The 98,184-nt window shown below is 74.5% G+C and carries 94 protein-coding genes, 2 pseudogenes and 1 riboswitch (1 of these 97 running past the window's edge); of the genes and pseudogenes, 44 read left to right on the top strand and 52 right to left on the bottom strand.

Annotated elements, in window-relative coordinates; all coding sequences use genetic code 11:
* Positions 1-220: EamA family transporter (locus H7K62_RS10910; RefSeq protein ID WP_186717926.1), on the top strand; the 220-nt coding region annotated here is incomplete at its 5' end.
* 76 nt (positions 221-296) lie between these two features.
* Here H7K62_RS10910 and H7K62_RS10905 read toward each other — a convergent pair.
* Positions 297-698: a MerR family transcriptional regulator gene (locus H7K62_RS10905; protein WP_222437373.1), complete on the bottom strand. Its 402-nt coding sequence runs from the start codon at positions 696-698 to the stop codon at positions 297-299.
* Positions 699-727: 29 nt separating this feature from the next.
* Between H7K62_RS10905 and H7K62_RS10900 the strand changes: the two genes are divergently transcribed.
* On the top strand, positions 728-1,294 hold the full coding sequence (locus H7K62_RS10900) for an RBBP9/YdeN family alpha/beta hydrolase (protein ID WP_186717925.1): 567 nt from the start codon (positions 728-730) through the stop codon (positions 1,292-1,294).
* Between the two features lie 247 nt (positions 1,295-1,541).
* Here the strand turns inward: H7K62_RS10900 and H7K62_RS10895 are convergent, their stop codons facing one another.
* Positions 1,542-2,261, bottom strand: a complete 720-nt coding sequence (locus H7K62_RS10895; protein ID WP_186717924.1) for a carbon-nitrogen hydrolase family protein — start codon at positions 2,259-2,261, stop codon at positions 1,542-1,544.
* Between the two features lie 233 nt (positions 2,262-2,494).
* On the opposite strand from H7K62_RS10895, the gene H7K62_RS10890 reads away from it, so the two are divergent.
* Positions 2,495-2,950, top strand: coding sequence for a 2-thiouracil desulfurase family protein (locus tag H7K62_RS10890; RefSeq protein ID WP_186718049.1), 456 nt, complete (start codon positions 2,495-2,497; stop codon positions 2,948-2,950).
* Positions 2,951-3,313: 363 nt separating this feature from the next.
* Here the strand turns inward: H7K62_RS10890 and H7K62_RS10885 are convergent, their stop codons facing one another.
* Together H7K62_RS10885 and H7K62_RS10880 are read right to left on the bottom strand one after the other, a co-directional pair.
* A complete protein-coding gene (locus tag H7K62_RS10885; RefSeq protein ID WP_186717923.1) occupies positions 3,314-4,579 on the bottom strand; it encodes a GNAT family N-acetyltransferase in 1,266 nt (421 codons plus the stop codon).
* A 401-nt stretch (positions 4,580-4,980) separates the two neighbouring features.
* Positions 4,981-5,304 (bottom strand): hypothetical protein, encoded by a 324-nt coding sequence (locus tag H7K62_RS10880; protein ID WP_186717922.1) that lies wholly within the window; start codon positions 5,302-5,304, stop codon positions 4,981-4,983.
* Positions 5,305-5,639: 335 nt separating this feature from the next.
* Here H7K62_RS10880 and H7K62_RS10875 point away from each other — a divergent pair, with 335 nt between their 5' ends.
* A complete protein-coding gene (locus H7K62_RS10875; protein ID WP_186717921.1) occupies positions 5,640-6,260 on the top strand; it encodes a recombinase family protein in 621 nt (206 codons plus the stop codon).
* A 124-nt stretch (positions 6,261-6,384) separates the two neighbouring features.
* Here the strand turns inward: H7K62_RS10875 and H7K62_RS10870 are convergent, their stop codons facing one another.
* Both H7K62_RS10870 and H7K62_RS10865 read right to left on the bottom strand, forming a co-directional pair.
* Positions 6,385-7,203, bottom strand: coding sequence for an SDR family oxidoreductase (locus tag H7K62_RS10870; RefSeq protein ID WP_186717920.1), 819 nt, complete (start codon positions 7,201-7,203; stop codon positions 6,385-6,387).
* A 265-nt stretch (positions 7,204-7,468) separates the two neighbouring features.
* Positions 7,469-7,876, bottom strand: coding sequence for a VOC family protein (locus H7K62_RS10865; protein WP_218974915.1), 408 nt, complete (start codon positions 7,874-7,876; stop codon positions 7,469-7,471).
* Between the two features lie 484 nt (positions 7,877-8,360).
* On the opposite strand from H7K62_RS10865, the gene H7K62_RS10860 reads away from it, so the two are divergent.
* Together H7K62_RS10860 and H7K62_RS10855 are read left to right on the top strand one after the other, a co-directional pair.
* Positions 8,361-9,023 carry a RidA family protein gene (locus H7K62_RS10860; RefSeq protein WP_186717919.1) on the top strand — a complete coding sequence of 221 codons (663 nt, stop codon included), beginning with the start codon at positions 8,361-8,363 and terminating at the stop codon, positions 9,021-9,023.
* 203 nt (positions 9,024-9,226) lie between these two features.
* Entirely contained in the window at positions 9,227-9,538 is a 312-nt protein-coding gene (locus H7K62_RS10855; protein WP_222437371.1) for an LLM class flavin-dependent oxidoreductase, read from the top strand.
* A gap of 137 nt (positions 9,539-9,675) precedes the next feature.
* On the opposite strand, the gene H7K62_RS10850 is transcribed toward H7K62_RS10855, so the two are convergent.
* A complete protein-coding gene (locus tag H7K62_RS10850) occupies positions 9,676-10,470 on the bottom strand; it encodes a MerR family transcriptional regulator (protein ID WP_186717918.1) in 795 nt (264 codons plus the stop codon).
* A gap of 78 nt (positions 10,471-10,548) precedes the next feature.
* Between H7K62_RS10850 and H7K62_RS10845 the strand changes: the two genes are divergently transcribed.
* On the top strand, positions 10,549-10,911 hold the full coding sequence (locus H7K62_RS10845) for a nuclear transport factor 2 family protein (RefSeq protein WP_186717917.1): 363 nt from the start codon (positions 10,549-10,551) through the stop codon (positions 10,909-10,911).
* 396 nt (positions 10,912-11,307) lie between these two features.
* Here H7K62_RS10845 and H7K62_RS10840 read toward each other — a convergent pair whose 3' ends face one another.
* Entirely contained in the window at positions 11,308-12,894 is a 1,587-nt protein-coding gene (locus H7K62_RS10840; RefSeq protein ID WP_370591709.1) for a methyl-accepting chemotaxis protein, read from the bottom strand.
* Between the two features lie 98 nt (positions 12,895-12,992).
* Between H7K62_RS10840 and H7K62_RS10835 the strand changes: the two genes are divergently transcribed.
* The 6 genes from H7K62_RS10835 (at position 12,993) to H7K62_RS10810 (ending at position 16,768) form a co-directional block, all read left to right on the top strand.
* On the top strand, positions 12,993-13,514 hold the full coding sequence (locus tag H7K62_RS10835) for a TetR family transcriptional regulator C-terminal domain-containing protein (RefSeq protein ID WP_186717916.1): 522 nt from the start codon (positions 12,993-12,995) through the stop codon (positions 13,512-13,514).
* A gap of 40 nt (positions 13,515-13,554) precedes the next feature.
* Positions 13,555-14,004 (top strand): helix-turn-helix transcriptional regulator, encoded by a 450-nt coding sequence (locus H7K62_RS10830; RefSeq protein ID WP_370591708.1) that lies wholly within the window; start codon positions 13,555-13,557, stop codon positions 14,002-14,004.
* Between the two features lie 48 nt (positions 14,005-14,052).
* Positions 14,053-14,469: a VOC family protein gene (locus tag H7K62_RS10825; protein ID WP_186717915.1), complete on the top strand. Its 417-nt coding sequence runs from the start codon at positions 14,053-14,055 to the stop codon at positions 14,467-14,469.
* Positions 14,470-14,653: 184 nt separating this feature from the next.
* The gene (locus H7K62_RS10820; RefSeq protein WP_186717914.1) at positions 14,654-15,067 is read left to right on the top strand and encodes a hypothetical protein; all 414 of its coding nucleotides are present in this window, start codon (positions 14,654-14,656) and stop codon (positions 15,065-15,067) included.
* Between the two features lie 32 nt (positions 15,068-15,099).
* On the top strand, positions 15,100-15,765 hold the full coding sequence (locus H7K62_RS10815) for a TetR/AcrR family transcriptional regulator (RefSeq protein ID WP_186717913.1): 666 nt from the start codon (positions 15,100-15,102) through the stop codon (positions 15,763-15,765).
* Positions 15,766-15,880: 115 nt separating this feature from the next.
* A complete protein-coding gene (locus H7K62_RS10810; RefSeq protein ID WP_186717912.1) occupies positions 15,881-16,768 on the top strand; it encodes a Vgb family protein in 888 nt (295 codons plus the stop codon).
* Positions 16,769-16,860: 92 nt separating this feature from the next.
* On the opposite strand, the gene H7K62_RS10805 is transcribed toward H7K62_RS10810, so the two are convergent.
* Positions 16,861-17,712 (bottom strand): sulfite exporter TauE/SafE family protein, encoded by an 852-nt coding sequence (locus H7K62_RS10805; RefSeq protein WP_186717911.1) that lies wholly within the window; start codon positions 17,710-17,712, stop codon positions 16,861-16,863.
* A 98-nt stretch (positions 17,713-17,810) separates the two neighbouring features.
* Here H7K62_RS10805 and H7K62_RS10800 point away from each other — a divergent pair, with 98 nt between their 5' ends.
* On the top strand, positions 17,811-19,505 hold the full coding sequence (locus H7K62_RS10800) for a SpoIIE family protein phosphatase (RefSeq protein ID WP_186717910.1): 1,695 nt from the start codon (positions 17,811-17,813) through the stop codon (positions 19,503-19,505).
* A 9-nt stretch (positions 19,506-19,514) separates the two neighbouring features.
* On the opposite strand, the gene map is transcribed toward H7K62_RS10800, so the two are convergent.
* Positions 19,515-20,276, bottom strand: a complete 762-nt coding sequence (map, locus tag H7K62_RS10795) for a type I methionyl aminopeptidase (protein WP_222437370.1) — start codon at positions 20,274-20,276, stop codon at positions 19,515-19,517.
* 66 nt (positions 20,277-20,342) lie between these two features.
* Here map and H7K62_RS10790 point away from each other — a divergent pair, with 66 nt between their 5' ends.
* Positions 20,343-20,639 (top strand): helix-turn-helix domain-containing protein, encoded by a 297-nt coding sequence (locus tag H7K62_RS10790; protein WP_186717908.1) that lies wholly within the window; start codon positions 20,343-20,345, stop codon positions 20,637-20,639.
* 305 nt (positions 20,640-20,944) lie between these two features.
* Here H7K62_RS10790 and H7K62_RS10785 read toward each other — a convergent pair whose 3' ends face one another.
* The 6 genes from H7K62_RS10785 to H7K62_RS10760 all read right to left on the bottom strand — a co-directional run bounded on the left by H7K62_RS10785 (position 20,945) and on the right by H7K62_RS10760 (position 25,694).
* Positions 20,945-22,543, bottom strand: coding sequence for a cryptochrome/photolyase family protein (locus tag H7K62_RS10785; RefSeq protein WP_186717907.1), 1,599 nt, complete (start codon positions 22,541-22,543; stop codon positions 20,945-20,947).
* Between the two features lie 12 nt (positions 22,544-22,555).
* The gene (locus H7K62_RS10780) at positions 22,556-22,744 is read right to left on the bottom strand and encodes a hypothetical protein (RefSeq protein ID WP_186717906.1); all 189 of its coding nucleotides are present in this window, start codon (positions 22,742-22,744) and stop codon (positions 22,556-22,558) included.
* An 8-nt stretch (positions 22,745-22,752) separates the two neighbouring features.
* A complete protein-coding gene (locus tag H7K62_RS10775; RefSeq protein ID WP_186717905.1) occupies positions 22,753-22,893 on the bottom strand; it encodes a hypothetical protein in 141 nt (46 codons plus the stop codon).
* Positions 22,894-23,131: 238 nt separating this feature from the next.
* Entirely contained in the window at positions 23,132-24,322 is a 1,191-nt protein-coding gene (locus tag H7K62_RS10770) for an SPFH domain-containing protein (protein WP_186717904.1), read from the bottom strand.
* Positions 24,323-24,325: 3 nt separating this feature from the next.
* Positions 24,326-24,817: an NfeD family protein gene (locus H7K62_RS10765; protein WP_186717903.1), complete on the bottom strand. Its 492-nt coding sequence runs from the start codon at positions 24,815-24,817 to the stop codon at positions 24,326-24,328.
* Positions 24,818-24,908: 91 nt separating this feature from the next.
* On the bottom strand, positions 24,909-25,694 hold the full coding sequence (locus H7K62_RS10760) for an ABC transporter ATP-binding protein (protein ID WP_186717902.1): 786 nt from the start codon (positions 25,692-25,694) through the stop codon (positions 24,909-24,911).
* A 34-nt stretch (positions 25,695-25,728) separates the two neighbouring features.
* On the opposite strand from H7K62_RS10760, the gene H7K62_RS10755 reads away from it, so the two are divergent.
* Complete coding sequence (locus tag H7K62_RS10755; protein ID WP_222437369.1) at positions 25,729-26,592, top strand: hypothetical protein; 864 nt, start codon at positions 25,729-25,731, stop codon at positions 26,590-26,592.
* 9 nt (positions 26,593-26,601) lie between these two features.
* Here H7K62_RS10755 and glgA read toward each other — a convergent pair whose 3' ends face one another.
* On the bottom strand, positions 26,602-27,855 hold the full coding sequence (glgA, locus tag H7K62_RS10750) for a glycogen synthase (RefSeq protein WP_186717901.1): 1,254 nt from the start codon (positions 27,853-27,855) through the stop codon (positions 26,602-26,604).
* Between the two features lie 17 nt (positions 27,856-27,872).
* On the opposite strand from glgA, the gene glgC reads away from it, so the two are divergent.
* From glgC to H7K62_RS10735, 3 genes are read left to right on the top strand one after another with little or no spacing between them, the layout of a single operon-like run.
* A complete protein-coding gene (glgC, locus tag H7K62_RS10745; protein ID WP_255480100.1) occupies positions 27,873-29,216 on the top strand; it encodes a glucose-1-phosphate adenylyltransferase in 1,344 nt (447 codons plus the stop codon).
* 46 nt (positions 29,217-29,262) lie between these two features.
* The gene (locus H7K62_RS10740) at positions 29,263-30,534 is read left to right on the top strand and encodes an NAD(P)/FAD-dependent oxidoreductase (protein ID WP_186717899.1); all 1,272 of its coding nucleotides are present in this window, start codon (positions 29,263-29,265) and stop codon (positions 30,532-30,534) included.
* The gene (locus H7K62_RS10735) at positions 30,524-31,201 is read left to right on the top strand and encodes a pentapeptide repeat-containing protein (RefSeq protein ID WP_186717898.1); all 678 of its coding nucleotides are present in this window, start codon (positions 30,524-30,526) and stop codon (positions 31,199-31,201) included. Before H7K62_RS10740 ends, H7K62_RS10735 begins: the two co-directional genes overlap by 11 nt.
* Positions 31,202-31,281: 80 nt before the next feature.
* Here the strand turns inward: H7K62_RS10735 and H7K62_RS10730 are convergent, their stop codons facing one another.
* A complete protein-coding gene (locus tag H7K62_RS10730; protein ID WP_255480099.1) occupies positions 31,282-32,025 on the bottom strand; it encodes a maleylpyruvate isomerase family mycothiol-dependent enzyme in 744 nt (247 codons plus the stop codon).
* Positions 32,026-32,159: 134 nt separating this feature from the next.
* A riboswitch (SAM riboswitch) is annotated at positions 32,160-32,271 on the top strand.
* A 292-nt stretch (positions 32,272-32,563) separates the two neighbouring features.
* Here H7K62_RS10730 and H7K62_RS10725 point away from each other — a divergent pair.
* The 5 genes and pseudogenes from H7K62_RS10725 to H7K62_RS22435 all read left to right on the top strand — a co-directional run bounded on the left by H7K62_RS10725 (position 32,564) and on the right by H7K62_RS22435 (position 36,963).
* Entirely contained in the window at positions 32,564-33,631 is a 1,068-nt protein-coding gene (locus tag H7K62_RS10725) for a methionine ABC transporter ATP-binding protein (protein ID WP_186717896.1), read from the top strand.
* Complete coding sequence (locus H7K62_RS10720) at positions 33,628-34,455, top strand: methionine ABC transporter permease (RefSeq protein ID WP_186717895.1); 828 nt, start codon at positions 33,628-33,630, stop codon at positions 34,453-34,455. The genes H7K62_RS10725 and H7K62_RS10720 overlap by 4 nt, the downstream gene beginning before the upstream one ends.
* Positions 34,442-35,380 carry a MetQ/NlpA family ABC transporter substrate-binding protein gene (locus tag H7K62_RS22440; protein ID WP_255479961.1) on the top strand — a complete coding sequence of 313 codons (939 nt, stop codon included), beginning with the start codon at positions 34,442-34,444 and terminating at the stop codon, positions 35,378-35,380. Before H7K62_RS10720 ends, H7K62_RS22440 begins: the two co-directional genes overlap by 14 nt.
* A gap of 59 nt (positions 35,381-35,439) precedes the next feature.
* Positions 35,440-35,961, top strand: a pseudogene (locus tag H7K62_RS23815) (recombinase family protein); the annotation flags it as partial.
* A 54-nt stretch (positions 35,962-36,015) separates the two neighbouring features.
* On the top strand, positions 36,016-36,963 hold the full coding sequence (locus tag H7K62_RS22435) for a recombinase zinc ribbon domain-containing protein (protein ID WP_370591724.1): 948 nt from the start codon (positions 36,016-36,018) through the stop codon (positions 36,961-36,963).
* 3 nt (positions 36,964-36,966) lie between these two features.
* Here H7K62_RS22435 and H7K62_RS10710 read toward each other — a convergent pair whose 3' ends face one another.
* A complete protein-coding gene (locus H7K62_RS10710) occupies positions 36,967-37,770 on the bottom strand; it encodes an LLM class F420-dependent oxidoreductase (RefSeq protein ID WP_186717893.1) in 804 nt (267 codons plus the stop codon).
* A gap of 222 nt (positions 37,771-37,992) precedes the next feature.
* On the opposite strand from H7K62_RS10710, the gene serB reads away from it, so the two are divergent.
* The 4 genes and pseudogenes from serB to H7K62_RS22430 all read left to right on the top strand — a co-directional run.
* A complete protein-coding gene (gene serB / locus H7K62_RS10705) occupies positions 37,993-39,873 on the top strand; it encodes a phosphoserine phosphatase SerB (protein ID WP_186717892.1) in 1,881 nt (626 codons plus the stop codon).
* The gene (locus tag H7K62_RS10700; protein WP_186717891.1) at positions 39,870-40,487 is read left to right on the top strand and encodes a sulfite oxidase-like oxidoreductase; all 618 of its coding nucleotides are present in this window, start codon (positions 39,870-39,872) and stop codon (positions 40,485-40,487) included. Before serB ends, H7K62_RS10700 begins: the two co-directional genes overlap by 4 nt.
* Complete coding sequence (locus H7K62_RS10695; protein WP_222437368.1) at positions 40,480-41,286, top strand: FAD-binding oxidoreductase; 807 nt, start codon at positions 40,480-40,482, stop codon at positions 41,284-41,286. The genes H7K62_RS10700 and H7K62_RS10695 overlap by 8 nt, the downstream gene beginning before the upstream one ends.
* Positions 41,287-41,443: 157 nt before the next feature.
* A pseudogene (locus tag H7K62_RS22430) lies at positions 41,444-42,421 on the top strand (MFS transporter); the annotation flags it as partial.
* A gap of 104 nt (positions 42,422-42,525) precedes the next feature.
* Here H7K62_RS22430 and H7K62_RS10690 read toward each other — a convergent pair.
* The 5 genes from H7K62_RS10690 to H7K62_RS10670 all read right to left on the bottom strand — a co-directional run bounded on the left by H7K62_RS10690 (position 42,526) and on the right by H7K62_RS10670 (position 48,820).
* Complete coding sequence (locus H7K62_RS10690; RefSeq protein ID WP_222437367.1) at positions 42,526-44,535, bottom strand: ABC transporter permease subunit; 2,010 nt, start codon at positions 44,533-44,535, stop codon at positions 42,526-42,528.
* Positions 44,532-45,884 (bottom strand): ABC transporter substrate-binding protein, encoded by a 1,353-nt coding sequence (locus H7K62_RS10685; RefSeq protein WP_370591723.1) that lies wholly within the window; start codon positions 45,882-45,884, stop codon positions 44,532-44,534. Before H7K62_RS10685 ends, H7K62_RS10690 begins: the two co-directional genes overlap by 4 nt.
* Positions 45,885-46,200: 316 nt before the next feature.
* The gene (locus tag H7K62_RS10680) at positions 46,201-47,046 is read right to left on the bottom strand and encodes an ABC transporter ATP-binding protein (RefSeq protein WP_186717889.1); all 846 of its coding nucleotides are present in this window, start codon (positions 47,044-47,046) and stop codon (positions 46,201-46,203) included.
* A 7-nt stretch (positions 47,047-47,053) separates the two neighbouring features.
* Positions 47,054-47,863, bottom strand: coding sequence for an ATP-binding cassette domain-containing protein (locus H7K62_RS10675; RefSeq protein ID WP_186717888.1), 810 nt, complete (start codon positions 47,861-47,863; stop codon positions 47,054-47,056).
* Positions 47,864-48,022: 159 nt separating this feature from the next.
* Entirely contained in the window at positions 48,023-48,820 is a 798-nt protein-coding gene (locus H7K62_RS10670) for a hypothetical protein (protein WP_186717887.1), read from the bottom strand.
* Positions 48,821-48,964: 144 nt separating this feature from the next.
* Here H7K62_RS10670 and H7K62_RS10665 point away from each other — a divergent pair, with 144 nt between their 5' ends.
* Both H7K62_RS10665 and H7K62_RS10660 read left to right on the top strand, forming a co-directional pair.
* Complete coding sequence (locus H7K62_RS10665) at positions 48,965-50,074, top strand: glutathione S-transferase family protein (RefSeq protein WP_186717886.1); 1,110 nt, start codon at positions 48,965-48,967, stop codon at positions 50,072-50,074.
* Between the two features lie 31 nt (positions 50,075-50,105).
* On the top strand, positions 50,106-50,477 hold the full coding sequence (locus tag H7K62_RS10660; protein ID WP_186717885.1) for an ATP-binding protein: 372 nt from the start codon (positions 50,106-50,108) through the stop codon (positions 50,475-50,477).
* A gap of 12 nt (positions 50,478-50,489) precedes the next feature.
* Here the strand turns inward: H7K62_RS10660 and H7K62_RS10655 are convergent, their stop codons facing one another.
* From H7K62_RS10655 to fabG, 3 genes are read right to left on the bottom strand one after another with little or no spacing between them, the layout of a single operon-like run.
* Positions 50,490-51,023, bottom strand: coding sequence for a SixA phosphatase family protein (locus H7K62_RS10655; RefSeq protein WP_186717884.1), 534 nt, complete (start codon positions 51,021-51,023; stop codon positions 50,490-50,492).
* A 16-nt stretch (positions 51,024-51,039) separates the two neighbouring features.
* Positions 51,040-51,819 (bottom strand): enoyl-ACP reductase FabI, encoded by a 780-nt coding sequence (gene fabI, locus H7K62_RS10650; RefSeq protein WP_186717883.1) that lies wholly within the window; start codon positions 51,817-51,819, stop codon positions 51,040-51,042.
* Positions 51,819-52,538, bottom strand: coding sequence for a 3-oxoacyl-ACP reductase FabG (fabG, locus tag H7K62_RS10645; protein ID WP_186717882.1), 720 nt, complete (start codon positions 52,536-52,538; stop codon positions 51,819-51,821). The genes fabI and fabG overlap by 1 nt, the downstream gene beginning before the upstream one ends.
* A 146-nt stretch (positions 52,539-52,684) precedes the next feature.
* On the opposite strand from fabG, the gene H7K62_RS10640 reads away from it, so the two are divergent.
* The 3 genes from H7K62_RS10640 (at position 52,685) to H7K62_RS10630 (ending at position 54,746) form a co-directional block, all read left to right on the top strand.
* Positions 52,685-53,173, top strand: a complete 489-nt coding sequence (locus tag H7K62_RS10640; RefSeq protein WP_186717881.1) for a DUF3099 domain-containing protein — start codon at positions 52,685-52,687, stop codon at positions 53,171-53,173.
* 291 nt (positions 53,174-53,464) lie between these two features.
* Positions 53,465-53,710 (top strand): acetone carboxylase, encoded by a 246-nt coding sequence (locus tag H7K62_RS10635; protein ID WP_186717880.1) that lies wholly within the window; start codon positions 53,465-53,467, stop codon positions 53,708-53,710.
* A 121-nt stretch (positions 53,711-53,831) separates the two neighbouring features.
* On the top strand, positions 53,832-54,746 hold the full coding sequence (locus tag H7K62_RS10630) for an SURF1 family cytochrome oxidase biogenesis protein (RefSeq protein WP_186717879.1): 915 nt from the start codon (positions 53,832-53,834) through the stop codon (positions 54,744-54,746).
* A 5-nt stretch (positions 54,747-54,751) separates the two neighbouring features.
* Here the strand turns inward: H7K62_RS10630 and H7K62_RS10625 are convergent, their stop codons facing one another.
* The 3 genes from H7K62_RS10625 to H7K62_RS10615 form a co-directional block, all read right to left on the bottom strand.
* A complete protein-coding gene (locus tag H7K62_RS10625; RefSeq protein WP_186717878.1) occupies positions 54,752-56,626 on the bottom strand; it encodes an ABC transporter ATP-binding protein in 1,875 nt (624 codons plus the stop codon).
* Between the two features lie 116 nt (positions 56,627-56,742).
* A complete protein-coding gene (locus tag H7K62_RS10620) occupies positions 56,743-56,967 on the bottom strand; it encodes a helix-turn-helix domain-containing protein (RefSeq protein ID WP_211319646.1) in 225 nt (74 codons plus the stop codon).
* 238 nt (positions 56,968-57,205) lie between these two features.
* On the bottom strand, positions 57,206-58,804 hold the full coding sequence (locus tag H7K62_RS10615; RefSeq protein ID WP_186717877.1) for an ABC-F family ATP-binding cassette domain-containing protein: 1,599 nt from the start codon (positions 58,802-58,804) through the stop codon (positions 57,206-57,208).
* 69 nt (positions 58,805-58,873) lie between these two features.
* Here H7K62_RS10615 and H7K62_RS10610 point away from each other — a divergent pair, with 69 nt between their 5' ends.
* Entirely contained in the window at positions 58,874-59,491 is a 618-nt protein-coding gene (locus H7K62_RS10610) for a biotin transporter BioY (protein ID WP_186717876.1), read from the top strand.
* A gap of 129 nt (positions 59,492-59,620) precedes the next feature.
* On the opposite strand, the gene H7K62_RS10605 is transcribed toward H7K62_RS10610, so the two are convergent.
* The 8 genes from H7K62_RS10605 to H7K62_RS10570 all read right to left on the bottom strand — a co-directional run bounded on the left by H7K62_RS10605 (position 59,621) and on the right by H7K62_RS10570 (position 66,137).
* The gene (locus H7K62_RS10605; RefSeq protein WP_186717875.1) at positions 59,621-59,992 is read right to left on the bottom strand and encodes a hypothetical protein; all 372 of its coding nucleotides are present in this window, start codon (positions 59,990-59,992) and stop codon (positions 59,621-59,623) included.
* 85 nt (positions 59,993-60,077) lie between these two features.
* Positions 60,078-60,761: an acVLRF1 family peptidyl-tRNA hydrolase gene (locus H7K62_RS10600; RefSeq protein ID WP_186717874.1), complete on the bottom strand. Its 684-nt coding sequence runs from the start codon at positions 60,759-60,761 to the stop codon at positions 60,078-60,080.
* Positions 60,762-60,870: 109 nt separating this feature from the next.
* Positions 60,871-61,185: a metal-sulfur cluster assembly factor gene (locus H7K62_RS10595; RefSeq protein ID WP_109775562.1), complete on the bottom strand. Its 315-nt coding sequence runs from the start codon at positions 61,183-61,185 to the stop codon at positions 60,871-60,873.
* Positions 61,185-61,958, bottom strand: a complete 774-nt coding sequence (sufC, locus tag H7K62_RS10590; RefSeq protein ID WP_186717873.1) for a Fe-S cluster assembly ATPase SufC — start codon at positions 61,956-61,958, stop codon at positions 61,185-61,187. The genes H7K62_RS10595 and sufC overlap by 1 nt, the downstream gene beginning before the upstream one ends.
* A gap of 33 nt (positions 61,959-61,991) precedes the next feature.
* Positions 61,992-62,345, bottom strand: coding sequence for a non-heme iron oxygenase ferredoxin subunit (locus tag H7K62_RS10585; protein ID WP_186717872.1), 354 nt, complete (start codon positions 62,343-62,345; stop codon positions 61,992-61,994).
* 41 nt (positions 62,346-62,386) lie between these two features.
* Entirely contained in the window at positions 62,387-63,826 is a 1,440-nt protein-coding gene (gene sufD / locus H7K62_RS10580; RefSeq protein ID WP_222437365.1) for a Fe-S cluster assembly protein SufD, read from the bottom strand.
* 2 nt (positions 63,827-63,828) lie between these two features.
* A complete protein-coding gene (gene sufB, locus H7K62_RS10575; RefSeq protein ID WP_186717871.1) occupies positions 63,829-65,271 on the bottom strand; it encodes a Fe-S cluster assembly protein SufB in 1,443 nt (480 codons plus the stop codon).
* On the bottom strand, positions 65,268-66,137 hold the full coding sequence (locus tag H7K62_RS10570) for a helix-turn-helix transcriptional regulator (protein WP_186717870.1): 870 nt from the start codon (positions 66,135-66,137) through the stop codon (positions 65,268-65,270). The genes sufB and H7K62_RS10570 overlap by 4 nt, the downstream gene beginning before the upstream one ends.
* Before the next feature lie 180 nt (positions 66,138-66,317).
* Here H7K62_RS10570 and H7K62_RS10565 point away from each other — a divergent pair, with 180 nt between their 5' ends.
* The 3 genes from H7K62_RS10565 to H7K62_RS10555 all read left to right on the top strand — a co-directional run bounded on the left by H7K62_RS10565 (position 66,318) and on the right by H7K62_RS10555 (position 69,178).
* A complete protein-coding gene (locus H7K62_RS10565) occupies positions 66,318-67,274 on the top strand; it encodes an ABC transporter ATP-binding protein (protein WP_186717869.1) in 957 nt (318 codons plus the stop codon).
* The gene (locus H7K62_RS10560) at positions 67,271-68,092 is read left to right on the top strand and encodes an ABC transporter permease (protein ID WP_370591706.1); all 822 of its coding nucleotides are present in this window, start codon (positions 67,271-67,273) and stop codon (positions 68,090-68,092) included. Before H7K62_RS10565 ends, H7K62_RS10560 begins: the two co-directional genes overlap by 4 nt.
* A gap of 96 nt (positions 68,093-68,188) precedes the next feature.
* Positions 68,189-69,178: a COX15/CtaA family protein gene (locus H7K62_RS10555; protein ID WP_186717868.1), complete on the top strand. Its 990-nt coding sequence runs from the start codon at positions 68,189-68,191 to the stop codon at positions 69,176-69,178.
* A gap of 369 nt (positions 69,179-69,547) precedes the next feature.
* Here the strand turns inward: H7K62_RS10555 and H7K62_RS10550 are convergent, their stop codons facing one another.
* Positions 69,548-70,492: a heme o synthase gene (locus H7K62_RS10550; protein ID WP_186717867.1), complete on the bottom strand. Its 945-nt coding sequence runs from the start codon at positions 70,490-70,492 to the stop codon at positions 69,548-69,550.
* 238 nt (positions 70,493-70,730) lie between these two features.
* On the opposite strand from H7K62_RS10550, the gene tkt reads away from it, so the two are divergent.
* The 6 genes from tkt to pgi all read left to right on the top strand — a co-directional run bounded on the left by tkt (position 70,731) and on the right by pgi (position 79,499).
* A complete protein-coding gene (gene tkt, locus H7K62_RS10545; RefSeq protein ID WP_186717866.1) occupies positions 70,731-72,932 on the top strand; it encodes a transketolase in 2,202 nt (733 codons plus the stop codon).
* Positions 72,933-73,108: 176 nt separating this feature from the next.
* Positions 73,109-74,248, top strand: a complete 1,140-nt coding sequence (gene tal / locus H7K62_RS10540; RefSeq protein ID WP_186717865.1) for a transaldolase — start codon at positions 73,109-73,111, stop codon at positions 74,246-74,248.
* A 52-nt stretch (positions 74,249-74,300) separates the two neighbouring features.
* Entirely contained in the window at positions 74,301-75,854 is a 1,554-nt protein-coding gene (gene zwf, locus H7K62_RS10535) for a glucose-6-phosphate dehydrogenase (protein WP_186717864.1), read from the top strand.
* A complete protein-coding gene (locus H7K62_RS10530; RefSeq protein WP_186717863.1) occupies positions 75,851-76,942 on the top strand; it encodes a glucose-6-phosphate dehydrogenase assembly protein OpcA in 1,092 nt (363 codons plus the stop codon). The genes zwf and H7K62_RS10530 overlap by 4 nt, the downstream gene beginning before the upstream one ends.
* Positions 76,939-77,724 carry a 6-phosphogluconolactonase gene (gene pgl / locus H7K62_RS10525; protein WP_186717862.1) on the top strand — a complete coding sequence of 262 codons (786 nt, stop codon included), beginning with the start codon at positions 76,939-76,941 and terminating at the stop codon, positions 77,722-77,724. The genes H7K62_RS10530 and pgl overlap by 4 nt, the downstream gene beginning before the upstream one ends.
* An 89-nt stretch (positions 77,725-77,813) precedes the next feature.
* Positions 77,814-79,499 carry a glucose-6-phosphate isomerase gene (gene pgi, locus H7K62_RS10520; protein WP_186717861.1) on the top strand — a complete coding sequence of 562 codons (1,686 nt, stop codon included), beginning with the start codon at positions 77,814-77,816 and terminating at the stop codon, positions 79,497-79,499.
* A 120-nt stretch (positions 79,500-79,619) separates the two neighbouring features.
* On the opposite strand, the gene H7K62_RS10515 is transcribed toward pgi, so the two are convergent.
* The 13 genes from H7K62_RS10515 to H7K62_RS10455 form a co-directional block, all read right to left on the bottom strand.
* Positions 79,620-79,967, bottom strand: a complete 348-nt coding sequence (locus H7K62_RS10515) for an RNA polymerase-binding protein RbpA (RefSeq protein WP_186717860.1) — start codon at positions 79,965-79,967, stop codon at positions 79,620-79,622.
* A 30-nt stretch (positions 79,968-79,997) separates the two neighbouring features.
* The gene (gene secG / locus H7K62_RS10510) at positions 79,998-80,252 is read right to left on the bottom strand and encodes a preprotein translocase subunit SecG (RefSeq protein WP_186717859.1); all 255 of its coding nucleotides are present in this window, start codon (positions 80,250-80,252) and stop codon (positions 79,998-80,000) included.
* Between the two features lie 103 nt (positions 80,253-80,355).
* A complete protein-coding gene (tpiA, locus tag H7K62_RS10505) occupies positions 80,356-81,120 on the bottom strand; it encodes a triose-phosphate isomerase (RefSeq protein WP_222437445.1) in 765 nt (254 codons plus the stop codon).
* A 127-nt stretch (positions 81,121-81,247) separates the two neighbouring features.
* On the bottom strand, positions 81,248-82,480 hold the full coding sequence (locus tag H7K62_RS10500) for a phosphoglycerate kinase (protein ID WP_186717857.1): 1,233 nt from the start codon (positions 82,478-82,480) through the stop codon (positions 81,248-81,250).
* 18 nt (positions 82,481-82,498) lie between these two features.
* Positions 82,499-83,494, bottom strand: coding sequence for a type I glyceraldehyde-3-phosphate dehydrogenase (gap, locus tag H7K62_RS10495; protein WP_186717856.1), 996 nt, complete (start codon positions 83,492-83,494; stop codon positions 82,499-82,501).
* A 51-nt stretch (positions 83,495-83,545) separates the two neighbouring features.
* Positions 83,546-84,526, bottom strand: coding sequence for a DNA-binding protein WhiA (gene whiA, locus H7K62_RS10490; protein ID WP_186717855.1), 981 nt, complete (start codon positions 84,524-84,526; stop codon positions 83,546-83,548).
* Between the two features lie 175 nt (positions 84,527-84,701).
* Complete coding sequence (locus tag H7K62_RS10485) at positions 84,702-85,730, bottom strand: gluconeogenesis factor YvcK family protein (protein ID WP_370591705.1); 1,029 nt, start codon at positions 85,728-85,730, stop codon at positions 84,702-84,704.
* A gap of 7 nt (positions 85,731-85,737) precedes the next feature.
* Positions 85,738-86,745, bottom strand: a complete 1,008-nt coding sequence (rapZ, locus tag H7K62_RS10480) for an RNase adapter RapZ (protein WP_186717854.1) — start codon at positions 86,743-86,745, stop codon at positions 85,738-85,740.
* Between the two features lie 4 nt (positions 86,746-86,749).
* Positions 86,750-88,762 carry an excinuclease ABC subunit UvrC gene (gene uvrC / locus H7K62_RS10475; RefSeq protein ID WP_186717853.1) on the bottom strand — a complete coding sequence of 671 codons (2,013 nt, stop codon included), beginning with the start codon at positions 88,760-88,762 and terminating at the stop codon, positions 86,750-86,752.
* Between the two features lie 34 nt (positions 88,763-88,796).
* On the bottom strand, positions 88,797-91,655 hold the full coding sequence (locus H7K62_RS23810; RefSeq protein WP_370591704.1) for an MGH1-like glycoside hydrolase domain-containing protein: 2,859 nt from the start codon (positions 91,653-91,655) through the stop codon (positions 88,797-88,799).
* A 94-nt stretch (positions 91,656-91,749) separates the two neighbouring features.
* Positions 91,750-92,316 carry a QcrA and Rieske domain-containing protein gene (locus H7K62_RS23285; RefSeq protein ID WP_186717852.1) on the bottom strand — a complete coding sequence of 189 codons (567 nt, stop codon included), beginning with the start codon at positions 92,314-92,316 and terminating at the stop codon, positions 91,750-91,752.
* On the bottom strand, positions 92,313-95,276 hold the full coding sequence (gene uvrA, locus H7K62_RS10460) for an excinuclease ABC subunit UvrA (RefSeq protein ID WP_370591703.1): 2,964 nt from the start codon (positions 95,274-95,276) through the stop codon (positions 92,313-92,315). The genes H7K62_RS23285 and uvrA overlap by 4 nt, the downstream gene beginning before the upstream one ends.
* 102 nt (positions 95,277-95,378) lie before the next feature.
* Positions 95,379-96,923, bottom strand: a complete 1,545-nt coding sequence (locus H7K62_RS10455; protein ID WP_222437363.1) for a glucose-6-phosphate dehydrogenase — start codon at positions 96,921-96,923, stop codon at positions 95,379-95,381.
* Between the two features lie 114 nt (positions 96,924-97,037).
* Between H7K62_RS10455 and H7K62_RS10450 the strand changes: the two genes are divergently transcribed.
* Positions 97,038-98,184, top strand: the 5' portion of a protein-coding gene (locus tag H7K62_RS10450) for a glycoside hydrolase family 15 protein (protein ID WP_255480078.1). The gene runs 710 nt beyond the window's last position; the window shows 1,147 of its 1,857 coding nt (coding positions 1-1,147); it begins with the start codon at positions 97,038-97,040; its stop codon lies beyond the right edge, outside the window.

Below are 98,184 nucleotides of genomic sequence, written 5' to 3'. Positions count from 1 at the left end.
CATCGTCGCGGCAGCAGGGGCCAGCACCGCCAGCAGCGTCACTTACCTGACCCCGGTGGTTGCTGCGGTAGTGGGGGTGAGCGTGCTGGGTGAGCACGTGCAGTGGAACCAGCCGGTGGGCGCAGTGGTGGTGCTGATCGGGATCGCCGTCTCCCAGGGGCTGCACCGCGCGGTCGCGGCCCGGATCTCGCGCAGCAACTCCTCGCGCTCGTCCGGGTGAGGATCCCAAGTGAGACGAACGACGGTCTTGAGCGCCGCGGGGTCGCGACGTGCGCCACACGGACGGTGAGCTGTGGTCAGCGCGCTTCACCCAAGCCCCTGCTGGTCGATGTCAGGCGGCGAAGCTGCTCCTGCGTTCGCTGGAGCTGGGCCTGCTTCGCGGTGAGGGCTTCAGCGATGAGGTCCAGTTCGGCACGCAGGTCGGGGCACATCTGAAGCTGGGTTCCACGGTCGCCGGTCCGAACGCAGTCGAAGTAGCGCTTGATGGTCGAGGTCCCCATCCCGGCACAGATCAACGCCCTGATCTGTGCCACACGCGTGACGTCAGCCAGCGAGTAGTCGCGGTATCCGCTAGAGGAGCGATCTGGAACCAGGATGCCGACGTCTTCGTAGTGCCGCAGCGCTCGTGCGCTGACCCCTGACAGAGCGGAGAGCTCACCAATCCGCATCCCACCCCCACTGCCTGACTTGACCTTCACGCTGACGGGAAGCCCTACCGTCCAGCGGCATGACCCCAGACCCGACACGCCCGCAGGCGATCATCATCCACGGGTACGGCGCGACGCCGGCGGACCACTGGTTCGGTTGGCTGGCCGAGCAGCTGGAAGCTGCCGGTGTCGAGACCCAGATCCCCGCCCTTCCCGATCCGATGAACCCCGACCCAGTGCGGTGGGAACACCACGTGCGCGCCGCGCTCGGAACCCCGGACGAGCAGACCTCCGTCGTCGCTCACAGCCTGGGCTGCCTCACGGTCCTGCGCTGCCTCAGCCGTCTGCCGGAGCGGTGGCGCCTTGGAACCCTCGTCCTGGTGGCCGGATTCGTCGAGCGACTGCCCGCCCTCCCGAACTTGGACGCCTACATCGCCGACGGGTGTGACGTCACCGGCATCAGCGAGCACGTCGGACGCGTCGTCATCATCCGGTCCGAGGACGACGCCTTTGTGCCGCCCGCCCACTCCGATCGCCTCGCGGCCCTGCTCGATGCACCCGTGCGCGTGATCCCGGGTGCTGGACACTTCCTCGCCGCCGAGGGGGTCACCGCGCTTCCTGCAGCTCGCGATGCCATCACCACCTAGATGGCCTGGTCACATTTCGATGAGATCGCGATCTTGAGGCGGCAGCGCATCAGCTGCCGCAGCCGACAGGAGGTGCCTCGTTGTCCTCCCTGACCGAGATGACAGCGCGCCCAGGTAGGGATTCCGTGTGCGACGGACGGCGGCCCTGAGCGCGAAAGCGGCGCGACGTGCACCATGCGGGACGGTCAGCGGTCCTCGAGTGCGATCAGGAAAGACTGCTCGTGCTGATCAGTCGTCGTGGCTGAGGTCAACGGCGATGACGTTCGACATCAACGACAACGACCGCGTCCACCTCGGGGCCGGCAGCCTGAAGGAGAGAGCCGTCGGCGGCGTGGATGGCGGAACCGCCCGCCGTTTCGGGGAACCCGTGGCGGGGACCAACTGCGCCGGCGGCGCTGGCCACCGCGACCGCGGCGCCGCACGCCTTGGCGTTCGCGACCGCACGGGAGCGAATGATGGCCAGAGCCGCGGGCTCATCGATCACGCCCGCGGCGTAGAGGTCGACACCCAGCGCTGCTGTTGCAGCTGTGTGCTCGCCGATGCCGGTGTCGCGGCAGACGGCCAGCCCGACGCGCCAGCCGTCGACGTCGATCACTGTCGCGCCTGGGCCGGGATGGAACGCCCCGTTCTCAGCGCCGTGCAGGTGTGCTTTGCGGTAGACGACCCGCACCCCCGATCCGTCAACAGCGACCACGGCGATCGAGCGCCGGCCACCCTCATCAACCGGCGCCCCGACCAGAGCGGTCGTGCCGAGAGCGGAGCAGGCCGACGCGATCAGGTCCCAACATGGGTCGTCGAGGGCGACCGGTGCAGCGTCGAGCACATACCCGGTCAACGAGAGCTCTGGGAAGACGACCAGGCGAGCGTGAGCGAGCTCGATGGCTTGGACGTGGGCGGCTGCGGTGGCGCTCAGATCGCCGAGGATGACGAGGGGCTGAGCGACGGCGACGCGCAGGCGATCGGTCACGAGCCCATCATGACCTTGCTCCCGCGCTCGTGAAGCGACGGCCGGTGCTCGCGCTGGAGGTGGACGCGAAGCGGCGTGGCGGTCCCACTGCGATGGATCCGCCGACCAAGGAGCGGCCGGTGTAGGTTCGAGAAAGATCATCGGATGGCGTTGATGCGTGCTCGGCCAGCTCTGGGCTGCGCGCAGCAGCGATCACGGGACCCGGAGGTGAGGCAGTGAGCGAACCGGTGCCTGTGGACCTGGTGAGCGCTTGCCTGGCTGGTCTGCCGTGTCGGTACGACGGTCGCTCACTGCCTGACCCTTCGGTGGTTCAGGCCGTGCGTGAGGGGCGTGCTGTCCCGGCGTGCGCTGAACAGCTGGCGGGCCTTGACACTCCTCGCGCCGCTGCGGAACTGGTAGGTGGGGACGGCCACGACGTGCTGGCAGGGCGCGCACGAGTCCTCACTGCTGACGGAGAGGACGTCACGACGGACTACGTGCGTGGCGCTGAACTGGTGGCAGATCTAGCCGTTCGTCATGGCCTCAACACAGCGGTCCTGCAAGCTCGCAGTCCCTCTTGCGGATGCGGGTCGGTGTACGACGGAACGCACAGTGGAGTGCTGGTCGCGGGCGACGGTGTGGTGACGGCAGTGCTGCGGCAGCGGGGTTTGCAGGTCAGGTCCGTGAGAGGCCAGCGCCCACCGACCTGACGTGCCGATGTTGGAACTGTCCGCGCCGCCGCATTCCACCTCTGGGGACCGAGGCGTGGCTCTGTCAGAGGCGCTGACCGCGTCCAGTGGGGCGGAGCGGGCGACGGGAGGTGCCGACCTCGTGCTGGGTCGGTCGGGGATCCCATCTGCTACAGACGGCGGCTCCGGCCGCCGGCGCACCGAGACGGCACCAAGGCCGGGCGGTCAGCGGTCCTCGTCTGCGACGGCTGCGCGAATGTTGGGCGTCGGTGCTGGCGATGGTTGCTCTCGGTCCAGATGTTCGCCGACATGGCGGGTGCGACCAGGGCCGGCGTCTCCTACGACGCCGGCGGCGTGAGGCATGAACGCTGCTTTGGTGACCCGTCAGAAGATCTCCTGCGCGTCCGGAGTGGTGGGCCAACCCCAAGCCGCGGAGGCAGCTGCCAACGCGCCGGTCTTCAGTTCGATTACACGACCGGCGCGGGCCAGGTCGGCCAGCGTCGTCGCGCCGAAGTGAGCCGCACCGAGGTCGCTGACGTCCATGCTCAGATCAGGGGCTCGGTCGCTGCGAGTGATCTGGGCCCGCTGCCCATCATCGGCCACGGTGACCCGCCAGCGCCCTGCGTTGGCCGGTAGAAGATCGTCCTCGACCTCCACCACCACGTCCACGTCGCGGCTGTAGGCGCGCATGGACAGCGCCGTGGGCAGGTCCACCAGGCGCACCCACAGGGCGTCATCGACGCGGGCGTCCATCCGCCGGTGGTCGCTGAGCAGGTGCGCCAGCGGATCCGGCAAGGGACGGGAGCTGCACGTCAGGGTGCGCCGCAGGTCGGTGTCCAGCAGGAACCGCCACAGCTGCGCATGCGTGGCGGCGTCCAGCGCACTGATCTCCTGGACCGCGACTTCGCCGGTGGGCACGGCCGCCGGTGCACCCTCGCGCAGGCGATAGGCCGCATACCCGGTAGCGCCGGCGGGCCCTATGGCGACGACGAGCTCGGCGGCGGGGCCGTCGTCGTCACCGAGGAGCTGCTGCCAGCGGCGCTCGTCGCGGGCCAGGGTTCCCGGGCGGGTGGTGGCCTGCTTCTCGTGGATGCCCACCAGGTGCGGTAATGCCTGCTCCAGGCTCATCAGCCGCAGCTGCGCACCGGATGAGGCGGCCAGAGCGGTAGCTCGGGGGGTGAAGACGGCGTGGGCCAGGTCGACTTCGATGCGGGAGCGCCACGTCGCCAATCCGTAGCCGAACCGCTGGTACAGCGGGGCCTCAGTGGTCCACAGTGCCGAGATCGACTCCCCGTCGGCGGCGAACTGACGCAGCTGGTGGTGCAGCAGCGCGCTCTGCACACCGCGGCGGCGGTGGGTGGGATCGACACTGACCATCCACACGCCGGCAACCGGGGCCTGGGCACCGCCGGGCAGCGTCATTGTCAGGGAGTAGGTGCTGGTGGTGCCGACAACGTGTCCGTCTTCCGCAGTGGTGTCGACAGCGACCAGGGTCCGGTCGATCTCGATGGCGCGCGCCGCGATGACCTCATCGGCGGCCGCACGGCGCTGTCCCCACCCGAAGGCCCGCCACACCGTGTCCATCGCTGCGTCGTGCTGGCCGGGCGCCAGGGGCTGCACGACGTACGGCGCGGGGATCTTGGGCTCCACCTGCGATGGGTACCGAATGTGCGGTGAGGCTGTCCACCCAATATTGCGGTCCCGAATCCACTTCGCTTGGGGATCCCAACTGCGACGACCAGCGCCGGCGGCCGGTGAAGCGTCCTGGAGGCGCCACGGCGTCCGATGACCGATCCTCATCCGGTCAGCCATGAGAGCCTTAGGATCACCGGTGGGTAGCTGACGCCCTGCCAGTGCCGTCTGCAGGCGGACCCCCGCCTCTATCGGCAGGCCCAGCAAACACACCGATCGCCACCACCGCTGATAAGGCGTTGACCACCACCGCGGCACGCCGGGGGCGATGGGCGTAGGTGCCGCGTAGACCCGTGAGGTCGGGGGCGCCCTCTGGCGATCCCGGGCGTGCAGACTGCGCCATCTGGTCCCGTCTACTCCTAACGAGCCGACCTTGAAGCGGGGCGTCTTCGGCTCAGCCGGCCCAGCGAAGAGGCCGCCGACAGGATCGACAGATAGACCACGAGCCCTGCAAGGCCGGCCGACCAGCCCGCAGTGTCGATGAGCTGAGCACTACCGAGCCCGAACAGCGCTGCCCCCAGCATCCACAGCAGATTCATGGCTCGATCGCTCCTGGCGCGCTCACCGCTCCAGCAGGTGAGCTCCCACGCTTGAGGGCTGGCCTTGATGACGTCAGCTGCCAGCGTCAACAGTGCAGCGGCCACCACCAGCGCACCGGCACCGAGCATGATCGAATCCTGCACTCATCGCTTCGCCCAGGCAACCGGATGGTGAGGCGGCAGTCGGTCTGCGCCAGTACCCGGTGAGCGACCGTGCTGCGTTCAGCGTCTCGTAGACGACCGCTGACCGGCCGCCTCGGCGCACCTAGCGGCGCACTGGCGCTCGAGGCCGTCAGCCGTCGCAGATGGGATGGTGAGCGAGACGCCTCGGCAGCCGGACGAGGGGCTGACCGGGTGAGGCCCCGCGCCGGCCATCGTCCGCGGCCGCCGGTGTGTTCACCGTGGATGGGCAACGGCTCACGCCGCCGTCGGCCCAGACGCGATGAGGCGTCCCGGGCCGGCCAGCCCAGGAGACCACCATGACCGGCCTGCTCATCGGCTACGCCCGCTGCTCTACCGACGGCCAAGACCTCACCGCCCAACGCAACGCCCTGACCGACCTCGGCGTCGAACCCACCCGCATCTACGTCGACCACGGCCTGACCGGCACCAACCGCGACAGACCCGGACTGCGAGAAGCGATGGCAGCCTGCCGAGACGGCGACACCTTGGTCGTCACCAAGCTCGACCGCCTGGCCCGCTCCTTGCCCGATGCCCGAGCCATCCTGGAGGAGCTCACCACCCGACAGGTCCGCCTCAGTCTGGGTGGGTCGCTGCACGACCCGACCGACCCCGTGGGCCGGCTGCTGTTCAACGTCCTGGCGATGGTCGCCGAGTTCGAAGCCGACCTGATCCGGATGCGCACCCGCGAGGGCATGAAGGTCGCCCGCGCCAAGGGTCACCTGCGGGGCAAGCCGCCGAAACTGAGCCGGACCCAGGAGGCGCACCTGGTGGAGCTGATGGGCGAGGGTCGTCACAGCGCCACCGAGGTCGGGGAGCTGTTCTCGGTCTCGCGCGCGACGGTCTACCGCGCCCTGCGGCGCGCGTCGATGGCGTCGACTACGAACTGCGCCACGCCGTCTGCGCCGGCGCCGCGGTGAGGCCCGCGGCAGTCTCGGCAGGGGCGACCTCCCGAGACAGCCGTCGCCACGCGGCACAGTTCCACGCACCTCGACGGCGCGGGATCTCAGAGCGTCCGGTCAGCGGTGGCCCTCCGCACGGCGGTCAGCTGCCCTGGGCCTGCCGGGATACGCCCTCCCACTGCTTCCACGTCTCCAGCCGCTTCGCGTACAGCTCCGGCACCGCGGTGGTCGGGCCGCTGCCGAACAGCACCCGCAGCGGCGGCTCCTCCGCATCGACGACCCGCAGCAGCGCCTGCGCCGCAGCAGCCGGGTCACCCGGCGTCGCCGTGGAGTACCGCTCCCGGGTGGCGTCGCGCACCGGCTGGTACTCGGGCATCTCCTCGCTGTGGTGCGCCGAGGCCCCCGACCAGTCCGTGGAGAACCCACCCGGCTCAACCAGGGTGACCTTGATGCCCTGGCCGGCGACCTCCTGAGACAGAGACTCGGTCAGCCCCTCGAGTGCCCACTTGGAGGCGTGGTAGGCCCCGATGCCGGGGAAGGCGGCGATGCCACCGACGCTGGTGATCTGGATGATGTGCCCGCTGCCCTGGGCGCGCATGACCGGCAGCGCCGCTTGCGTCACCCACACCGCCCCGAAGAGGTTGGCCTCCATCTGCTCGCGCAGGTCGGCCTCGCTGAGCTCCTCGACCGCACCGAAGTGCCCGTAGCCAGCGTTGTTGACCACCACGTCCAGTCGGCCCAGCTCTTGGGCGGCGCGGGCGACGGCCTCGCGGTCTGCGGCGCGGTCGGTGACGTCCAGCTGCAGCGGCAGCAGGGCGTCGCCGTGCTCAGCGCGCAGGTCGTCGAGGCTGGAGGTGTCGCGGGCGGTGGCGGCCACGCGGTCACCGCGGGCCAGGGCCGCCTTGGTGAACTCGCGGCCGAAGCCGCGCGAGGCGCCGGTGATGAACCACGTCTTGGTCATGCACCTCCACTACCCGGTCGCGCGCGACGCAATCCCGCGGAGCGACCAACAGCCGCGTCGGGGCGAGCACCCGCCCCTGTGGCGCTTGGTGCACCAGGGCCGACGCGCGGTCGGACACGCCGAGCAGGCGGGCAGCGGGCACGCGCGCTGGCGGCCACAGGGCACCAGGCCAGCGGCCCGTGCCCGAGGCCCGCGGCTGGATCCGGGGCAGGGGCCGGCGGTGCGGTTCCTGCTCGGCGCCAGGCCCGCCGGAGCAGGTCTGTGCTCAGGGCTCCAGCGGCGCCGACAGCTCGAGGTTGATGCCATCGGGGTCCTGCACGGACAGGATCGTCACCCCGAACGCCGGCAGGTCCCTCACCTGGCCGTGCTCGACGCCGGCTGCTGCCAGTCGCTGTGCTGCGGCCTCGAGCTCGTCGCGTGAGCCGACGGTGAGTGCGAGGTGGTCCAGGCCCACGCGGTCGGGGTCGAAGCTGTCCTCAGCCGGTGCGACCGGCCGCAGCCCCAGCACCTGCCTGCCCACCGTGAAGCTGCAGCCGCCGTAGACCCTGTCGGGGTCCTCGCGCACGGAGGGGTCGCCCCACAGGTGGGTGAAGTCCGTGCGGAGCGCGCTGGCGCCCAGCAGCCAGCTGTAGAAGGCCTTCGACCTGTGGGCGTTGGTGACGGTCAACCGCACGTGGCCGATTGCGGACGGCCGGGCCACCGCAGCCTCGGCATCGTCAGTACTGGCCCCTTCGCCAGCGGCCGTGGTCTGCAGCTCGCCCATCCCCGCAGCCTGGCTGCCCGTGGGCGAACCGCAACCGGGCACCCGCCCGCGAGTCGGTTCAGGCAAGAGGTCGACGATGAGGACAGCCCGACCGGAACGGGCAAGAGACAACTGCCACGCCTGGTGCGTCCTCGGTCAGGGTGCCCGGCGCTTCGACCCGCCCGGTGCGGGGATCCCATCTGCGACGGATGGCGGCCTTGAGCGCCAGCGCGCCGTGAGGTGCTCCGAGGCGGGCGGTCAGCGGTCCTCCAGCGAGACGTCGACGCAGCACGGAGCCTCCAAGAGACGACGCCCCAGGTGCCCGACCACTCGAGGGAACGGCGGTGACAGCGCGGCGCCCGCGCTGCGAACATGACCCCCACCCATATGATCAAACGGCGACGAGGCGGGTTCGATGTTCAAGAAGGTGCCTCGGTATCTCGTGGGGCGCCCGCCCGCGGCCCTCTCCGACGAGCAAGGACCCACAGCAGACATCGCCGCACAGATCGCCCTCTGTTGGGAGGATCTGGAAGCGCAACTGACCCGTTGGCGGATGACGATGGCCAATGTCGTCTCCGTTGACGTGCGAACCACCGCCTTCCCCGCCGCCAGGGCCCAGGCAGACGCTCTGGGTCGGCGCCTGCGGGACGCCGGAGCGAGGACCACGATGCACACCACTGAGGTGCAGCACCTCAACGGGTCGGGAGCGACGGTCGAGGTGGAGGTGCAGATTCTGGGTGAGCAGCTGCGCCGAGGACAGGTGGCACCGGCACCTCAGCGATTCCCGGCAGTGCCGGAACACCTGCGTGCCGCGGTGTTCACCGAACTTGAAGCCTTGAGGCGAGGGGAGCGACCCGACCAGCACCACACGGTGGTGGCGGTCTACGACGGCCCGGTGCTGATCGAGCAACCTGATGACATCTGGGAACACCCGTGGTCTGAGGTGACCACCACCGACGAGGGAGGGTGGGAGGTCGCGGTGCCGCTGTGGACGACGATAGGTAGCCCCAGTGAGCTGACGGCCATCGTAGACGTCGATCCTGAGGGCAGGGCCACCCTGGCGGATATCCTCTGGTGATCGGTCTCGACCTACGTCACCCCGTCCGTATCGGTGTAGGTGGTTGTCACCGCGAGGATCGCCGCCGAGTACGAGGCGCCCGGATAGCGATCCCTTCTGCGACGGACGGCGGCCTCGAGCGCCAGCGCATCGCGAGGAGGCCCGAGACGGGCGGTCAGCGGTGGACGAGTGACCCGCGCGCGGCGAGCCGACATGATCAACCGATGGGCCACGACGCCGACCAGACACCGGCCGTCGCTGTCGGCGTGGTCCTCATGGATGCCGCGGCCCCCACCCAGCCGTGGCAGGACGTCCCCGGTGCCGCACGCCGCGCCGAGGACGCCGGCCTGGACTCCCTGTGGGTCGGCGACCACCTCGCCCTCGACCGAGCCCCGCTGCTGGACGCGCCCATGACCCTGGCCGCCACCGCAGCCGCCACCTCCCGCATCGAGGTGGGCACCTCGGTCGGCGCAGGGCGCACAGGCGCTCTCCTCCGGCAGGTCTGCTGGCCGCAGCACCGCTGGTCTACTCGGTGACGACGAGGTTCGAGCTGCTCGCCACGACCTGGATGAGCGACGCTGCCGCGGGTGTGACGTGCTCCGTCACGGGAACGAGGAGCACGACGTGGTGCTCGGCGCCCGGGACGGCGCTCGCCGTTCCGAGCGCGGGTCCGTCAGCCCACGCGGAACACCGGCCACCCGATCTCGGTGCGCCACGCGGCGGGATCTCTGGAGTCGCGCGGCCCGACGAGGTAGACCTCCCGCACCGGACCGGCCACCGCCATCGCGTTCTGCACCACCCACGTGCCGAGCTCCCCGTAGGTGACCTCGACGCCGTCGTGCTCCCCGACGTGCGTCGCCACCGCCAGCTCCGCAGCGGGCAGGGTCACGGCGTGCACCCTGCCCGTGCGAGGGGGCTCGGTTGTCGGCAGGTACACCAGCACGCGTCCGCGGCCGCGCTCGAACAGGGCGTTGTCGTAGCTGCCCCCGGGCGGGCCGCTGGCCGCGTCGCCGACGCACGCCTCCAGCTCCGCCATCGCACCGGCGTACCAGGCCCCGACCTCACCGTGGTCGACGACTGCCTCCACCGCGGCGACGGTGCGAGCCGGCTCCGCCCGCAGCTGCACCGAGATCGGCGCGGGGTCCGGCTGCAGCAGTCGTCGCAGCGACACCACCGCGGCCCTGGTGCGGTCGAGCTGGGCCTCCAGGCGCCGCAGGTGCTCGGCCACCAACGAGGCGCGCACGCCCGGGTCCGGCGTCCGCACGATCCGCTGCACCTCCCCCAGCGGGACGTCGAGCTCCCGCAGCCGGTGGATGACCTGCGCCGTCGGGATCTGCTCGACCGCGTAGTAGCGGTACCCGGTGCTCTCGTCCACCACGGCCGGGTCCAGGAGACCGCCCTCGTGGTAGCGGCGCAGCGTCCTCACGCTCAGCTGGGTCATCCGCGAGAACTCCCCGATGGTCAGCACCGGACCAGCCTGGACCCTCCCCCGGGGAGAGGGTCCAGCGCTTGACCCTCCCGCGCCGTGACGGCGCACGGTCGGTCCATGACGCACACCAGCGACCCGCACACCGACCAGCTGCCCGCCGCCATCAGCGGCTTCCTCGCCGCCAGCGTCGTCCACGACGCCGACGCGGCCGAGGCCTTCCTCGCGGACGACGTCGTCGTCGTCGACAAGGGCGAACCCTTCCGCGGACTGCAGGAGGTCCACGCCTTCGTGCGCGACGCCGGCGCCGAGTTCGACTACACGACCGAGCAGGTCGGGGCCCATCGAGTGGATGACGAGCACTGGGTGGTGGTGCTGCGCCTCGAGGGCAGCTTCCCCGGAGGCGTCGCCGAGCTCGACTACCGCTTCACGCTGCGCGACGCCCGCGTCAGCGAGCTCGTCATCGCGAACCACGGCGCCTGAGGGGCGAGCAGCCAGCGCTGGACCGCGATCGCCTCGACGGTCGCCGTGCACGGGTCACTGATCCCCGCCGCCGCCAGGCGGTCCTGACCTCGGGTGCACGGCGCCGCGAGCTCGATCCGCCGCTGCGAGAGATCGCCCGCCTGCTCCCGACCCCGACGACACCGACCACCTGCACGGCTGGCACGACGCGCTGCGTGCCCGGCCACCTCTGGCGGCTGTTCGAGCGGGGGTCGCCGACGGTCGGCACCTGCCGGTGCGAGCTCCAGTGAGCGCCAGGACCTCACCAGGGGTGGGGCCTACCGCGGACCTCACCGCTGCCGTCCGCACGGACGTCCTCACCGCCCCGTGCAGGGCTCCAGTGCCGCCTCATCGCGACGGTCCCAGCAAGCGCTCGCCTCAGACCGTGAAGCGGCCGGTGAGCTCCTGCAGCCTGCTGGCCGAGGCGGCCAGCGACTGCGCAGTGGTGGCGGTGTGACCGGCGCCCTCGCGGTTGGTGTCGGTGCCGCGGGCGATGTCGGAGACGTTCTGGCTGATCTGCGCGGACCCGGAGGAGATCTCGGTGACGTTGCGGACCATCTCCGCGGTGGTCGCGGACTGCTCCTCGACGGCGGCCGCGATGGTGGCCTGGACCTCGTCGATGCGCGCGATGACCTCACCGATCTGCGTGACTGCTGAGGCAGCTGCCGAGGCGTCGCCCTGGGTGGCCGCCACCTTGCCGACGATCTCCTCGGTGGCCCGCGCGGTCTGCTGGGCCAGCTCCTTGACCTCCCCGGCCACCACGGCGAAGCCCTTGCCGGCCTCGCCGGCGCGGGCGGCCTCGATGGTGGCGTTCAGCGCGAGGAGGTTGGTCTGCTCGGCGATGGAGGTGATGAGCTTGACGACGTCGCCGATCTCGCGGGAGGAGGTCCCGAGCCTGTCGATGGCGGTGCCGGCTGCGCCGGCGGCTGAGACGGCGGAGGTGGCCATCGCCGAGGCGTCGGCGGTGGCGGAGGCGATCTGGGCGATGGCGGCGGTCATCTCCTCCCCGGCGGCGGCCACGGTGGAGATGCTCACGGTGACCTCCTCGGAGGCAGCAGCGACCACCTGGGTCTGGGTGGCGGCCTCCTCAGCGCTGGCGGAGATCTGGGTGGCGACTGAGGACAGCGACGAGGAGGCCGATGCGAGGGTCCGGGTCTCCTCGGCGATGCCGCGCATGGCGGTGGCCAAGGACTCCACGGAGGCGTCGACCACGGCGCCCAGCTGGCCGACCTCGTCCTTGGTGCTCAGACCGACGCGGCGGTCCAGCCGACCAGCAGCCACCTCGGTCATGACCTCGACGACCTTCGACAGAGGGCGGGTGACCGAGCGGGAGACCACGACACCCACCACCACCGCCAGCACCACAGCCGCGACCGTGCATCCGATCAGGAGGAGCAGCGCAGCGCGGTAGGCCGCCTCACCGCTGGCGACCATCGCTGCAGCCTCGGCGTGCTCGGCCTTGACGATCTCGTCCAGAGCTGCCGCTGCTGTCGCCGCTGCCGGTGTCGCTGTCGTGGCGCGCAGGGCCACGAAGCCGGTCAGGTCGTTGGCCTTGGCCAGGGGGATCAACTGGGTGGCGGCAGCGCGCCACTGCGCCAGCGCCGCGGTGTAGGCCTGCTGCTGGGCGGGGGTGGAGGCTGGTGCACTGGCCTGGTACTCAGCCCACTGCTGGTCCAGGGCCTGCTGGTCGGCGTCCAGGGCTGCCAGAGCCTTGTCGGTGCCAGCTGCATCGGGGGTCAGTGCGGCGTTGGCCAGGTCGAAGCGGGCCTGGGTGAACGCGGTCTTGGTCTTTTCTGCGGCATCCACCGAGGCCAGGCCGCTGCCGGCGAGGGTGCGCAGGTTCGCCTGCGCCTGTCCTAGGCGCAGGATGCCGATCCCGGAGGTGAGCACCAGGAGCAGGCAGATCACGGTGAAGCCCAGGGTGAGCTTGCGGGAGATCTTCAGGTCAGCCAGACGGTGGATCACGACGTCCTCCATGGACACGTACCGACGGAACTGATGTGGCGTATCGGGTCGTGGGCGACTGACCTTGAGGTCGTCCCCTCAACGGAGCAGAACAGGCGGTGAGGCACCCATGCCACCCCGTTGACGGCACGAGCCGAGACCGCAGGCGTTCCGGCCCCGCCGGACGTGCGGAGCGGCCTCGGGAGCTCACCGCCTTCGCGCTGCGCCTGCTGGCCGAGCGCAGCGCCGCGCGCGTGCGCCGCAGCGCCGCCCCGGGCCTGCCGGCGCTGCGAGCCGCCCTGCTCGACATGCTCCCGCTGGACGCGCAGTCCCTGACGACCAACCGCATCTGGGTCTCCTCCTGGGACGCGGCCCTGGCCGACGCCGGGCACGCCGCCGACCACGCCGCGCGCTACCAGACGAGCCGCGACACGATCCACCGGCTCCTGGAAGCCACCCTCGACGACGACGCAGGCGCCGGCCGCGACGTGCGCGCGCAGGCGGAGGTGCTGCACGCCGCCGTGCTGGGCCTGGCCGTGCAGGCCGTGCTCGACCCCGCCGGCCACCCCGAGCAGCGGCAGGTGCAGCTGCTCGAGGAGCTGCTGGCCCGCGTGGCCCGAGACGTCACGACACCCGGGTGAGCGATCGCGCGACGGCTGGACCGCAGACCAGGATGGAACGGTGCCGACGGGAGTGGACCTCGACGAGCTCGTCAGGCTGCGGAGCGCGCGCGACCTGGTGGACCGCGACTTCGCGGAGCCGCTGGACGTGACGACCCTGGCGCGGCACGCGCTCATGTCCCCCGCGCACTTCAGCCGGCGGTTCCGGGCCGCCTACGGCGAGACCCCGCACCGCTACCTCATGACGCGCCGCATCGAGCGGGCGATGGCGCTGCTGCGCGCGGGGAGCAGCGTCACCGACGCCTGCATGGCGGTCGGGTGCAGCTCCCTGGGCTCCTTCAGCTCCAGCTTCCGGGCACTGGTGGGCGAGCCGCCGAGCGCCTACCGCGCCCGGCGGCACGAGGACCTCGCGGGGCTGCCGGGCTGCCTGGTGCGGCTCGTGGCCAGACCGCGGGCCACCCAGGGAGCACCCTCGCGCGCCAGCGGTGCCGCCGAGGTCGCGCGGAGCTGAGCAGGATGCGAGAAGCGGGCCGTGCCGACCGTTCCTAGGTTCCTCGGCATGACGATCGCTCTCGCCTCCACCCACGTCACCGTGCACGACGTCGACGCCGCCCTGGGCTTCTACCGCGACGCGCTGGGCCTGGTGGTCCTGAACGACGTCTCCGGAGGCGGCGGCCGCTGGGTCATCCTCGGAGCGGCGACGCAGCCCGGCGTGACGGTGGTGCTGTCCACGCCCCGCTCCGGCCGCTCCCCCGAGGACGGCGACGCCCTCCAGGAGCTGCTCGCCAAGGGGTCCCTGCCGATGATCGGCTTCAGCACGGACGACGTCGACGGTCTCTTCACCACCGTCGCGGCCGCGGGCGCCGAGGTGCTCCAGGAGCCGGCGGACCAGCCGTGGGGACCGCGGGACTGCGCGTTCCGCGACCCGTCGGGCACCACGGTCCGGATCACCGCGCGCTCTGCACCCACGCGCTGAGGAACTGCTCGGCCGGCAGCCCTCGCACGACCTCTCCTCCCGACGCCTGCGCATCGCACAGGCATCGCACGGACATCGCACTGGCCTGGTGCAGGGAGCCTGGCCTCCGAGCAGCCGTTGACGAGCGGCATGCCAGCGACACCAGTCATTGACCGTGTGGTCAACACGAGCTACTGTTGACCGCGTGGTCAATGAAAACGGCCTCTACGGTCTTTCCCCCGCGCGCACCGCCCTCCCGCTCGCCAACACCCTGGTCACGGCGTACCTCCTGGTGGTCGTGTGCACGCTGCTCGCCCTGGGAGCGCTCACCGTCGCCGCACCGTCGCAGGCGAACGACGACGCCTGGGGCCACGCCCTCGTCGTCGCGGTCTTCGCCGTCCTGCTCCCGCTGCGCCTGCGCCGAGCTCGCCAGGGACGACGAGGCGCGGTCCGGGCCGTCGGCCTGATCGCCGCGGTGCTGCTGGTCGTCAACGTCGTCGAGGCGCTGCTGCCCGGGTTCGTCCCGACGTGGATGCAGGTGCAGATGGTCCTCGTCGCCGTCCTCATGGCCGGCATCGTCGGCGACGTGGTCCGGTGGGCCGTCACCCACCACGACTGATGCCGCGGACCCGCGTGTGGTGTGGTGGCGCGGTGAGCGCCCCCTCCCCCACGCCCGCTCAGCGCCCGGTCCGCCAGCGGCTCAGCGCCGCGCAGCGGCGCGAGGCCCTCGTGGACGCCACGATCGCGGTGGTCGCCCGCGAGGGATACCAGCGCGCCTCCCTCACCGAGATCGCCCGGGCGGCGGGGGTCTCCAAGGGACTGCTGTGGCACTACTACACCGACGGCGAGGAGCTCATGGCCCACGCAGCACGGGTGGCGCTGGTGCGGGTCCGCGACGCCGTCGCCGCCGGGCTGGACCTGCACGCCCCGGTCCCGACCGTGATCAGGGACGCGATCCACCGGGCGGCAGCGCTGCTGCGCACCCACGCGGACGAGATGGCGGCGATCCACGCCATCGCCACCGGTCTGCGCGCCCCTGACGGCACCCTGGCCCTCGGCGCCCAGGAGTACGAGCAGACGCACGCCCTGCAGGAGGAGCTGTTCCGCCGGGGCCAGCGCGAAGGCAGCCTGCGCACCACCGACCCCCGCCTGACCGCCGTGATGTACCAGGGCGCCCTCGACGCGATGGTCGCCCACCTGCGAGCCCACCCCGAGGTCGACCCGGCCGCGTGCGCGGACGCCGTGGCCGACCTCGTGCTCGACGGCATCACGGCCCAGCGCGCCGTCGACGGCCAGGGGTCGCCCGCTGGCGGGTGAGCACGAGGACGTCGCCGTGCACCCTCCCGTCGCTGTGACCGCTGGACAGCGAGTCGACGACGCGACCCCACCCGGACCGACGACTGGAGCAGCCGTGAACCGTCCCACGCCCCCCGTGAGCGCACCTGACCCGCGGGTCAGCGAGGTCTCCGTCCCCGGCGGAGGCGGCCCCTACCAGCTCACCACCGACGGCCAGCACCGCGTGTGGGCCACCCTCATCCACGCAGGCCGCCTGGCACGCCTGTCACCGGACGGCTCCTGGGACACCTGGGACCTCGGCAGCCCCCACGCACGTCCCACGGACATCACCGTCACTCCCGAGGGGACGGCCTGGGCGACCTGCTCAGGCACCGGGACCCTGGTCGGCGTCCGAGGTGGCCAGCGCGTCCCCGACGTCAGGACCGCCTCGCCGGACGCGGGTCTGTGCGGCCTGGCCGCCACCACCGACGGAGCGCTGTGGGCCACCCAGATGCAGGCCGACACGATCACCCGCCACCACCCGGAGGAAGGCACCCGCCACGTCCAGCTGCCTGCGGGTGCAGGCGCCCCAGCGATGATCACCGCCACCGATGACGACGCCGTCTGGTTCACCCTGAACCGCACCAGCGCCGTGGGCCACCTCGACGCCGAAGGGCGGATCGAGATCCTCACGCTGCCCACCCCGGGCGCCGGCCCGGTCGGCATCACCGCCGCCGACGACGGGAGCATCTGGGTCGCCGAGCTGCTCGCCGGCCGGCTGGCCCACATCACCTCCAGCGGGTCCGTCACCGAGATCGAGCTGCCCGACCCCAGCTGCCGGCCCCACGCCGTGGCCATCGGGCCGGACGGATCGTGCTGGTTCACGCAGTGGGCCAGCGCCAGGGTCGGGCGCCTGCACCCCGACGGCACCCTCCAGGAGGTCTCCTTGCGGGCCGGCTCCGAACCGCACGGCATCACCGTCACGGCCAGCGGCAGCGCCTGGACCGCCCTCGAAGACGGCCATCTCGCCCACGTCGTCCTCTGAGGGCCGGGCACCCTCGGGCCCCCTGCGGCACCACGATCCGGATCACCGCGCGCTCTGCGCCCACCCGTCGAGGAGCCGCGGGCTCGTCGTCGTCACCACCAGCCGACCTGCGTGCCGAGGATGCGCAGCAGCGCCACCACCCCGAGCACCACGATCGCCGCGCGCAGCGCCGTCGGCGGCAGCCGGCGGCCGTAGCGGGCGCCGATGGCACCCCCCACCAGCGACGACGCCGCGATGAGCGCCACCACGAGCCAGTCGATGGTCTGGTAGCCGAACAGCACGTAGAAGGCCGCCGAGACGACGTTGACCACGAGCGTGAGCACGTTCTTCAGGCCGTTGACGCGCTGGAGGGTCTCGTCGAGCAAGCTGCCGAGCACCGCCACGAGCATCACGCCCTGGGCCGCGGTGAAGTAGCCGCCGTAGACACCGATGAGGAAGGTCGCGAGCACCGTCGTCCCGACCAGCCACCGGGAGGCGCGCACCTGGGGCGGCGAGCCGGCGCCGACGACGGCGCCCCCGTCGGCCGGGCCGCCGGCGAGCGCGGCCACCCGGGCCTCGTTGCGCCGCCGCAGCCGCGCCTGGAGCCGCGGCTGCAGCACCACCAGCACGAGCGCCACCACGATGAGGACCGGCACCACCGTCTCGAAGGACGACTCCGGCAGCCGCAGCAGCATGACGGCGCCCAGCGCGCCGCCCACCACCGACGCCGGCAGGAGCATCGCCAGGCGCCGCCCCTGTCCGCGCAGCTCGCGCCGGTAGCCCCACGCGCCGGAGACGCCACCGGCCACCAGGCCGATGCCGTTGCTGACGGTGGCCACCAGCGGGGAGTACCCCAGCGCCACCAGCACCGGGAACGTCACGAGGGTGCCGGAGCCGACGACGGCGTTGATCGTCCCCGCCCACAGCCCCGCCAGCAGGACCAGGCAGATCTCGAGCCACGTCACGTCCGGCGACACTACGTGGCACCCGCGGTGGTGGGGTGTCGGTGCCCGGCCCCACACTGTGGCGCGTGGTGGGGGACCCGGCTGGCAGCGCTGCTGCCGTGCGGAACGCACTGTCGCCCGAGCGCGCCTGGGCCTTGCTCGAAGCGCTCCCGAACGGCTTCGCCCTGCTCGACGCGCAGTGGCGCTTCACCTGGGTGAACGCCGCCTCGGCGCGGCTGGCCGGGTCCACGCGCGAGGCGATGGTCGGGTCCGTCGTGTGGGACGTGCTGCCCCAGTCGCGGGGGTCGGCCATCGCGGCCGCGTGGCGCACGGCGGTGGCCGAGCAGCGCGAGACCGTGGTGGAGGTGCAGGCCTCGGTGGACCCGCCGCGGTGGCTGGAGGTGCGGGCCTGGCCCGACGGGGACGGCCTGGCCACGAGCACCACCGACGTCACCGCGCGCCACCTCGACCGTGAAGCCGCCGAGCGCAGCGCGCGCCGCAACAGCCTGCTCACGCGCTCCGGTGCGGAGCTGGGGGGCGCGGTGGGCGTGCGGGAGGCCAGCGAGCGCCTGGCGCACCTCGTGGTGCCGGCGCTGGCGGACTGGTGCCTGGTCAGCGAGGTGGACGGGGACGACCAGCTCATCAGGGGCATGGTCCGCACCGCGGGCTGGTGGCACCGCGACTCCCGCCGTCTGCCGCTGGTGGCCCGGCTGGCGCTGGAGACCGCCCACGTGGCCGCCAGCGCCGACCACGGCCCGGGCGCCGACGCCCTGGCGGCGGCGCGGTCGGTCTTCCAGCCGCTGCTGCAGGGGCGGCCGGTGGTGCTGGCCCGGGAGGCCGCGGCGCTCATGGGGGCCGCCGTCGAAGACCCCGGGGCGCGCGCGGCCATGGCGCAGCTGGACCCGTCGTCCCTGGTCATCGTGCCGCTGCGCGGACGCTACGGGCTGGTGGGGCTGCTCTCCTGCTACACCGACCAGGGCCGCGCGGCGCCCGACGCCGAGGACGTCGCGCTCATCACCGACCTGGCCCGCCGCGGCGGGCTCGCCGTGGAGTCGGCGAGGCTGCGCGACGAGCAGCAGCGGCTCGGGGAGGCGCTGCAGCGCTCCCTGCTCACCGCTCCCCCGGTGCTGCCGGGCTGCGAGGTGGCGGTGCGGTACGTGCCCGCCGCCCACAGCGCCCACGTCGGCGGCGACTGGTACGACGCGTTCGCGCAGCCCTCCGGGCCCGTCCTCGTCATCGGTGACGTGGTGGGCCACGACAGCCGCGCGGCCGCCGACATGGGCCAGGTCCGGGGCATCCTGCGGGGGCTCGGCGTGGCCGGCGACACCCCGCCCGCCGACCTGCTGGCGACGGTCGACTCGGCCATGGCGCGGCTCGGTGTGGAGACCACCGCCACGGCGCTGGTGGCGCGCCTGGAGCGGGAGCAGGCGCACCTGGCGCTGGGCGGTGCGCTCCTGCGCTGGTGCAGCGCCGGGCACCTGCCGCCGCTGGCGGTGGAGCCCGGCGGCCCCGCCCGGGTGCTGCCCGGCAGGTCCGGGCTGCTGCTGGGCATGGAGCAGCTCACCGGCGGGTCGGTGCGCACCGACCAGGTGGCCGACCTGGCCCCCGGCGCCACCGTGCTGATCTGCACCGACGGGCTGGTGGAGCGCCGGGGCACACCTCTCGACACGGGGCTCGAGCAGCTGCGCGCCGCGCTGGAGACCTTCCGCGACCTGCCGCTGCAGCAGCTGTGCGACGCCGTGGTGCGCCGGCTCCTGCCGGCCCACCCCGAGGACGACGTCGCGCTGCTGGCCGTCCGGCTGCGCCCCGCCTGACCGGGCTGCTCAGGACGGCGGCAGCGTGAGCACCTGCGCGCCGCCGGGCGTGATGAGCACCGTGTGCTCGGAGTGCGCGGTGCGGCAGCCGGTGGCGCTGCGCAGCGTCCAGCCGTCGTCGTCGGTGACCAGCTCAGCGGTGTCGGCCATGACCCACGGCTCCAGCGCCAGCAGCAGCCCCGGCCGCAGCCGGTAGCCCCGGCCGGGCTCGCCGTGGTTGGCCACGTGCGGGTCCTGGTGCATGGTCGACCCCACGCCGTGTCCGCCGAAGTCGAGGTTCACCGGGTACCCCGCGGCGGTGAGCACGGTGCCGATGGCGTGCGAGACGTCCCCGACCCGCGCACCGGGCCGCGCGGCCTCCACGGCCGCCGCGAGCGCGCGCTGGGTGGCGTCGATCAGGGCTGCGTCCTCGGCGGTGGGTCGCTCCCCCACCACGAAGCTGATGGCGGCGTCGGCCACCACGCCGCGCAGCGAGAGGGCGAGGTCGAGGGAGACCAGGTCGCCGTCGGCGAGCGCGCGGTCGTGCGGGAGCCCGTGCAGCACGGCGTCGTTGACGGAGGTGCACAGGTGGTGGCCGAAGGGGCCGCGGCCGAAGGAGGGGGCGTAGTCGACGTAGCAGGAGACCGCCCCGGCCTCGCGCTGCATCTCGCGGGTCCAGGCGTCGAGCTCGAGCAGGTTGGTGCCGGCGCGGGTGCGGCTGCGCAGCTCGGCGAGGATCTGGCCCACCAGCGCTCCCGCGGCGCGCGCGTGCGGCACCTGGGTGGCGTCCATGACCTCGATCACCGGTTCGTCCCCGCGCTCATGGATGGGATACTAATACCGGTATAGGATTCGCTCATGGTCCGGGTGCCCCTCACCGCTGACGAGCTCGAGCGCGGCCAGCGCCTCGGCGCCCTCCTGCGAGAGGCCCGTGGCGACCGGACCGTCCTCACCACCGCCCTCGACGCCGGCATCTCCCCCGAGACGCTGCGCAAGATCGAGTCCGGCCGGGTCGCCACTCCCGCCTTCCCCACCGTCGCCGCCGTCGCGGGGGTCCTCGGCCTGTCGTTGGACGCGCTGTGGGCCCAGCTGTGCGACCACGCCGCCGCCATCCCCACCGCTCAGGACGACGACGGCGAGCGCCTCGTCTCCTGACTCTCCCCACCACGATCAAGCACCACCGCGCCACCTCCCCGAACGCCGCGGCGCCCGTCGCGTCCCTGCGCAGCTGGCGGGGTTCCGGTCCGGACGTGCCCCCGGCAGGGGACGGTCGCTCGGCGTCCGACAGGACCCAGCCGAGGGAACGCACCTGCGGGCTGGCCGAGCTCGGACCGCCACCCGCGAACCGCTGACCTGGCCATCGGGCGCTCAGCCATCACGGGGAAGTGACGCGCAGCCGCTTGATCGTCACGAGGGAGTGGGGCGCGGGGGTGCTTGATCGTCACGGAGGGGTGGGGGGCTCAGGGAGCGCTGGAGCCGCGGTCGGCCTCCTGCGCCACCACCGCGTCGGCGTCCTTGAGCCGGTGCAGTCCGCTGACGGCCCGCGAGGTGCGCGGGTTCGCGGCGAGCACCTCCTCGTGGCGGGCGGTGAACGCCCAGTACCCGCCGGTGAAGGGGCAGGCGTCCTCTCCGAGGCGCTTCTTGGGGTCGTACGGGCACCGCCCGCAGTAGTCGGACATCTTGTCGATGTAGGCCCCGCCCGACCAGTACGGCTTGGTGGCCATGACCCCGCCGTCGGCGTGCTGGCTCATCCCCACCACGTTGGCGGCCATCACCCACGCGTAGCCGTCCACGAACCGGGTGTGGAACCAGTCGGTCAGCTCCTGGGGGTTCCACCCGCGGGACAGCGCGTACCCGCCCAGCACCATGAGGCGCGGGATGTGGTGCGCCCAGCCCTCCTCGCGCACCGTGCCGAGCACGTCGGACAGGCACGCCGCGCGCACCTCGCCCTGCGCGTCCAGGTCGGCGAACCACTCCGGCAGCGGCTCGGTGGCCCCGAGCTCGTTGCGCTGGCCGTAGTCCTCGCCGAGGTGCCAGTAGAGGTGCCACACGTACTCGCGCCACCCCACCACCTGCCGCACGAAGCCCTCCGTGCTGGCCAGGCGCGTGCCGTGCTCGCGGTGCTGGGCCTCCGCGCGCTGCGCCACCTCCACGGGATGGACCAGGCCCAGGTTGAGCGGCACGGACAGGAAGGAGTGCGCCATCCACCGGTCGTCGGCGAGCATCGCGTCTTCGTAGGTCCCGAACGCCTCCAGCCGGTGCTGGAGGAAGTCGCGCAGCACGTGCAGCGCCTCCCGGCGCGTCACCGCGAAGCGGCGCGGGCCGTCCTCTCCCACGAACCGCACGCCCTCGTCGCGCGCCATCCGGTCGAGGTCCTCGCGGACCTGCGCGTCGATGTCGTCCTCGCTCGGCCACCACGGCTCCGGCACCCCGGCGACCTCGCGCAGCGTGCCGTCGCGAGGGGCCGGCTCGCGGTTCTCGTGGTCGTAGTTCCACGTCCCGCCCAGCGGCTCGCCGTCGCCCTCGAGGAGCAGGTGGTGGTGCTTGCGGACCTCGCGGTAGAAGTCCTCCATGAGCAGGCGCTTCTGGCCCGGCTCCCCGCGCCGCCCGGCCCAGTGGGCGAACTCGTCCTGCGTGACGGCCCACCCGCGGGCGGGCAGCACCCGCAGCGGCAGCAGGTCCGAGCTGCCGCTGCTCTCGACGTCGTCGTCGTGCCGGCCGGACAGGGACCGCACGAAGCGGCGGGCGGCGTAGGAGGTGGGGTCGCTCACCGAGAGGCCGGCGGCGCGCTCGTCGTCGGTGAGCTGCTCGGCGGCCAGCGCGAGGCCCTCGCGGTAGGTGGCCGCGCGCACGTGGACGGCCTGCTCCCCCAGCTCGGCAGCGCGGTGGCGCATCGCGGACAGCACGAGGTGGGCCTTGCGGCGGTGCACCGTCCGGCGCGCGAACACCCGCGTCGACTCCACCAGCACGGCGCGCTGGTGGGGGTCGTCGAGGAAGTGCGGGCCCAGCTGGTCGGCGAAGAGCCAGCGGACGGTCTGGGGCGCGCGATCGTCCGGCACGGGCCCAGCCGATCAGAGGAAGAGCAGCACCGCCAGCCCGAACGCCCAGCAGGCGACGACGACGCCCAGCAGGCCCAGGAACGCCGCCGCGCCGACCAGGCCCGCGGCGAGGGCCCCGGAGGCGACGGCGGGCACCGCGCCCCCGCTGGCGGCGACGGCGCGGCCGGTGCGCAGACCGGTGACGAGGAGCACGAGGCTCACCAGCGGGTTCACGGTGCGAGACCTCCGGTCGAGGTGAAGGCGTGGGACGCGAGGCCGAGGATCGCGAGGGCGTAGACGACGAAGAAGAGGAAGTACAGGACGTACAGCGACGCGTAGGCGATGCCCAGGCCGAGCCCCCACGTGGCCATCCCGTAGCCGCCCTCGCCGGTGCGCGTGATCTCCCGGCGGGCGAGGCCCCGAAGACGATGGGCGCGACGGGGACCCACAGCAGCGCCACCGCGAGGATCGCCTTGGTGTTGGTGGGGCGGACGTGCGCCCACGGCGGCGCCCCCGGGGCCGACCACCCCCCGGGGACCCCGGGGGCGGGTGCGTACCCGTACCCGTACCCGGGGACGTCCGGCGGTGGCGGCTGCTGGGGACCGGCGGTCACCGCGGGCCGCTGGGGGCGGCGGGCGGCTCAGGCGCGGCCGGCGGCTGAGCGGCCGGGGCTGCGGGCTGGGGTGCGGCCGGCGCCTGGCGGGTGGCCTGGGGCGCGGCGGCGCCGCGCGTCTCCGGGGTGCTGCGCTCGGCCTCGCGGGTGGCGCCCTCGGCCTCCTCGCGGGCGGCGCGCAGCGCCACCGACGGGTCCTCCAGCTGGGTGTCGGCGAAGGCGTCGTCGACACCGCTGTCCGCACCGGCCGCCGGCCGCTCCCGCCGCGGGCGGACCTGGGCGGCCCAGCCGGCGTCGGGGGCGCCGTCGCGGCCCCCGAGCGCCGAGCCGATGCCGCGCAGCGCCTCGGTGAGCTCGGCGGGGATGACCCAGGTGGTGTTGCCCTGGCCCTCGGCGAGCTTGGGCAGCGTCTGCAGGTACATGTAGGCGAGCAGGCCCGGGTCGGGCTCGCCGCGGTGGATGGCGTCGAAGACCTGCTGGATGGCGCGGGCCTCGCCCTGCGCCTTGAGGATCGCGGCCTGGGCGGCGCCCTCGGCCCGCAGCACCGCGGACTGCTTCTCGCCCTCGGCGGTGAGGATCTGGCTCTGCTTGGAGCCCTCGGCGGTGAGGATGGCCGCGCGGCGGTTCCGCTCGGCGCGCATCTGCTGCTCCATGGAGTCCTGCACGGACGCCGGCGGGTCGATCGCCTTGAGCTCGACGCGGTTGACGCGGATGCCCCAGCGGCCGGTGGCCTCGTCGAGCACGCCGCGCAGCTGGCCGTTGATCTGGTCGCGGCTGGTGAGGGTCTGCTCGAGGTCGAGCGAGCCGATGACGTTGCGCAGGGTGGTGACGGTCAGCTGCTCGATGCCCTGGATGTAGTTGGCGATCTCGTAGACCGCCGCCCGCGGGTCCGTGGGCTGGAAGTAGATGACGGTGTCGATGTTCACCACGAGGTTGTCGGAGGTGATCACCGGCTGCGGCGGGAAGGTCACCACCTGCTCGCGCAGGTCGACTCGGGCGCGGACCCTGTCGACGAAGGGCACCAGCACGTGCAGGCCCGCCTCGAGCGTGCGCGAGTAGCGGCCGAGGCGCTCGATGATGAGCGAGGACGCCTGCGGCACGATCCGCACCGCCCGCACCACCGTGATGACCACGAAGATCAGCAGCAGGACCAGGACGACGGTCAGCAGGAAGCCTGTGGGGTCCACGGGTCAGCCCTCCGGTTGGCGCGGAGCCGCCGGCGAGGCGCCGGCGGCGGGGTCGCTGGGTGCGACGGGCGGGGCGGCCACCACGGCGGTGGCGCCGTCGATGGCGGTGACGTGCACGGTCGCGCCGACGGCGAAGACGGCGGAAGGATCCGCGGAGCGGGCCGACCACTCCTCACCGGCGAGCTTCACGCGGCCGCCGAGCTCGCTGACCTCGGCGACCACGCGGGCGGGCCGCCCGACGTTGGCGGCGGTGCCGGTGGCGGTGAAGCGCCCCTCCACCTTGAAGCGCTTGACGAGCAGCGGCCGCACCACGGCCAGGCCCACGAGGGAGACGACGCTGGCGGTGATGGCCTGCACGGTGAAGTCACCGCCCAGCAGGGCCGCCAGCGACCCGGCCAGAGCCCCCACCACGAGGGTCCCGAAGACCAGGTTGAGGACGAAGACCTCGAGCCCGGCCAGCACGAAGGCCCCGATCACCCACCACAGCGCGGCCATGCACCGACCTTAGGCCGCGGCACCGACAGGCGGCGAGGGCCTGTCACCCGTGAGGCGCCTGTGACGCGGGTGACGATCACCCGTTCGCGGGTCAGCCGATGGCGCGGGCCGTGAACCGCTGGCCGACGCGCTCCACGGCCAGCGGCAGGCCGAACGCCGTGGACAGCGGGCCGTCGCGCAGCACCTCGCCCACCGGACCGGCCGCGACCACCTTCCCGGCGCGCAGGAGCAGCGCGTGGGTGGTGCCCACGGGCACCTCCTCGACGTGGTGGGTGACCAGCACGCTCGTGGGCGCCGTGGGGTCAGCGGCGAAGCGCGCCAGCCGCCGCAGCAGGTCCTCGCGGGCGCCCAGGTCCAGCCCGGCGGCGGGCTCGTCGAGCAGCAGCAGCTCGGGGTCGGTCATGAGCGCGCGGGCGATGAGCACGCGGCCGCGCTCGCCGCTGGACAGGGTGCCGAAGCGGCGCTCGCGCAGGCCGTGAACGCCCATCACGGACAGCAGCGCGGAGGCGCGGGCGTGGTCGGCGGCGTCGTACTGCTCGCGCCAGCGGCCGACCATCCCGTAGGCGGCGGTGACCACCACGTCACGCACCCGCTCCTGCCGCGAGACCTGCTCGGACAGGCTGCCGCTGGCCAGTCCGATGCGGGGCCGCAGCTCGAAGACGTCCACCCGGCCCAGCTGCTCGCCCAGCACGCGGACCGTGCCGCGGGTGGGGTGCATGCGGGTCGCCGCGATCTGCAGCAGCGTGGTCTTGCCGGCGCCGTTGGGGCCCAGCACCACCCAGCGCTCCCCCTCGCCGATGCGCCAGTCGACCCCCGAGACGAGCTCCGAGCCTCCCCGGACCACCGTCACCTGCTCCATCGCGAGGACCTCCACCACGGCGCCGACCCTAGTCGGCGCCTACGGTGTCTCGGTGCTGCACCTCCCTCGCTCGGCGCGCCTGGCTGCCTGGGGCAGCGCGCTGCTCTCCGGACGGACCGACCCCGCCACCGCGGTCCGGGCGGTCGTCGGCTCCGACGAGCCCCACGGCGTCACCGGCGGTGAGCCGCTGCCGGGCTGGCAGGACACCGGGCCGGCCGGCTCGCCCGGCGCTCCGGGGGACCCGGGCGGGGCCCCCCTGGCGCAGCTGTTCGCCGGGCTCGCCTCCGCCGGAGCCCGCTGCCTGCGGGTGGCGCTGCCGGCCCCCGGGGACCCGGCCGGGCTGCCCGGCCCCGCGGAGTTCAGCGCCGAGGCCGTCGAGGCCGGTGAGGCGGTGCTCGTCGACGGTGAGCTGCTGCTCCTCGACGGCGTCGGCCGCCTCGGCCTGGTGCCGCACGTCTCGTGGTTCGGCTCCGCGTGGGAGCCAGGGGCCGAGGTCACCTGGCGGGTCTTCCCCACGTGGTCGCCGAAGGCGCCCGACGGCACCACCCTCGCCGACGCCGACAGGTCGCTGCGCACCGGGCTCACCGAGGCCACGCGCGTGCTGGCCGGCCTCGACGTGGCCCGCTGGCGGGACGACGCCGCCGACAGGATCACCGCTGTCCGGGACGGCGCGCTGGCCACCAGCGAGCTCCCGCCGGGCTGCCCGGACCGCGCCGTGCGGGTGGTGGCCTCCGCGGCGCGGGTGCGGGCCATCGTGGAGCTGGCCAGCGAGGACGACGGCGCCGCCGTCTCCAGCAGCGAGGCCCTCGAGCGGGCGCGGTCGCTGCGCGAGGTGGACGGCGTGGCCCGCCGGGCGCTGGCCGTGGCGGTCAACGCCGCGGCCGCCGAGCTGGCCGGCACCGCACCCCAGCGCTGACGGCGGGGGTCAGCCCGCGAGCGCGGCGCGGTAGACGGCGAGCGTGCGCTCGCCGATGGCCTCCCACCCGAACTCCGCCACGGCGCGGCGGCGCCCGGCCTCGCCGCGGCGGTGCGCCTCGGCGGGGTCGGAGGTGGCGGCGGTGAGCGCGGCGGCGAGGTCGGCCTCGTACCGCGCGGGGTCGATGGGCCGGCCGGTGCCGTCCTGCACCTGGTCGATGGGCACGAGCCAGCCGGTCTCGCCGTCGGCGACGACCTCGGGGATGCCGCCGGTGGCGCTGGCCACCACGGCCGCGCCGCACGCCATCGCCTCGAGGTTGACGATGCCGAGCGGCTCGTACACCGACGGGCAGACGAACACCGTGGCGGCCGACAGCAGCCGGATGACGTCGGTGCGCGGCAGCATCCTGTCGATGAGGACGACGCCGGAGCGGGTGGCCTTGAGGTCTGCCACGAGCCCGGCCACCTCGGCGGCGATCTCCGGGGTGTCGGGTGCGCCGGCGGCGAGCACCAGCTGCACCTCGGGCGGCAGCTGGGCGGCGGCGCGCAGCAGGTGCGGCAGGCCCTTCTGCCGCGTGGTCCGGCCGACGAAGACGACGCTCGGCTGGTCGGGGTCCACCCCGAGGGCGCGGACGGCGTCACGGGCCTGCGTGGAGTCGTCGCGGCTCCACGCCTCGGCGTCGATGCCGTTGTGCACCACGTGCACGCGCGCGGGGTCGAGGGAGGGGTAGCAGCGCAGGATGTCGGCGCGCATGCCGGCGGAGACGGCGATGACGGCGGCGGCGCCCTCGTAGGCGGTCTTCTCCGCCCAGCTGGACAGGGCGTACCCGCCGCCGAGCTGCTCGGCCTTCCACGGGCGCAGCGGCTCCAGGGAGTGGGCGGTGACGACGTGCGGCACGCCGGCCAGCAGGCCGGAGACGTGGCCGGCGAGGTTGGCGTACCAGGTGTGGGAGTGGACGAGGTCGGTCGAGCCGACGGCACCGGCGTCGGCGGTCACGGTCGCGGCCATCGACAGGTCCACGCCCAGCACCCGCAGGGCGGCGTTGGCGCCGGACAGCTCCGCGAGCTCGGGGTGGCTCGTCGTCCCCGGCTCGTCGCGCTCGCCGTCGGCCAGGCCCCAGGCCCGCACGCGCACGTCGAGCGCGGCGCCGCCGGGCCCGTCGGGGTGCAGCTGGCGGAGCACCCGCACCAGCTCGGCGACGTGCACCCCCGCTCCGCCGTAGATGTCCGGCGGGTACTCACGGGTGAGGACGTCGACGCGCATGGGCGGGAACCTAGACCCTGGGCGCCCCCGGACGCGCGCTCCGGCCGGTCCTTCCAAGACCCGACGCGCGGTCGGGGCGGCCCACGTGTGCGCCACGTGACCAGCGCACTAGGGTCTGCGCCATGGCAACGAAGGTGCTGGCCATCGTCCTGGCCGGCGGCGAGGGGAAGCGGCTCATGCCGCTGACCGCAGACCGCGCGAAGCCGGCGGTCCCGTTCGGCGGGACGTACCGGCTGGTGGACTTCGCCCTGTCCAACCTCGTGAACTCGCGCTACCTCAAGTCGGTGGTGCTGACGCAGTACAAGAGCCACAGCCTCGACCGCCACATCACCATGACGTGGCGCATGTCGACGATGCTCGGCAACTACGTGACGCCGGTCCCCGCGCAGCAGCGCCGGGGCCCCCACTGGTACCTGGGCAGCGCTGACGCGATCTACCAGAACCTCAACCTCATCAACGACGAGCGGCCCGACATCATCGTCGTGGTCGGGGCGGACAACATCTACCGGATGGACTTCTCGGCCATGGTCGAGAGCCACATCTCCTCCGGGGCGGCCGCCACCGTCGCCGCGATCCGCCAGCCGATCGCCCTGGCCGACCAGTTCGGCGTCATCGACGTGGACCCCACCGACCGCCGCAAGATCCGCGCGTTCCTGGAGAAGCCGAAGGACCCGCAGGGCCTGCCGGACTCCCCCGGCGAGGTGCTGGCCTCGATGGGCAACTACGTCTTCGACGCGAAGGCGCTCACCGAGGCCGTCACGAAGGACGCGGTGCTGGAGGGCTCCCGCCACGACATGGGCGGCGACATCGTCCCGTGGTTCGTGGACCAGGGCCGCGCGGGCGTCTACGACTTCATCGACAACGACGTGCCCGGCTCGACCCCGCGTGACAAGGACTACTGGCGCGACGTGGGGACGCTGGACAGCTACTACGAGGCCCACATGGACCTCATCTCGGTGCACCCGGTGTTCAACCTCTACAACTACGAGTGGCCGATCTACAGCCAGCAGCCGCCGCTGCCGCCGGCCAAGTTCGTGCACGGCTGGCAGGGCCGCATCGGGCACGCCATCAACTCGGTGGTGGGTCCCGGCTCGGTGGTCTCCGGTGCGCTCGTGGAGGACTCCGTGCTGGCCGCCGGCGTCAACGTCCACTCGTGGGCGTCGGTCGACAGGTCGGTGCTCATGGACGGCGTCAAGGTCGGCCGCCACGCGGTGGTCCGCCGGGCCATCCTCGACAAGAACGTCGAGGTGCCCGAGGGCTCCACGGTCGGCGTGGACCCCGAGCGCGACCGCGCCCGCGGCTTCACGGTCACGGAGTCGGGCATCACCATCGTCGGCAAGCACCAGACGGTGGAGCCCTGACCTCCCCCTCCCCCGTGATCATGGACCTCCCGAGCGCCTTCCGCCCGTGATCACAGTCGACAGGAACGCCCCCGGCTGGGACGCCGACCCTCGCGTCGCGTCCTGGCCGGGCCTGCCGCCGCTCGGGGGTGACGCGACCGCTGACGCCTGCGTGGTCGGGCTCGGGGGCTCGGGCCTGGCCGCGGTGGAGGAGCTCGCCGCGCGCGGCCTGACCGTCGTCGGCGTCGACGCCGGGCGCGTCGCCGCGGGAGCCGCCGGCCGCAACGGCGGCCTGCTGCTCGGCGGCACCGCGCCGTCCTTCCACGACGCCGTCCGCGACTGGGGCGCCGAGCCCGCGGCGTGGCTGTACCGCCAGACCCTCGCCGAGCTCGACCACCTCGCGGAGGTTCTACCCGGCGCCGTGGTCCGCCGCGCTGGCTCGCTGCGACTGGCCGGTGGGGTGGGTGTCGACGACGACGAGCGCGCCCGTGAGCTCGCCGACTGCGCCGCGCAGGCCGCGGCCCTGCGCGAGCACGGCATCGCGGTCGAGGAGGTCTCCGGCGCCGCCGGCGAGGGGCTGTTCCTGCCTGACGACGCGCAGGCCAACCCGGTGGTCCGCCACCTGGGCGTGCTCGCGCACGTGCGGCGCGCGCACGGCGAGCAGCGCATCCGCCTGCACGAGGGCACCCGCGTGCGGCGCGTCAGCCCCGGCCGCGTGGAGACCGACCGCGGCGCGGTGAGCGCGGGCGTGGTGCTGGTCGCCGTGGACGGCAGGCTCGACGTCCTGCTCCCCCAGCTGGGCGGACGGGCGCCGAGCGTGCGCACCGCGCGGCTGCAGATGCTCGCGACCGCCCCCCTGGACGACGACGCCGCGCGCGTCCGCGAGCGCGTGCCCTGCGGCGTGTACGAGCGGTGGGGCTACGACTACGCCCAGGTCGACGACGGGGCTCCCGGCCGGCAGGGCCCGCGGCTGCTCGTCGGGGGCGGGCGCGACGTCGACCGGGACGCTGAGTGGACCACCTCCACCGACCCGACGCCGCCGGTGCAGGCGCACGTGGAGCGCGTCGCGGAGCGGCTGCTCGGGCGCCCGCTGCGCCCCGACGAGGTCGCCCACCGCTGGGGCGCCTCCGTCGGCTACACCGCGCCGGAGGCGCAGGGCCGAGCGCTGTGCGGGCTCGTCGACGACGGTCCCGACGGCCAGGTGGCAGCGGTCGGTGGGTACTGCGGCACGGGCAACCTCGTGGGCGCTGTCGCGGCGCGGGCCGCCGTGCGGCTCCTGCTCGACGGCGAGCAGCCGCCCTCCTGCTTCCTGACTCCCCTCCGTGATCATGGGAACTAGGCCACCTCGGCGCCGCGGCAGCGCGGGACCGACGCCTCCGCGCCCGCCCGACGTCGTCCTGCCGGACCTCGACCTGGCCGACCGCTCCGTGCTGCTGTCGGGGCGGTGGGACTGCGCCCTGGTCGACGGCGCGGAGCTGGCCCAGGCGCGGCTCGAGGGGCTGGCGGTGCTGGAGAGCTCCGTGGAGGACGCCGTGCTCGACGGAGCGCTGCTCGCGGGGATGCGGATCGCCGGGAGCCGGTGGGGGCGCGTCTCCGCAGTGGGCGCGGACGCGAGCCGCACGCACTGGGCCGACACCGAGGTGGCGGACGCGCGGCTCTCGGCGCTGCGACTGCCGACCGCGCGGCTCGACCGGGTGGTGCTGCGGCGCTGCCGGCTCGACGGAGCGGTGCTGCGGGACGCGCAGCTCACCGACGTGGTGCTCGACGGCTGCGACCTGCGCGGCGCGGACCTCACCGGCGCCCAGCTGCGGCGGGTGGCGTTCGCCGGCAGCGACCTCACCGACGCCGACCTGGCGGGAGCGCGCTGCGAGGACGTCGACCTGCGCGGCGCCACCCTGACCGACCTGCGCGGCGCCGACGGGCTGCGCGGGTGCGCCGTCGACGCGGTGCAGCTGGTGGACCTGGCGCCCGCCCTCGCAGCCCACCTGGGCCTGCGCGTCCTCTGACGCCCCCCGCGACGATCAAGGAAGACGCACCCGCACCGCGGGTGCAACGTCCTTGATCGTCGGGGGGAGGGGGGAGGAGGTCAGGGGGTGAGGGCGCCGGAGAGCAGCCGCTCCGCCGCCTCGCGGCTGCCCGCCAGCGCCAGCCGGCCGCTGTCCAGCTCCTCGACCAGCGCCGTGCGCCGCCACAGCAGGAGCAGCAGCGAGGGCGCCGGCCCGCTGACCTCCGCCACCGGCTCGGCGCCTCCACCGAGCACCCAGCGACCCGACGGGCTCTCCAGCGCCAGCGCGCCCGGCAGGGCCGGGGTGCGCCCGAGCCGCACCTGCCGCGGGAGCATGACGCCGGCGACCTCCGCCACGCCGTCCGCGGCGACGTCCTCCTCCAGCCACGTCGCCGGGTCGAGCGCAGCGCCCAGGCCGGCAGCCGCGAGCGCCGACTCGGCGTCCCAGCGGTGCAGCGCGGTCTCGTGCACCTGGCGCCGCGCCCAGAAGGCGGCGGTCGCCGGCGCCTCCACGGCCGCGAACGTCCAGCACGGCGCTGCGGGCGACACCGAGGCCAGCGCGGCCACGAGCGCCGCCGCGCCCTCGGCGAACCAGGCCGGCACGGCGTCGTCGTCCTGGGGCCCGGAGGGCTCCTCCCCCGGAGAGCCGTCCGGGGCCGTGCCCAGCGCCGCGCGCGCCCACCGGTGCACCCCGCCGGTGTGCCGGGCGAGGTCGGCCACCGTCCACCCCGGGCAGCCGGGGACGACGACGGCGAGCGCCTCCGGCCGCAGGGCCGCGGCGAGCCGCCCGGCCTCCCTCTCGACCAGGTCCGCGGCGCGCGTCATGTCCACGCGCGGACGCTAGCGGCCCCGGGAGCCGCGCGGCAGGCCGCCGCGTGCCAGCCGGCGTGAAGATCCTGACACGCTCGTCGTGACGCAGCGTTGACTCGCGGGCGATCGACCCGCTACGGTCCTGCCCAGGTCATGAGCGCCAGCGCCAAGCCCCGGCTCGCTGGCCGGCAACCCTGCTCGTCATGGGGTGCTCCGGGTGAAGACCAGGTCCGTGCTCACCGGCACGGGCAAGGACGACTCCGAGGAGACGACGTGCTGATGCACGCCCTGACCAGCGACTCCTGTCGCTGGCGACGCGCCTGACCGCAGCCCGCTGACCCGCCGGCGACCCCGGCACCAGCACCTGCACCGCTGCACCGGCGGCCCCTCCCGGGACCCGGCAGCGGTCCCTGCACCGCGCGTCGCACCCCCTCCGCCGCCCTCGCGGCACACCCGCACCACCCGCTTGCCGTCACTGTGCGTGACCGCCAGCGGGCGATGCCCCCTGCCCCGGACCACCCCCACCCACCTTGGAGGCCACGGTGATCGAGCCGTGATCGAGCTCAGGTCGCTCACCAAGACCTACGGCGAGGGCCAGCACGCGACCACCGTGCTGGACTCCCTCGACCTGACCGTCTCCCCCGGCGAGATCACGGCCGTCGTCGGTCCGTCCGGCGCCGGCAAGTCGACCCTCGCCGCCTGCACCACCCTGCTGGAGCGCCCCACGTCGGGTGCCGTCGTCGTCGGCGGCCGCGACCTCACCGAACTGTCCGAGAAGGACCTGCGGGAGGCGCGCCGCGGCATCGGCACCGTGTTCCAGGCCGACGGCCTGCTCACGCGCCGCACCGCCGCGCAGAACGTCGAGCTGCCGCTCAAGCACCTCGGCGTGGTCCCCGCGCAGCGCAAGGCACGGGTGGCCGAGCTGCTCGAGCGCGTCGGCCTGGCGGACAAGGCCCACCGCTACCCGCACGAGCTGTCCGGCGGCCAGCGCCAGCGCGTGGGCATCGCCCGCGCCCTCGCGCTGCGCCCCGGCGTGCTGCTGTCCGACGAGGCGACCTCGGGCCTTGACCCGCAGGCCACCGCGAGCATCGTCGCGCTGCTCAAGGAGCTGCGGGACGACCTGCAGCTGGCCGTCCTGTTCATCACGCACGAGATGGACACCGTCGTGGCGGTGGCCGACACCGTCGCGCGGCTCGACCACGGCCGCATCGTCGAGCACGGGGCGCTGGTCGACCTGCTGCACACCCCGTCGTCCCCGCTCGGCCGCGCGCTCCTGCCGCGCCGCGCCCACGCCGGCTCGGAGCCGGCCGACGACGGCAGCGCGGCCCAGCGCTCGGTCTGGGTGGTCAGCCACGCGGGCAACCGCGTCCCCGCCGACTGGCTGGTGCGCGCCTCCCGCGCCCTCGGCTCCGACCTGGAGCTCCTGGGCGCGTCGCTGAGCACGGTCGCCGGGGTGGCCGTGGGCCACGCCGTCGTCGGCGCCCCCGCACACCTCGACGACGACGACGTCGAGGCCGCCCTCATCGGCCTGGGGCTGCACGCCCAGCGCGAGGCCTCGGACGCCGCGGAGCAGCGCGTCGCCGCTCAGACGCTCGGGCAGACCCTGGAGGTCGTGGCATGAGCGCGGTCCTGCTCTCCCCCGTGCTGGCCGCGACGAGCACCGACCTGACCTGGGCGGAGATCCCCGCGCTGGTGCTGCCGGCCCTCGGCGACACGCTCGTCATGGTCGGGGTGACGATGGCGATCGTCGTCGTCCTCGGGGTGCCGCTGGGCGTGGCGCTCGACGCGCTCGGGCCGGGCGGGCTCACCCCGCGGCCGGTGCTGCACAAGGTGCTGTCCGCGGTGGTGAGCGTGGGGCGGTCGCTGCCGTTCCTCATCCTCATGGCCGCGCTCGTGCCGTTCACGCGGTTCGTCACCGGCACCAACATCGGCATCCCCGCCGCGGTGGTGCCGATGGCGCTGGCCGGGACGGCGTTCTTCAGCCGCATCGTCGAGAACTCGCTGCGCTCGGTGCCTCCGGCGCTGGTCCGCGTGGCCCGCGCCTCCGGCGCCTCCCCGCTGCAGGTGCTCACCAGCGTCAAGCTCTCCGAGGCCGTCCCGTCGATCCTCGGCGGCCTGACCATCAACACCATCGCGATGATCGAGTACTCGGCCATCGCGGGCACCATCGGCGCCGGCGGCATCGGCTACGTGGCCGTCACCTACGGCTACCAGCGCTTCGACCACAACGTCATGATCACCACGATCGTCGTGCTGGTGGCCCTGGTCGCCGCCGTCCAGGCCCTCGGCGACGCCGCCGTGCGCGCCACCACCCCCCACTCGCGCCGCCGCCTCCCGCGCCAGCGCAGCAGCAGCACGCCCGGCGCGGCGCCCTCGTCGTCGTCGTCCTCCACCGCCCCCAGCGCCAGCACGTCCCCGAAGGAGCTCACCGATGTCCACCACTGAGACCCGCCAGACCAGCAGCGGCCCCGACGGCACCGACGGCGGCGGAGCCGGCCACGGCTTCGAGGTCCGCAAGCGCCGGCGGTGGCCCTGGGTGGCCGGCGGCACCGTCGCCGTGCTCGCGGTGGCCGCCGCCGTGGTGGTCCCCCGCCTCGGCGGCACCGAGACCGCCAACACCACCCCCGGCGCCACGCTGTACGTGGCCACCGCCGAGGGCAACGCCCGCGAGCAGGCGCTCATCGAGTACATCGCCAAGGACGTCGCCCCCGAGCACGGCATCACCATCGCCTTCAAGGCTCTGGCCGACTCCAACACCATCAACCGCGCCGTCAGCGACGGCGAGGTGGCCGGCACCATCTACCAGCACAAGCTCTGGCTCGGGCAGGTGCTGAAGGCCAACCCCGACTTCAAGGAGGAGGCCGCCACGCCGGTGTTCCGCTGGGGCTTCGGGCTGTGGTCGGCCAAGTGGAAGACCCCGCAGGAGATCCCCCAGGGCGGCACGGTCTCGCTGTACTCCGACCCCGCCAACGAGGCGCAGGGCCTGTACGTGCTGCAGCAGGCCGGGCTCATCACCCTCAAGCCGGGCGTGGACGTCGGCTCCGCGACGGTCGACGACATCGCGACCAACCCCAAGGACCTGAAGTTCACGCTGCTCGACTTCGGCGCGCAGAGCCGGGCCCTGCCCGACCTCGACGCCGCCGTCGGCTACACCGAGTACTACCTCGCGGCCAAGATCCCGCTCGAGCAGCAGATCTTCGCGCCGACCCCTCCGGACGAGTTCGCCGGGCAGCTGACCATCGGCTCCACGTGGAAGGACGCCGACAACGTCAAGAAGCTCGTCGAGACCTTCCAGGACCCGAAGGTGCAGGCGTTCCTCGCCAACGACCCGTCCGTGAAGGGCGTGCTGCTGCCGCTGAACGCCGGCTGACCCACCCCCTCCCCTCGCAGCCGGGCGCCCGGCTGCGTCACACCTGCCGCATCGAACGAGTGTCGTACCCGATCTCTAGGTTGCCCCCTGTGGATCACCGCGCGTGGGCCGTGTACACCCGCATCTCCGATGACCGCACGTCCTGGCTCGGCATCGCCAGGCAGGTCCTGAGCGCCGACGGTCACCTGCTCGCCTCGGGTGTCCCGCAGTCGAGCATCCGCCACTACACGGAGAACCACACCTCGGCCTGGAAGCGACGCGGCACGAGGTCGGCCCAGTCATCCTCGTCCGAGACCAGGGTGTTCCGCCGCCAGTGGACCCGCCTCCAGCGCGACGTCAGGGACGGCCGAGTTGATGCGGTGCTCGTTCCCCACCTCGACCGGCTCGTGAGAGACGTCCGCGACCTGGAGGACGCGATCGGGCTGGTGGACGCGACGGGCGTGCACTTCGCCAGCCTGACGGGGGACCTCGACCTGTCCTCAGCGGAGGGCCGTGAACGTGCTCGCCTCTTCGCGTGGCACGCGGCGGAGTCGTCCGCCGACATGAGCAGACGGGCGGCTGAGAGCCACCGCCGTTCTGCCGGCTCGGGGCGTCATGTGGGTGGTCCCCGCCCGTTCGGCTGGCAGGACGACAGGGTGACGCTCCACCCCGTCGAGTCGACGCACCTCCGGCGATGGGTGGAGATGGTTCTCGGCGGTGCGACATGGCGGGCCGTGCTCTCCGACAGCAGGAGGAGGGGCGTCACCGGCACGCGGGGAGCTCCCATGAACTCGGCCTCGGTCCGCCAGGTCGTCCTCAACCCGCGCAACTGCGGTCTGCGCATGCTCGACGGCCGACTCCTCACGGACGCGGCTGGGCTGCTCGTCAGAGGCGAGTGGCAGACCGTGTGCGACGACGAGGAGTACTTCGCGCTGGTGGCGCTCAAGGGCGAGCACCCGCGCCTGCGTGCAGGCAGCGGAACCCCAGGCCCCCAGCACCCCTACCTGCTCAACGGGATCGTCCGCTGCGGTCGCTGCGGCTGCCGGCTCGTCGTGGTCCCCCGCGCGTGGAGGGCTCTCGACGGCAGCACGACCGTGCTCGACAGCTACGCTTGCCCTGCTCCCGATGGCGGCGGTTGTTCAGGCGTCGCGCGCAACGCGAGGAAGGTCGACGCCTTCGTGCTGGCGGAAGTCCAGCGTCTGACCGCAGAGGGGGCGGTCGCCGCAGCCTGGCACCGTCGAGCACTCCATCGACACGAGGCCACCAGAGACCTCGAGGTCCTCGAGGAGGAGCGTGCTCTCCTCCTCAAGGACCTCGCCCGTGGTCTGGTGGAGCCAGCAGGTGCAGCCATCCAGCTGGATGGTCTGGACGACCTGTGCACGGGCCTCCTGGACAGGCTCGAGGCCGCTGTCGCACACGCTGGGCGCTGCGCCGACGCGTCCGCGCTCTGCTTCGCGGGTACCGCGTGGGAAGACCTGGACATCGACCACCGACGGCGGAGGCTCCGCGACACCGTCCACGACGTCGTCATCCACCCCTGCACCACGACGGGCATCACGTTCGACGAGTCAGCAGTGGACGTCAGGCTCACACCGCCCGGGTGACGCTCAGCGCGAGGCGTTCTGCTCGTCACGCCAGGCGAACCAGTCCTTCGCGAGTCCCAGGTCGTACTCCGGACCTCCGACGCCGATGGTGAAGTAGGTGGCGCCCCGGGCGAGCAGGTCCTCACCGACCTCCTCCGGGGCCTTGTCGACGCCGATGGAGCGCTCGATCTCCTGCGGTGCGCGTCCGGCCTGGCGGGCCCAGTCGTCGAGGATGGCGGACTTGCGGGTGAAGGTCTCCGCGTCGCCGAAGGAGTGCCAGATGTCGGCGTACTGCCCGACCATCCGGAGCGTCTTCTTCTCCCCACCTCCTCCGATGAGGATGGGGATGTGGCGCGTGGGCGCGGGGTTGAGCTTGCCGAAGCGCGACTGGATGCGCGGGAGCGCTTCGCCGAGCGCATCGAGTCGGCCACCAGCCGTTCCGAACTCGTACCCGTACTCGTCGTAGTCCTTCTGGAACCAGCCTGAACCGATGCCGAGCACGAGCCGACCCTCTCCGCCCTTGGCGGAGATGTGGTCGACCGTGCGCGCCATGTCGGCCAGCAGCTCGGGGTTGCGGTAGCTGTTGCACGTCACGAGGGCGCCGAGCTCGACCTTCTCCGTGGCCTCGGCCCACGCCGCCAGGAGGCTCCAGCACTCGAAGTGCAGGCCTTCCGGCTCTCCGTAGAGCGGGTAGAAGTGGTCCCACGTGTAGAGCGCGTCCGCGCCGGCCTCCTCGGCTGCGGCGACAGCCCGCCGGATGCCGGCGTAGTCGGAGTGCTGCTGCTGGATCTGGACAGCGACACGAACAGGGCGACGGGTCTCGGACACTGCTTCTCCTTCACCGCGACGGATGACGCCAGCCTCCACCTCACCTCGACCGGACGCCACACCGACCCCGCCAGCGAGCCTGCGGGCGTGCCGCAGCCCGTCACTCCTCGCCGGTGGACCCGACGACGACTTCGGTCGCCTGCGCGACTGGCTCGCCTGGCGCGACGAGGAGAACGCCTGACAACCCCGTCCATGATCACGATGGGTGGGTAGCGTTCGGGCGTGCCCCAGCCCGGTCCCCAGAGCCACAGCACCCTGCTCGCGACCCTCACCGGCACCGACAGGCCCGGCGTCACAGCGGCGGTGCTGGGGGCGCTGGCCGGGCGCGGGCTGGAGGTGCTCGACGTCGAGCAGCACGTGGTCCGCGGCCACCTCACGCTCGCGCTGCTCACCACCTGCGGCCCCGCTGCCGGCCTGCCGGGCGAGGAGGACGACGACCGCCGCGCGGCCGAGCTGGAGCAGGCGCTGCGCGCCGCCGCCGCCCCCTTCGACCTCGAGGTCACCACCACGCCCGGCGGCAGCGGCACCGACGACGCCGCGGGCGTCGTCGTCGGCGAGCACCCCCGCTCGCACGTGACGGTCCTGGCCGCGCCGCTGCGGCCCGAGCAGCTGGCGCTGGTGGCCGGCACCGTCGCCGACGCGGGCGCGTCGATCGACGCCGTCCGCAGCCTCGCCACCGCCACCCCCGACCACCCGGTCACCTGCCTGGAGCTCGACGTGCGCGGCGCCGAGCCGGCGGCGCTGCGCCGCGAGCTGGCCGCCGTCGCCGCGAGCGCCGGGGTGGACGTCGCGGTCTCCCCGGCGGGGCTGGTGCGGCACGGGCGGCGGCTGGTGGTGCTCGACGTCGACTCCACGCTCATCCAGGACGAGGTCATCGAGCTCATCGCGGCGCACGCCGGTCCGGAGGCGCAGCGCGCGGTGGCGGAGGTCACCGAGCGGGCGATGCGTGGCGAGCTCGACTTCGCGGAGTCGCTGCACGAGCGCGTGAAGGCCCTGGCCGGGCTGGACGCCCGGGTCCTGGCCGACGTGCGCGCCGCGGTGCGGCTGACGCCGGGCGCGGAGGTGCTGTGCTCGGTCCTGCAGCGCCTCGGGTTCGTCGTGGCGCTGGTCTCGGGCGGGTTCGCCGAGGTGGTGGAGCCGCTGGCGGCGAGCCTGGGCATCGCGCGGGTGCGCGCCAACCGCCTGGAGGTGGTCGACGGGAGGCTGACGGGCCGGGTGCTGGGCGACGTGGTCGACCGGGCCGGCAAGGCGACCGCGCTGCGGGAGTTCGCCCGCGCGGAGGGGCTCGACCTGGACCGCACGGTGGCCGTGGGCGACGGCGCCAACGACCTCGACATGATCGCTACCGCGGGCCTGGGGGTGGCGTTCAACGCGAAGCCGCTCGTGCGCGAGCAGGCCGACGCCGCGGTGAACAACCCCTACCTCGACAGCGTGCTGCACCTGCTGGGCATCAGCCGGGAGGAGGCCGACGAGGTGCGGCGTCCCGTGAGCACGGGCGCGGGCACCGGCGAGCGCACCGCCGACCTGCGGGGCGCGGTGGCGCTGCGCCCGCTGCGCCGCGAGGACTTCCCCCTGCTGGGCCGCTGGCTCGACGAGCCCCGGGTGGCCCGGTGGTGGCCGGACGAGCACACGCCCGAGGCCCTCGAGCGCGACTACGGCCCCGGCGTCGACGGCAGCGACCCGATCTGGCTGGCGGTGGCGCTGACGGCCGGGGGCCGCGCGTTCGGCTTCGTGCAGACCTACTCCTACGACGACGAGGCCGAGTCCCGCGCAGCGCTGGAGGCCCTGCTGCCCGTGCCGGCCGGGGCGCTGGGGATCGACTACCTCATCGGTGAGCCCGACCTGCAGGGGCGCGGCCTGGGCGCGGCTGTCATCGCGGCGGCCGTCGCCGACGGCCTCGTGCGCCACCCCGGCGCCCCCGAGGTGCTGGTGTCCGTGCCGCTGGGCAACCGCGCCTCCTGGCGGGCGCTGGAGAAGGCGGGCTTCGAGCGGGCGGCGACCGGCGAGATGACCCCGGACAACCCCCTCGACCCGCGCGACCACGTGGTCTACCGGCTGCGCCGCTCGCCAGACGGCGGGCAGGCTGGTGGGATGTCCCGGTGAGCACGTCCAGCAGCGGCTTCAGCCAGGGCTTCACCGGGCGGCGCGGACGCGATCCGCGGCTCCCTCCGGGCCAGTACGACGTCGGCGGGTCCTTCCCGGTGCTGACCGCCGAGGCCACCCCGAACGTCAGCACGGCGACCTGGAGCTTCCGGGTGGACGGCGAGGTCACGGCGCCCCGGACGTGGACCTGGGACGACGTGCACGCGCTGCCGGGCTCGTCCTACGAGGGAGACATCCACTGCGTCACCACCTGGAGCAAGCTCGGGACGAGCTTCACCGGGGTCAGCCTCGACGCCCTGCTGGAGCAGGTGGAGGTGCTGCCCAGCGCCACGCACGTGCTGGCGTGGAGCAGCAGCGGGTACACCACCAACCTGCCGCTGGCCGACGTCACCGGCGGCAAGGCGTGGCTGGTGTGGGAGCACGAGGGGAAGCCCCTGAGCACCGAGCACGGCGGCCCGGTCCGGATGCTCGTGCCGCACCTGTACTTCTGGAAGTCCACCAAGTGGGTCGCCGGGCTGCGCCTGCTCGACCACGACGAGCCGGGCTTCTGGGAGCGCAACGGCTACCACGACCGCGGCGAGCCGTGGGCCGAGCAGCGGTACGCCGGTGACTGACGGGCTCCCCGACCTGCCCGAGCTCCCGCAGCTCGACTCCCCCCGCCGCCGCGTCCCCCCGACCGGCGCCAAGCGCTCCTGGCAGACGGGCACCGTGGTCGAGGTCCGCCGGGAGACGCCGCACGCGACGACGTTCCGCGTGGCGCTGACCGAGTGGCAGCCGCACCTGCCGGGCCAGAACTACCTCGTGCGCCTCACCGCGCCCGACGGCTACCGCGCGCAGCGCTCCTACAGCGTCGCGAGCCCCCCGGAGGACACCGGCGTGGTGGAGCTGACCGTCGACAGGCTCCCGGACGGGGAGGTGTCGGGCTACCTGCACGACCACGTCGCCGTCGGCGACCCCCTCGAGGTGCGCGGGCCGTTCGGCGGCTGGTTCGTGTGGCGCGGAGACCGTCCAGCCCTCCTGGTGGGCGGCGGCTCGGGCCTCGTGCCGCTGGCGTGCGTCCTGCGGTCCCGTGCGGCGCGTGGAGCCGCCGGTCGTGACAGCGCGCCGGTGCACCTCGTGGCCGCGGCGCGCACGCGCGCCGAGCTGTTCTACGGCGCGGAGCTCACCGGCGCCTTCGCCGACGTCACCACCACGGCGCTGTCCCGCGAGGACGACGACGCGAGCGGACGCCCCGCCGGCCGGCTGCGCGCCGCAGACCTGCTGCCGGCCGCCGACCGCCTCGGCGCGCTGCGTGGGGAGGCCGACGTGTTCCTGTGCGGCTCCACCCCGTTCACGACGGCGGCCGAGCGGCTGCTCGTCGAGGTCGGCGTGCCCGCCGAGTCGATCCGCGTGGAGCGCTTCGGCCCCTCCTGACCCCCGTGATCATGGGCGTTCTGCGCACCACCCACCGTGATCATGGGCGTTCTGCGCACTCAGCACCACGACCGCAGGCCGCGGTGCGCACAACGCCCATGATCACGGACGCTGGAGGGCGGGGGGCCAGGGAGGGGGGGCGGACTCGTGAGTGAGGATGGTTCTCATGTCGAGCCTGCACCTGATGCGCCGCGCCAGCCCGCTGGTGCGCCTGCTGGTGCTGAGCCAGCTCGCCTTCAACACCGGCTTCTACCTCGTGCTGCCCTTCCTCGCGGTGCACCTCGCCAGCGACCTGGCCCTCGCCGCCGGCACCGTCGCGCTGGTCCTGGGCCTGCGCACGGCTAGCCAGCAGGGCCTGTTCGTCGTCGGCGGGGTCCTCGCGGACAGGTTCGGCCCTCGCCCCCTCGTGCTCACCGGCTGCGCCGTGCGCGTGGTCGGCTTCGTGCTGCTGGGGACGACGACGAGCGCGGCCGGCGTCATCGCCGGTGCCCTGCTCACCGGTGTCGCCGCGGCGATGTTCTCCCCCGCGGTCGAGTCCGAGCTGGCGCGCGCCGCCGGGACGCCCGCAGCGGGCCTGGACCGGCGCGAGGCGTTCGGCCTGTTCTCGGTGGCCGGCCAGGTGGGCGCGCTGGCCGGTCCGGTGCTCGGCTCGGCGCTGCTGCTCGTCGGCTTCCGCACCACCTGCCTCGTGGCGGCCGCTGTGTTCGTCGTCGTCCTGCTCGGCCACTGGCGGCTCCTCCCCCGCCGCGCAGCGGGACCCGCAGGCCCGGGCGGCGCGGAGGGGCCTGAGCCGCTGGTGGCGGGCGCGGTGGCGGCGCTGCGCGAGCCGGTGTTCCTCGCCGTGGCGCTGGCGCAGGCCGGCTACCTCGTGGTCTACAACCAGCTGTACCTCACGCTGCCGCTGGAGCTCGACCGCGCGGGTGTGGCGCGGGACACCGCCGACGTGGCCGTCGGGGTCCTCTTCGCCGTGTCGGCCGCGCTCGTGGTGGTGGGGCAGATGCCCGTGCTGGGCTGGGTGTCGCACCGGTGGTCGGCGCCCACCGCGCTGCTGGCCGGGCACGGGCTGCTGGTGGCCGCGGTGCTCGCCGGGGCGGTGTCCCGGCAGGTGGGGGGCGCCACCGCGGCGCTGGCCGGGGCCGCCGCGCTCGTGGTGCTGGTGACGGCGGGGCAGGTGCTGCTCATGCCGGTCGGGCGGGACGTGGTGGCCGCGCTCTCTCCCGCGCGCGACCTCGGCGCCCGCTACGGCCTGGTGTCGACCTGCGGCGGCGCGGCCGTGCTGCTCGGCAGCTGGCTGGTGGGCTCGGTGGTGGACGCCTCCGACCCGGCGGGCCCGGCCAGGGCGCTGCCGTGGCTGGTGCTCGCGTCGTTCCCGCTGCTCAGCGGGGTGCTCGTCACCGCCGTCCGGCGCCACCTGGGGGCCGCGGCCCCGAGCGAGGCCAGGGTCACCGCCAGCACCGACAGCGCGACCAGGGAGCCGGCGGGGGCGAGCACCGCCCACGGCGCCCGCTCCGCGTAGGGCATCCCCTCCGCCAGCACGAGGCCCCAGTCCGGGGCGGGGGGCTGCGGCCCGAGGCCCAGGAACCCCAGCGACGCCAGCGCCAGGGCCACGCCCGGCAGCCGCAGAGCCGCGTGGCGCAGCACCGGAGGCAGCACGTCGGGCAGCACGTGCACGAGGAGCAGGCGGGCGCGGCCCACCCCGAGCAGCGGCAGCACCCGCACGTGCGGCTGGGCGCGCGCCTCGGTGACCAGGGCGGCGGTGTGCGCGGCCAGCGGGGCCCAGGAGACGACCAGCACGGCCACCGCCGCGCTCCCGGTCAGCTGCGAGCCCGGCCCGAGGACCGCGGCGGTGACGAGACCGGCGAGCACCGGCGGAGCCGCGTTGGTCACCTCGACGGGTCCGGTGGACAGGCGTGGCAGCAGCCCGGCGGCCACGCCGATGACGGCGGCGAGCACGCAGACCAGCACCGCCGTGCCGACGGTCGACGCGGCACCGTGCCCGACGCGGGCGAGCAGGTCGCGCCCGGAGGCGTCGGCGCCCAGCGGCAGCTCGAGGCTGGGGGCCGCCAACCGGGCGTGGGCGGGGGTGAAGGGGTCCCGCAGCAGCCCGGCGACGGTGGTGGCGACGACCAGCGCGGCGCAGACCGCGGGCACCGCGAGCCCGCCCCGGCCGCGGGTGGCGGCAGGTTCGGCCACGCTCAGGCCAGCCGTGCGCAGCGTCCGGCCGAGCACCAGGCGGCGCAGCAGGGCGGCGCTGGTTCCGCAGACGGCGCCCACCACCAGCAGCGCGAGCACGCAGCCCTGCAGCAGCGGCGCGTCCTGCGCGCCCGCGGCGCCCAGGGCGGTGCGGCCGATGCCGGGGACGGCGAAGACCCGCTCGACCGCCACGGCGCCGCCGGCCAGGCCCACCAGCACCATGCCGACCTGCGGGGCGACACCGGGCACCGCGCGCAGCAGGAGGCCACCGGCCAGGCGGGCGCGGGTGGTGCCGGCGCTCGCCCACGTGGCCGCCCAGGGCTCGGCCGCCGCGGAGCTCACGGCGTCGGACAGCAGCCGCCCGAGCAGGCCCCCGGCCGGCAGCCCGAGCGCCAGCGCCGGCAGCACCGCGTGCGCCGGCCCCTCCCAGCCGTAGGGCGGCAGCCAGCGCAGGTGCGCGGCGAGCACCACCAGCAGGGCCGTGGCCAGCAGGAACTCGGGCAGGGCGGTCAGCAGCGCGGCGGCGGCGCCCCCGCTGCGGCGCGCCTGCCCGCGCAGGGCCGCCCGCAGCGCGGGGAACACCACGAGGGCGGCCACCACCGCGGCCACCGCGATCGCGAAGCCCATGAGCGTCAGGGACACGGCGAGCCCGCCCAGCACGTCGGGCAGCACGGGGCGTCCGCTGACCCAGGACGCCCCCAGGTCCGCGCGGACCACGCCGCCCGCCCAGCGCAGCAGCTGCTCGCCCGCGGTGGGCGCCAGGCCGAGGTCGGCCCGCACCGCGGCGAGCGCCTCGGGGGTGGCCACCTGCTCCTCCGAGCGGGCGCGCAGCACCGTGAGCGCCGGGTCGCGCCCCGACAGCCACGGCAGGACTCCGACGACGACGAGCGCCGCCGCCACCGCCCCCAGGCGCGAGGCGCCGACCACCGCGCCCGATGCCAGACCCGAGGTCAGACCCGAGGTCAGGCCCGAGGGGAGGGCCCGGGCTCGTCGTGGGGCCTCCCCCCGTGCCGGGCTCGGCGCGCCCCGGCCGGTCGGCGCCTCGCGCGCGCTCACGCCGCAGCTGCTCCGACGCGGGTGCCCGTGGTGACGAGGGCCCTCTCGCGCGGGTCCCGGACGGCACCGGTCACCCCGGGCTGCTCGCCCTGGAGCACGCGCTCGTGGAGCAGCGGCACCGCGGCGTCGGCCTCCAGCACCAGCCTCTCGGCCTCCAGCACCGCGGCACGGCGCTCCGGCCCGGCCGGGGTGGCCGCGGCCTCGGCGATGGCGGCGTCGACGCCGGCGTCGCAGAACTGGGACAGGTTGAAGGAGCCTCCGCAGCTGAAGTCGCTGGCCAGGTAGGCGACCGGGTCACCGGAGTCGAGCACGGTGGCGCGTGACAGGACGAACGCGTCGAACCTCCCGGCCAGGGCGTCGGCCTCGATCTGGGCGTAGTCGCGCACGTCCTGGCGCACCGTGAACCCCGCGGCCTCGAGCTGGGCCTGCAGCTGCACGGCCACCTCGGGGAGCTCGGCGCGGTCGGTGAAGGTGCCGATGGTGATGGTCTTCCCGTCGGCGGCACCGGCCGGCGCCACCGACGGGGTCCGCCGCGGTCGGTCCGCCGTCCAGGGCAGCGCGGGGCCGAGCAGCCCCTGCGCGACGTCGGCGCGGCCCTCGTAGACGGTGTCGACGATCGTGCGGGCGTCCACCGCCTCGCGCGCCGCGGCGCGCACGGCCGGGTCGGCGAAGGCACCGCGGGAGGTGTTGAGGTAGAGGGTGTTGGTGCGCGGCATCTTCACCTCGTGCAGCAGCGCCGGGTCGAGCAGGGACGCCTGACCCGCGGGGACGGCCTCGACGACGTCGGCGGTCCCCGTCCGCAGCGCCGCGGCGCGCGCGGTGCCGTCCGGCACGAACGCGGCGTCGATGCCCGCGGCGGCCGCCGGCTCGCCCCAGTAGCCCTCGAAGCGGTCGAGGGTGGCGCTGGAGGTGCCGTTGACGGCGGTCAGCACGAACGGGCCGGTGGCGTGGCGGACCGGGTCGACCACGGTCTTCCCCGCGGCGTCGGTGGAGTAGGCGGCCGGCGACATGACGGCCAGCTGAGGGCTGGACAGCCGCTGCGGCAGCAGCGGGTCGGGCTGCGCCGTCCGCACGAGCACGGCCCCCTCCGGAGCGCTCGGGTCCACCTCGGCGCTCAGGTCGACGCCGTCGAGGATGCGCGGTGGCGGGGCGGCGGCAGCGGCGGCGGCCAGGGACCCGACGACGGCGGCCGCGGTCATCGGCTGGCCGTCGTGGAAGCGCACGCCCTGGCGGACCTCGAAGCGCCACGTGGTGGGGTCGACCTGGGACCAGGCGGTGGCCAGCAGGGGCTGCGCGTCGCCGTCGTCGTCGAGGGTGACCAGGGTCTCGACGTTGGACCAGCGGGCCATCTTGAACGCGTCGTCGGTGAGGGGCGAGAAGCCGGAGCGCGGCGGCTGCAGGTGGGCGATGCGCAGGCGGGCGCCGGTGCCCTCGGTGGCGTCCGTCTCCGTGACCGAGGCGACCTCGCCGCCGCTCCCGGTGGAGCCGGAGAAGCAGCCGGTGAGCAGGAGCAGGCCGGCCGCGGGGACGGCGAGGCGCAGCGCGAGGCGGCGACGAGGCTCGTGGTGGGGCGTGCTGGAGCGTGACAAGGGTCCTCCTGGGGTGGTCCGCGCCGGTGGAACGCGGGGTGACGTGGGGTGACGTGGGCTGCTGGTGGGCCGGCGCTCAGGCGGGCAGGCGGGGCACGGCGTCGACGAGGCTGCGGGTGGCCGCGTGGCGGGGGTCGGTGAGCACGTCGTGGGTGGGCCGGTCCTCGACGAGGCGTCCGGCGTGGAGCACGGCGGTGCGTCCGCACAGCGCGGCGACGGCGGTGAGGTCGTGGCTGACCAGCAGCAGCGCGGTGCTCTCCCGCGCCCGGGCGAGGGCCTCGACCACGTGCTCGCGCAGCGGGGCGTCCAGGCCGCTGACCGGTTCGTCGGCCAGCAGCACGCGGGGCCGGGGCGCGAGCGCCCGCGCCACCGCGACGCGCTGCGCCTGCCCACCGGAGAGCTGGCACGGCCGGTGGGCGTGCAGCGCCGCCTCCACGCCCACGGCCTCGAGGCACTCCGCGGCGCGCTCGGCGGCCGCGGTGCTGCTGGCGGGCCCGCCGGTGGTCCTACGGGTGGTGCCGGGGCCGCACAGGCCGAGCCTGACCAGGGGCTGGGCCACGGCCTGCAGGGCGGTCGTCCGGGGGTCGAGGCTGGCGGCGCCGTCCTGGGGCACCAGCTGGACCGCGCGGCGGTACCAGCGCAGGGCGCTGGTGCGCCGGTGCGGGCGCACGGGCCGCAGCAGGTCGCCGTCGTCGTCGCCGGCTGCCGCCGCGCACACGGTGCCGGCGTCAGGTGCCTCCAGCGCCAGGAGGACCCGCAGCAGGGTGGACTTGCCCGCCCCCGAGCTGCCGACCAGGGCCACCGCCTCGCCGCGGTGGACGTCGAGGTCCACCCCGTCGAGCACGGTGCGCGCGCCCCCGGGCCCCCGGTAGCGGCGCACCACGCCGCGGGCGCGCAGCAGCGCCTCCCCCCTCCCGCTCACCGCCCGCTCACCGAGGTCCTGCGGCGCCGATGGGCAGCGCCCGCTCGGCGCGGCGGGCCGAGGCGACCAGGGCGCGCCCGGCGGGGCTGGTGGGGTCTGCGAGCAGCGCGGCGGTGTCGGCCTCCTCGACCACGCGGCCGTGCGCGACCACCACCACCCGCTCGCACAGCTGCGCCGCGACGGCGAGGTCGTGGGTGATGAAGAGCAGCCCGGGCTGGCCCGGGCCGCCGGTGCGCTCGCGCAGCAGCTCCACGACGCCGGCCTGCGTGACCACGTCGAGGGCGGTGGTGGGCTCGTCGGCCACGAGCAGCGGCCCGGGACGGGCGAGGGCGAGGGCCAGGCAGACCCGCTGCCGCTGGCCGCCGGAGAGCTCGGCGGGCCGGGCGGCCGCGGCGGTGGCGGGGTCGGACAGGCCGACGGCCGCGAGCAGGTCGAGGGCCTCGGCGAGGGCGGCGCGGCGGCCGGCGCCCAGGGCCCGCAGCGGGGCCGCCACCTGGGCGCCGACCCCCACGAGGGGGTGCAGCGCGCGGGACGGGTCCTGCCCGACGGCGCTGGGCCGGCCGTCGCGAGCACGACGGGAGGCGGGCACCCCGAGGACCTCCTGGCCGCCCACCCTGACGGACCCGGCCACCTGCACCCCGCGGGGCACCCTGCCGAGCACCGCGCCCGCCGTGAGGGACTTGCCCGAGCCGGAGGCGCCGACCACGGCCGTGCGGGCGCCGGGCGCCCCGGCCTCGGGGACCACGAGGTCGACGCCGCGCAGCAGCTCCCGGCCCGCCGCGGCGGCCGTCAGCGCACGGACCCGCAGCACCTCCACGCGGGAACAGTAACGGTTCTCGTTTGCTCGTCACCGCCGGGGTGCCACCCGAGGACCCGCGCCCCGGGGCCCCTCTCAGCGCACCCTGTTCAGCGCACCCTGTTCAGCGCACCCTGTTCAGCGCACCCTGTTCAGCGCACCCTGTTCAGCGCACCCTCTTCAGCGAGCCCCCGTCAGGGCCACCGCCGCGGCCCACCGCTCAGCCGTCAGCCGCGCCGCGGGAGAGCCCGGGCCGCGCACGGCCGGTGACGCGTGCGCCCGGCCCAGAGCCACGAGGTCGACCAGCAGGGCGTGGAGCCGGTCGTCCACGTCAGGCCGACCGGTGTCGGCCAGAGCGCCCACCGCGAGCGCGACGAGCTGCGGGGCGGAGCGGCGGGCGAAGTCCCTCGCCCGCGCACTGGGGCGTCCGCGGCGGCGCGGGCGGTTCTCCTCCACGAAGCGCCGGGCCCATCGCTGCGCGCCGGGAGCACGGCGCAACGCCGCCTCCGTCTCCGGCTCGAGGTGGTCCTCGTCGCGGCCGTCGAGCTCGGCGAGCACGCCGTCGCACGTGAGCACCGCCACCGCCAGCACCCGCTGGCGCGGCTCGGCGGCCACCGGGAGGGCGTGGGCGGCCGCCGCGCGCACCAGCAGCGGCGCGAGGCGGGGGTCGTCGCTGGTGAGGCCCACGACGTCGGGGACCAGCGCGCCCAGGCGGGGGCGGGCGGCGTCGCTGGTGCGGTCGTTGACGCAGCGGGCGGCGGTGGCGAGCAGGGGGTCGGTGCAGGAGGGGTGGTCGCTCCAGCGCTCCCCCGCCAGGAAGGAGGCCACCTCCATGAAGCAGGCACCGCCGCGGGGGCTGCGGTGCCGCCCGGCGGACAGGACCGGCAGGACGTCGGGGGCCGTGTGGAGGGCCGTGTCGAGGGCCGCGGTGCGCGGCGCAGGACGGGAACCGGGGCCGTGCAGCGCACCCGTGCTCACGGGCCACCTCCGCGCTCGGGGGTCTCTCGGGGGGTCTGACGGACGACTCGCGCTCCCATGGTGCACCCGGACGGGCCGCGGCGGCAGTCCGAGCGGGCGACTCCCCGCAGGGCGTGCGGCCCCGGTCGCGCCTAGGGTCTGGCCGTGAGCAGCACCGCCGACAGCAGCGCCGAGCACTCCGAGCACTCCACGCCGGGCGTGTACTCCCAGCCCGGGCAGGAGTTCACGCGCGACACCCGGTACATCACCGACCGCATCACGAGCGCGGCCGGGGACGCCGGGGGCACGGCGGGGTCCGGCCCCGTCGAGGACGGCGACGGCGTCCTGCGGTGGCCCGTCGAGGCGGGCCGCTACCGCCTGGTGGCGGCGCGCGCCTGCCCGTGGGCCAACCGGGCGATCATCGTCCGCCGCCTGCTGGGTCTGGAGGACGCCATCTCGATGGGGCTGTGCGGCCCCACGCACGACGAGCGCAGCTGGACCTTCGACCTGGACCCGGACGGCCGGGACCCGGTGCTGGGGTACGAGCGCCTCCAGGAGGCGTACTTCGCGCGCTTCCCCGACTACCCGCGCGGCATCACCGTGCCGGCGCTGGTCGACGTGCCGTCGAGGGCCGTGGTCACCAACGACTTCGCGCAGATGACGCTCGACCTGTCCACCGAGTGGACCGAGCACCACCGCGACGGCGCACCGGACCTCTACCCCGAGCACCTGCGCGACGAGATGGACTCCGTCATGCGGCGCGTCTACACCGAGGTCAACAACGGCGTCTACCGGTCCGGCTTCGCGGGGTCGCAGGAGTCCTACGAGGCCGCCTACGACCGGCTCTTCACGGCGCTGGACTGGCTGGAGGAGCGGCTGACCTCCCAGCGCTACCTCGTCGGCGACACCATCACCGAGGCCGACGTGCGCCTGTTCACCACCCTGGCGCGCTTCGACGCCGTCTACCACGGCCACTTCAAGTGCAACCGCAGCAAGCTCTCCGAGATGCCGGCGCTGTGGGCCTACGCGCGGGACCTGTTCACCACGCCCGGGTTCGGCGACACCACCGACTTCACCCAGATCAAGGCCCACTACTACCGGGTCCACCGCGACATCAACCCCTCCGGGATCGTGCCGGCGGGCCCGGACCTCGCGGGCTGGCTGGAGCCGCACCACCGCGAGCAGCTGGGCGGTCGCCCGTTCGGCGACGGCACCCCGCCGCCGCCGGTGCGCCCGGACGAGCGCGTCCCGTCCTCGGCCACGCCGCTGAGCTGACGCCGCCCAGCTGACCCAGGACCGAGCTGACGTGGCGCTGCGCCGCACCCTCGTGCTGGCGCCCGAACCGGCCTCCGCGCGGCTCGGGCGCGTCGCCGCCGCCGAGCACCTCGCGCGGGCGGGGGCCGGGACCGCCCTGACCGAGGCCGTCGTCCTGGTGGTCTCCGAGCTGGTCACCAACGCCGTGCGGCACGCGCCCGGCCCGCTGGAGCTGCTGATCGAGGCGGACGCGACGTCGGCGTCGGTGGGGGTGCTCGACACCTCCCAGGTGCACCCCGAGCTCGTGGCGCCCTACGACGGCGGCGGCCGGGGGATGCTCGTGGTGACGACCCTCGCCGTCCGCTGGCACGTCGAGGAGGTCCCGGGCGGCAAGGTGGTCTGGGCGCACCTGCGCGCCGGCTGACGACGGCTGGCGTCAGGGGGAGTGGAGCGCCACCAGGCGCGCGGCCCCCTGCTGCAGGCCCCTCCAGGGGACGTCCAGCTGCAGGACGACGGCGGAGCCGGTGCTCACGCCGGCGAGGACCTGCGCCGCGAGCCGCCCGGCGGAGCCGTCACCGGCCAGCGCCGAGGCCGCCCCCGAGATGACGGGCTCGTGCCCGACGACCACCAGGACGCCCACCTCCTCCGGCGTGCCCGCCACGAGGTGGACCAGCGCCGAGGAGGAGGTGTCGTACAGCTCCGGCTCCTCGCGCACCGTGCCCGGGCGCAGCGCGGGGGCCATGGCCTCCCAGGTCTGCGCCGTGCGCAGGGCTGAGGACACCAGCACGAGGTCCGGCTCGCCCAGGCCCTGCTGGGCCAGCCAGGCGGCCGTCGAGGCCGCCTGGCCGGCGCCGCGGGGCGCGAGGGCGCGGGAGTGGTCGGTGCCGTCGGCGGAGCCGACCTCGGCCTTGCCGTGCCGCACGAGCACCAGGCGGTGCAGCGCTGTGCCCGGCCGGTGCCCGTCCGTCACGGCTGGCCCGGACCGCTCAGGCGCCGACGGCGTGGACGCCGCCGTCCACGTGCACGATCTCGCCGGTGGTCTTGGGGAACCAGTCGGACAGCAGCGCCACGCAGGCCTGCGCCGGGGGCACCGGGTCCTTGACGTCCCACGCCAGCGGGGCCCGCTCGCTCCAGACGCTCTCGAACGCCTCGAAGCCCGGGATCGCCTTGGCGGCGGTGGTGCGGACCGGGCCGGCGGCCACGAGGTTGCAGCGCACGCCCTCGCCGCCCAGCTCGCGGGCCAGGTAGCGGCTCACGGACTCGAACGCGGCCTTGGCCACGCCCATCCAGCCGTACACCGGCCACGCCAGCGACGCGTCGAAGGTGAGCCCCACCACGCCGGCGCCCGGCGCCAGCAGCGGGCGGCAGGCCACCACGAGGGACTGCAGGCTGAACGCAGAGACCTGCAGCGCAGTGGCGACGTCACCCCACTCGGCGGACAGGAACCCGTCGCCCATGACCGCCTGCGGCGCGAACCCGATGGAGTGCACCACGCCGTCCAGCTGCGCGCCCTCGCCGAGCTGCTCGGTGATGCGGCCGGCCAGGGCACCGAGGTCCTCAGCGCTGGAGACGTCCAGCTGGACCACCGGCGCCGGCTGCGGCAGCCGCCGGGAGATGACCTCGGTGATGCGCATCTGGCGCCCGAAGCTGCTGAGCACCACGGTGGCGCCCTGCTCCTGGGCCAGGCGCGCGACGTGGAACGCCATCGAGGTGTCCGTGAGGACCCCCGTGACCAGCAGGCGCTTGCCCTCGAGAAGTCCAGCCATCAGTGACCCATCCCCAATCCTCCGTCGACGGGGACGACCGCCCCGCTGATGTACCCGGCGGCGTCCGAGGCCAGGAAGGCCACGACGCCGGCGACCTCGTCGGTCGCGCCGAAGCGGCCGGCCGGGATCGCCTTCTGGTAGCTCTGCTGCTGCGCCTCCGGCAGCGCGTCGGTCATCGCGGTGCTGATGTAGCCGGGCGCGACGACGTTCGCGGTGATGCCGCGCCCGCCCAGCTCCCGGGTCAGCGAGCGGGCCAGGCCCACGAGCGCGGCCTTGCTGGCCGCGTAGCTGGCCTGGCCGGGCGAGCCGTACAGGCCCACCACGCTGCCGATGAGCACGATGCGGCCGCGCTTGAGGCGCACCATGCCCTTGGCGGCGCGGCGCGCGCAGCGGTGGGCGCCGCCGAGGTTGGTGTCCAGGACGGCGGCGAAGTCGTCGTCGGTGGCCCGCATCAGCAGCGCGTCCCGGGTGACGCCGGCGTTGGCCACGAGCACCTCGACGGGGCCGTGGGCCTCCTCGGCGCGCGTGAACGCGGCGTCCACCGACGTGGTGTCCGTCACATCCGCCTGGACGGCGAGCGCGCCCTCGGGCACGTCCTCGGGCCGTCCCGTGCGGTACGTGCCGACCACCCGGTCACCCTGGGCGACGAACGCTGCGGCGATCGCGCGGCCGATCCCCCGGTCAGCCCCCGTCACCAGCACGCTGCGGCCGTCCGGCACGCGCCACCCCCTGCTCCTGGGCCGGTGCGGCCCCCGTGGTCCCGTCAAGTCCCGCCAGACCGGTGCGGCGCGGGCTCGGTGTGAGCAGCGCGACGTCCGGCTCTCGCGGGCGCACGCTACCGGCACCCCCGACGTACGGTTGACCCGTGGCTCGCACGCAGACCCCGAGGTCGGACCGGCGGAGCAGTTCGTCCACCCCGTCGATCACGTCCGTCGGGCGCTCCCACCAGCAGGACATCAACGCCCGGATGCTCAAGTACAGCATCACCATGGGCATCCGGATCCTGTGCTTCGGCCTCATCTTCGTGCTGCCCGGCGCGTGGCGGTGGGTCGCGGCGGTCGGCGCGATCTTCCTGCCCTACGTGGCGGTGCTCATCGCCAACGCCGGTCGCGAGCGCCTGCCCGTCGCCTGGGGCTCCGGCCGCTCCGTGCGCGACGTGCCCTCGCCGCACCGCGAGGAGGCCGTGGCCGAGCCGGCGGCCCTGCGCCCCGTGACGGTGGTCCGCGGCGAGACCGTCGACAGCCCCACCGACGGGCCGGGGCGCTCGGCCGACCGGGTGGCACCGGAGGCGGCGTCCCCGGCGCGCAGCGCCTCCCAGGACGACGACGACCCGCCGCAGGCGCGCGCCAGCTGAGCCCTGCCCGACACGCCGGTGACGGAGCGTCACCGACGCCTGCCGACGGGTGGACGTCCGTCGTCCCGTGTCCACCGGTGGGGTGACATCGGAGCCGCAGTGCTGCGCGCGCCTCGTCATCACGGCCAAGATCGCACCCGGTGCGAGGCGTCCCCCCGTCGACTCGCACCAGGCGCCGGGCGGACCCCCACCGCCCGGCGCCCCCACCGGCCGCCCGCAGGTGTTCACCCCCGGGCAACCCACAGGCCTTCCGGGGTTCCCCCGGGGCCGAGCGGGTGCGACCATGGGGCCATGGCCTTCGAGCTGCACGAGCCCGCACCGGACCTGGTCTGCAGCGCACGGGGGTGCAGGGCCGGCGCAGCCCACGCGCTCCTGTGGAACAACCCCCGCCTCCACACCCCCGAGCGGCGCAAGACCTGGCTGGCCTGCGGCGAGCACCTCGACCACCTCTCCGCGCACCTGCAGGTGCGCGGCTTCCTGCGCGAGGTGGAGGCGGTCTCCGCGACCGCTCCGCTGGCCGCGCAGCGCACCGCCTGACCCGCGCCTGACCCGCGCCTGACCCGCACCTGACCCCCGCCCCGCTCCGGGGGCCGGCCCCCGGCCTGGCCTGCGGCGGCGGGCGCAGGGAGCACCCAGCCGGGCGCCGTACCGTGGTGGCGTGCACCGGCTGCTGCTGCAGCGGCGATGGCTGAGGGCGATCGCCCTCGCCCTCCTGTTCACGCTGGCCTGCCTGGCGCTGGCCCGGTGGCAGTGGGACCGCCGCGCCGAGCGCGTCGCGGCCATCGAGCTGGTGCGCTCGAACTACGACCGCTCCCCCGCGGCCCTGGACGCCGTGCTCCCGGCTGGCGCGGCCTCCCTGCCGGCCGAGCGCACGTGGACCCCCGTGGCCGTCAGCGGCCAGTACCTGGCGTCCTCCACGCTGCTCGTGCGGCACCGCCAGCACGGTGACGACGGATACGGCTACGAGGTGCTCGTCCCGCTGCGCCTGGACGACGGGCGCGTGCTCGTGGTCGACCGCGGCTGGCTCGCGCCCGACCCGGCCACGGCGGACGCCCCGTCCGCGGTGCCCGCGCCCCCGCGGGGCACCGTCAGCGCCGTCGTGCGGCTGCGCCCCTCGGAGCCCGTCGACGGGCGCGGCGCGCCGGCCGGGCAGGTGCAGGCGGTCGACCTGCCCGGCACCGTGAGGGCCGGCGTGGCGGCGTCCGCGGGCGCGGCCACGGCCCAGCGGCTCGTCACCGCCGCCTACGGCGAGCTGGAGGACGGCACGGAGCAGCCCGCGCCGTCGGCGAGGCCGCCAGCGGCGCCGCTCGAGCCGAGCCAGGACGAGGGTCCCCACCTCGGGTACACCGTGCAGTGGCTGCTGTTCGCCGTGGGCGCGTGGGTCTTCCTCGTGGTCCACCTGCGCCGCGCGGCCTACGAGGCCGACGTCGCCGCCGGGCGGCGTGAGCGCCGGGCGGAGGTGGTGGTGCGCGATCCGGACCGGGTCCCCACCGACGAGGAGGTCGAGGACGCCGCGGTCGAGGCGATGATCGCCCACGCGCGCCGGGAGGGCGAGCGCCAGCTGGGCCGCTGAGGGGCTCAGGCGGCCAGCGGGTCGTCGGTGAACTGGGTGCGGTGCAGCTCGGCGTAGAGGCCACCGCGGGCGACGAGGTCGGCGTGCCGGCCGCGCTCGACCACGCGACCGGCGTCGACCACGCAGATGAGGTCCGCCGAGCGCACGGTGGAGAGCCGGTGGGCGATGACGATGCTCGTGCGGCCCACCAGCGCCGCGTCGAGGGCCTCCTGGACGGCCCGCTCGGACTCGCTGTCGAGGTGGGCGGTGGCCTCGTCGAGGACCACCACGCTGGGCGCGCGCAGCAGCAGCCGGGCCAGCGCCACGCGCTGCTTCTCCCCGCCGGAGAGCCGGTGCCCGCGCTCGCCCACCACGGTGTCCAGGCCCTGCGGCAGGGCCCGGACCACGCCGTCGGCGCGGGCGGCGGCCAGCGCCGCCCACAGGTCGGCCTCGGTGGCGTCGGCGCGGGCGTAGAGGAGGTTGGCGCGCACCGTGTCGTGGAACAGGTGCGCGTCCTGGCTGACCACGCCCACGCGGCGGCGCAGCTCGGCCTGGGAGGTCTCGCGCACGTCGACGCCGCCGACGCGGACGGCGCCGGAGTCGACGTCGTGCAGGCGGGCCACGAGCGAGGCCAGCGTGGTCTTGCCCGCGCCGCTGCGGCCCACCAGCGCCACCACCTCTCCGGCGCGGGCGCGCAGGCTCACGCCGCGCACCACGGGACGGTCGCCGTCGTCGTCCTGCGCGGCGGACGGACCGGCCTGCAGCGAGGCCAGCGTCGAGACGGCCGGGTAGGTGAAGACGACGTCGTCGAGCTCCACGTCGAGCGGGCCGTCCGGCAGCGGGCGCGGGTGGGCGGGGTCGCGCACCGCGGGGGCCAGGTCGAGCACCTCGAAGACGCGCTCGAAGGAGACCAGCGCCGTCATCACGTCCACCTGCACGTTCGCGAGGCCCGTGATGGGCCCGTACAGGCGCGCCAGCAGGGCCGCCAGCGCCACGAGCGAGCCGGTGGTGACGGTGCCGCTGATGGCCAGCCACCCGCCCACGCCGTAGACCATCGCCGTCGCCAGCGCTGCCAGGGCCGTGAGCCCGGCGAAGAAGACGCGGCTGCTCAGCGCGGTGCGCACGCCCACGTCGCGGACGGCGGCCGCCTTGGCGCGGAACTCGGCGGACTCGGCGCCGTCGTCGCCGTAGGTCTTGACCAGCAGCGCGCCGGCCACGCCGAAGCGCTCCGTCATCCGCTCGCCGAGGTCGGCGTTGCGCTGCATCGCCTCGCGCCGCAGGCCGGCCAGGCGGCGGCCCACCCGGCGCGCCGGCAGCAGGAACGCGGGCACCACCACGAGCGCCAGCAGGGTGATCTGCCAGCTGAGCACCAGCATCACCGCCAGCACCGACACCAGCGTCACGGCGTTGGACAGCACGCCGGAGGCGGTGGAGGTGAAGGCCTGCTGCGCGCCCACCACGTCGCTGTTGAGGCGCGAGACCAGCGCGCCGGTCTGGCTGCGGGTGAAGAAGCCGATGGACTGGCGCTGGACGTGCTCGAAGACGGCGCTGCGCAGCTCGTAGATGAGGCCCTCGCCGATGCGGGCCGACAGCCACCGCTGCACCAGCGACAGCCCGGCCTCGGCCAGCGCCACACCGGCCACGAGGAGGGCCAGGACGACGACGACGGAGCGGTCGCCGGTGTTCACGCCGTCGTCGATGAGGTGGCGCAGCAGGAGCGGAGGGACGGCGACGAGAGCGCCGTCCAGGACCACGAGGGCTGTGAAGACGGCCAGGGGCCGCCGGTGGGGCCGGGCGAGGGCCGCGACGCGACGCAGCGTGCCCGGTGCGAGGCGGTGCTCGCGCACCGACCCGTCGCGGCTGAAGGACCGCATGGCGGCCCAGCCGCTGGTGCTGCTCATCGCTGGAGGTCAACCACCGCGACGCGCCAGGACTTCCCGCCCCCCTCAGGAGGTCCCGGCGCTGTGCCGGACGCGGGCCGCCACGCTGTTCGAGCGGACCCGCCTCCGGTGACGGCTCAGCTCGCCTTGCGGGAGCCCCGCGTCGCCCCACCGCGGCTGCGGAGGGAGACGTCGCTCTCGGTGAGGATGCGGTGCACGAAGCCGTAGGAACGGCCCGTCTCCGCAGCCAGGGCGCGGATGCTCGCGCCCTGGGCGTACTTCGCCTTCAGGTCGTCGGCGAGCGTGGTGCGCTCACCTCCGGTGATGCGAGCACCCTTCTTGATCACTGGGTTGTCACTCACGTGTCGTCCTCCTGAGTCGTCCTCGACCAGTCCCCTGCTGGCCGCGCCCATCCACCGCAGTGCTTCGACGGTGTCCGGAACGACCATGGTGCCCTCCATGGTGCGACCTCGTCACACCCGGTGCCACCGGCACCGATCTTCTCGCCTCCGATGATCCCCCGGGGGGCGGCGCGCCGGAACGGGACCTTGGTCCCGTTCCGGGCGTTCAGCCGCTGGTCAGCCGCCGGTCAGCCGCCGGTCAGGCGAGGGAGACCAGCTCGGCGTACTCGGGGCTCCACAGGTCCTCCTGGCCGTCGGGGAGGAGCACCACCCGTTCGGGCTCCAGGGCGTGCACCGCGCCCTCGTCGTGGGTGACCAGCACCACCGCGCCCTCGTAGCGCCGCAGGGCGTCCAGGACCTCCTCCCGGCTGGCCGGGTCGAGGTTGTTGGTGGGCTCGTCGAGCAGCAGCACGTTGGCCGCGCTCACCACGAGCATCGCCAGCGCCAGGCGCGTCTTCTCCCCGCCGGAGAGCACCCCGGCCGGCTTGTGGACGTCGTCCCCGACGAAGAGGAAGGAGCCCAGCACGCTGCGCACGCCGGTGTCGTCCAGGTCGGGCGAGGCCGAGCGCATGTTCTCGAGCACGGACCTGTCGACGTCGATGGTCTCGTGCTCCTGGGCGTAGTAGCCCAGCCGCAGGCCGTGCCCCGGCACCACGGCGCCGGTGTCGGGGGTCTCCACGCCGCCGAGCAGGCGCAGCAGGGTGGTCTTCCCCGCGCCGTTCAGCCCCAGGACGACGACCTTGCTGCCCTTGTCGATGGCCAGGTCGACCCCGGTGAAGATCTCCAGCGAGCCGTAGGACTTGGACAGGTGCTCCGCGGTCAGGGGCGTGCGCCCGCAGGCCGCGGGGGACGGGAAGCGCAGCTTGGCGACGCGGTCGGCCTGGCGCACGTCCTCCAGACCCGCCACCAGCTTCTCGGCGCGCTTGGCCATGTTCTGCGCCGCGACGGCCTTGGTGGCCTTCGCGCGCATCTTGTCGGCCTGGGCCATGAGCGTGCCGGCCTTCTTCTCGGCGTTGGCGCGCTCCCGCTTGCGCCGCTCCTCGTCGATGCGCCGCTGGTCGAGGTAGAGCTTCCAGCCGACGTTGTACAGGTCCAGCTGGGAGCGGTTGGCGTCGAGGTGGAACACCTTGGTGCAGACCGCCTCGAGCAGGCCGACGTCGTGGCTGATGACCACCAGCCCGCCGGAGTACGTCCTGAGGTGGTCGCGCAGCCAGACGATGGAGTCCGCGTCGAGGTGGTTGGTGGGCTCGTCCAGGAGCAGCACCTCGGCGTCGGAGAAGAGGATGCGCGCCAGCTCCACGCGGCGGCGCTGGCCGCCGGACAGCGTGCCCAGCGGCTGGGCGAGCACGCGCTCGGGGAGGTTGAGGTTGGCGGCGATCCGGTGGGCCTCGGCCTCCGCCGCGTAGCCGCCGGCGGCGGTGAACCGCGCCTCGAGCCGGGCGTACCGGTCCATGGCCTTCGCGCTCGCCACCGGGTCGTCCCCGGCCATCTGGGCCTCGGCGGCGCGCATCTTGACCACCACCGAGTCCAGGTCGCGCGCGGAGAGCACCCGCGCGATGGCGGACTGCTCGAGGTCGCCGGTGCGCGGGTCCTGCGGGAGGTAGCCCACGGGCCCGTCGGAGGTCACCGTGCCGCCGGCCGGCTGGGTCTCCCCGGACAGCACGCGGGTCAGGGTGGTCTTGCCGGCGCCGTTGCGGCCCACCAGGCCCACCCTGTCACCGCGACCGACGCGGAAGGTGGCCCCGGAGACCAGGAGGCGGGCGCCGGCGCGGAGCTCTACGTCAGTCGCTGTGATCATGTCCTGCCCATTCTAGGCGCCGCGAGGCTCCCCCTTGGGCGGCGCGGCGCCGTCTGCCAGGGTGTTCCCGTGTCCGTCACCGCTCCCCTCCCTGGTCGGCTGCCCCGTCGGGCCGTGCTGGCAGACCTCGTCCCCGCCGTCGGCGCCTCGACGCGCGTGCGCGACGCCCTGCTCGTGACCGGCGGCGCGCTGCTCACCGCGCTGCTCGCGCAGGTGGTGGTGCCGCTGCCCGGCACCCCCGTCCCCATCACCGGCCAGACGCTCGCGCTGGTGCTCGTGGCCGCCTCGCTCGGCCCGGTGCGCGGCCTCAGCTCGATGGGCCTGTACGCCGTGCTCGGCGCGGTGGGCCTGCCGTTCTACTCCGAGGCCTCCGGCGGCCTGCACGTGGTGCTGGGCGCCACGGGCGGCTACATCGTCGGCTTCCTGCCCGCGGCCTTCCTCATCGGCCTGGCGGCCCGGTACGGCGCCGACCGCCGCTGGTGGCGCGCCGTGCCGCTGTTCGCCGCCGGTCAGCTGGTCGTCTTCGCCGTCGGCGTCCCGTGGCTGGGCCTGGCCACCGGCATGAGCGCCGGTGAGGCCGTGGCCGCTGGCTTCACGCCGTTCCTCCTGGGCGGTCTGGTGAAGGCCGTCATCGCCGGCGTGGCGCTGCCCGGCGCCTGGAGGCTCACCGCCCGCCTGCGCGGCTGACCCCGTCCCGACCAGGCGGAAGACCCGCCCCCGGAGGTCCGGGGTGCGGGTCTTCTGCCTGGTCGCGCTGGCGAGGGGCTGCCGTCGAGGCCGCGGCAGGTCGCCGCTCAGGGGCTGCTCAGCGGCTGTTCAGGAGCTGCTCGGGTCCGCCTGACCGGCCTGGGCGCAGGCGGCCTGGAGCTGGGCGACCTGCCCCTCGTCGGGGCCGCCGTCGCCGAGGAGGCGGTCGGCCTGGGTGATGACGTCTCCCTGGACGCCGGCGGCCTCGGCGGCGCGCACCGCCGCGCGCATCTGCTGGAGGTCGGCGTCGGAGACCTGGCCGTCGGAGACGTAGCCGCACACCTGCGACAGCGCCGCGCCGCGGGCTGCGCCGACCGCCGCGGAGCTGGCGCCCTCCCCCGCTGCTGAGGCGATGTCCCCGGCGGTGGAGCAGGCGGCGAGACCGAGCACGAGGGCCGCTCCGGAGACGATGGTCATCACGCTGCGTGGTGTGGTGATCACCCGATCTAGGGTGCCAGACCGCGCGCGGCCCGCCTCCCCGGGCCGGTCGCCCGGACCTCGGCCGGCGGACGACCCCGGAGGGTCGTCACGACCGCTGGTCCACGCGCACGCGCACGCAGCGGGCGCGCTGCGCGGCGTCCACGAGCACCGCGCGTCGGGGGTCCGGCACGTCGAGCAGCGGCCCCCTCGGCAGGGCCGCCAGCCGCGGGCCGAGCGGTCCGGGGACCGCGTCGAGCACCGCGGCCACCAGCTGGCGGTCCCCGCCGGGCACGACCACCTCCGGTGACCGGACGGCGCGCCCCAGCAGCGTCCCGAGACCGTCGAGCGCGGCCGCGACCAGCCCGTCCGCCTGGTGGGCCCGCCGCCGGGCGTAGCGCTGCTGGCTCCACCCGCCGGCCGCCGTGCGCGACTGCACGTACCGCGTGCCGTGGGTCCCGTCCAGCAGCTCACCGCCGCGCGCCAGGCCCACGGCCCACCCGCCCCGGCGCACGAGCACGAGCAGCGCGGTCCGGTCGGCGGCGGCGTGCGCCGCCAGCGCGGCGACGCGCCCACCGTCGTCGTCCTGCACGGCGCCGGCGGACGACGACGGCCCGGGCGGGGCCGGCAGCGGCGGCCACGGCACCTCGAGGTCGGCGGCCTCGCCGTCCGGGGCGCGCAGCAGCAACCGCTCCGGCGCCTCCGCGAGGTCCACCGGACCGTGGGAGGCGACGAAGCGCTCGACCCAGCCGGTCAGGCGCTCCGGGGCCACCTCCACGAGCCGGCTGCTCACGCCACCCCCGCCGCTCGTGGTGCTGCCGGCGTGCAGGACCCCGCCGCGAGGCCCTCGGGCGGCCTCGAGACGGGGTCCTGCACGCCGGTGCGACCGCTCGCGGAGCGGCTCAGACGTTGAAGCCGAGCGCCCGGAGCTGGTCGCGACCGTCCGGGGTGATCTTCTGCATGTCCCACGGCGGCATCCACACCCAGTTGATGCGGTGGTCGTCGACGACGCCGGAGAGCACGTCGGCCACCTGCGCCTCGATCTCCTCGGTCAGCGGACACGCCGCCGACGTCAGGGTCATGTCGATGACCGCGGTGCGCGGCTCCTCCACGGTCAGGCCGTAGACGAGGCCGAGGTCGACCACGTTGATGCCCAGCTCGGGGTCGACGACGTCCTTGAGGGCCTCCTCGACGTCGGCGACGTCGACGTCGGACATCAGGCGGTCACCGGCGCGGAGGAGTCGAGGAAGCGGTCGTAGCCGTTCTCCTCGAGGTCGTCGGCGAGCTCGGGGCCACCCTCCTCGGCCACGCGGCCGGCCACGAAGACGTGGACGAAGTCGGGCTTCACGTACCGCAGGATGCGCGTGTAGTGCGTGATGAGCAGCAGCCCGGTCTCGCCGGTGGCGCCGACCCGGTTGACGCCCTCGGACACGATGCGCAGCGCGTCGACGTCCAGCCCGGAGTCGGTCTCGTCCAGGACGGCGACCTTGGGCTTGAGGAGCTCCATCTGCAGGATCTCGTGGCGCTTCTTCTCACCGCCGGAGAAGCCCTCGTTGACGTTGCGCTCGGCGAACGCCGGGTCCATGCGCAGCGCGTCCATGGCGCTCTTGACGTCCTTGGTCCAGTGGCGCAGGGACGGCGCCTCGCCGGACACGGCGGTCTTGGCGGTGCGCAGGAAGTTCGACACCGTCACGCCCGGCACCTCGACGGGGTACTGCATCGCCAGGAACAGGCCGGCGCGAGCGCGCTCGTCCACGCTCATGGCCAGCACGTCCTCGCCGTCCAGGGTGACCGAGCCGCCCGTGACGGTGTAGCGAGGGTGCCCGGCGATCGAGTACGCCAGGGTCGACTTGCCGGACCCGTTGGGGCCCATGATCGCGTGGGTCTCGCCCGCGCGGACGGTCAGGTCGACGCCGCGCAGGATCTGCTTGGCGCCGGCGTCGGGGGTCTCCACGGAGACGTGGAGGTCGCGGATCTCCAGGGTGGCCATGCGGTGCTCCTCAGGTCTTCAGTCAGGTCTTCGTCAGCGCAGCTCTGCGGAGGCGCCGATGTCGGTGGTCGCGTCCACGAGCACGTCGTCACCGTCGAGGGACAGCGCGTACACGGGGACGGGGTGGACGGCCGGCAGGGCGCTCGGGCGGCCGGTGCGCAGGTCGAACGCCGAGCCGTGCAGCCAGCACTCGATCCGGCAGCCCTCGACGTCCCCCTCGGACAGGGAGACCGCCTGGTGGCTGCACGTGTCCGAGATCGCGTGGAGCTGGCCGTCGTCGTCGCGGACGACGGCCACGGCCACCGCCCCCGACGGGGTCGGCACCTCGACGCGCAGCGCCCCCGGGTCGGGGACGTCGTGCACCGAGCACACGCGCACCATGCTCATCGACTGCTCATCGGCTTGCTCACCGGCCGCTCACCTCGAGCTCACGGGCGAGCGCCCGCGAGCTCCGCCTCGACGCCGTCGGCGACCGCCGGGACCTCGGAGGAGCCGGAGCCCTCGGCCAGCTCGAGCTCGGCCTCGATGGCCGCCATGAGCTGGTCGGTGACCGAGCGGACCCCGATCTGCTGGAGCACGTCGGCGAAGAAGGCGCGGACCACCATGCGGCGGGCCTGGTCCTCCGGGATGCCGCGGCTGCTCAGGTAGAAGAGCTGCTCGTCGTCGAAGCGGCCGGTGGCGCTGGCGTGGCCGGCCCCGACGATCTCGCCGGTCTCGATCTCCAGGTTGGGGACCGAGTCGGCGCGGGCGCCGTCGGTGAGCACGAGGTTGCGGTTCAGCTCGTAGGTGTCGGTGCCCAGCGCGCTCGCGCGGATGAGCACGTCCCCGACCCAGACCGCACGCGCGGTCTCGCCCTGCAGCGCGCCCTTGTACGTGACGTTGGAGCGGCAGTTGGCCGCCTCGTGGTCCACGAAGGAGCGGTGCTCCAGGTGCTGGCCCGCGTCGGAGAAGTAGACGCCCAGCAGCGTCGCGTCACCCCCGGGGCCGTCGTACCGGACGGTCGAGCCGACCCGCACCAGCGACCCGCCCAGGGTCACGACGACGTGCTTGACGGTCGCGTCACGGCCCACGAGCAGGTCGTGCTGCGCGAGGTGCACGGCGTCGTCCTGCCACTGGTGCACGCTGACCAGCACGAGGTGCGCGCCCTCGCCGACCACGACCTCCACGCCGCTGCCCACGTGGCCCGAGCCGGCGTGGTCCAGCACCACGGTGGCGCGGCTGTAGGCACCGGCCCGCACCACGAGGTGGCCGGCGGAGCGGGGGGCGTCGCTGGCGACGCGCACGAGCACGGGCTCGGCGAGGTCCGCCTCGGGGGCGATCTCGACGACGTCGACGGCGCCGGCCGAGGCGGCGTCCGCCCAGGCCACGGCGGCGGCGCGGTCACCGGGCACGAAGCCCTTCCCCGCGGCGCCCCCGCCGTCGGCGGAGCGGCGGTGCGTCACACCGTCCGCGGCGGAGACCTCCACGCGCAGGCCGGTCGCGCCGGCACCGGCCGGCTCGAAGAGGTCGCGGGCGCGGTCCACGGGGGTGAAGCGCCAGTCCTCCTCGCGCCCGCTCGGCACGGGGAAGTCAGCGACGTCGAAGGACGTGCGCCGCTCGGCGCGGTTGGTGGCCGGCACCCCCGCGCCGTGGCTGTGGGCGTTCAGGCCGTGCTGCGCCGGGGCGGACCCGACGGGCGAGCCGCCGTCGGGGACGGCGGGCGCGCCGGCGTCCGGCGCCGTGAGCGCCGCCGGGGCGCCGCCGGGGAGGTCCAGGGCGAGGTCCTCGCGGCCGGCGTCCAGGCCGCCGAGCCCGAGGGCGCCGTCGGTCTGGACGCCACCGCTGGTGGTGCCGGTGGCGCTGGCGGTGCTGTTGGACGTGTCAGCCATGCTCAGCCGACCGCTCCTTCCATCTGCAGCTCGATGAGCCGGTTGAGCTCGAGGGCGTACTCCATGGGCAGCTCGCGGGCGATCGGCTCGATGAAGCCGCGCACGATCATCGCCATCGCCTCGTCCTCGGCCATGCCGCGGCTCATGAGGTAGAAGAGCTGGTCCTCGGAGACCTTGGAGACGGTCGCCTCGTGGCCCATGGACACGTCGTCCTCGCGGACGTCGACGTAGGGGTAGGTGTCCGAGCGGCTGATGGAGTCCACCAGCAGCGCGTCGCAGCGCACCGTCGAGGCCGAGTGCCCGGCGCCCTCGAGCACCTGCACCAGACCCCGGTAGGAGCTGCGGCCGCCGCCGCGGGCCACCGACTTGGAGATGATCGAGCTGGACGTGTGCGGCGCCGCGTGCACCATCTTGGCGCCGGCGTCCTGGTGCTGGCCCTCGCCGGCGAAGGCGATGGACAGCGTCTCGCCCTTGGCGTGCTCACCCATGAGGAAGATCGCCGGGTACTTCATCGTCACCTTGGAGCCGATGTTGCCGTCGATCCACTCCATGGTGGCGCCCTCGGCGGCGGTCGCCCGCTTGGTGACGAGGTTGTAGACGTTGTTCGACCAGTTCTGGATGGTCGTGTAGCGCACGCGGGCGTTCTTCTTCACGACGATCTCGACCACCGCGGAGTGCAGCGAGTCGGACTTGTAGATCGGCGCGGTGCAGCCCTCGACGTAGTGCACGTACGAGCCCTCGTCGGCGATGATCAGCGTGCGCTCGAACTGGCCCATGTTCTCGGTGTTGATCCGGAAGTAGGCCTGCAGCGGGATCTCCACGTGGACGCCCGGCGGCACGTAGATGAAGGACCCGCCCGACCACACGGCCGTGTTGAGGGCGGCGAACTTGTTGTCGCCCGGGGGGATCACGGAGCCGAAGTACTCCTGGAACAGCTCCGGGTGCTCGCGCAGGCCGGTGTCGGTGTCCAGGAAGATGACGCCCTGGCGCTCGAGCTCCTCGTTGATCTGGTGGTAGACCACCTCGGACTCGTACTGCGCGGCGACGCCGGCCACGAGGCGCTGCTTCTCCGCCTCCGGGATGCCCAGGCGGTCGTAGGTGCTCTTGATGTCCGCGGGCAGGTCGTCCCAGCTGGCCGCCTGCTTCTCCGTGGACTTCACGAAGTACTTGATGTTGTCGAAGTCGATCTCGGACAGGTCGCTGCCCCAGTCCGGCATCGGCTTGCGGCCGAACATCTTCAGCGCCTTGAGGCGGGTGCGGAGCATCCACTCGGGCTCGTCCTTGCGGCCCGAGATGTCGCGCACGACGTCCTCGGACAGCCCGCGGCGCGCCGAGGCGCCGGCGGCGTCGGGGTCGGCCCACCCGTACTGGTAGGTGCCGAGACCGGCGAGCTCGGGGTTGCGGGCCTCGATGTCGTTGAGCTCGGGGCTGGTGTCTGTGCTCATGCGCTCCGTCCCTGGGTGGGGTGCGACGTCTGCGGGGTCTGCTGGCTGGTCTGGCTGGTCTGTGGGGCCTGGCTGGTCCGGTCGTCCTGGCTGGTGCGGGTGGTCGGGCTGCTCGGGCTGGTCGGGCTGCTCGGAGTGGTCGTCACGTGCGTGGTGCACGCGTGGTGCCCGGCCGCGAGGGTGGCCAGGCGGCGCACCGGGGCGCCGATGAGCCGGGCGAAGGCCTCCGTCTCCGCCTCGCACAGCTCGGGGTGGCGACCGGCCACCGCCTGCACCGGGCAGTGGCCCTGGACCAGCTGCACCGAGGTCGGCACCGGTGCCTGTCCCTGCGCCGCTGCGGTGGTGCGCGGGCTGCCGAGCACGGCGGTCCGCGCAGCGTAGCCGTCGACGGAGAGGGCCTGCGCCAGCGCTCCGGCGCGCGCGGCCGGCGCGGGGCCCGCGGCCTCCACGCTGTCGCGGTGGCGGGCCTCCAGCTCGTCCGCGCGCTGGCGGGCGAAGCGCTCCAGCGCCTCGTGGCCGGCCTCGCGCTCGAGCGCGCTGAGCGCGGCGGCGGCGAGGTCGTCGTAGGCGCCGGGTGCCGCGGCGTGGCCCGCCTGGGTGGCCACCCAGCCGCGGGCGGGGCGGCCGGGACCGCGCCCGGCGGCACCGGCGATCAGCGGCGCCTGGCGGACGAGGCCGTCGGCGGCGAGCGCGTCGAGGTGGCGGCGCACCGCGGCGGGGGTGATGCCCAGGTCCGCCGCCAGCTGCGCCGCCGTCACCGGACCGCGGGCCAGGACGGTGCGCGAGACGCGCTCCCGGGTGCTGGCCGCGGACAGCTCCGGCGCCGCCGAGGCGTGCGCGGCGCCCGGGGTCTCGGAGGTGGCCATGCTTTGCACAACACCATGGTGCCCTAATCCCCTTCCCCCGCGACGCGCCCGACCTCCCGTGAGCACCGTCACGCCCCCGGCCGGCCGCCCGCGGGCCGCGACCACGCAGCGACCAGGCGACGACCAGGCGACGATCACGCAGCGCGGAGACCGCTCCCGGGCCGACCTAGACTCCCGGACGTGCTCCCACCCCGCGGCGACGCCGCCGCCGCGCTGGTGGTGCGCGGCCTGGTCAAGCGCTACGGGCGCCGCACCGCGCTGGACGGCCTCGACCTGCGGGCGCAGCGCGGCGAGGTGACCGCCGTCCTCGGGCCCAACGGCGCCGGCAAGACCACCCTGGTGGAGTGCTGCACCGGGCTGCGCCGCCCGGACGGCGGCACCCTCGAGGTGCTCGGGCTCGACCCGCGCACCGACGGCCGCGCCCTCGCCGCCCGCACCGGCGTGCTGCTGCAGGACGGCGGCATGCCCGGCGGGGCTCCGGCGATGTCCGTGCTGCGCCTGGTCGCCGCCCAGCACGCCGAGCCGATGGACGTCGCCGCGCTGGCGCGCCTGCTGGGGATCGACGAGTTCGGCCGCAGCAACGTGCGGCGCCTGTCGGGGGGGCAGAAGCAGCGCCTGGCCCTGGCGTGCGCCGTCGTCGGCCGCCCCGAGCTGGCCTTCCTCGACGAGCCGAGCACCGGGCTGGACCCGCACGCCCGCGCCGTCGTGTGGGACCTGCTGGAGCAGCTGCGCGCCGCCGGCACGGCGGTCCTGCTGACCACGCACTCCATGGCCGAGGCCGAGCGCCTGGCCGACGCCGTCGTCGTCGTCCGCGAGGGCCGCGCGGTCGCCACCGGCACGGTGGCGCAGCTGACGTCCTCCGGACCTGAGGTGCTGCGCTTCGGCGCTCCGGCCGGGCTGCCGCTGGACGCGCTGCGCGCGGCCCTGCCCACCACGGTCGCCACGGACGAGGCCGAGCCGGGCCGCTACGAGGTGACCGCGCTGCAGCCGGGCGCCGTCGACCCGCAGGTGGTGGCCACCGCCGCCTCCTGGTGCGCCGCGCAGGGGGTGCTGCCCGAGGGCCTGGCCGTGGGCCGCCGGTCCCTGGAGGACGTGGTGCTCGAGCTGACCGGCGGGCCCTCGCGGTGGGCGGCGTGACCGGCGGGGAGGGCCAGGTGACGACGACGGCGGGCGGGCTCGTGCTCGCCCCGGGCGGCGGCGCCGCTCCGGCCGCCCGCAGGGTCGTGGCGCAGGCCCGCTTCGAGCTGGGCGTCCTGCTGCGCAACGGCGAGCAGCTGCTCGTGAGCCTGGTGCTCCCGGCCCTGGCGCTGCTCGTGCTGGCGCGCACGCCCGTCGGGGCCGTCGTCGTCCCGGCGTCGCTGGCGGGCTCGGCGCGCATCGACGTCGTCGCGCCGGGCGTCCTCGGGCTGGCCGTGCTGTCGACGGCCTTCACGGGGCAGGCCATCGCCCTCGGCTTCGACCGCCGCTACGGGGTGCTGCGCCTGCTGGCCACCACGCCCCTGGGCCGGTCCGGCCTGCTGCTGGGCCGGGGTCTCGCCGTGCTCGCGGTGGAGGCGCTGCAGGTGGTGGCGCTCGGCATCCTGGCGCTCGCGCTCGGGTGGCAGCCGCTGGCCGCGGGGGCGGCTGCGGTGCCGCTGCTGCTGGTGGCGCTCCTGCTCGGCACCGCGGCGTTCGCGGCGCTGGCGCTGCTGCTGGCGGGGACGCTGCGGGCCGAGGCCGTGCTCGCCGTGGCCAACCTCGTGTGGGTGCTGCTCGCCGGCGTCGGGCTGCTGGTGCCGCGCGAGGCCGCTGGAGCAGCGGGGCCGCTGCTGGCGGTGCTGCCGTCGGCGGCGCTGGGCGACGCCGTGCGCGCGGCCGCGCTCGACGGGGCGCTGGCGCTCGGGCCGTGCGCGGTGCTCGTGGCGTGGGCCGCGGTGGCCGGGGCGCTCGTGGTGCGCACCTTCCGCTGGAGCTGACCCGGCAGCCGCCGGGTCAGCTCTGTGGCGCACGCGACAGGCGCCCGGGGCGCTCGACGTGCCGGAGCGGTCAGCGACCGCACCTACCCTGCTGGGGTGACCAGCACCACGGCCCGCCCCGGACCCGCGACGCCCTCGCCGCAGGACCCGGCCCCGGCCGCCGGCCGCCTGGGCCGCGGCACCCGGGCGGTGCTGCTGGCCAACCTCGTCGCCGAGGTGGGCATCGTGGTCACCGGCGGAGCCGTCCGGCTCACCGGGTCCGGGCTGGGCTGCCCCACCTGGCCGCAGTGCGCGCCCGGCTCGTACGTGCCGACCGTCCACCAGGCCCAGGGCTTCCACAAGTACATCGAGTTCGGCAACCGCACCCTGACGTTCCTCGTGCTCGTGCTGGCCGTGGCCGCCCTCGTGGCCGTGTGGCGGCTGCGCGGCCCGGACGGCGCCCCGCGCCGCCGGCTGCGCGCCCTCGCCGTCGTCCCGGTGGTGGGGGTGCTCGCCCAGGCCGTCATCGGCGGCATCACGGTGCTGACGCGGCTGTCACCGGTCACCGTGTCCGTGCACTTCCTCGTGTCGATGGTGCTGGTGGCGGCCTCCACGCTGCTCCTCCTGAGGGCGCTCGAGGGCGACGGCGCGCCCCGGCTGCTCGTGCACCGCGCCGTGAGGATGCTCGCCGTGGGCCTGGTGGCGGTCAGCGCCGCGGTGCTCGCCGTCGGCACCGTGGTCACCGGCGCCGGCCCGCACTCCGGTGATGCGGTCGAGCCCGCCCGCTACGCCCTCGACCCGCGCACCGTCAGCTGGCTCCACGCCGACCTGGTGCTCCTGCTCGTCGGCCTGCTGGTGGGCCTGCTCGTGGCGCTGCACACCTCCCCGTCACCGGCGGTGGCGCGGCGCCGCGGCTGGTGGGTGCTGGGCGTGGTGGTGCTGCAGGGCGCGATCGGGTACGTCCAGTACGCGACCGCCCTCCCCGTGGGGCTGGTGGCGCTGCACATGCTGGGCGCCTGCCTGCTGGTGGTGGCGGTGACCGCGCTGTGGACGTCCCTGCGCGAGCGCACCGGCGCCGCCGCGGCCACCCCCGCCCGCGCCGCCTGACGCTGCCCCCCGTCCTCGCTGGCTCGGGGTGGCCCTGGTCCCGTCGGAGTGGACCAGGGCCACCCCGGTCCGTCCGGGGACGGGACCCCGTCCACCCACCGCGGCGCAGCGGCGGAGTGCCGCGAGGTCGGTCTCGGCCACGGACTCCGGCCACGGCGCAGCCGGGCTCCACGTGGGGGTGCCCCGTCGTCGTCCTGAGCTCCCAGGGGCTCGCGCTGAGTGGCTCTGGTGCACCTGCGGACGGGACCGGGGTGGCCCCGGTCCTCTAGGTGTGGACCGGGGCCACCCTGAGCCAGCAAGGAGGAGACGAGGACGACGACGACCGGCGCTGCCGGCGGCCCGCCGGCTGCGCTCAGCCCGCCAGGCAGGTCAGGAGAACAGGGGCTGCAGCGGCACGACCGCGTCCACGGCGATCGCGAGGAACAGCAGCGTCAGGTAGCTGATGGAGGTGTGGAACAGGCGCATCGCGCCGACCTCGTCTGCGGAGGTGACGCGGCGGGCGCGCCGGAGCAGGCCGTGGGCCTCCACGAGGAACCAGCCGCCCAGGAGCACCGCGGCGGCGGCGTAGACCGGGCCGGTCGGGGCGATCGGCACCAGCAGCAGGGAGGCGGCGACCATGGCCCACGCGTAGGCCACCACCTGGCGGCCGACCGTCAGCGGCGAGGCGACCACGGGGAGCATCGGCACGCCGACCTCGGCGTAGTCCGCCCGGTACTTGATGGACAGCGGCCAGTAGTGAGGCGGGGTCCACAGGAAGATCACCGCGAAGAGCACCCACGGCGTCCAGGACAGGCCGTCCGTCACGGCCGACCAGCCGATGAGCACCGGCATGCAGCCCGCGGCGCCGCCCCAGACGATGTTCTGGCTGGTGCGGCGCTTGAGGCCGAGGGTGTAGACCACCACGTAGAAGCCGATGGCCAGCGCGGCGAGCAGCGCCGAGAGCGGGTTCACGACGAGCCCGAGCCAGAGCACCGACAGGGCGCCCAGCACGAGCCCGAAGGCCAGCGCCTCCGGCGGGGTCACCACGCCGGTGACCAGCGGGCGCTTGCCGGTGCGGTGCATCCGCATGTCGATGTCGCGGTCGATGTAGCAGTTGAGGGCGTTGGCGCTGCCCGCCGCGAGGGTGCCCCCGACGAGGGTGGCGCCGAGCAGCCACAACGGCGGCAGCCCGCGCTGCGCCAGCATCATCGTCGGCACCGTGGTCATGAGGAGGAGCTCGATGATGCGCGGCTTGGTGAGTGCGACGAAGCCGGCCACCCGCTGGCGCCGGGTCCAGCGGGAGCGGGCGCCACGGGCGTCCTCGACGGCGGTCACGAGCGGTCGCGGTCCTCGCTGGAGCAGGGGCCTGACGGAGCGGCTCCCAGGCGGGGCGCGGCGGTCCTCAGGGCACGGACGGGGCCACTGTACGGCCCCCTCGTCCCCCGGGTGGCAGGGTGACGCGTGGCGCCCGACGCGCCGGTGAGTAGGCTCACAAACGACAGCAGAGCCGCACCACTGGACGACACGCGCGCGGCGGCCCCCTCCCGCGCCGCGCGGAGGGAAGGACAGCTCAGTGACACAGACCAGCGCCCAGACGACCACCGCGGGCAAGCTCGCGTGGGACGAGGTCGACCAGCGCGCCGTGGACACCGTCCGCGCCCTCGCCGCCGACGCGGTGCAGAAGGTCGGCAACGGCCACCCCGGCACGGCCATCTCCCTGGCCCCCCTGGCGTACCTGCTCTACCAGAAGCTCCTCACGCACGACCCGGCCGACACCACCTGGGACGGGCGCGACCGCTTCGTGCTCTCCGCCGGCCACTCGGCGCTCACCCAGTACATCCAGCTGTACCTGGGCGGCTTCGGGCTCGAGCTCGACGACCTCAAGGCGCTGCGCACCTGGGGCTCCAAGACCCCCGGGCACCCCGAGTACAAGCACACCAAGGGCGTCGAGGTGACCACCGGCCCGCTGGGCCAGGGCGTCGCCAACGCCGTCGGCATGGCCATGGCCGCCCGCCGCGAGCGGGGCCTGCTCGACCCCGACGCCGCCCCGGGCGAGTCGGTGTTCGACCACCACGTCTACGCCATCGCCTCCGACGGCGACCTCGAGGAGGGCGTCTCCGCCGAGGCGAGCTCGCTGGCCGGCACGCAGCAGCTGGGCGGCCTCACGGTCATCTACGACCAGAACAACATCTCCATCGAGGACCAGACGGAGATCGCCTTCACCGAGGACGTGGCCAAGCGCTACGAGGCGTACGGCTGGCACGTGCAGACCGTCGACTGGACCCGCGGCGGCTCCCACGACGACGGCGAGGGCTACGTCGAGGACGTGCAGGCCCTGTGGGACGCGCTGCAGGCGGCGAAGGCCGAGACCACCCGCCCGAGCTTCATCGCGCTGCGCACGATCATCGCCTGGCCCACGCCGAAGCTGCAGAACACCGGCAAGTCGCACGGCTCCGCCCTCGGCGACGACGCGATCAAGGGCCTCAAGCAGGTCCTGGGCCTGGACCCCGAGAAGACGTTCGCCGTGGACGACGAGGTGCTGGAGCGCACCCGCGGTCTGGCCGCCCGCGCCCAGGAGCTGCGCTCCGGCGCTGACGGGTGGGACGCCCGCTTCGCCGCCTGGCGCGCGGCGAACCCCGAGCGCGCCGCCCTGCTGGACCGGCTGAAGACCCGCTCCCTGCCCGAGGGCTGGACGGAGTCGCTGAAGTCCTTCCCGGCCGGCAAGGCCGTCTCCACCCGCAAGGCGAGCGGCGAGGTCCTCACCGGCCTGGCCGGCGTCCTGCCGGAGCTGTGGGGCGGCTCGGCCGACCTGGCGGAGTCCAACAACACGACGATGGAGGGCGAGCCCTCCTTCCTGCCCGCCTCGCGGCAGACCCCGATGTGGAAGGGCGGCCCGTACGGCCGCACGCTGCACTTCGGCATCCGCGAGCACGCCATGGGCGCGGCCATCAACGGCATCGTGCTGCACGGCGGCACCCGCGCCTACGGCGGCACGTTCCTTCAGTTCAGCGACTACATGCGCGCCTCGGTGCGCCTGTCGGCGCTGATGGAGATCCCCTCGATCTTCGTGTGGACGCACGACTCGATCGGTCTGGGCGAGGACGGCCCCACCCACCAGCCGGTCGAGCACATCGCCGCGCTGCGCCTCATCCCGGGCCTGGCCGTCGTCCGTCCCGCCGACGCCAACGAGACCGCGTACGCCTGGCGCGGCGCGCTCGAGCACACCGAGAGCCCGACCGGCCTGGTGCTCTCGCGCCAGAACCTGCCCGTGTACGACCGCGAGGTCTTCGGCTCCGCCGAGGGCACCCTCAAGGGCGGCTACGTGCTCGTGGACGCCGACGACTCGCTGGGCGACCTCCAGGTCATCATCGTGGCCACGGGCTCCGAGGTGGAGGTGGCCGTCGCGGCCCGCGAGCAGCTGCAGGCCCAGGGCATCGGCACCCGCGTGGTCTCGATGCCGTGCCGCGAGTGGTTCGCCGAGCAGGACGACGCCTACCGCGCGTCCGTGCTGCCGCCCTCGGTGAGGGCCCGGGTGTCCGTCGAGGCAGGTGTGGCCGCCGGCTGGCGCGACGTGGTCGGCGACGCCGGCCGCTCGGTCTCCCTCGAGCACTTCGGCGCCTCCGCCGACGGCGCCCGCCTCATGCAGGAGTTCGGCTTCACCGCCGAGAACGTGGTGGCGAAGGCGCACGAGTCCCTGCAGGCCGCTGCCGGTGGCGACAGCCCCGGCTCCGTCGCGGGCTCGTCGTCGCCCACCGGCGGCACCGGCGACCGCTGATCCTCCCCGGCGGAGCGCGCGCCGCGCGAGCGGTCGCGCGGCGCGCACTCCGCCACCAGGCTGGTCGCCGGGGCTCCCGCGGGACCTCGTGTCCCGCGGGAGCGCCCGGCGCCCCGCCCCCCGGGGACGTCGGACGTCCCCCTCCCCCGACCCACCCACGCACCTGGAGCGCCCTCATGACCAACGCGAACCTCGCCGCCCTCTCGCAGGCCGGCGTCTCGGTGTGGCTCGACGACCTGTCGCGCGAGCTCGTGCAGACCGGCCGCCTGGCCGAGCACGTCGAGCAGCACAGCGTCGTCGGGGTGACGAGCAACCCGACGATCTTCGCCAGCGCCCTCAAGAAGGGCGACCGCTACTCCGACCAGGTCCGCGAGCTGGCCGCCTCGGGCGCCGACGTGGACGAGGCCGTCTTCCAGATCACCACGCGCGACGTCCGCGAGGCCTGCGACGTGCTGCGCCCGGTGCACGAGCGCACCGGTGGCAAGGGCGACGGCCGCGTCTCGCTCGAGGTCGACCCGCGCCTGGCGCGCGACACCCAGGCCACCACCGAGTCGGCCCGCACCCTGTGGTCCGCGGTGGACCGCGAGAACCTCTACATCAAGATCCCGGCGACGGTGGAGGGCCTGCCGGCGATCACCGCGGCGATCTCCGAAGGCATCAGCGTCAACGTCACGCTGATCTTCTCCCTGGACCGCTACCGCGCCGTCATGAACGCCTTCCTCACCGGCCTGGAGCAGGCCCGCGAGAAGGGCCTCGACCTGGCGCCCATCGCCTCCGTCGCGTCCTTCTTCGTGTCCCGCGTGGACACCGCGATCGACCCGCAGCTCGACGCGATCGGCTCTGACGAGGCGAAGGAGCTGCGCGGCAAGGCCGCCCTGGCGAACGCGCGCCTGGCCTTCCAGGCCTACGAGGAGGTCTTCTCCTCCCCGCGCTGGCAGGTGCTCGCCGAGGCCGGCGCCCAGGTGCAGCGCCCGCTGTGGGCCTCCACGGGCGTCAAGGACCCCGCCTACCCCGACACCCTGTACGTCAGCGAGCTGGTCACCGACGGCGTCGTCAACACGATGCCCGGCACCACGCTGGAGGCCTTCGCCGACCACGGACAGGTGACCGGCGACACCATCAAGGGCTCCTACGCGGAGGCGGAGCGCGTCATGGACGGGCTCGAGCGCCTGGGCGTCTCCTACACGAAGGTCGTCGAGGACCTCGAGACCGAGGCCGTGGACAAGTTCGAGAAGTCCTGGACCGAGCTGGGCGACTCCGTCCGCGACGAGCTCGAGCGCGCCTCGGCCCAGGCCGGCGCCAGCGACGACGAGTGACCGGCCGGCCCCCGCGCCACGCGGTGCCGCTCCGCCCGGCCGTGGTCCGCTGATGTCCCTGCTCCACCCCGGCGCGGGTGCGGGGGTCGCGCAGAACCCCCTGCGCGACCCCCGCGACAAGCGCCTGTCCCGCATCGCCGGTCCCTGCGGCATGGTGATGTTCGGCGTCACGGGCGACCTCGCCCGCAAGAAGCTGATGCCGGCCATCTACGACCTCGCCAACCGCGGGCTGCTGCCGCCGGGGTTCTCCCTGGTGGGGTTCGCCCGGCGGGACTGGGCGGAGCAGGACTTCGGGCGCATCGTCTACGACTCGGTGCGCGAGCACTCCCGCACGCCGTTCCGCGAGGAGGTCTGGGCTCACCTGGCCGAGGGCTTCCGGTTCGTGCCCGGGGAGTTCGGTGACGCCGCGGCGTTCGCCCAGCTCGCCGAGGTGGTGCGCGACCTCGACGCCCAGCGGGGCACCGGGGGCAACCACGCCTTCTACCTGTCCATCCCGCCGGGCGCGTTCCCGCAGGTGTGCCAGCAGCTGGCGGCCTCGGGGCTGACCGACCCCGTGGAGGGCTCGTGGCGGCGCGTGGTGATCGAGAAGCCGTTCGGCCGCGACCTCGCCAGCGCCCGCGAGCTCAACGCCGTGGTCGGCAGCGTCTTCCCCCAGGACTCGGTGTTCCGCATCGACCACTACCTGGGCAAGGAGACGGTGCAGAACCTGCTGGCGCTGCGCTTCGCCAACCAGATGTTCGAGCCGCTGTGGAACTCCAACCACGTCGACCACGTGCAGATCACCATGGCCGAGGACATCGGCATCGGCGGTCGTGCTGGCTACTACGACGGGATCGGCGCCGCGCGCGACGTCATCCAGAACCACCTCCTGCAGCTGCTGGCCCTCACCGCCATGGAGGAACCGGTCTCCTTCGACGCGCGCGACCTGCGCGCCGAGAAGGAGAAGGTGCTCTCGGCGGTCCGCCTGCCGGCGGACCTGGACGCCAACACCGCGCGCGGGCAGTACGCCCCGGGCTGGCAGGGCAGCGAGCCGGTGAAGGGCTACCTGGAGGAGGACGGCATCCCGCCGGACTCCACCACGGAGACCTACGCGGCCGTGACCCTGGAGGTCGACACCCGCCGGTGGGCCGGGGTGCCGTTCTACCTGCGCGCCGGCAAGCGCCTGGGGCGGCGCGTCACGGAGATCGCGGTGGTGTTCAAGAAGGCGCCCCACCTGCCCTTCGAGTCCACCGCCACCGAGGAGCTGGGCCAGAACGCCCTCGTGGTGCGGGTGCAGCCGGACGAGGGGGTGACCCTGCGGTTCGGCTCCAAGGTGCCGGGCACGCAGATGGAGGTCCGCGACGTCACGATGGACTTCGGGTACGGGCACTCCTTCACCGAGTCCTCCCCCGAGGCGTACGAGCGGCTCATCCTCGACGTGCTCCTGGGCGACCCGCCGCTCTTCCCGCGGCACGAGGAGGTCGAGCTCAGCTGGCGCATCCTCGACCCCGTCATCGCCCACTGGGCCGAGCAGGGGCAGCCCCCGCCGTACGCCTCGGGCTCGTGGGGCCCGGAGCAGGCCACGCAGATGCTCGCCCGCACCGGCCGCACCTGGAGGCGCCCGTGATCGTCGACATGCCGCGCACCTCCACCGCGGCGATCGCCAAGAAGCTCGTGGACCTGCGCGACTCCGGCGGTGCCGTGGCCCTCGGCCGCGTGCTGACGCTGGTGGTCCCCACGGACGACGAGCACGCCGAGACCGCCATCGAGGCCGCGAACGACGCCAGCCGCGAGCACCCCTGCCGCATCGTCGTGCTGGCCGCCGCCGACGAGCGCGGCACGTCACGCCTGGACGGGCAGATCCGCGTGGGCGGGGACGCCGGCGCCAGCGAGGTCATCGTGCTGCGCAGCTACGGGCCGCTCACCGGCCACGGGGCGGCGATGGTCATCCCGCTGCTGCTGCCGGACGCGCCCGTGGTGGCCTGGTGGCCGGGAGAGGCGCCGGCGCACCCCGCCTCCGACCCCATCGGGGCGATGGCGCAGCGGCGCATCACGGACGCCGCCGGCTGCGCGGACCCGGTCGACACGCTGCACCGCCTCGCCGGACGGCACGTGCCCGGGGACACCGACTTCGCCTGGTCCCGGCTGACCCTGTGGCGCGGCCTGCTCGCGGCGGCGCTGGACCAGGTGCCCGCGGACCGGGTCACCTCGGCCACGGTGACGGGGGCCAGCGACAGCCCCAGCACCGAGCTGCTGGCCGCGTGGCTGGCGCTCACCCTGCGCTGCCCCGTCACGCGCGTCAGCGGCCCGACCGGCGGCGGCATCGTCGGGGTGCGCCTGGAGCGGCCCGGCGGCGCCGTCGAGCTGGCCCGCCCGGACGGCAAGGTCGCCACCCTCACCCAGCCCGGCCAGCCCGAGCGCCGCCTGGCGCTGCCGCGGCGGTCCAACCGCGACTGCCTCGCCGAGGAGCTGCGCCGCCTCGACCCCGACGACATCTACGGCGAGGTCATCACCGCGGGCCTCGCAGCGCTGGACGCGGGCTCCGAGGGGCACCTGGAGATGGCGGAGGCCCGCTCCAGCGGGCGCGGGCCGGACGTGGCCGAGCAGCTGCGCCACGGCGCCGAGCTGGACGCCGCCGCGCACGCCCGCGCCGCGGCCATCGCGGCGGCGGACCCGCCGCCGGAGAAGCCGACCGTCGGAGAGGACGCCTCATGAGCAGCTACGGGTCGCGGTCGGCCGCCGAGGTGGTCGTCCACCCCGACAAGGACTCCCTGGCCGCCGCGGTCGCCGCGCGCCTGGTGGTGCGCGTGCTCGACGCGCAGGTGCGCCGCGGGCGCGCGTCCGTGGTGCTCACGGGCGGCACCGTGGGCACGCAGGTGCTGCGCGACGTCGCCGCCTCCCCCGCCTCCCGCGCCGTCGACTGGTCGCGCGTGGACCTGTGGTGGGGCGACGAGCGGTTCGTGGCCGCCGACGACGGCGACCGCAACGCCGTCCAGGCGCGCGGGGCGGTGCTGGACGCCCTCGCCCAGCAGGGGCTGCGCGAGGAGGCCGTCCACGTCATGCCCGCCAGCGACGGGCCGGACGGCGACGACCCGGAGGCGGCCGCCACCCGGTACGCCGCCGAGCTCGCCGCCGCGGCGCGCGAGGAGGGCGTCGGCGGGGTGGTGCCGGTCTTCGACGTGCTGATGCTGGGGGTCGGCCCCGACGGGCACGTCGCGAGCCTGTTCCCCGGGCACCCGTCGCTGGAGGCGGGCCAGGAGGTCGGCCACGAGGTCATCGCCGTGCACGACTCCCCCAAGCCCCCGCCGACCCGCCTGTCGCTGACCCTGCCGGTGATCGCCTCCGCGGAGGAGGTCTGGCTGGTGGTCGGTGGCGCCGACAAGGCCGACGCCGTCGCCGAGGCCCTCGCGGGCCCGGGCCCGCTGCCCGCCAGCCTGGTCAGCGGCACCGCGCGCACCCTGTGGCTGCTGGACCGGGAGGCCGCGAGCAGCCTGTGACGGCTGCGCGAGACCCAGCGGGGCCGAGCGGGGGCCGAGGGTGCGGGCTCGGTGTGACGGGTCGGGGCGGCTGCCCTAGCGTCTGGTCCGTGAGCACCCCTCCCGTGGACCCGACCACCACGTCCGCCTGGGCCGGCCTGCAGGCCCACCACGCCGAGACCTCCCCCGACCTGCGGCGCTGGTTCGCCGAGGACCCGGAGCGCGCCCGCCGGCTGACCTTCGACGCCGCGGACCTGCACGTGGACCTGTCCAAGAACCTCGTGACGGACACCACCCTGTCGCTGCTGGTGGACCTGGCCGAGCAGGTGCGCCTGCCGGAGCGCCTCGCGGCGATGTTCGCCGGCGAGCACATCAACGCCACCGAGGACCGCGCGGTGCTGCACACGGCGCTGCGCCGCCCGCCGGGCGCCCGGCCCGCGCTCGTCGTCGACGGCCAGGACGTGGACGGTGACGTCCAGGCTGTCCTGGACAAGGTGTCGGCGTTCGCCGACGCCGTGCGCTCGGGCTCCTGGACCGGTGTCACCGGCGAGCGGATCCGGACGGTGGTGAACATCGGCATCGGCGGCTCCGACCTCGGGCCGGTGATGGCCTACGAGGCGCTGAAGGCCTACAAGCACCCCGACCTCGAGGTCCGGTTCATCTCCAACATCGACCCGACCGACCTGGCCGAGACCGTCGCCGACCTGGACCCGGCCACCACGCTCTTCATCGTCGCGTCCAAGACCTTCGGGACCCTGGAGACGCTGACCAACGCGCGGCTGGCCCGCGCCTGGCTCTGGGAGCACCTGGCCGCCGCCGGAGCGCTGGAGGACGACGACGACGCGCGCCGCGCGGCCGTGGCGAAGCACTTCGTGGCGGTGTCGACCGCGCTGGACAAGGTCGCCGACTTCGGGATCGACCCTGACAACGCGTTCGGCTTCTGGGACTGGGTCGGGGGGCGCTACTCGGTGGACTCCGCCATCGGGACCTCGCTGGCGGTGGCCATCGGGCCGGAGGCGTTCCGGGACTTCCTCGCCGGCTTCCACGCCGTGGACGAGCACGTGCGCACCGAGCCGCTGGCCACGAACGTGCCGGTGCTGCTGGGCCTGCTGAACGTCTGGTACGTCAACGTCCTGGGCGCCCACACCCACGCGGTGCTCCCCTACAGCCAGTACCTGCACCGCTTCCCCGCCTACCTGCAGCAGCTGACGATGGAGTCCAACGGCAAGTCGGTCCGCTGGGACGGCACGCCGGTGACCACCGACACCGGTGAGGTGTTCTGGGGCGAACCCGGCACCAACGGCCAGCACGCCTTCTACCAGCTCATCCACCAGGGCACGCGCGTCATCCCGGCGGACTTCATCGCCTTCGCGAACCCGGCGCACCCGCTGCAGGACGGCGACGCCGACGTGCACGCGCTCTTCATGGCCAACTTCTTCGCCCAGACCAAGGCGCTGGCCTTCGGCAAGACCGCCGAGGAGGTCCGCGCCGAGGGCACCGCGGAGGACGTCGTGCCCGCTCGCGTCTTCAGCGGGAACCGGCCCACCACCTCGATCATGGCCCCGTCGCTGACCCCGTCGGTGCTGGGGCAGCTCATCGCGCTGTACGAGCACACCACCTTCGTCGAGGGCACCGTCTGGGGCATCGACAGCTTCGACCAGTGGGGCGTCGAGCTGGGCAAGAAGCTCGCCCAGGAGATCGCCCCCGCCCTCACCGGCGACACCTCGGCCCTGGAGTCCCAGGACCCCTCGACGCGGGGGCTCATCGAGCACTACCTGGCGCAGCGCACCGCCTGAGCGCCGGCGCCACCGCTTGACGGACGAGACGGACGAGGGGCTCCTGGGACGACCGGCCGGTCGTCCCAGGAGCCCCTCGGTCCGTCAGCCGCGCGTGCGACGCGCGTCAGGCGGGTGGTGTCAGAGCCCGCGCTTGGCGCGGTGCTTGGCGAGCGCGGCCTCGAGGATCGCCTTGCCGTCGCTCTCGGAGCGGCGCTCCTTCACGTACGCGAGGTGCGTCTTGTAGGGCTCCGTCTTGGGGGCCTGGGGCGGGTTCGCCTGGTCCTGCCCGGCGGGGAGGCCGCAGCGCGGGCAGTCCCACGTCTCCGGCACCTCCGACCCGGAGTCGAAGGCGAAGCTGGGCTGCGTCTCGTGCGCGTTGGCGCACCAGTAGGAGACGCGGCGCCGGGGCGCGGCGTCGCCGCGCTCCGCCTCGCCCATCGGCCCGGCGCCGACTCGGCTGCCCCGGATGGCGTTGCCACCTGCCACGGTGATCCCTTCGTCTGCTGGGGTGGGTGCTCAGGAACCGCTGGGGTCGAAGCGCTCGACGAGGCCGAGCGCGACGACCACGGCCGCCCACAGGAGGGCGTTGGCCACGGTGATCCGGTTGAGGTTGCGCTCGGCCACACCGGAGCTGCCCACGCTGGCCGACATCCCGCCGCCGAACATGTCCGACAGGCCGCCGCCCTTGCCCTTGTGCAGGAGGATCAGCAGGGTCAGGAAGAGGCTCGTCAGCGCCAGCAGCACCTGGAGCACGATCCGCAGGACGGTCACAGCCGACCAGAGTACTTGCTGGTGGGCGCCGCCGTGACCGCCATCACGCAGGTGGTCGCCCTGCGGCGCGGGAGCCCGGCGGAGACGGCGGTCAGGACGGCGGTCAGGACGGCGCCCCGCCGGTGACGATGCCGGCGAACTCGCCGGCGTCGAGGCTGGCGCCGCCGACGAGGGCGCCGTCGACGTCCTCACCGGCCATGATGGCGGCGACGTTGGCGGACTTCACCGATCCGCCGTAGAGCACGCGGACCGCGTCGGCCACCTCGGCGCCGTGGACGTCGGCCAGGCGGGCGCGCAGCGCGGCGCAGACCTCCTGGGCGTCCTCGGGGGTGGCCACCTTGCCGGTGCCGATGGCCCACACGGGCTCGTAGGCGACGACGACCTTGGGCAGGTCCTCCGCGGAGATGCCGGCCAGGGACCCGTCCAGCTGCCCGACGCAGTCGGCGACGTGCTCGCCGGCCTCGCGGACCTCGAGCTGCTCGCCCAGGCAGACGATCGGGGTCATGCCGTGCTCGAGCACCTTGGCGGCCTTCGCGGCCACCAGCGCGTCGTCCTCGCCGTGGTACTGGCGGCGCTCGGAGTGGCCGACCACCACGTACTGCACGCCCAGGCGCGCCAGCATCGAGGCGGCGACCTCGCCGGTGCGGGCGCCCGGCTCGTGCGCGGAGACGTCCTGGGCGCCCAGGCCCAGCTCCAGCTTGTCGCCCTCGATGAGGGTCTGCACCGAGCGCAGGTCGGTGAACGGCGGGATGACGACGGCCTCGACGGCCTTCGGGTCGTGCTTGGCGTCGCGCAGGGTCCACGCGAGGCGCTGCACGAGGGCCGTGGCCTGCACGTGGTCGACGTTCATCTTCCAGTTGCCGGCCATGAGCGGGGTGCGGGCCACGGGGTTCCTCCAGGGGTGCGGGTGCGAGGTGGGTGCGTGCGTGCGGAGGGCTCCCCGCCCGCGCGAGCGCGCGGGCGGGGAGCCCCGTCAGGCTGCCGTCAGGCCGCTGTCAGGACAGGACGGACAGGCCCGGGAGGGTCTTGCCCTCGAGGTACTCCAGGCTGGCGCCGCCGCCGGTGGAGATGTGGCCGAAGTCGCTGTCGGCGAAGCCGAGCGAGCGCACGGCTGCGGCGGAGTCGCCGCCCCCGACCACGGTGAGGCCGCCGGCGCGGGTGACCTCGACGAGGGCCTTCGCGAGCTCGCGGGTGCCCTCGGCGTACGGCGCCATCTCGAACGCGCCCATGGGCCCGTTCCAGAAGACCGTGCGGGTGTCGGCGAGCCGCTCGGCGAAGAGCTTCGCGCTCTGCGGGCCGATGTCCAGGCCCATCCGGTCGGCCGGGATGGCGTCCGCGGCGACGACCTCGTGGTCGGCGTCGGCGGAGAACGCCGTCGCCGCGACGACGTCGACCGGGAGGACGACCTCCACGCCGCGCTCGGCGGCGGTGGCGAGGTAGCCCTTGACGGTCTCGACCTGGTCGGCCTCGAGCAGGGACTTCCCGACCTCGTGGCCCTGGGCCGCCAGGAAGGTGAAGACCATGCCGCCGCCCACGAGCAGCCGGTCGGCGGTGCCGAGCAGGTTCTCGATGACGGCCAGCTTGTCGGAGACCTTCGCCCCGCCCAGCACCACGGCGTAGGGCCGGGCCGGGTCGGTGGTGAGGCGCTGCAGCACCGCGGTCTCGGCCTCGACCAGGCCACCGGCGGCGTGCGGGAGCAGCTGGGCGACGTCGTAGACGCTCGCCTGCTTGCGGTGCACCACGCCGAAGCCGTCGGAGACGAACAGGCCCCGGTCGGGACCCCCGACGAGGGCCGCCAGCTCGGCGGCGAAGGCGGCGCGCTCGGCGTCGTCCTTGCTCGTCTCGCCGGCGTTGAAGCGGAGGTTCTCCACCAGCAGCAGCTCGCCGTCGCCGAGGGCGTCGGCGGCCTCCTGCGCGGACCCGCCGACGGTGGTGTCCGCGAACCGGACGGTCACCTGCGGCAGCAGCTCGCGCACCCGCTCGGCCACGGGGGCCAGGGAGTACTTCGCCTCCGGGGCGCCCTTGGGGCGGCCCAGGTGGGCGACGACGACGACGCGCGCGCCCGCGTCGAGCAGGCGCTGCCACGTGGGCACCGAGGCCCGGACGCGGCCGTCGTCGGTGATGGTGGTGCCGTCGAGCGGCACGTTGAGGTCGGAGCGGACCAGCACCCGGCGGCCGCGCAGGTCACCCTGCGCGGCCACCAGGTCGTCCAGCGACGTGAGCGCCATGTCTGGGGCTGAGGGGGCTCAGGCCCCGACGAGCTTCACCAGGTCGACGAGGCGGTTGGAGTAGCCCCACTCGTTGTCGTACCAGCCGACGACCTTCACCTGGTCGCCGATGACCTTGGTCAGGCCGGCGTCGAAGATGCAGGAGGAGGGGTCGGTGACGATGTCCGAGGACACGATCGGGTCGGTCGTGTACTTGAGGTAGCCCTTCATGGCGCCCTCGGCCGCGGCCTTGACCACCGCGTTGACCTCGTCGACCGAGGTCTCGCGACCGACGGTGACGGTGAGGTCGGTGGCCGAGCCGGTCGGGACCGGGACGCGCAGCGCGTAGCCGTCGAGCTTGCCCTTGAGCTGCGGGAGCACCAGGCCGATCGCCTTCGCCGCACCGGTGGAGGTGGGGACGATGTTGATGGCGGCGGCGCGGGCGCGGCGCAGGTCGGAGTGCGGCCCGTCCTGCAGGTTCTGGTCCTGCGTGTAGGCGTGCACCGTGGTCATGAGGCCGCGGACGATGCCGAACTCGTCGTCGATGGCCTTGGCCATCGGGGCGAGGCAGTTCGTGGTGCAGGACGCGTTCGAGATGATGCTGTGCGCGGCGGCGTCGTAGTCGCCGTCGTTCACGCCCATGACGATGGTGATGTCCTCGTTCTTCGCCGGGGCGGAGATGATGACCTTCTTGGCGCCCCCGTCGAGGTGCGCCTTCGCCTTGGTGGCGTCGGTGAAGATGCCGGTCGACTCGACCACGACGTCCGCGCCCAGGTCGCCCCAGGGGAGGTCGGCCGGGTTGCGCTCGGCGAGCGCCTTGAAGCTCTTGCCGTTGACGGAGATCTCGTCGCCCGCGGTGGACACGCCCTCGAGGCGGCCGAGGACCGAGTCGTAGGCGAGCAGGTGGGCGAGCGTCGCGTTGTCGGTCAGGTCGTTGACGCCGACGATCTCGACGTCAGCGCCCGACGCCTGAACGGCGCGGAAGAAGTTGCGGCCGATGCGGCCGAAGCCGTTGATGCCCACGCGGATGGTCACAGAGCGCCTCCTGGTAGGAGTGGCAGGGGTCGCCCCAGACCCTAGGGCACCTCAGGCGTCCAACATGTCAGGGGTCAGGTTGGCCTCGGTCCCCGGCATCCCGAGCTCCTCGGCGCGGCGGTCCGCCATGGCGAGCAGCCGGCGGATGCGGCCGGCCACGGCGTCCTTGCTCATCGGCGGGTCGGCCAGCGCGCCGAGCTCCTCCAGGGAGGCCTGCTTGTGCTCCAGGCGCAGGGCCCCGGCGGTGCGCAGGTGCTCCGGCACGTCCTCCCCGAGGATCTCCAGGGCGCGCTCCACCCGGGAGCCGGCGGCCACCGCGGCGCGCGCCGAGCGGCGCAGGTTGGCGTCGTCGAAGTTGGCGAGGCGGTTGGCGGTGGCGCGCACCTCCCGGCGCATGCGCCTCTCCTCCCACACCAGCTTGGCGCCGTGGGCGCCCAGGTGGGTGAGCAGGTCCCCGATGGCCTCGCCGTCGCGGATGACCACGCGGTCGGTGCCGCGCACGTCGCGCGCCTTGGCCTGGATGTCCAGGCGCCGGGCGGCACCCACCAGCGCCAGCGCGGCCTCCGGGCCCGGGCAGGTGATCTCCAGGGCGGAGGAGCGCCCGGGCTCGGTCAGGGAGCCGTGCGCGAGGAACGCCCCGCGCCAGGCGGCCTCGGCGTCGCAGACCGCACCGGCCACCACCTGCGGCGGGAGCCCGCGGACGGGACGCCCGCGCTGGTCGAGCAGGCCCGTCTGGTGGGCCAGCGACTCGGCGTTGTGGACCACCCGGACGACGTAGCGGGAGCCGCGGCGCAGCCCGCCCCCGGCCACCACGAGCACCTCGCTGGCCGCGCGGTAGACGTCGGCGAGGTCGCGCCGCAGCCGCCGCGCCGCGGCGCCGGTGTCGAGCTCGGCCTCCACCACCACGCGCCCGGCGATGATGTGCAGGCCGCCCGCGAAGCGCAGCAGGGCCGAGACCTCGGCCTTGCGGCAGCAGGAGCGCTGCACCGGAAGACGGCTCAGCTCGTCCTTCACCTGTGCCGTCAGTGCCATGCCGTCTCCATGCGCTTCATGGTGCCACCGCGACACGCCCGGGGTGACGACTCGCCGAATTCCACCGGTGTGACTAGGTCGGCGGGATCAGTCCGAGCCCGCCGGCGGGCCGGTCAGACCCTCTTCACCCCCTCTCCACCCCCTCGCCACCCCGTCGGGTCCGGGGGCGGGCGCGTCAGCCCACGTCGCCCCAGGAGCCCTCCAGCACGTCGCGCATCGCGGCGGCCAGGCGCAGCGGGTCGTGCTCGGAGGACAGCGCGGGACGCCCGCGGCGGACCTTCCTGACCTGCCGGAGCACCAGCTGCGCCCCGGCCTCCTCAGCCGCGACCGCCAGCGCCTCGACGTCCTCCACGGCGCTCGGGTCGGCCAGCACCACGTCCAGCCGCAGCCCGCGGGCGTGGGCGGTGAGCGCCCGCACGTGCGCCGCGGGGCTCAGGCCGCTGGTCTCACCGCGCTCGCTGACGAGGTTGAGCACGAGGCAGCGGCGGGCGCGGGTCTCGCGCAGCGCGGCGGCCAGGTCCGGCACCAGCAGGTGCGGCATGACGCTGGTGAACCAGCTGCCGGGGCCCAGCACCACCCAGTCCGCGGCGCGGACCGCCTCGACCACCTCCGGGCGGGCCGGGGGGTCCACCGGCAGCAGGCGCACCTCCTCCACGGTGCCGCGCGTGGTGGCCACGGCCTTCTGGCCGCGGACCACCTCCAGGCGGGCGGGCGCCGAGCGGGTGGCGCTGACGCGCACGTCCGCCTCGATCTCCAGCGGCACCGACGACATGGGCAGCACCCGGCCGCGCGCGCCGAGCAGCCTGCCCACCAGGTCGAGCCCCTCGACGCTGTCGCCCAGGCGCTGCCACAGGGCGGCGATGAGCAGGTTGCCGACGGCGTGGTCGGCCAGCGGCCCGTCCCCGGTGAAGCGGTGCTGCAGCACGTCACGCCAGGTGCGGCCCCACTCGGTGTCGTCGCACAGCGCCGCCAGCGCCATCCGCAGGTCCCCCGGCGGCATGATCCCCAGCTCCGAGCGCAGGCGGCCGCTGGAGCCGCCGTCGTCGGCCACCGTGACGACGGCGGTGATCCTGTCCGACAGGTGACGCAGCGCCTGCAGCGAGGCGGCCAGGCCGTGACCGCCGCCGCAGGCCACCACCGCGGGCCCGGACCCGGGCTGCAGGCCGGGGGCCAGCCCGGCGCCGGGACCGACGCCCGGCCTCACGCGGCCCTCACTCTCGCCCGAGGTCGCGGTGGGCGACCCGCAGCACGGGGGCCGGGTGCTCCTCAGCCCCCTCGGCCGGGGACGGTGCCGCCGACGACGACGCCAACGGGGACGCTGCGGCGTCGGCGACCGCCTGCAGGCGCGCCGCCAGCGCCTCGGTCATGGCCACGGAGCGGTGCTTGCCGCCGGTGCAGCCGATGGCCACGGTGGCGTAGCGGCGGTGCTCGCGCTGGTAGCCGGCGATGACCGGCTGCAGGGCCGCGGCGTACCTGTCGAGGAACTCCTCGGCGCCGTCCTGCCCGAGCACGTAGCTGCTGACAGGGGCGTCGCGGCCGGTCAGCGGCCGCAGCTCGGGGACCCAGTGGGGGTTGGGCAGGAACCTCACGTCCACCACGTGGTCGGCGTCGGTGGGGAGGCCGTACTTGAAGCCGAAGGAGAGCAGCGTCAGGCGCAGGCGGGTGGCCTCGGCCTCCCCGAAGGCGCGGGTGATCGAGGCGGCGAGCTGGTGGACGTTGAGGTCGGAGGTGTCGATGACCACGTCCGCGGCGGCGCGCAGGTCCCGCAGGAGCTCGCGCTCGGTCTCGATGCCGTCGAGGATGCGCCCCTCCTCCTGGAGCGGGTGGGGGCGCCGCACGGACTCGAAGCGGCGGACCAGCACACCGTCGCTCGCCTCGAGGAAGAGGATGCTGCGGCGCACGCGGACCGCCGCGAGCGCCGCGGCGAGGTCGGCGGAGAAGCCGCGCCCGCGCACGTCGAGCACCACCGCCACCTTGGGGACGGCGCCGGAGGCCTGCGCGGCGAGCTGCGCGAGCGGACCCAGCATCTGCGGCGGCAGGTTGTCCACCACGTACCAGCCGAGGTCCTCCAGGACGTGGGCCACGGTCGACCGGCCCGCCCCCGACAGGCCGGTGATGACGAGCAGGTCGTGCCCGCCCTCGGGGGGAGGCTGCTGCTGGGGCGCAGGGTGCGGCTCGGGTCGTTGCGGCGGCGCGCTCACGCGGCCATCCTGGCCCATCGGGTCAGTCCACGAGCTCCCCGGTGGCGAGGTCGACCGACGGCGCGGGAGCGTCCCCGGCCAGCGCCGCGACCACGGCGGCCGCGGTGGCGGGCCCCATGCCGGGCACCTCGGCCACCTGCTCCGGTGTCGCGGCGCGCAGCGCCTTGAGCGTGCCGAAGTGCGCCATGAGCGCCTGCCGCCGCGCCGGCCCGAGGCCCGGGACGCCGTCGAGCGCGCTGGTCGTCATGCTCTTGCTGCGCTTGGAGCGGTGGTGGGTGATGGCGAACCGGTGGGCCTCGTCGCGCAGGCGCTGCAGCAGGTAGAGGCCCTCGCTGGTGCGCGGCAGGACCACGGGGTGGTCCTCCCCCGGCAGCCACACCTCCTCCAGGCGCTTGGCCAGGCCCACGAGGGCGACGTCGGTGACGCCCAGGTCCGCGAGCGCCGCGGCGGCGGCCTCGACCTGCGGCTGCCCGCCGTCGACGACGACGAGCTGCGGGGCGTAGGCGAAGCGGCGGGCCCGCCCGGTGGTGGGGTCGATGCCCGGCTGGACCTCCCCGCTCACCGGGCCGCTGACCTGCTCGACGTGCTCGCCCTGCCCGTCGGCGGCCTGCTGCTCCACGTGGCGGCGGAAGCGGCGGGTGAGCACCTCGTTCATGGACGCGAGGTCGTCCGTGCGCCCGTCGGGCCCGTCCCCCCGGACGTTGAACTTCCGGTACTCGCTCTTGCGGGGCAGGCCGTCCTCGAAGACGACCATGGACGCCACGACCTCGCTGCCCTGCAGGTGGGAGACGTCGTAGCACTCGATGCGCAGCGGGGCCTCGTCGAGCCCGAGGGCCTCCTGCAGCTCCTGCAGCGCCAGGGAGCGGCTGGTGAGGTCACCGCCGCGCCGGGTCTTGTGGAGGTTCAGCGCTCCGGTGGCGTTGCGCTCCACCGTCTCCAGCAGCGCGCGCTTGTCACCGCGCTGCGGCACGCGCACCTCCACCCGCGAGCCCCGCAGCCGGGTGAGCCACGCCGCGGTCTGCTCGGGGTCGGTGGGCTCGACGGGGACGAGCACCTCGCGAGGCACCTGCTCCCCGGCGCCGGCGTCGTCGTCGTCGCCCGACCCGCCGTAGACCTGCTGCAGCAGGTGCTGCACGAGGTCGGCGGTGGTGACGTCCTCGACCTTCTCCACCACCCAGCCGCGCTGGCCGCGGACGCGGCCGCCGCGGACGTGGAAGACCTGCACGGCGGCCTCGAGCTCGTCCTCGGCGAGGGCGAAGACGTCGGCGTCGGTGGCGTCGGGGAGCACCACGGCGCTCTTCTCGAGGGCCTTGCGCAGGGCGCCGGCGTCGTCGCGCAGGCGCGCGGCCCGCTCGAAGTCCATCTCGGCGGCGGCCTCGCGCATCTGCGCCTCGACGCGCCTGACGTACTTGGAGGTGGCGCCGCCCATGAAGTCGGCGAACTCCTGCGCCAGCGCGCGGTGCTCCTCGGGGCTGACCTTGCCGACGCACGGCGCGGAGCACTTGTCGATGTACCCCAGCAGGCAGGGGCGGCCCACCTGGCCGGCACGCTTGAAGACGCCCGTGGAGCAGGTGCGCACGGGGAAGACGCGCAGGAGGAGGTCGACGGTCTCGCGGATGGCCCAGGCGTGGGCGTAGGGGCCGAAGTAGCGGGTGCCCTTGCGCTTGGCGCCGCGCATGACCTGCACCCGCGGGAACTCCTCGCCCATGGTCACCGCGAGGTAGGGGTAGGACTTGTCGTCGCGGTACTTGACGTTGAAGCGCGGGTCGTACTCCTTGATCCACGAGTACTCCAGCTGGAGCGCCTCGACCTCGGTGCCCACGACGGTCCACTCGACGCTCGCGGCGGTGGTGACCATCGTGGCGGTGCGGGGGTGCAGCGCGTGCAGCGGCTGGAAGTAGTTGGCCAGCCGCTGGCGCAGGCTCTTCGCCTTGCCGACGTAGACCACGCGGCCCTGCGGGTCGCGGAACCGGTACACGCCCGGGGAGTCGGGCACCTCCCCCGGCTTCGGTCGGTAGGAGGCGGGGTTCGTCACCCGTCCAGCGTAAGCAGGGGCACCGACGGTGCGCTCAGCCCATCCGGCGCGGGTCGGCGGGCAGGCGCGGGTTCAGCAGGTGCGCCACCAGCGCGGTCCACCCGGTCTGGTGGGTGGCGCCGAGGCCCTCGCCGGTGTCGCCGTCGAAGAACTCGCTGAAGGTCACCTGCTCGCGCCACAGCGGGGAGTCGCCGGCCTCGACGCGGTCGCCGTCGGTGGGACGCCGCCCGCCGCGGGCGGGGTCGGGGCGGAACAGCGCGGTGAGGCCGCCGTCGATGAGGTCGGCGGCCTGGTCGAGGGTCACCACGTTGCCGGACCCGGTGGGCACCTCGATGGTGAAGGTGTCCCCGTAGTGGCGGCCCATGGTGCGCAGCTTGTCGGCGATGAGCACGTTGACGGGGAACCAGATCGGCCCGCGCCAGTTGGAGTTGCCGCCGAACAGGCCGGTGCGGCTCTCCCCCGGCTCGTACTCCAGCGAGACGTCCCGGCCCCCGACGTTGGCGTACACCTGGCCAGTGGAGCGCGAGAGGGACCGGATGCCGTACGGGCTCCAGAACTCCTCGGTGTCGAACATCCGCTGCAGGATCCGGCGCAGCCGCTCCGGGCCCACCAGGGAGAGCAGCATGCGCCGCCCGTCGGGGCCGGACCGGGAGCGCAGCGGGCCCATGAGGTCGGGGCGGCGGCGCTGCAGCCACCGCAGCCGGGTGGTGACGTCCGGGCACTCGGTGGAGATCCACGCGGGCACCTCGGTGGCCCCCAGGATCGGCAGCAGGCCCACCATGGAGCGCACGCGCATCGGCTCGGCGTGGCCGGAGGGGTCCACGAGGACGTCGTAGAAGAAGCCGTCGTCGTCGTCCCAGAGCTTGGCGCCGCGGGTGCCGAAGCTGTTCATGGCCTGGGCGATGGACAGGAAGTGCTCGAGGAACTTCGTGGCGGTGTCGTCCCAGGCGCGGTCGTGGCGGGACAGCTCCAGGGCGATCTTGAACATCTGCTGGCAGTAGAACGCCATCCAGCTGGTGGCGTCGGACTGCTCCAGGCGGTACCCGGGGGGCAGCGGCGCGGACCTGTCGAACAGCGCGATGTTGTCCATCCCGAGGAACCCGCCCTCGAAGAGGTTCGAGCCGGAGGAGTCCTTGCGGTTGACCCACCACGAGAAGTTCAGCAGCAGCTTGGTGAAGACGCGGATGAGGAAGTCGCGGTCGCGGTAGCCGTCGATGCGGTACACGTGCCAGGCGGCCCAGGCGTGCACGGGCGGGTTGACGTCGCCGAACTCCCACTCGTACGCGGGCAGCTGGCCGTTGGGGTGCATCGCCCACTCGCGGCACATGAGCACCAGCTGCTCCTTGGCGAAGTCGGGGTCGACGTGCGCCAGGGGGATGGTGTGGAAGGCGGTGTCCCAGGCCGCGAACCAGGGGTACTCCCACTCGTCCGGCATGGAGATGACGTCGGCCAGCGCGACGTGGCGCCACGTGGTGTTGCGCCGCCCGGTGTCCTCGCGCTGCTGGGGGGCGGGGGCCACCGGGTCTCCGTCGAGCCACTGCGCGACGTCGAAGCGGTAGAGCTGCTTGGTCCACAGCAGGCCCGCGTAGGCCCGGCGCGCCACGTGCCGGTCGGCCTCGGGCAGCGAGGGGTCGATGACCGTGGCGTAGAACTCGTCGGCCTCGGTGCGGCGGGCGGCGACCACGGCGTCGAAGCCCGTCCCGAAGGTCGCCGGGGTCGGGTCCGACGGGGTCAGGCGCAGCCGGACGGTGACCGTCTCACCGGGGGCGACGGAGTCCCAGCGGTACCAGAAGGCGGCCTTGGTGCCGGTGTCGGCGGGGTTGACGGCGCTGGTGTCGCCCTGGACGACCGCCCTGTCGACGCCGTCCTTGGGGTAGCGCGGGCTCGTGGTCCGCTTGTCGCCGAACAGGAGCGCCGCGTTGGTCTCGTTGTCGCAGAAGAGCACCTGCGGGGAGCCCTCGGCGGCCAGCACGTAGCGGCCCAGGTAGCCGTGCTCGGCCTCGACGGCCTCCAGCCCGGGCACCGTGAGGGTGGGCGCGAGCATCTGGTTGAGCACGCCGCGGCGCAGGTCGCGGCCCCAGGACCAGGTGTTGCGGAACCACAGCTGCGGCAGCAGGTGCAGCGGCGCGGCCTCCGGGCCGTGGTTGGTGGCCTCCACCACCACGCACACGTCGTCCGGGGCGGCCTTGGCGTAGGTCACCGTGACGTCGAAGAACCTGTCCTCGTCGAGCACGCCGGTGTCGGCCAGCTCGAACTCGCGCTCGTCGCGGCTGCGGCGGGCGTTCTCCTCCCGCAGGCGCTGGTAGGGGAACTCGGCCTGCGGGTAGCGGTAGAGCCACTGCGCCCAGGAGTGCGTGGGGGTGCCGTCCACGGCCCACCAGTGCTCCTTGGCGTCCTCGCCGTGGTTGCCCTCCTCGTTGGTGAGGCCGAAGAGGCGCTCCTTGAGGAACGGGTCCTTGCCGTTCCACAGCGCCACCGCGAGGTTGAGGAAGCCGAACCTGTCGCAGAAGCCGCCCAGGCCGTCCTCGCCCCAGCGGTACGCGCGCGAGCGCGCGTGGTCGAAGGGGAAGGAGCGCCACGCGTCGCCGTCCGCCGAGTAGTCCTCGCGGACGGTGCCCCACTGGCGGCCGGCGAGGTAGGGGCCCCACAGGCGCCATGGGCCCGCCGAGCCGGTGCACTCGTCGAGGCGGGCGTGCTCGGCGGTCTGCGGGGGGTCGCTCGGCTCCGCGTGGTGGCCGACGGGCGCCGCGGTCGCGTCGGGACCGGCAGGTCCCCCGGCACCGGGGGCGGCACCGGAAGCGGCACCGGAGGCGGAACCGGGGGCGCTGGCGGAGGTCGCGGAGGCGTCACGAGGAGCGCCGGCGGCGGGACCGCCGGTGGGAGCGGAGGGCACGGCGACACCCTGCCACCTGCGGCGGTGGTGTGCGTGAGGTGGCCCGGGAGATCGCCCCGCCGCACGGTGCCGCGCGCGGCCCGCCCGGCGCGGGTCAGCTGATGACCAGCTGGTCCCCCTGCTGGGTGACGGTCAGCGGCGAGAGGGGCTCGGTGGCGGGTCCCTCCAGCACCTCGCCGCCCTTCCCGGCGTCGAAGACGCTGCCGTGCAGCGGGCAGCGCAGCTGGGTGCCCTGCTCCGGCTTGACGATGCCACCGGCGTGGGTGCACACGGCCGAGTACGCGACGTACGTGCCCGCCGACGGCTGCGCGACGACCACCTCGTTGCCGCCGACCTCGACCACCACGGCGGACCCGGCCGGCACCTGCGAGGCCGCCACGCCACCGCCGGCCCCACCGCCGGCCCCTCCACCGGCGGCGCTGGAGCTCCCGGAGCCGCTGGCGGCAGAACCCCCCGCCCCCGAGCCCGCGGCGCCCTCGGGCTCCCCGGTGCCGCCGCAGGCGGCGAGCAGCCCGGCGGCGCCGAGCACGGCGCCCCCGGCGCCGGCGCGCGCGAGCAGGGCGCGCCGCGTGCACGGCAGCACGCGGGCGGGAGCGAGGTCGCTGCGGGCGGGCTCGCTCAGGGCGGGTCGGGACTCGGCTGCCTGCGGTTCCGGCGTCATGGCACGAGGCTAGGCGCTGCGGCTCCGTCCTTCCTGAGATCGACCTCCGCGTCGCGCTTCCGGGCCGCCTCCAGCACCGGGCCCAGGAAGCGGCCGGTGTGGCTGCCGGTCTTCTCGTGGGTGGCCGCCAGCTGCTCCGGAGTGCCCGAGGCGATGAGCTTGCCGCCGCCCGACCCGCCCTCGGGACCCATGTCGAGCACCCAGTCCGCGCTCTTGATGACGTCGAGGTTGTGCTCGATGACCACCACCGTGTTGCCCTTGTCGGCCAGCCCCTGCAGCACCTCGAGGAGCTTGCGGACGTCCTCGAAGTGCAGGCCCGTGGTCGGCTCGTCCAGCACGTACACGGTGCGGCCCGTGGAGCGGCGCTGCAGCTCGCTGGCCAGCTTCACGCGCTGCGCCTCGCCGCCGGACAGCGTCGGGGCGGGCTGGCCCAGCCGGACGTAGCCCAGGCCGACGTCGACGAGGGTGCGCAGGTAGCGCGAGATGCGCGGCACCGCGGCGAAGAACTCGGCGGCCTCCTCGATGGGCATGTCGAGGACGTCGGCCACGGTCTTGCCCTTGAAGTGCACCTCGAGGGTCTCGCGGTTGTACCGGGCGCCGTGGCAGACCTCGCAGGGCACGTACACGTCCGGGAGGAAGTTCATCTCGATCTTGATCGTGCCGTCACCGCTGCAGTGCTCGCAGCGTCCGCCCTTGACGTTGAAGGAGAACCGCCCGGCCTGGTAGCCGCGCACCTTCGCCTCGGTGGTGTCCGCGAACAGCGAGCGCACCACGTCCCACACGCCCGTGTACGTGGCGGGGTTGGAGCGCGGGGTCCGCCCGATGGGGCTCTGGTCGACGTGGACCACCTTGTCGAGCTGGTCCACGCCCTCCACCCGGGTGTGGCGACCCGGCACCTGGCGGGCGCCGTTGAGCCGGTTGGCCAGCACCTTGTAGAGGATGTCGTTGACCAGGCTGGACTTGCCCGAGCCGGACACCCCGGTCACGGCGGTGAGCACCCCGAGCGGCAGCTCGACGTCGATGCCGCGCAGGTTGTTCTCCCGGGCGCCCACCACCTTCACCACGCGGTCGCGGTCCACGGGGCGGCGCTCGGCGGGCACCGGCACGGCGCGACGGCCGGCCAGGTAGTCACCGGTCATGGACCCGGTGTTGGCCAGCAGCTCGGCGACGGGCCCGGAGTGGACCACCTGGCCCCCGTGCTCGCCGGCGCCCGGGCCGATGTCGACCACCCAGTCGGCCACGTGGATGGTGTCCTCGTCGTGCTCGACCACGATGAGGGTGTTGCCCAGGTCCCGCAGCCGGGTGAGGGTCTCGATGAGGCGGCGGTTGTCGCGCTGGTGCAGCCCGATGCTCGGCTCGTCGAGGACGTACAGCACGCCCACCAGGCCCGAGCCGATCTGGGTGGCCAGGCGGATCCGCTGGGCCTCCCCGCCGGAGAGCGTGCCCGAGGCGCGGTCGAGGGAGAGGTACGTCAGGCCGACGTCGACCAGGAACTGGACCCGCGCCAGCACCTCCTTGAGGACGGCGGCGGCGATCTGCGCCTCGCGCGAGGTCAGCTCGAGGGTGTCGAGCCAGCCGCGGAGCTCGGCGACGGGCAGCGCGCACGCCTGGGCGATGGACTTGCCGCCCACCGTGACCGCCAGGACCTCCGGGCGCAGGCGGGCGCCGCCGCAGACGCGGCACGGCACCTCGCGCATGTACCCCTCGAGGCGCTCGCGCGAGCTGTCGGACTCGGTCTCGGAGTGGCGGCGCTGGATGAACGGCAGCACGCCCTCGAACCCGGTGGTGTACGAGCGCTCGCGCCCCCACCGGTTCTTGTAGGTGACGTGCACCTCGTAGCCCTCGCCGTGCAGCAGCGCCTGCGTGGCGCGCTCCGGCAGGGCCCGCCACGGCACGTCGGTGGAGAAGCCGAGCTGCTGGGCGAGGCCGCCGATGAGCCGCTGGTGGTACTCGCTGCTGCCGGCGCCGTTCCAGGGGGCGATGGCGCCCTCGGCGAGGGTCTGGTCGGGGTCGGGGACGACGAGCTCGGGGTCCACCTCGAGGCGGGTGCCGATGCCGGAGCACTCCGGGCAGGCGCCGTAGGGCGCGTTGAAGGAGAAGGTGCGCGGCTCGACCTCCTCCAGCGCCAGCGGGTGGTCGTTGGGGCAGGCGAGCTTCTCGGAGAAGCGCATCACCACCGGGCCGTCAGCGGCACCGGCCGCCACCCCGGCGCCCTCGTCGCCGTCGGCGGACCTGCGCTCCACCAGCTCGACCAGCAGGACGCCGTCGGCCAGGCCGAGGGCGGTCTCGACGGAGTCCGTCAGGCGGCGCCCCACGCCCTCGCGCATGACGAGGCGGTCGACGACCACCTCGATGGTGTGCTTCTTGCGCTTGTCCAGGGCGGGCCGGGAGGCGGCGTCGCTGAGCTGCAGCGTCTCGCCGTCCACCCTGACGCGGGCGTAGCCCTTCGCCTGCAGGTCGGTGAAGAGGTCGACGAACTCGCCCTTGCGGCCGCGGACCACGGGCGCCAGCACCTGGAACCGCGTGGTCTCGGGCAGCTCGAGCAGCCGGTCGACGATCTGCTGCGGCGTCTGGCGCGCCACCGGCTCCCCGCACGTGGGGCAGTGCGCCCGCCCGGCGCGCGCCCAGAGCAGGCGCAGGTAGTCGTAGATCTCGGTGATCGTGCCCACCGTGGAGCGGGGGTTGCGGCTGGTGGACTTCTGGTCGATGGAGACCGCCGGGGACAGGCCCTCGATGAAGTCGACGTCGGGCTTGTCCATCTGCCCCAGGAACTGCCGGGCGTACGCGGACAGCGACTCGACGTAGCGGCGCTGCCCCTCGGCGAAGATCGTGTCGAACGCGAGGCTCGACTTCCCCGATCCCGACAGGCCCGTGAAGACGATCATCTTGTCCCGGGGGAGGTCCAGGGAGACGTCCTTGAGGTTGTGCTCGCGAGCACCCTGCACGACCAGTCGATCCACGGTCGTCAACTGTAGGTCGACCCACCGACAGCCCGCCCGTCCGGAACGCCCCGGCGGACGGGCGGGCTGCCGGCCGGCGGCCCCCGGGCTCTCAGCGGGCCCTCAGAAGACGGGGAAGGCGTCCGTGGGGTCGGGGCCGTCGCTGCCGGCCGGGTAGGTCTCCAGGGGCACCTCGTCGGCCTCCCACGCGGCGATGACGGGGGCGAGGATGCGCCAGCAGTCCTCGGCGGTGTCACCGCGCACGGACAGCAGCGGGTCGCCGTCGAGCACGCCGGCGAGCACCTCGCCGTAGGCCGGCAGCTGGGAGTCGCCCAGCTGCGCGCTCAGGGTGGCCTCCTCGAGGTCGAAGGGGTCGCCCTCAGCGTTCACCGTCAGGTCGAGGTTGATGGTCCCGGGCTTGAAGGAGAGCCTCATGCGCGTCGGGCGCGCCTCGCCGCGCAGGCCGCCCATGAGGTGCGGGACGGGCTTGAAGGTGATGACGGCCTCCTTGCGCGCCCGGCCCAGCCCCTTGCCCGACCGCAGCCGGAACGGCACGCCCGCCCAGCGCCAGGTGTCGACGTGCAGCACCACCTCCGCCAGGGTCTCGGTCTGGCGGGAGGGGTCGACGCCGTCCTCGGCCTGGTAGTCGGGCAGGTCGCGGTCCCCCATGCGCCCGGCCGTGTAGACCGCGCGGCGGCTGGCCTCGGCCGGCGTCCCGGCCAGGCGGGTGGCGCGCAGGACCTGCGCCTTGCGATCGCGGAACTCGCGCTCGTCGAGGCTGGCGGGGGCGTCCATGGCGAGCACCGCCAGCACCTGCAGCAGGTGGCTCTGGATCATGTCCTTGAGCGCGCCGGCCCTGTCGTAGTACCGGGCGCGGCCCTCCAGGCCCAGGTCCTCGTCGTAGACCACGTCGACCCGCTCGACGTGGCCAGCGTTCCAGGTCGGCTCGAAGAGGCGGTTGGCGAACCGGACGCCGAAGACGTTGAGCACCGCGGACGTGCCCAGGAAGTGGTCGACGCGGTGGACGTGCTCCTCGGGGACCAGCTGGGCCACCACCTCGTTGAGGTGGTGGGCGGAGGCCTCGTCGGACCCGAAGGGCTTCTCCATCACCAGGCGGGTGCTCTCGGGCAGCTCCTGCCCGACGAGGTTCTCGCAGGCCTTCGCCGTGACCGCGGGCGGCAGGGCGAAGTAGACGGCCACCGGCGCGGTGCAGGAGTGCAGCAGCGCGTTCAGCGCCTCCGGGTCGGTGACGTCCACCTGCTGGTACCGGCTGGCGTCGCGCACGGCGCACGCGGCCTCCCACCCGTCGGGGCGGTCGTCGTCGACGTGCTGCTGGGCGTCGGCGAAGGCACCGGTCACCACCTCGCGCCAGCGGTCGTCGTCCCAGTCCTCCGAGCCGGCGCCCACCAGCTGCAGGGAGGACCCGTGCCCGTGGGCGGGGTCCTCGTCGCGGTCGGACACCAGCAGCCGCGCCAGCCCCGGCAGGAGCAGCCGCGAGGCGAGGTCACCGCTGGCGCCGAGCACGAGCAGCGTCGCCACCGGGTCACCGCCGGTGTGGCCCTTCCGGCCGGCGGCGCCGTGCCCGCCGCCGCCGCTCTGCTCGGGACCGTCGACGCCCCCGCGTCCGCTCTCGGTGCCGCCGGTCGCCTGCTCCTCGTGCGCGCTCACGCGGCTCAGCCTGCCGAAGATCGCCCCTGGGTGCACCATGGCGCGGTGTCAGCAGCACCGGACCACCAGCAGCCGGACCAGCAGCCCCAGCAGCAGCCCGACCAGCAGGCAGACCTGCGGATCGAGGACTACGCCCTCATCGGTGACTGCCACACCGCCGCCCTGGTGAGCCGCCGCGGCGCGGTCGACTGGATGTGCCTGCCGCGCTTCGACTCCCCCGCCGCGTTCGCGGCGCTGCTGGGCACGCGCGAGAACGGCCACTGGACCATCGCCCCGGCGCAGGACGGGCCGGCGGTGGTGTCGGTGGAGCGCCGCTACGAGGGCGACTCGTTCACGCTGCGGACCCGGTGGACGCTGGAGGACGGCGGCGTCGTCGACGTCGTCGACTGCATGCCCGTGGGCGACCGCCGCGCCGACCTGGTGCGCCGCGTGGAGGGCGTCTCGGGCCGGGTGGAGCTGCGCCAGGAGCTGGTCATCCGCTTCGGCTACGGGGCCGTGGTGCCGTGGCTGCGGCGCGTCGGCGGCAAGGGCGACGCCGCCAAGGGCCTGCTCGCCAGCGCCGGCCCGGACGCGGTGCTGCTGCGGACCACCGGCAAGCTGCCGAAGGCGAGGGGGCGCACGCACGCCGGCAAGATCGCGGTGGCCGCGGGGCAGGTGGTCGACACGGTGCTGACCTGGTACCCCTCCCACCGGGAGCCGCCGCTGCCGATGGAGGTCGACGGCAGGCTGGAGAGCACCCGGCGCTGGTGGCAGGAGTGGGCCGACCGCGGGGACGGGCCCGCCGCCGAGGGCCCGTACGCCCGCGCGGTGGTGAGGTCGCTGCTGGTGCTGCGGGCCCTCACCCACGAGGACACCGGCGGCATCGTGGCCGCCGCCACGACGTCGCTGCCGGAGATGCCCGGCGGCACGCGCAACTGGGACTACCGGTACTGCTGGCTGCGCGACGCGGCGCTCACGCTGGAGGCGCTGCTCGAGCACGGCTACACCGAGGAGGCCCGCGAGTGGCGCGGCTGGCTGCTGCGCGCGATCGCCGGGGACCCCGAGGACCTGCAGATCATGTACGCGGTGGACGGCGCGCGGGACCTGCCCGAGCGGGAGCTCGACCACCTGGCCGGGTTCGGCGGGGCCAGGCCGGTGCGCATCGGGAACGGCGCCGTCGACCAGTACCAGGCCGACGTCCTGGGCGAGGTGATGGTGGCCCTGGACGCCGCGCGCCGCGCGGGCCTGGCCGAGGACGAGTTCTCCTGGCCCATGCAGCGCG

This window comes from Quadrisphaera sp. RL12-1S, assembly GCF_014270065.1.
Lineage (GTDB): Bacteria > Actinomycetota > Actinomycetes > Actinomycetales > Quadrisphaeraceae > Quadrisphaera.
This window is presented reverse-complemented; position numbering and strand designations above follow the sequence as displayed.

Bases quoted from the DNA above. Each gene is read 5' to 3' on its own strand.
- H7K62_RS23285 (WP_186717852.1), bottom strand. From the start codon at position 92,316: ATGACGCCGGAACCGCAGGCAGCCGAGTCCCGACCCGCCCTGAGCGAG.
- H7K62_RS10870 (WP_186717920.1), bottom strand. From the start codon at position 7,203: ATGACCAAGACGTGGTTCATCACCGGCGCCTCGCGCGGCTTCGGCCGC.
- map (WP_222437370.1), bottom strand. From the start codon at position 20,276: ATGGACGCCACCCAGGTGCCGCACGCGCGCGCCGCGGGAGCGCTGGTG.
- sufD (WP_222437365.1), bottom strand. From the start codon at position 63,826: ATGGCTGACACGTCCAACAGCACCGCCAGCGCCACCGGCACCACCAGC.
- H7K62_RS10570 (WP_186717870.1), bottom strand. From the start codon at position 66,137: ATGGCCACCTCCGAGACCCCGGGCGCCGCGCACGCCTCGGCGGCGCCG.
- H7K62_RS10585 (WP_186717872.1), bottom strand. From the start codon at position 62,345: ATGAGCATGGTGCGCGTGTGCTCGGTGCACGACGTCCCCGACCCGGGG.
- zwf (WP_186717864.1), top strand. From the start codon at position 74,301: ATGTCCCTGCTCCACCCCGGCGCGGGTGCGGGGGTCGCGCAGAACCCC.
- fabI (WP_186717883.1), bottom strand. From the start codon at position 51,819: ATGGCTGGACTTCTCGAGGGCAAGCGCCTGCTGGTCACGGGGGTCCTC.
- H7K62_RS10875 (WP_186717921.1), top strand. From the start codon at position 5,640: ATGACCGGCCTGCTCATCGGCTACGCCCGCTGCTCTACCGACGGCCAA.
- H7K62_RS10860 (WP_186717919.1), top strand. From the start codon at position 8,361: ATGTTCAAGAAGGTGCCTCGGTATCTCGTGGGGCGCCCGCCCGCGGCC.
- H7K62_RS10825 (WP_186717915.1), top strand. From the start codon at position 14,053: ATGACGATCGCTCTCGCCTCCACCCACGTCACCGTGCACGACGTCGAC.
- sufB (WP_186717871.1), bottom strand. From the start codon at position 65,271: ATGAGCACAGACACCAGCCCCGAGCTCAACGACATCGAGGCCCGCAAC.
- H7K62_RS10855 (WP_222437371.1), top strand. From the start codon at position 9,227: ATGGGCCACGACGCCGACCAGACACCGGCCGTCGCTGTCGGCGTGGTC.
- H7K62_RS10730 (WP_255480099.1), bottom strand. From the start codon at position 32,025: ATGACGCGCGCCGCGGACCTGGTCGAGAGGGAGGCCGGGCGGCTCGCC.
- H7K62_RS22440 (WP_255479961.1), top strand. From the start codon at position 34,442: ATGTCCACCACTGAGACCCGCCAGACCAGCAGCGGCCCCGACGGCACC.
- H7K62_RS10790 (WP_186717908.1), top strand. From the start codon at position 20,343: ATGGTCCGGGTGCCCCTCACCGCTGACGAGCTCGAGCGCGGCCAGCGC.
- H7K62_RS10775 (WP_186717905.1), bottom strand. From the start codon at position 22,893: ATGGCCACGTGGGGGCTCGGCCTGGGCATCGCCTACGCGTCGCTGTAC.
- H7K62_RS10500 (WP_186717857.1), bottom strand. From the start codon at position 82,480: ATGGCGCTCACGTCGCTGGACGACCTGGTGGCCGCGCAGGGTGACCTG.
- H7K62_RS10735 (WP_186717898.1), top strand. From the start codon at position 30,524: ATGGGAACTAGGCCACCTCGGCGCCGCGGCAGCGCGGGACCGACGCCT.
- H7K62_RS10765 (WP_186717903.1), bottom strand. From the start codon at position 24,817: ATGGCCGCGCTGTGGTGGGTGATCGGGGCCTTCGTGCTGGCCGGGCTC.
- whiA (WP_186717855.1), bottom strand. From the start codon at position 84,526: ATGGCACTGACGGCACAGGTGAAGGACGAGCTGAGCCGTCTTCCGGTG.
- H7K62_RS10720 (WP_186717895.1), top strand. From the start codon at position 33,628: ATGAGCGCGGTCCTGCTCTCCCCCGTGCTGGCCGCGACGAGCACCGAC.
- H7K62_RS10845 (WP_186717917.1), top strand. From the start codon at position 10,549: ATGACGCACACCAGCGACCCGCACACCGACCAGCTGCCCGCCGCCATC.
- tpiA (WP_222437445.1), bottom strand. From the start codon at position 81,120: ATGGCCGGCAACTGGAAGATGAACGTCGACCACGTGCAGGCCACGGCC.
- H7K62_RS10625 (WP_186717878.1), bottom strand. From the start codon at position 56,626: ATGAGCAGCACCAGCGGCTGGGCCGCCATGCGGTCCTTCAGCCGCGAC.
- H7K62_RS10595 (WP_109775562.1), bottom strand. From the start codon at position 61,185: ATGTCCGACGTCGACGTCGCCGACGTCGAGGAGGCCCTCAAGGACGTC.
- sufC (WP_186717873.1), bottom strand. From the start codon at position 61,958: ATGGCCACCCTGGAGATCCGCGACCTCCACGTCTCCGTGGAGACCCCC.
- H7K62_RS10615 (WP_186717877.1), bottom strand. From the start codon at position 58,804: ATGATCACAGCGACTGACGTAGAGCTCCGCGCCGGCGCCCGCCTCCTG.
- rapZ (WP_186717854.1), bottom strand. From the start codon at position 86,745: ATGGGCCAGGATGGCCGCGTGAGCGCGCCGCCGCAACGACCCGAGCCG.
- pgl (WP_186717862.1), top strand. From the start codon at position 76,939: ATGAGCAGCTACGGGTCGCGGTCGGCCGCCGAGGTGGTCGTCCACCCC.
- H7K62_RS10685 (WP_370591723.1), bottom strand. From the start codon at position 45,884: ATGGCCCGCTGGTCCAACGTCGAGACCCTGGTCACCCTCGACGACGAC.
- H7K62_RS10635 (WP_186717880.1), top strand. From the start codon at position 53,465: ATGGCCTTCGAGCTGCACGAGCCCGCACCGGACCTGGTCTGCAGCGCA.
- H7K62_RS10900 (WP_186717925.1), top strand. From the start codon at position 728: ATGACCCCAGACCCGACACGCCCGCAGGCGATCATCATCCACGGGTAC.
- glgA (WP_186717901.1), bottom strand. From the start codon at position 27,855: ATGCGCGTCGACGTCCTCACCCGTGAGTACCCGCCGGACATCTACGGC.
- tal (WP_186717865.1), top strand. From the start codon at position 73,109: ATGACCAACGCGAACCTCGCCGCCCTCTCGCAGGCCGGCGTCTCGGTG.